At 65.1% G+C, this 114,205-nt stretch carries 102 protein-coding genes and 1 tRNA gene (2 of these 103 cut by a window edge); 58 read left to right on the top strand and 45 right to left on the bottom strand.

Annotated elements, in window-relative coordinates; genetic code table 11:
* Window positions 1-899, top strand: the final stretch of a protein-coding gene (locus ESB00_RS09280; protein WP_129047419.1) for an ATP-binding protein. 1,786 nt of this gene lie to the left of the window's left edge; only the last 899 of its 2,685 coding nucleotides appear in the window; the start codon falls outside the window, past its left edge; it ends in the stop codon at window positions 897-899.
* 95 nt (window positions 900-994) lie between these two features.
* Window positions 995-1,375 (top strand): hypothetical protein, encoded by a 381-nt coding sequence (locus tag ESB00_RS09275; RefSeq protein ID WP_129047418.1) that lies wholly within the window; start codon window positions 995-997, stop codon window positions 1,373-1,375.
* A 27-nt stretch (window positions 1,376-1,402) separates the two neighbouring features.
* Here the strand turns inward: ESB00_RS09275 and ESB00_RS09270 are convergent, their stop codons facing one another.
* Window positions 1,403-3,349 carry a cyclic nucleotide-binding domain-containing protein gene (locus ESB00_RS09270; protein ID WP_129047417.1) on the bottom strand — a complete coding sequence of 649 codons (1,947 nt, stop codon included), beginning with the start codon at window positions 3,347-3,349 and terminating at the stop codon, window positions 1,403-1,405.
* A gap of 129 nt (window positions 3,350-3,478) precedes the next feature.
* Between ESB00_RS09270 and ESB00_RS09265 the strand changes: the two genes are divergently transcribed.
* Both ESB00_RS09265 and ESB00_RS09260 read left to right on the top strand, forming a co-directional pair.
* Window positions 3,479-5,248 (top strand): SulP family inorganic anion transporter, encoded by a 1,770-nt coding sequence (locus ESB00_RS09265; protein WP_129047416.1) that lies wholly within the window; start codon window positions 3,479-3,481, stop codon window positions 5,246-5,248.
* Window positions 5,245-5,940, top strand: a complete 696-nt coding sequence (locus ESB00_RS09260; protein WP_129047415.1) for a YoaK family protein — start codon at window positions 5,245-5,247, stop codon at window positions 5,938-5,940. Before ESB00_RS09265 ends, ESB00_RS09260 begins: the two co-directional genes overlap by 4 nt.
* On the opposite strand, the gene ESB00_RS09255 is transcribed toward ESB00_RS09260, so the two are convergent.
* From ESB00_RS09255 to tig, 6 genes are all read right to left on the bottom strand, one after another.
* Window positions 5,941-6,519, bottom strand: coding sequence for a crossover junction endodeoxyribonuclease RuvC (locus ESB00_RS09255; RefSeq protein WP_129047414.1), 579 nt, complete (start codon window positions 6,517-6,519; stop codon window positions 5,941-5,943).
* 136 nt (window positions 6,520-6,655) lie between these two features.
* Window positions 6,656-7,396, bottom strand: a complete 741-nt coding sequence (locus ESB00_RS09250; RefSeq protein ID WP_129047413.1) for a sulfite exporter TauE/SafE family protein — start codon at window positions 7,394-7,396, stop codon at window positions 6,656-6,658.
* A gap of 148 nt (window positions 7,397-7,544) precedes the next feature.
* Window positions 7,545-8,621 (bottom strand): DNA replication/repair protein RecF, encoded by a 1,077-nt coding sequence (gene recF / locus ESB00_RS09245; RefSeq protein WP_129047412.1) that lies wholly within the window; start codon window positions 8,619-8,621, stop codon window positions 7,545-7,547.
* Between the two features lie 106 nt (window positions 8,622-8,727).
* Complete coding sequence (clpX, locus tag ESB00_RS09240) at window positions 8,728-10,032, bottom strand: ATP-dependent Clp protease ATP-binding subunit ClpX (protein WP_129047411.1); 1,305 nt, start codon at window positions 10,030-10,032, stop codon at window positions 8,728-8,730.
* A 75-nt stretch (window positions 10,033-10,107) separates the two neighbouring features.
* Window positions 10,108-10,725: an ATP-dependent Clp protease proteolytic subunit gene (locus ESB00_RS09235; protein WP_129047410.1), complete on the bottom strand. Its 618-nt coding sequence runs from the start codon at window positions 10,723-10,725 to the stop codon at window positions 10,108-10,110.
* Window positions 10,722-12,044: a trigger factor gene (tig, locus tag ESB00_RS09230; protein ID WP_129047409.1), complete on the bottom strand. Its 1,323-nt coding sequence runs from the start codon at window positions 12,042-12,044 to the stop codon at window positions 10,722-10,724. Before tig ends, ESB00_RS09235 begins: the two co-directional genes overlap by 4 nt.
* A gap of 179 nt (window positions 12,045-12,223) precedes the next feature.
* Between tig and ESB00_RS09225 the strand changes: the two genes are divergently transcribed.
* On the top strand, window positions 12,224-12,907 hold the full coding sequence (locus ESB00_RS09225) for a peptidase M22 (protein ID WP_129047408.1): 684 nt from the start codon (window positions 12,224-12,226) through the stop codon (window positions 12,905-12,907).
* Window positions 12,904-14,046, top strand: coding sequence for an alanine racemase (gene alr, locus ESB00_RS09220; RefSeq protein ID WP_129047407.1), 1,143 nt, complete (start codon window positions 12,904-12,906; stop codon window positions 14,044-14,046). Before ESB00_RS09225 ends, alr begins: the two co-directional genes overlap by 4 nt.
* A 98-nt stretch (window positions 14,047-14,144) precedes the next feature.
* Here the strand turns inward: alr and ESB00_RS09215 are convergent, their stop codons facing one another.
* The 6 genes from ESB00_RS09215 to ESB00_RS09190 all read right to left on the bottom strand — a co-directional run bounded on the left by ESB00_RS09215 (window position 14,145) and on the right by ESB00_RS09190 (window position 21,987).
* Complete coding sequence (locus ESB00_RS09215) at window positions 14,145-15,512, bottom strand: UDP-glucose 6-dehydrogenase (protein ID WP_129047406.1); 1,368 nt, start codon at window positions 15,510-15,512, stop codon at window positions 14,145-14,147.
* Window positions 15,513-15,570: 58 nt separating this feature from the next.
* Entirely contained in the window at window positions 15,571-17,586 is a 2,016-nt protein-coding gene (gene ftsH, locus ESB00_RS09210) for an ATP-dependent zinc metalloprotease FtsH (protein ID WP_129047405.1), read from the bottom strand.
* Between the two features lie 91 nt (window positions 17,587-17,677).
* A complete protein-coding gene (tilS, locus tag ESB00_RS09205; protein ID WP_129047404.1) occupies window positions 17,678-18,673 on the bottom strand; it encodes a tRNA lysidine(34) synthetase TilS in 996 nt (331 codons plus the stop codon).
* Window positions 18,674-18,791: 118 nt separating this feature from the next.
* Window positions 18,792-20,060 (bottom strand): serine--tRNA ligase, encoded by a 1,269-nt coding sequence (gene serS / locus ESB00_RS09200; RefSeq protein ID WP_129048320.1) that lies wholly within the window; start codon window positions 20,058-20,060, stop codon window positions 18,792-18,794.
* 69 nt (window positions 20,061-20,129) lie between these two features.
* On the bottom strand, window positions 20,130-21,119 hold the full coding sequence (locus tag ESB00_RS09195; protein WP_129047403.1) for a glycosyltransferase family 9 protein: 990 nt from the start codon (window positions 21,117-21,119) through the stop codon (window positions 20,130-20,132).
* Window positions 21,120-21,273: 154 nt separating this feature from the next.
* On the bottom strand, window positions 21,274-21,987 hold the full coding sequence (locus ESB00_RS09190) for a glycosyltransferase (protein ID WP_129047402.1): 714 nt from the start codon (window positions 21,985-21,987) through the stop codon (window positions 21,274-21,276).
* A 100-nt stretch (window positions 21,988-22,087) separates the two neighbouring features.
* Here ESB00_RS09190 and ESB00_RS09185 point away from each other — a divergent pair, with 100 nt between their 5' ends.
* The 20 genes from ESB00_RS09185 to ESB00_RS09090 all read left to right on the top strand — a co-directional run bounded on the left by ESB00_RS09185 (window position 22,088) and on the right by ESB00_RS09090 (window position 48,991).
* The gene (locus ESB00_RS09185; RefSeq protein WP_129047401.1) at window positions 22,088-22,675 is read left to right on the top strand and encodes a DUF4254 domain-containing protein; all 588 of its coding nucleotides are present in this window, start codon (window positions 22,088-22,090) and stop codon (window positions 22,673-22,675) included.
* A complete protein-coding gene (locus ESB00_RS09180) occupies window positions 22,672-23,583 on the top strand; it encodes an LpxL/LpxP family acyltransferase (RefSeq protein ID WP_129047400.1) in 912 nt (303 codons plus the stop codon). Before ESB00_RS09185 ends, ESB00_RS09180 begins: the two co-directional genes overlap by 4 nt.
* 2 nt (window positions 23,584-23,585) lie before the next feature.
* Window positions 23,586-24,602, top strand: coding sequence for a glycosyltransferase family 9 protein (locus ESB00_RS09175; protein ID WP_129047399.1), 1,017 nt, complete (start codon window positions 23,586-23,588; stop codon window positions 24,600-24,602).
* A complete protein-coding gene (locus ESB00_RS09170; RefSeq protein ID WP_129047398.1) occupies window positions 24,599-25,711 on the top strand; it encodes a glycosyltransferase in 1,113 nt (370 codons plus the stop codon). The genes ESB00_RS09175 and ESB00_RS09170 overlap by 4 nt, the downstream gene beginning before the upstream one ends.
* A 5-nt stretch (window positions 25,712-25,716) precedes the next feature.
* Entirely contained in the window at window positions 25,717-27,441 is a 1,725-nt protein-coding gene (locus tag ESB00_RS19980) for an ABC transporter ATP-binding protein (RefSeq protein ID WP_129047397.1), read from the top strand.
* A gap of 117 nt (window positions 27,442-27,558) precedes the next feature.
* Entirely contained in the window at window positions 27,559-27,999 is a 441-nt protein-coding gene (locus ESB00_RS09160; protein ID WP_129047396.1) for a hypothetical protein, read from the top strand.
* 99 nt (window positions 28,000-28,098) lie between these two features.
* Window positions 28,099-28,578 (top strand): anti-sigma factor, encoded by a 480-nt coding sequence (locus ESB00_RS09155; protein WP_129047395.1) that lies wholly within the window; start codon window positions 28,099-28,101, stop codon window positions 28,576-28,578.
* Between the two features lie 290 nt (window positions 28,579-28,868).
* A complete protein-coding gene (locus tag ESB00_RS09150) occupies window positions 28,869-29,123 on the top strand; it encodes a hypothetical protein (RefSeq protein ID WP_129047394.1) in 255 nt (84 codons plus the stop codon).
* On the top strand, window positions 29,113-31,629 hold the full coding sequence (locus ESB00_RS09145; protein WP_129047393.1) for an ABC transporter permease: 2,517 nt from the start codon (window positions 29,113-29,115) through the stop codon (window positions 31,627-31,629). Before ESB00_RS09150 ends, ESB00_RS09145 begins: the two co-directional genes overlap by 11 nt.
* A 106-nt stretch (window positions 31,630-31,735) precedes the next feature.
* Window positions 31,736-34,141 carry an ABC transporter permease gene (locus ESB00_RS09140; RefSeq protein WP_246026442.1) on the top strand — a complete coding sequence of 802 codons (2,406 nt, stop codon included), beginning with the start codon at window positions 31,736-31,738 and terminating at the stop codon, window positions 34,139-34,141.
* 75 nt (window positions 34,142-34,216) lie between these two features.
* Window positions 34,217-36,643, top strand: coding sequence for an ABC transporter permease (locus ESB00_RS09135; protein WP_129047392.1), 2,427 nt, complete (start codon window positions 34,217-34,219; stop codon window positions 36,641-36,643).
* Window positions 36,644-36,732: 89 nt separating this feature from the next.
* Window positions 36,733-39,183, top strand: coding sequence for an ABC transporter permease (locus ESB00_RS09130; protein ID WP_129047391.1), 2,451 nt, complete (start codon window positions 36,733-36,735; stop codon window positions 39,181-39,183).
* A gap of 319 nt (window positions 39,184-39,502) precedes the next feature.
* Entirely contained in the window at window positions 39,503-40,828 is a 1,326-nt protein-coding gene (locus ESB00_RS09125; RefSeq protein ID WP_129047390.1) for a Gfo/Idh/MocA family protein, read from the top strand.
* A 31-nt stretch (window positions 40,829-40,859) separates the two neighbouring features.
* On the top strand, window positions 40,860-41,318 hold the full coding sequence (locus ESB00_RS09120; RefSeq protein ID WP_129047389.1) for a DoxX family membrane protein: 459 nt from the start codon (window positions 40,860-40,862) through the stop codon (window positions 41,316-41,318).
* Between the two features lie 10 nt (window positions 41,319-41,328).
* A complete protein-coding gene (locus tag ESB00_RS09115; protein ID WP_129047388.1) occupies window positions 41,329-42,717 on the top strand; it encodes a Gfo/Idh/MocA family protein in 1,389 nt (462 codons plus the stop codon).
* Between the two features lie 148 nt (window positions 42,718-42,865).
* Window positions 42,866-43,528: a discoidin domain-containing protein gene (locus ESB00_RS09110; RefSeq protein ID WP_129047387.1), complete on the top strand. Its 663-nt coding sequence runs from the start codon at window positions 42,866-42,868 to the stop codon at window positions 43,526-43,528.
* A gap of 99 nt (window positions 43,529-43,627) precedes the next feature.
* Window positions 43,628-45,061 (top strand): flippase activity-associated protein Agl23, encoded by a 1,434-nt coding sequence (locus ESB00_RS09105; protein WP_129047386.1) that lies wholly within the window; start codon window positions 43,628-43,630, stop codon window positions 45,059-45,061.
* Entirely contained in the window at window positions 45,058-45,756 is a 699-nt protein-coding gene (locus ESB00_RS09100) for a glycosyltransferase family 2 protein (RefSeq protein ID WP_129047385.1), read from the top strand. The genes ESB00_RS09105 and ESB00_RS09100 overlap by 4 nt, the downstream gene beginning before the upstream one ends.
* Entirely contained in the window at window positions 45,753-46,589 is an 837-nt protein-coding gene (locus tag ESB00_RS09095) for an FAD:protein FMN transferase (RefSeq protein ID WP_129047384.1), read from the top strand. The genes ESB00_RS09100 and ESB00_RS09095 overlap by 4 nt, the downstream gene beginning before the upstream one ends.
* Window positions 46,586-48,991, top strand: coding sequence for an ADOP family duplicated permease (locus ESB00_RS09090; protein WP_129047383.1), 2,406 nt, complete (start codon window positions 46,586-46,588; stop codon window positions 48,989-48,991). The genes ESB00_RS09095 and ESB00_RS09090 overlap by 4 nt, the downstream gene beginning before the upstream one ends.
* 78 nt (window positions 48,992-49,069) lie before the next feature.
* Here the strand turns inward: ESB00_RS09090 and ESB00_RS09085 are convergent, their stop codons facing one another.
* Complete coding sequence (locus ESB00_RS09085; protein WP_129047382.1) at window positions 49,070-49,687, bottom strand: redoxin domain-containing protein; 618 nt, start codon at window positions 49,685-49,687, stop codon at window positions 49,070-49,072.
* A gap of 102 nt (window positions 49,688-49,789) precedes the next feature.
* Between ESB00_RS09085 and ESB00_RS09080 the strand changes: the two genes are divergently transcribed.
* From ESB00_RS09080 to ESB00_RS09050, 7 genes are all read left to right on the top strand, one after another.
* Entirely contained in the window at window positions 49,790-51,277 is a 1,488-nt protein-coding gene (locus tag ESB00_RS09080; RefSeq protein ID WP_129047381.1) for a tetratricopeptide repeat protein, read from the top strand.
* Window positions 51,274-52,887, top strand: a complete 1,614-nt coding sequence (locus tag ESB00_RS09075; RefSeq protein ID WP_129047380.1) for an exosortase/archaeosortase family protein — start codon at window positions 51,274-51,276, stop codon at window positions 52,885-52,887. The genes ESB00_RS09080 and ESB00_RS09075 overlap by 4 nt, the downstream gene beginning before the upstream one ends.
* Before the next feature lie 249 nt (window positions 52,888-53,136).
* A complete protein-coding gene (locus ESB00_RS09070; protein ID WP_164976118.1) occupies window positions 53,137-53,730 on the top strand; it encodes a sigma-70 family RNA polymerase sigma factor in 594 nt (197 codons plus the stop codon).
* Window positions 53,727-54,569 carry an anti-sigma factor gene (locus ESB00_RS09065; protein ID WP_129047378.1) on the top strand — a complete coding sequence of 281 codons (843 nt, stop codon included), beginning with the start codon at window positions 53,727-53,729 and terminating at the stop codon, window positions 54,567-54,569. Before ESB00_RS09070 ends, ESB00_RS09065 begins: the two co-directional genes overlap by 4 nt.
* A 95-nt stretch (window positions 54,570-54,664) precedes the next feature.
* A complete protein-coding gene (fabV, locus tag ESB00_RS09060) occupies window positions 54,665-55,852 on the top strand; it encodes an enoyl-ACP reductase FabV (protein WP_129047377.1) in 1,188 nt (395 codons plus the stop codon).
* 102 nt (window positions 55,853-55,954) lie between these two features.
* The gene (dtd, locus tag ESB00_RS09055) at window positions 55,955-56,407 is read left to right on the top strand and encodes a D-aminoacyl-tRNA deacylase (protein ID WP_129047376.1); all 453 of its coding nucleotides are present in this window, start codon (window positions 55,955-55,957) and stop codon (window positions 56,405-56,407) included.
* Between the two features lie 62 nt (window positions 56,408-56,469).
* Entirely contained in the window at window positions 56,470-56,976 is a 507-nt protein-coding gene (locus tag ESB00_RS09050) for a DUF3016 domain-containing protein (protein WP_164976117.1), read from the top strand.
* Between the two features lie 55 nt (window positions 56,977-57,031).
* On the opposite strand, the gene ESB00_RS09045 is transcribed toward ESB00_RS09050, so the two are convergent.
* Genes ESB00_RS09045 through ESB00_RS09020 form a run of 6 tightly spaced genes read right to left on the bottom strand, consistent with a single transcriptional unit; the run spans window position 57,032 to window position 62,938 of the window.
* The gene (locus ESB00_RS09045; RefSeq protein WP_129047374.1) at window positions 57,032-57,721 is read right to left on the bottom strand and encodes an SDR family oxidoreductase; all 690 of its coding nucleotides are present in this window, start codon (window positions 57,719-57,721) and stop codon (window positions 57,032-57,034) included.
* A 55-nt stretch (window positions 57,722-57,776) separates the two neighbouring features.
* On the bottom strand, window positions 57,777-58,175 hold the full coding sequence (locus tag ESB00_RS09040; RefSeq protein ID WP_129047373.1) for an ExbD/TolR family protein: 399 nt from the start codon (window positions 58,173-58,175) through the stop codon (window positions 57,777-57,779).
* The gene (locus ESB00_RS09035; protein WP_129047372.1) at window positions 58,172-58,735 is read right to left on the bottom strand and encodes a MotA/TolQ/ExbB proton channel family protein; all 564 of its coding nucleotides are present in this window, start codon (window positions 58,733-58,735) and stop codon (window positions 58,172-58,174) included. The genes ESB00_RS09040 and ESB00_RS09035 overlap by 4 nt, the downstream gene beginning before the upstream one ends.
* Window positions 58,736-58,795: 60 nt before the next feature.
* Window positions 58,796-60,610: a transglutaminase-like domain-containing protein gene (locus ESB00_RS09030; protein ID WP_129047371.1), complete on the bottom strand. Its 1,815-nt coding sequence runs from the start codon at window positions 60,608-60,610 to the stop codon at window positions 58,796-58,798.
* Window positions 60,611-60,653: 43 nt separating this feature from the next.
* Entirely contained in the window at window positions 60,654-61,694 is a 1,041-nt protein-coding gene (gene tsaD, locus ESB00_RS09025; protein ID WP_129047370.1) for a tRNA (adenosine(37)-N6)-threonylcarbamoyltransferase complex transferase subunit TsaD, read from the bottom strand.
* Window positions 61,691-62,938 (bottom strand): S41 family peptidase, encoded by a 1,248-nt coding sequence (locus tag ESB00_RS09020; protein WP_129047369.1) that lies wholly within the window; start codon window positions 62,936-62,938, stop codon window positions 61,691-61,693. Before ESB00_RS09020 ends, tsaD begins: the two co-directional genes overlap by 4 nt.
* Before the next feature lie 35 nt (window positions 62,939-62,973).
* Here ESB00_RS09020 and ESB00_RS09015 point away from each other — a divergent pair, with 35 nt between their 5' ends.
* From ESB00_RS09015 to ESB00_RS09005, 3 genes are all read left to right on the top strand, one after another.
* On the top strand, window positions 62,974-63,960 hold the full coding sequence (locus tag ESB00_RS09015; RefSeq protein WP_129047368.1) for an SAM-dependent methyltransferase: 987 nt from the start codon (window positions 62,974-62,976) through the stop codon (window positions 63,958-63,960).
* Between the two features lie 85 nt (window positions 63,961-64,045).
* Window positions 64,046-64,276, top strand: a complete 231-nt coding sequence (rpmB, locus tag ESB00_RS09010) for a 50S ribosomal protein L28 (RefSeq protein ID WP_129047367.1) — start codon at window positions 64,046-64,048, stop codon at window positions 64,274-64,276.
* A gap of 219 nt (window positions 64,277-64,495) precedes the next feature.
* Window positions 64,496-65,224, top strand: coding sequence for a cytidylate kinase-like family protein (locus ESB00_RS09005; RefSeq protein ID WP_164976115.1), 729 nt, complete (start codon window positions 64,496-64,498; stop codon window positions 65,222-65,224).
* Window positions 65,225-65,229: 5 nt separating this feature from the next.
* On the opposite strand, the gene ESB00_RS09000 is transcribed toward ESB00_RS09005, so the two are convergent.
* From ESB00_RS09000 to ESB00_RS08985, 4 genes are all read right to left on the bottom strand, one after another.
* The gene (locus ESB00_RS09000; RefSeq protein ID WP_129047365.1) at window positions 65,230-65,511 is read right to left on the bottom strand and encodes a GNAT family N-acetyltransferase; all 282 of its coding nucleotides are present in this window, start codon (window positions 65,509-65,511) and stop codon (window positions 65,230-65,232) included.
* Window positions 65,508-67,091, bottom strand: a complete 1,584-nt coding sequence (murJ, locus tag ESB00_RS08995; RefSeq protein WP_129047364.1) for a murein biosynthesis integral membrane protein MurJ — start codon at window positions 67,089-67,091, stop codon at window positions 65,508-65,510. Before murJ ends, ESB00_RS09000 begins: the two co-directional genes overlap by 4 nt.
* Window positions 67,092-67,169: 78 nt before the next feature.
* Window positions 67,170-67,865 (bottom strand): hypothetical protein, encoded by a 696-nt coding sequence (locus ESB00_RS08990; RefSeq protein ID WP_129047363.1) that lies wholly within the window; start codon window positions 67,863-67,865, stop codon window positions 67,170-67,172.
* Between the two features lie 13 nt (window positions 67,866-67,878).
* Window positions 67,879-68,151: an FmdB family zinc ribbon protein gene (locus ESB00_RS08985; protein ID WP_129047362.1), complete on the bottom strand. Its 273-nt coding sequence runs from the start codon at window positions 68,149-68,151 to the stop codon at window positions 67,879-67,881.
* 118 nt (window positions 68,152-68,269) lie between these two features.
* On the opposite strand from ESB00_RS08985, the gene ESB00_RS08980 reads away from it, so the two are divergent.
* Both ESB00_RS08980 and ESB00_RS08975 read left to right on the top strand, forming a co-directional pair.
* Window positions 68,270-69,151 (top strand): polyprenyl synthetase family protein, encoded by an 882-nt coding sequence (locus ESB00_RS08980; RefSeq protein WP_129047361.1) that lies wholly within the window; start codon window positions 68,270-68,272, stop codon window positions 69,149-69,151.
* Window position 69,152: 1 nt separating this feature from the next.
* A complete protein-coding gene (locus ESB00_RS08975) occupies window positions 69,153-69,626 on the top strand; it encodes a hypothetical protein (protein ID WP_129047360.1) in 474 nt (157 codons plus the stop codon).
* A 72-nt stretch (window positions 69,627-69,698) separates the two neighbouring features.
* On the opposite strand, the gene tpiA is transcribed toward ESB00_RS08975, so the two are convergent.
* The 4 genes from tpiA to ESB00_RS08955 form a co-directional block, all read right to left on the bottom strand.
* A complete protein-coding gene (gene tpiA, locus ESB00_RS08970; RefSeq protein ID WP_129047359.1) occupies window positions 69,699-70,466 on the bottom strand; it encodes a triose-phosphate isomerase in 768 nt (255 codons plus the stop codon).
* 111 nt (window positions 70,467-70,577) lie between these two features.
* Window positions 70,578-71,858 carry a phosphoglycerate kinase gene (pgk, locus tag ESB00_RS08965; protein ID WP_129047358.1) on the bottom strand — a complete coding sequence of 427 codons (1,281 nt, stop codon included), beginning with the start codon at window positions 71,856-71,858 and terminating at the stop codon, window positions 70,578-70,580.
* Window positions 71,859-71,965: 107 nt separating this feature from the next.
* Complete coding sequence (gene gap / locus ESB00_RS08960; RefSeq protein ID WP_129047357.1) at window positions 71,966-73,012, bottom strand: type I glyceraldehyde-3-phosphate dehydrogenase; 1,047 nt, start codon at window positions 73,010-73,012, stop codon at window positions 71,966-71,968.
* A 234-nt stretch (window positions 73,013-73,246) separates the two neighbouring features.
* Window positions 73,247-75,781: an alpha-amylase family glycosyl hydrolase gene (locus ESB00_RS08955; RefSeq protein WP_129047356.1), complete on the bottom strand. Its 2,535-nt coding sequence runs from the start codon at window positions 75,779-75,781 to the stop codon at window positions 73,247-73,249.
* 102 nt (window positions 75,782-75,883) lie between these two features.
* On the opposite strand from ESB00_RS08955, the gene mnmA reads away from it, so the two are divergent.
* Window positions 75,884-77,017 (top strand): tRNA 2-thiouridine(34) synthase MnmA, encoded by a 1,134-nt coding sequence (gene mnmA, locus ESB00_RS08950; RefSeq protein WP_129047355.1) that lies wholly within the window; start codon window positions 75,884-75,886, stop codon window positions 77,015-77,017.
* An 87-nt stretch (window positions 77,018-77,104) separates the two neighbouring features.
* On the opposite strand, the gene ESB00_RS08945 is transcribed toward mnmA, so the two are convergent.
* Both ESB00_RS08945 and ESB00_RS08940 read right to left on the bottom strand, forming a co-directional pair.
* Entirely contained in the window at window positions 77,105-78,325 is a 1,221-nt protein-coding gene (locus ESB00_RS08945) for a 3-deoxy-D-manno-octulosonic acid transferase (protein WP_246026440.1), read from the bottom strand.
* Window positions 78,326-78,473: 148 nt separating this feature from the next.
* On the bottom strand, window positions 78,474-79,523 hold the full coding sequence (locus ESB00_RS08940; protein WP_129047353.1) for a deoxyhypusine synthase family protein: 1,050 nt from the start codon (window positions 79,521-79,523) through the stop codon (window positions 78,474-78,476).
* Window positions 79,524-79,648: 125 nt separating this feature from the next.
* Here ESB00_RS08940 and ESB00_RS08935 point away from each other — a divergent pair, with 125 nt between their 5' ends.
* From ESB00_RS08935 to ESB00_RS08895, 10 genes are all read left to right on the top strand, one after another.
* Window positions 79,649-82,489, top strand: coding sequence for a M16 family metallopeptidase (locus ESB00_RS08935; protein ID WP_129047352.1), 2,841 nt, complete (start codon window positions 79,649-79,651; stop codon window positions 82,487-82,489).
* 16 nt (window positions 82,490-82,505) lie between these two features.
* Window positions 82,506-82,748 carry a hypothetical protein gene (locus tag ESB00_RS08930; protein ID WP_129047351.1) on the top strand — a complete coding sequence of 81 codons (243 nt, stop codon included), beginning with the start codon at window positions 82,506-82,508 and terminating at the stop codon, window positions 82,746-82,748.
* A gap of 235 nt (window positions 82,749-82,983) precedes the next feature.
* Complete coding sequence (locus ESB00_RS08925) at window positions 82,984-83,187, top strand: addiction module antitoxin RelB (protein WP_129047350.1); 204 nt, start codon at window positions 82,984-82,986, stop codon at window positions 83,185-83,187.
* Window positions 83,184-83,513, top strand: a complete 330-nt coding sequence (locus ESB00_RS08920) for a hypothetical protein (RefSeq protein WP_129047349.1) — start codon at window positions 83,184-83,186, stop codon at window positions 83,511-83,513. Before ESB00_RS08925 ends, ESB00_RS08920 begins: the two co-directional genes overlap by 4 nt.
* Window positions 83,514-83,596: 83 nt before the next feature.
* Window positions 83,597-84,094: a hypothetical protein gene (locus tag ESB00_RS08915; RefSeq protein ID WP_129047348.1), complete on the top strand. Its 498-nt coding sequence runs from the start codon at window positions 83,597-83,599 to the stop codon at window positions 84,092-84,094.
* 49 nt (window positions 84,095-84,143) lie between these two features.
* Window positions 84,144-84,503, top strand: a complete 360-nt coding sequence (locus tag ESB00_RS08910; RefSeq protein WP_129047347.1) for a hypothetical protein — start codon at window positions 84,144-84,146, stop codon at window positions 84,501-84,503.
* Window positions 84,504-84,716: 213 nt separating this feature from the next.
* Entirely contained in the window at window positions 84,717-86,306 is a 1,590-nt protein-coding gene (locus ESB00_RS08905; protein ID WP_129047346.1) for a glucose-6-phosphate isomerase, read from the top strand.
* 170 nt (window positions 86,307-86,476) lie between these two features.
* Window positions 86,477-86,629 carry a hypothetical protein gene (locus ESB00_RS19645; protein ID WP_164976114.1) on the top strand — a complete coding sequence of 51 codons (153 nt, stop codon included), beginning with the start codon at window positions 86,477-86,479 and terminating at the stop codon, window positions 86,627-86,629.
* 33 nt (window positions 86,630-86,662) lie between these two features.
* Complete coding sequence (gene rsmI / locus ESB00_RS08900) at window positions 86,663-87,385, top strand: 16S rRNA (cytidine(1402)-2'-O)-methyltransferase (protein ID WP_129047345.1); 723 nt, start codon at window positions 86,663-86,665, stop codon at window positions 87,383-87,385.
* An 83-nt stretch (window positions 87,386-87,468) separates the two neighbouring features.
* The gene (locus tag ESB00_RS08895) at window positions 87,469-88,422 is read left to right on the top strand and encodes a Ppx/GppA phosphatase family protein (RefSeq protein ID WP_129047344.1); all 954 of its coding nucleotides are present in this window, start codon (window positions 87,469-87,471) and stop codon (window positions 88,420-88,422) included.
* 141 nt (window positions 88,423-88,563) lie between these two features.
* Here ESB00_RS08895 and ESB00_RS08890 read toward each other — a convergent pair whose 3' ends face one another.
* The 5 genes from ESB00_RS08890 to lpxK all read right to left on the bottom strand — a co-directional run bounded on the left by ESB00_RS08890 (window position 88,564) and on the right by lpxK (window position 95,103).
* Window positions 88,564-89,484: an RluA family pseudouridine synthase gene (locus ESB00_RS08890; RefSeq protein ID WP_246026439.1), complete on the bottom strand. Its 921-nt coding sequence runs from the start codon at window positions 89,482-89,484 to the stop codon at window positions 88,564-88,566.
* 138 nt (window positions 89,485-89,622) lie between these two features.
* Entirely contained in the window at window positions 89,623-91,281 is a 1,659-nt protein-coding gene (locus ESB00_RS08885; protein ID WP_129047342.1) for an SPFH domain-containing protein, read from the bottom strand.
* 136 nt (window positions 91,282-91,417) lie between these two features.
* Window positions 91,418-92,410, bottom strand: a complete 993-nt coding sequence (locus ESB00_RS08880; RefSeq protein WP_129047341.1) for an adenosine deaminase family protein — start codon at window positions 92,408-92,410, stop codon at window positions 91,418-91,420.
* A gap of 142 nt (window positions 92,411-92,552) precedes the next feature.
* Window positions 92,553-93,671, bottom strand: a complete 1,119-nt coding sequence (locus ESB00_RS08875; RefSeq protein WP_129047340.1) for an aminopeptidase — start codon at window positions 93,669-93,671, stop codon at window positions 92,553-92,555.
* 223 nt (window positions 93,672-93,894) lie between these two features.
* Entirely contained in the window at window positions 93,895-95,103 is a 1,209-nt protein-coding gene (gene lpxK, locus ESB00_RS08870; RefSeq protein WP_129047339.1) for a tetraacyldisaccharide 4'-kinase, read from the bottom strand.
* Window positions 95,104-95,197: 94 nt separating this feature from the next.
* Between lpxK and ESB00_RS08865 the strand changes: the two genes are divergently transcribed.
* On the top strand, window positions 95,198-96,280 hold the full coding sequence (locus ESB00_RS08865) for a pyridoxal-phosphate-dependent aminotransferase family protein (protein WP_129047338.1): 1,083 nt from the start codon (window positions 95,198-95,200) through the stop codon (window positions 96,278-96,280).
* A gap of 142 nt (window positions 96,281-96,422) precedes the next feature.
* Here ESB00_RS08865 and ESB00_RS19870 read toward each other — a convergent pair whose 3' ends face one another.
* Window positions 96,423-96,578, bottom strand: coding sequence for a GIY-YIG nuclease family protein (locus ESB00_RS19870; protein WP_218938718.1), 156 nt, complete (start codon window positions 96,576-96,578; stop codon window positions 96,423-96,425).
* The gene (locus tag ESB00_RS20190; protein WP_218938717.1) at window positions 96,575-96,721 is read right to left on the bottom strand and encodes a GIY-YIG nuclease family protein; all 147 of its coding nucleotides are present in this window, start codon (window positions 96,719-96,721) and stop codon (window positions 96,575-96,577) included. Before ESB00_RS20190 ends, ESB00_RS19870 begins: the two co-directional genes overlap by 4 nt.
* 166 nt (window positions 96,722-96,887) lie before the next feature.
* Here ESB00_RS20190 and ESB00_RS08855 point away from each other — a divergent pair, with 166 nt between their 5' ends.
* A complete protein-coding gene (locus ESB00_RS08855; protein ID WP_129047337.1) occupies window positions 96,888-99,695 on the top strand; it encodes a DNA topoisomerase III in 2,808 nt (935 codons plus the stop codon).
* Window positions 99,696-99,835: 140 nt separating this feature from the next.
* Complete coding sequence (locus ESB00_RS08850; protein ID WP_129047336.1) at window positions 99,836-100,786, top strand: hypothetical protein; 951 nt, start codon at window positions 99,836-99,838, stop codon at window positions 100,784-100,786.
* A 111-nt stretch (window positions 100,787-100,897) separates the two neighbouring features.
* On the opposite strand, the gene ESB00_RS08845 is transcribed toward ESB00_RS08850, so the two are convergent.
* The 4 genes from ESB00_RS08845 to ESB00_RS08830 all read right to left on the bottom strand — a co-directional run bounded on the left by ESB00_RS08845 (window position 100,898) and on the right by ESB00_RS08830 (window position 102,387).
* Window positions 100,898-101,164 (bottom strand): hypothetical protein, encoded by a 267-nt coding sequence (locus tag ESB00_RS08845; RefSeq protein ID WP_129047335.1) that lies wholly within the window; start codon window positions 101,162-101,164, stop codon window positions 100,898-100,900.
* A 69-nt stretch (window positions 101,165-101,233) separates the two neighbouring features.
* A tRNA-Gly gene (locus ESB00_RS08840) sits at window positions 101,234-101,308 on the bottom strand.
* An 87-nt stretch (window positions 101,309-101,395) separates the two neighbouring features.
* Window positions 101,396-101,986: a recombination mediator RecR gene (gene recR / locus ESB00_RS08835; RefSeq protein ID WP_129047334.1), complete on the bottom strand. Its 591-nt coding sequence runs from the start codon at window positions 101,984-101,986 to the stop codon at window positions 101,396-101,398.
* Between the two features lie 92 nt (window positions 101,987-102,078).
* Window positions 102,079-102,387: a YbaB/EbfC family nucleoid-associated protein gene (locus ESB00_RS08830; protein WP_129047333.1), complete on the bottom strand. Its 309-nt coding sequence runs from the start codon at window positions 102,385-102,387 to the stop codon at window positions 102,079-102,081.
* A gap of 154 nt (window positions 102,388-102,541) precedes the next feature.
* On the opposite strand from ESB00_RS08830, the gene ESB00_RS08825 reads away from it, so the two are divergent.
* Complete coding sequence (locus ESB00_RS08825) at window positions 102,542-103,291, top strand: DUF3108 domain-containing protein (RefSeq protein WP_218938716.1); 750 nt, start codon at window positions 102,542-102,544, stop codon at window positions 103,289-103,291.
* Between the two features lie 52 nt (window positions 103,292-103,343).
* Here the strand turns inward: ESB00_RS08825 and ESB00_RS08820 are convergent, their stop codons facing one another.
* Window positions 103,344-103,880 carry a DNA-3-methyladenine glycosylase gene (locus ESB00_RS08820; RefSeq protein ID WP_246026438.1) on the bottom strand — a complete coding sequence of 179 codons (537 nt, stop codon included), beginning with the start codon at window positions 103,878-103,880 and terminating at the stop codon, window positions 103,344-103,346.
* A 132-nt stretch (window positions 103,881-104,012) separates the two neighbouring features.
* Here ESB00_RS08820 and rplU point away from each other — a divergent pair, with 132 nt between their 5' ends.
* The 3 genes from rplU to ESB00_RS08805 all read left to right on the top strand — a co-directional run bounded on the left by rplU (window position 104,013) and on the right by ESB00_RS08805 (window position 105,054).
* A complete protein-coding gene (gene rplU / locus ESB00_RS08815) occupies window positions 104,013-104,327 on the top strand; it encodes a 50S ribosomal protein L21 (RefSeq protein ID WP_129047331.1) in 315 nt (104 codons plus the stop codon).
* A gap of 12 nt (window positions 104,328-104,339) precedes the next feature.
* A complete protein-coding gene (gene rpmA, locus ESB00_RS08810) occupies window positions 104,340-104,579 on the top strand; it encodes a 50S ribosomal protein L27 (RefSeq protein WP_129047330.1) in 240 nt (79 codons plus the stop codon).
* Window positions 104,580-104,724: 145 nt separating this feature from the next.
* Window positions 104,725-105,054, top strand: coding sequence for a hypothetical protein (locus tag ESB00_RS08805; protein WP_129047329.1), 330 nt, complete (start codon window positions 104,725-104,727; stop codon window positions 105,052-105,054).
* Between the two features lie 40 nt (window positions 105,055-105,094).
* Here the strand turns inward: ESB00_RS08805 and scpB are convergent, their stop codons facing one another.
* From scpB to ESB00_RS08790, 3 genes are all read right to left on the bottom strand, one after another.
* Complete coding sequence (gene scpB / locus ESB00_RS08800) at window positions 105,095-105,961, bottom strand: SMC-Scp complex subunit ScpB (RefSeq protein WP_129047328.1); 867 nt, start codon at window positions 105,959-105,961, stop codon at window positions 105,095-105,097.
* Between the two features lie 145 nt (window positions 105,962-106,106).
* Window positions 106,107-107,501 (bottom strand): dihydrolipoyl dehydrogenase, encoded by a 1,395-nt coding sequence (gene lpdA / locus ESB00_RS08795; protein WP_129047327.1) that lies wholly within the window; start codon window positions 107,499-107,501, stop codon window positions 106,107-106,109.
* A 199-nt stretch (window positions 107,502-107,700) separates the two neighbouring features.
* Window positions 107,701-108,114, bottom strand: coding sequence for a phage holin family protein (locus ESB00_RS08790; RefSeq protein WP_129047326.1), 414 nt, complete (start codon window positions 108,112-108,114; stop codon window positions 107,701-107,703).
* A gap of 40 nt (window positions 108,115-108,154) precedes the next feature.
* Between ESB00_RS08790 and ESB00_RS08785 the strand changes: the two genes are divergently transcribed.
* Window positions 108,155-109,240: a glycosyltransferase gene (locus ESB00_RS08785; protein WP_129047325.1), complete on the top strand. Its 1,086-nt coding sequence runs from the start codon at window positions 108,155-108,157 to the stop codon at window positions 109,238-109,240.
* Between the two features lie 136 nt (window positions 109,241-109,376).
* Window positions 109,377-114,205, top strand: the 5' portion of a protein-coding gene (gene uvrA, locus ESB00_RS08780) for an excinuclease ABC subunit UvrA (protein WP_129047324.1). The gene runs 1,144 nt beyond the window's last position; only the first 4,829 of its 5,973 coding nucleotides appear in the window; it begins with the start codon at window positions 109,377-109,379; the stop codon falls past the right edge of the window.

Raw genomic sequence — 114,205 nt, 5'->3', positions numbered from 1 at the left:
AGGTGGTGCGCCCGGCCGACATCCTGGCCGACACCGTGCGCCTCGCCGCCGCCGGCTCGACCGTGAAGGTCGAGGTCGAGGTCGCGCCCGACACCGGCACCATTTGCGTGGACCGCGCCCAGATGCTCCAGGTTTTCCAGAACCTCGTCATCAACGCCATCCAGGCCATGCCCACCGGTCAGGGCCGGATTTGGATCAAGGCCGCCAATGTCACGCTCGCGCCCGCTGAAGTCTCGGGCCTGGTCGGTGGGACCTACGTCACCGTCGAGGTGCGGGACAACGGCAGCGGCATCAAGCCCGAGCACCTGGAGAAGATTTTCGCGCCGTTCTTCACCACCAAGAAAAACGGCACCGGCCTGGGCCTCGCCACCGTGCTCTCCATCGTCAAACGCCACGGCGGCCAGATGGGCGTCGAATCCGAGCTGGGCGTCGGCTCGGCGTTCACCGTTTTCCTGCCCGTGGCCGAGCAGCCCGCCGAGGTCGAGGCGCGCCGGGCGCCGACGTTCAACGTCGCCACCAAAACCGGCCGCGTGCTCTTCATGGACGACGACCCGCAGATCTGCGCCCTCACCGGCGGCATGCTCGAGGGTCTCGGCTACAAGTTCGACATCGCCAAGACCGGCGAGGAAGCCGTGCAGTTCTACAAGCGCTACCTCAACATCGGCCGCCCTTACGACGTCGTCATCATGGACCTCACCATCATCGGCGGCATGGGCGGCGAGCAGACCTTCCGCATGTTGCGCGACCTGCACCCCGAGGTCCGCGCCATCATCGCCAGCGGCTACGACAACGACGACATGGCCCGCCAGTTCCTCGACATGGGTTTCCTCGGCTACCTGACGAAGCCCTACCGCGTGGGCGATCTGGGACGGGTGCTGAAGAAAGTGCTGGGGAGCTGAGCGGCTTCAGGATTTCCGGCCTTGATCCCAAGCAGCGTATTTTGTGAGTTAATGTGTATTCATTAGCCTGTCGTTGTCTGAATCTCCCCTCACAGATGGATACAATGACCAAGTCTATATTGTGGATTGCGGGCATCATCGCTATCGTGGGCACGATATTTGTTTTCCGAGAAAAAGTCGTAGATTATCGGGAAAATCGCCGTGGTTGGCGCCTTTGGGTAGTTCATCCTTTCTTCAGATACTTAGAAAGAGATGAAAGGGGACTGTGGTCTCCGATTGATTTCGAAACCACATGGGAGCCGCTGGGACATGGCTATGTATTAAAGAGCATCCTCATTCCCTCCGCTGCAAATTGGTTTACTTCTCCTAGTTGGGCGCTCTCTCGTCGAAATGAGATCATCGCCAATCTAAAGGAAGCATATCCTGAAAATGTAGTCTTCGTGGAGACAGAGTTTAACTTGGAGCAACAGGGATAAGGAAAACTCGACCGCTCTGAGCCGCGTTCACCGCTCCTTCCGATCCTTGCGGGTGCCCTCCCAGCCGAGGCCAACGATGAAGTCTTGAGAAACGAATTCGAGGAAATCCCGGGCAGGGATAACGAGCACGCTGGCGAGCTTGCTGGCCACGGTGACCGTGGCCGTGGCGTAGCCGTTGCCGAGCAGGCTGAGTTCGCCGAAGCTGTCGCCGGGCTTGAGCGTCCGCAGCTCCTTCCCTTTCACACTCACGGTGAGTTCGCCGCGGTGGACGAGGAAGAACCAGTGGTTGGCCGCGCCCTCGGCGAGGACCACTGAACCCTGCTCCGCCTCGCGCAGCATGGCGCGACGAGCGAAGGCGGCGCGCGTGGCGTGGCTCCAGTTGCGCGTGAGCTCGGTGTGCTGGAGGAAGCCCACCTTCTGCACGGCGTCGGCCACGGCCTGTCGCGACAGCTTGGTGAGCACCAGCCGCTCGAACTCGGCCTTGTCCAGCGCCAGCAGCACGCTGCGGCCAAGGCTGCGGATCGAGCGCGTGCGCGGACCGCCGTGCAGGAGCGCGATTTCGCCGAACACATCGCCCTCGCCCATCTCAGCCACAGGCTCCGACCGGCCGGGCGCGTAGTCGCGGCGCACTTCCAGCCGGCCCGACAGCACGATGTAGAGTTTTTCGCCCGGCTCGCCCTCGCGCACCACAAAACTCCCGCGCCTGTGCTCCTCGGACTTCACCGTCGCCGCCACGGCGGCCAGCTCCTCGGCCGGCAGGTCGCGGAACATCACTGTCCTTCCGAGCCATTCGGCTATGGTCTGCGGCGACACGAGCACCGCCTGCGGACGCAGCCGCCGCTCCGCCCGCTCGCGCCACCAGCTGACAATAGCCCAGCCCAGCCACACCACGGCACCAAGCACCGCCAGCGCCGCCATCACGCCCAACGCCAAGCCGAGCACCATTCCCGCCTGCTGCGCACTCGCCAGGGTCTCGGACCAGCCGAACCGCGCCCGCACCTCCGCTGGCAAAAACCGGACGACCAGCGCCACCCCCAGTCCAATCCACGCCAGCCCGACCGTGAGACAGGCGAGGTAGTAACCACGGTTGTGCAGCTCAAGGCGGACACGCCGCACCCACGCCGCCCAACGACCGCTACCCAGCGCCGATGATTCCTCGGTGGAAAGGCGATAATCCCGATAAAGCGCGCCGAGCAACTCCCGTACTGGCGAGGGCCACAGCGGTGACAGCACGATCAGCGTTCCGGCGAGCACCGGCAGTTGCAGACCCGGCCAGCGCCACGCGGCAAGACAGAGAAATAGAAAATGCGGCGCAAGCTGCGCCAGCGCGACATTTACGCCGAGGCCCCTGCCGCCAAGAAGTGTGTCGCCCAGATCGGCGCGCAGGCCCGGCAAGAAAGTTTTCCAACCGAAATGCAACCGGTAAACATCTCCGTCGGCCGCCCGCAGCACCGAAGCCGCCAGAATCGCTCCAAAACTCGCCGCTACACACGCCGCCAGCCAGCCCAGGCCCAACCATTGCGCAGATTCCGGCATCGTGACCGGCCGCAGAAACAGACAGCCCGTCGCGCCCAAGGCAGCCGCGACCGTCATCCAGCGCACCGCCGTGCCGTTGAGCCGCACCGGCCAGCTCGCGGGCTTTTGCTCGGACGGCAGCGGGTGTTCCGATGTCTGCAGCACGCCCGCGCGCACGGCCTTGATCACGAGCTCATACAGTTCGCGCAGCGAGGGGTTGCGCTGGGCGGCGATGAGATTGCAAAGCACGCTCGTGACGGTCTTGCCGTCCTTGAACGCCTGCAGCGTCTCCCACTGCCGGGGCGTCACCACCAGATAGCCGCGGCCCGGCCGGTATTTCAGCGCCACCCGCTCCTTGGTGAGCGTGGCCGCCTTCACGTCGGGGCTGAGGTGCAACGTCGCCCGGTTCAGCAGCGCACCGAGGTCGGCGGAAACAGGATCGGACGGTGAAGCGTTCATTAGGGCGGATTCTCAACCCGATAAACGCCGCTTTCGGTCGGAGGTTCAAGCGCGCTTCGCTGGAAACGGATCAGGGATTGCAGGCCCGGTGGCGCTGGCGCAGACTCCGTGCGCCCGCCCACCCTCGTCATGAACCCTCCTGCGTCCAACAGCATCTGGCCCCGGCCGTCGCTGAAGTTCCGGCCAAGGCTGTTCGCCTTGCTGCGGCAAGGCTACACCCGCAAGGACGCGGTGTCCGACGTGCTGGCGGGCCTCACGGTGGGATTGATCGCCCTGCCCCTGGCGCTGGCGCTGGGCGTGGCGAGTGTCCCGCCGGAAATCGCGACACCCTTCCCGGCGCCGGCCATCGGCATCTTCACCGCAATCATTGGTGGCTTCATCGTTTCGTTTCTCGGTGGCAGCCGCGTGCAGATTTCCGGTCCCACGGCGGCCTTCGTCACCGTCATCCTGCTTGTGGTCGAGAAACACGGCTACGACGGACTGCTGCTGGCGACCGTCATGGCCGGCATCATCCTCGTGCTGATGGGTGCCAGCGGGCTCGGCAGCCTGATCAAGTTCATCCCCTACCCGGTCACCAGCGGCTTCACGACCGGCATCGCCGTCGCGATCATCGCGGGCCAGGCGGCGGAGTTTCTCGGTGTCAGCGGCACTCCGCCCCGGGAGTTCGTGGAGAAGGTGCCCTGGCTGTTCACGCACCTGCCCGGACTCAACCTGCATACGCTGGTCATCGCCGCCGGGTCGGCGCTGTTTATTCATCTCTGGCCCCGGTTTCGCGAGCGGTTGCATGCCGGACGCGTGCCGGGCGCGATCATCGCCATGATCGTTACGGCGGTGCTGGTCGCCTGGTTCGGTTGGGAAAAAGCGGCCGGAGTCGCGACCATCGGCTCGCGCTTTGGTCCCGAGGCCATCCCGCACGGGCTGCCCCCGCTGGTCTGGCCGGAAATCAGCCTCGAACGCATTCGCGACCTGCTGGGCCCGGCCACCACCATTGCCCTGCTCGGGGCCATCGAGTCGCTGCTCTCGGCGGTGGTCGCGGACGGCCTGATCAACGACCGGCACGATTCCAACACTGAGCTCATCGCCCAGGGCGTGGCCAACATCTGCTGCCCGTTCCTCTGTGGCATGCCGGTCACCGGCGCCATCGCGCGCACCTCCGCCAACGTGAAGGCCGGCGGCCGCACCCCGCTCGCGGGCATCGTCCATGCGGTGACGCTCCTGCTCATCGTGCTGTTCTTCTCCTCCTACGCGCAGTTCGTGCCGATGGGCGCCATCGCCGCGGTGCTCGTCGTGGTGGCCTTCCGCATGGGCGAATGGCATGAGCTGGCCCGCCTCCGGCGGATGCCGCGCAGCGATGCGCTCGTGCTGCTCACGACCTTCGGCCTGACGGTGGTCTTCGACCTCGTGATTGCGGTCGAGGTCGGCATGGTTCTTGCGGCCATCCTCTTCATCAAACGCATGGCCGAAACCACCGAGATCGCGCAGGTGACAACGCGGGACGAACTCGAAACCCCCGAGCAAGTCGCCCACGGCAAGGTCATCCCCGAAGGAGTGGTGGTCTTTCGCATTTTCGGGCCGTTCTTCTTCGGCGCCGCCGAAAAGATGGAGGACGCCCTGCAGCGCGTCGGCACGCTTCCGAAAGTGCTTATCCTCCGCATGCAGCTCGTGCCAGCCATGGACGCGACCGCCCTGAACGCGCTCGAAAGCATCGTCGAACGCATGCAGGCCTCCGGTGGAACGGTGGTGCTGAGCGGCCCGCACCGGCAGCCGCTGGAGATGATGATGAAGGCCGGGTTCATTGAGCAGCTCGGGCGAAAGAACATCCGCGCCCATTTCGACGACGCACTCGCCCGCGCACGGGAGATTCTCAACCAGCCGTCACCTCCTCTTCCTGACCGATGATCAAGCACCATCCCACCCCCAGTTGGATTTATTTGGGCGGCCTCACGCTCGCAACCATCGCCGGCGTGATCAACGCCGTCGGCTTTCTCGGCCAGCACCACCAGGCGCTCAGCCACATGACCGGCACGGTGACGGTGCTCGGCTACGAACTGGCGCGCGCCGGCTACGGGGTGGCCCTCCACGCCCTGGCGATTCTGACCGCCTTCTTTCTGGGCTGTCTTCTGAGCGGCATGATCATCCGGCAAAGTTCGCTCCGCCTCGGCCGGCGCTACGGGGTCGCCCTTTCCCTGGAATCGGCGCTGCTGGTGGCGGCGCTGTTTTTCCTGCGGCGCGGCGCGAACGTCGGCGACTACCTCGCGGCCATGGCCTGCGGTCTGCAAAACGCGATGGTCTCCACCTACAGCGGCTCGACCATGCGCACGACCCACATCACCGGCATGGTCACCGATCTGGGCATTGCGTGCGGCCATTTCTTCCGCGGCGTGGAGGTGGACTGGTTCAAGTTCCGCATCTACGGCGTCCTGATCCTCGGCTATTTCGCCGGAGCCGTGCTCGGCGGCCTTGGCTACGGCAACTGGGGCTACGACACCCTGCTCTTCCCGGCCGCTCTGAGCGGCATCGCCGGCGTGGGTTACACCGTGATCAAGCATTACGAACGCAGCCACCGCCCGCACACCAAAGCGCCGTTCTGATCACCCGCGCCAGGTCATGGCGTGGCACAGGGCGACGCCCGCGGCATCTGCTTCGTCGAAGGCCAGGGTGCGGCCGTGTCCGAGCATGGACATGACCGTGCGGGCCATCTGCTCCTTGCTCGCCCGCCCCGCACCCACGACGGCCTGCTTCACCCGCAACGGGGCATATTCGAAAATTTCCGACTGCTGCAAAGCCGCCGCCGCAATGGCCGCTCCGCGCGCCGCGCCGAGAATCTGCGCTGTTTGGAAATTCTGCACGTAGATCGTCTGCTCCAGCGCCACGTGCCGCGGCTCGAAATCCGCCATGAACGCCGCCACCGCCCGGTGAATCTCCGCCAGACAATGCGGCATGGGATGCTTCGCCGCGACTTTCACGGTCAGGCAGCGCAGCAGCACCGGCTGACGGCCCGGCGCGAACTCAATCAAGGCCAGACCGGTCCCGCGCAAGCTGGGGTCTACGCCGAGCACGCGGCCGGCAAATGCCGGGCGTTGCAGCGTCGGGGCTTCCGGCCAGCTGGGGGACGCGAGCTTGCCCTCGATCTTAGCCTTCCAAAGTTGCCTGACGGAGGTGCGTGCCATGCGGGTGTCATCACGAAACACACGAAATGCACGAAAGAGAAGTCGGGATTGGCTATCGGTTGTAAGGCGCAGTTTCCGGCGAATGAGGTCGTCCCAAGGGACGCCCCTGCAGGAATACAACAGCCCATTCGCTCGCTCAGAAAAACACCAGCTTCAGCGCGGCCAGGGCGGCGAAACCGAGAGCGAGATTCTCAAACCAGCGCTGGTTGACGCGCTCGACGACCGGGCGGCCCAACAGCGCACCGAGCGCCACGGCCGGCAAGAGCCAGAGGTTGAGCGACAGGCTGGAGGCATTGATGATGCCCAGCTGCACGGCGAAGGGCACCTTGATCCAGTTGATCACGAGGAAAAAGGCCGCACCCGTGCCCAGGAAGCCGAGCTTATCAAGGCGCATGGCGAGCAGGTAGAGCGTCATCACTGGACCGGCGGCATTGGCGATCATCGTCGTGAAACCAGCAAACAACCCCATGACCGGCCCGAACCACGCCGGTGCGTGCGCCGCGGCCTCGTCGGGGTTCCGCCAGCGGCGCCAAAGTTGCAGCCCCAGCATCAGGACAAGGATGCCGCCCACCAGCCGGGCCGTCTGCCGGTCATCGATTCGCCCGAGAGCCAGCCAGCCCAGCACCACGCCGCCCACCGCACACGGCAACAGCCGGCCTACGCGACCCCAGTCGAGATTCTTGCGATAGACGAAGAAGGCAAAGACATCGGCGAAGATCAGCATCGGCAGCACCACGCCGGTCGCCTGCTTGGCCGGGATCAGGTTTGCAAGAATCCCGACCGACAGAATTGAGATTCCCGGAATACCGGTCTTGGAAAACCCGAAGAACACCGCCGCCACGGCCAGCAGCGTCCATTGCCAAGGATCAAAGTGCATGGATTGCATTCCCGTTTCGTGTCATTCTGAGCGCCGCGAAGAATCCAGTCATTGCGTGCATCATGTTCGAATTCCTCTGGATCCTTCGCTGCGCTCAGGATGACACGCTGGAGTGGATGACTGTGGTTTGGACGTCCTCATTCCTATTTCATACCTCTGCCATCACCGCTCCTCCTTCAACCCTCAACACCTGCCAGCCCGCCGCATCCGCCGGCAGACTCGTGCCCGTTGCCACGACCTGCGGGTCGTGCTCCAGCGAGGCCCAGAAGCGTTCGCGACGCATGGGGTCCAGTTCGCCGAGCACGTCGTCGCAGAGCAGCACCGGCGTGACGCCGCCCTTGGCCTTGAAGTAGGCCGCCTGCGCCAGGCGCAGCGCGATCACGAGGCAACGCTGCTGGCCTTCGGAAGCGAATTGGCGGGCAGGACGACCGTTGAGCAAAAGTTCGATGTCGTCACGGTGGGGGCCGTGTTCGGTGGATTTCAGCAGCGTGTCGCGCGGGCGATTCTTCGCCAGCAAGGCGGCGAATGCCTCGCGCGTGGCGGCGGCGCTGTCGGGGGCGTAAATCAAGCCGGCGGTTTCCGAATCCGGCACCAGCCGAGCATGGGCCGCGCGAAACGCCTCGCCCAGTTCCGCGATCCCCGCGGCGCGTTTGGCCACGAGCGTCACGGCGTGAGCGGCGAGTTCGTGCTCGAAAGCCTCGATCGCGCCGGTGTCGCGTCCGCCTTGCTTGAGGAGGAGGTTGCGCTCAGCCAGCGCGCGTGTGCAGCTCTGCAGCGCGATCAGGTAGGCCGGATCCATGGCGGCCAGAGTAAGGTCGAGCCAGCGTCGCCGCAGGGCCGGCGCGCCGCGCAGAAACTGGTTGTCCTGCGAGGAGAACACCACGGTCGGAAACCGGCCCAGAAAATCACCGAGGCGGGTCACCTTCCCTTGCTCCCACATGACCTCGCGACCGTCGGGCCGGAGGGTGATGGTCACGCGGCTGGCGCCGAAAGTCTCGTGCTCGATCCCGAAAGCCATGCCGGCCTGCGGACGCCCCACTCCGATCAACGCCCGGGTCTCCGCCGCGCGAAACGAGCGCAGCGCGGTCACGTAGCCCATCGCCTCAAGAAAGTTGGTCTTACCCTGCGCATTGCTGCCGAGCAGGAAGGTCCGCCGGCCGACCAGAGCGACCTCGGCGAGCGGCAGGTTGCGAAAGTCCTGCAGGGTGACGGCGGCAAAACGCATGTGCCGGCGCACGCTTGTCCGTGCAGACGCCGCTGGCAAGCCGGGCGTGCAAAAGCAAAAGGCCCGCCGCAGCGGACCTTGCAATCTCTGCCCACAATAGCCGGCCTCAGGCGGCGTTCTTGTCGGATTTCGCCGCGCCGGGCTTCTTGAGCTGGGGCTTCTTGCGGCCCTCGACCACGGCCTGGTCGATGATGACCTCGGAGATGTCATCACGCGCCGGCAGGTCATACATGACCTCGAGCATGATTTTCTCGAGAATGGCGCGCAGCGCGCGGGCGCCGGTCTTGAGCTCGATGGCCTTCTTGGCGATGGCCACGATGGCGTCGCGGGTGAACTTGAGCTGCACGCCGTCCATCGCAAAGAGCTTGGAATACTGCTTCACCATGGCGTTCTTGGTGCGGAGCAGAACCTTCTCGAGGTCGGCCACCTTGAGCTCGTCGAGCACCGAGACGACCGGCAGGCGCCCGATGAACTCCGGGATCATGCCAAAGCGGATGAGGTCCTCCGGCGCGACGCCGCGCATCATCTCGTCGGGCGTGAGGTCGTGATCCTTGGCGTTGATGTGGAATCCCAGTGACCGCTGGCCCATGCGCTTCTTGATGACCTCGTTGAGGCCCACGAAGGCGCCGCCGCAGATGAAGAGAATGTTCGAGGTGTTGACCTGGATGTATTCCTGGTTCGGGTGCTTGCGGCCGCCCTGCGGGGGAACGTTGCAAGTGGTGCCCTCGAGAATCTTGAGCAGCGCCTGCTGCACGCCCTCGCCGGAGACATCGCGGGTGATCGAGACGTTCTCGGTGGTGCGACGAATCTTGTCGATCTCGTCGATGTAGATGATGCCGCACTCGGCCTTCTTCACGTCATAGTTGGCGGACTGCAGCAGGCGGAGCACGACGTTCTCGACGTCCTCACCGACATAACCGGCCTCGGTCAGCGTGGTGGCGTCGGAAATCGCGAACGGCACGTCGAGGATGCGCGCGAGGCTGCGCGCGAGGAGCGTCTTGCCGGAGCCGGTCGGGCCAACCAGCAGGATGTTGCTCTTCTCGACCTCGACGTCGCTGAACTCCGCTGGCAGCGAGGCAGCGTCGGCCGCGTTGCCGTGGGTGGAGTCGAAATTCAGCCGCTTGTAGTGGTTATAAACGGCGACCGAGAGAACCTTCTTGGCGTGGTCCTGACCAATGACGTGCTCGTCGAGGACTTTCTTGATCTCGGACGGCTTGACCAGGCGGAAAGCGGGCTTGGCGGCGGTGCCCTCGGGCGCGGCGGGCGTCTTCACCTCGCGGTCGATGATCGTCTTACAAACGTTCACGCACGAGTCGCAGATGTAAACCCCCGGCCCCGCAATGATTTTGCGGACTTCGGCCTGCGATTTACCGCAGAACGAACAGAGGGTCATGCGAGAAGATTTAGCCATTGCGGGTTATAATCGGCCCAAGTCGGCGTTAGTCGAGGGATTTTCCGTCGGACGCTCCGGCGGGGCAAAGCGCACTCAGGCTGCGCTTTGGGAGATTTGCTGCGCGTCGCGCGTGGAGGTGACGACGTGGTCCACAATGCCGTAGGCCTTGGCCTCCTCGGCGCTCATGTAGTAGTCGCGGTCCGAATCCTTCTCCACCTGCTCCGGGGTCTTGCCGGTGTGCTTGGCGATGACGTTGTTGAGGGTCTGGCGCCAGCGGATGATTTCCCGGGCCTGGATGGCAATGTCGGCCGCTTGGCCGCCCGCGCCGCCCGAGGGCTGGTGGATCATCACGCGGCTGTTCGGGAGCGCGAAGCGCTTGCCCTTGGTGCCGGCGGCGAGGAGCACGGTGCTCATGCTGGCAGCCATGCCCACGCAGTAGGTGACAATGTCGCACTGGAGGAAATTCATCGTGTCGTAGATGGCCATGCCACCGGTCACGACGCCGCCGGGCGAGTTGATGTAAACGTGGATGTCCTTCTTCGGGTCCTCCATCTGGAGGAACAGCATCTGCGCGATCACCACGTTGGCCACGCCGTCGTCAATGGGCGTGCCGATGAAGATGATGCGGTCCTTGAGGAGGCGGCTGTAAATGTCCATCGACCGCTCGCCGCGGCCGGTATTCTCAAGGACGATGGGTACGTAGTAGCTCATGCTTTGTTGGTGACCGTCTTGACGTTAGCCTTGGAGACGAGGAAATCAAGGGCCTTGTCGAACGTGAGCTGCTGCTGCACGGCGCGAACCTGGTCGCGATCCTTGCCGAGGTCCTTCACGAGCTTGTCGGGACGCTGGCCGCTGCGCATGGCCTCGCGCATGATCCAGTTGTTGAAGTCCTTTTCGTCCACCTGGATCTTCTCGGCCTCGGCGATCTTCGCGAGGATGAGCTGGATCTTCACGCGGGTGGAGGCGGCCTTGGAGGCGTTCTCGAAGAGTTCCTTCTTGTTCTCCTCGATCTTCTCCTGCGGGATGCCGTTGCGGAGGTTCTCCTCGATGAACTGGCGGAGCAGCGCGTCGCGCTCGGAGGCCACGAGGCTGTCCGGCACGGGGAAGTTCGCCTTGGCGGCGAGCGCCTCGGTGATCTGGCGGCGCTGGGCGCCGCGGTTGGCGTAGTCCTTGCGCGCAGTCAGGTTGCCGCGTACCTGGGCCTTGAGACCGTCGAGGTTCTCAACCTGGTGGGACTTGAAGAATGCCTCGTCGAGCGGAGCGAGCACGCGCTCGCGGATTTCCTGCACCTCGATCGCGTAGGCGACGGTCTTGCCGGCCAGCGCGGGCACGGCGGAGAACTCGGCCGGGAAGGCCACGTCGATGCTCTTCTTGTCGCCGGCCTTGAGGCCCGAGATCTGCTTGGCGACACCGGGCAACAGCCCCTCGTTGGCGCCCTCGACCTCTTCCCAAGTCTGGGGAGCGGCGGCGTAGATTTTCTTATCGCCGACGACCTCATCGAGCGGCTTGCCGTCGAGCGTGCCGGTGTAACCGAAGCGGACGTAGTCGCCCTTGGCGGCAGGACGCTCGGCAACCTTGAAGTCGGCGCGTTCGCCGCGGAGTCCCTCGATCACGGCGTCGACCTCGGCGTCGGTGGGCTCGGTGGATTCGATCTGCGTCTCGATGCCGGTGTATTCGGGCAGCTGGAATTCCGGGCGGATGTCCACGGTCAGCTTGATGGCGGCGGAAAGCTCGGGCTCGATCTGGCCCTCCTCGACATCGACCAGCGAAAGCACCTCGAGTTTCGACTGCTCCAAGCCCTCGCGGTAGGCTTTGCCGATGACCTTGTTCTTGAACTCGTCCTTCAACTCCTTGCCGAAGCGCTTGGCAACCATGGCGGCCGGGGCCTTGCCGGGGCGGAAGCCGGGCAGGCTGACTTGGCGGGTATATTCGCCGAGCAGGCTGGTGTATTCGCCTTGCACCTCACCCTTGTCGAGGGTGACGGTCAGCGTTTTGCGGGTCTCGTTGATGTCGGTGATTTGAACGTTCACGGTGTAAAATTCAGGGAGGTTTCTTCAGCGAAAAGAGGCCGAAGTAACTAGCCCCGCCTGACCCGGTCAAGGCCTCTTTCGACACGGTGGCGTCCTAATTTGAGGGCTTTTTGCCGTCTGGCTCGCATCAGGCGCAATCCGCCTTTGATTTTCGTCCGCCCCCCACCCAAGCTGCCCCCATGTCCTGCCTCGCCCAACTCCTTGCCGCCCACGGGAGTATCCTCGTGTTCGACGCGGCGTCGCAGCGGGTGCAGATCGGGCTGCTGCGGACCGGGCAATCCCCGCTCTGGGAGCACACCGCCGACGAGGCCGGACGCGGGCTGTTCCGCGGCACAGAAACAGTCCTGGCAAGGGCCGGCGCCAGTCTCGGCGATATCGCAGCCTTTGCCTATTGCGAAGGCCCGGGCTCGATGCTCGGCACCCGCACCATCGCCATGGCCCTGCGCACCTGGCTGGTGCTCAAGCCGCGCCCGGTGTTCGCCTATCAGAGCCTGGCGCTCGCCGGCTGCGCCGAGTGGCGCCGCGCCCCCCGCCGCCTCGCGGTCATCGCCGACGCCCGGCGCGAAAGCTGGCATGTGCAGCCCGTGGCGGCCGATGGCCGGCTGGGAACCGCAGCACGCCTCCCCACCCATGAACTCCCGGCCGGCGAACTCCTGATGCCGGCCGGTTTCCGCGTGTGGTCCAAGCCACCCGCCCAGCTCGGTTCGTGCGATTACGATCTCGCGGCACTGACGACGGCCTCAGGCGACGCCGATCTGTTTCGTCCCATCGAAACACCCGACGCCCTGCAACACGAGGCGCCCGACTACAAGAAGTGGACCGCGCAACCGCACAGCGCCGCCACCCTCGCCGCCCGCACATGAGCATTTCCGCCCAACTGCCGCGCCGTTGCTGGGTCGAGATCGACCTCGCCGCGCTGGAGCGCAACCTGAAGCTCATCCGCGCCACGCTGCCACCGCGCATCAAATTTGTGGCCGTGGTGAAGGCCGACGCCTACGGTCACGGCCTGCCGCAGGTGGCCGCGCGCCTGATGCACGCGGGGGCTGATCTTTTCGCCGTGGCCAACATCGCCGAGGCCATGACCATCCGCGAACTCAGCACCGACTGGCCCGTGCTGCTGCTCAGTCCGGTTCTGCCCGACGAAGATCGCTACCTCGCCGACTATGATCTCGCCGCCACCGTTTCCTCGGCTGAAGAGATCCGGCGTTTTGACGCCGTGGGCCGCGCCGCCGGCCAGCCCATCACCGTGCACCTGAAAATCGATACCGGCATGGGGCGGCTGGGCGTTTGGCACACGGGGGCCCGGGCGCTTTACGACGCGATCCGCGCCGCGCCGGGTTTGCGACTGGCGGGTGTGTTCACGCATTTCTCCAGCGCTGACGAGGACCCGGCGTTCACCGCGGAGCAGCGGCAAATTTTCCTGCGGGCGTTGGAAGGCATGGACCCGACCGGCCTGCTGATCCACGCCGACAACAGCGCCGGCCTTGAAACCACGCCCGGAGATGGCGTCTTCAACGCCGTGCGGGTCGGTCTCCTCCAGTTCGGCATCCTGCCCCACCCGCACTCGATGCTGGCGCGAGTTCATGCTGAGCCGGTGTTCAGTTTCCATACTCGGGTCGGCCTGGTGAAAGAACTTCCCGCCGGCACGAGTGTGAGCTACGGCCGCACCTCACAACTTAAGCGCGACTCCCGCGTCGCCGTGCTGACGGCCGGCTACGGCGACGGCATTGCCCGTTCCAGCAGCGGTCGCGCCCAGGTGCTCATCAACGGCCGGCGCTGCCCCGCCCTCGGACGCGTGACGATGGACCAGACGATCGTGGATATCACCGACGTGCCTGGCGAAGTGCGCTGCGGCGACTCGGTCGTATTGGTGGGCCGTCAGGGCGGCGTCGAAATCTCCATTCAGGAGTTCAGCAACTGGGCCGACACGATCGCATGGGAAACGCTGTGCTCGGTCACCAAGCGCGTGCCGCGGCATTACCGCAACGCGAGCGGAGTGTGAGGGATGATTGTAGCCGCACTAGAGCTCTGGGCGAATGCGTGGCCGCAAACTGACCACGCTGTCCCCCGCAGACGCGGGATCCGACGCGGCTACGTCACTCAAACCGCCGGCTTGCCGATGCCGGAGGCGGTGAAGCCGATCTGGCGAAGGGCCGCAAGATTCACGATGTTGCGACCGTCGAAGAGGAAGGCCGGCTTGGGCATCCCGGCGTAGATCTTCGCGTAGTCGAGGGTCTTGAACTCGTCCCACTCGGTCACGATCGCGATGGCGTGCGCACCGGCGCAGGCCTCGTAGGCGTCCTTGGCGATGGAGAGGCGCGCGTTCTCCACCCCCTTGCCCAGCACATCCACCTTGATCTCGTCGGCCGGGACCTTGGGGTCATAGACGCACACTTTCGCGTGCTCGGAAAGCAGGTCGCGGCAGACGTTGATCGCGGCGGATTCGCGCGTGTCGTTGGTGTCCTTCTTGAAGGCAAAGCCCAGCACGGCGATTTTTTTGTCAGCGACGGTGTTGAAGAGCGCCTTGACGATGCGGGCGGCAAAGCGGCTCTTCTGCCAGTCGTTGAGGCCGACGACGCTGTTCCAGTAAGCGGCGACCTCGGGCAGGCCGAAACTCTCGCAGAGATAGGTCAGGTTGAGAATGTCCTTCTGAAAACAAGAACCGCCGAAGCCGACGGACGCCTTGAGGAATTTCGGGCCGATGCGGCTGTCCTTGCCGATGGCGTTGGCCACTTCGTCCACGTCGGCACCGGTCGCATCGCAAAGGGCGGAGATCGAGTTGATCGAGGAGATGCGCTGCGCGAGAAAGGCGTTGGCCACGAGCTTGGAGAGCTCGGACGACCACAGGTTGGTCGTGATGATGCGATCGCGCGGAACCCAGCGGGCATAGACACTGGCGAGGGCCTCGATGGCCTTCTCCCCGCCGGGAGTGCGTTCACCGCCGATGAGCACGCGGTCGGGCGCCGTGAGATCCTGGATCGCAGTGCCCTCGGCGAGGAACTCAGGGTTGGAAAGCACCTCGAACTTATGGCCCTTCGAATTGGAGGCGACGATCGCCTTGATCGCATCGGCGGTCTTCACCGGTATGGTGGACTTCTCGACGATGATCTTCCCGCTTTCGGCGTGCTCGGCGATGGTGCGGGCGACCGACTCGATGTAACGCAGATCAGCGGCCCGGCCGGCACCGACACCGTAGGTCTTGGTGGGTGTGTTTACGGCCACGAAGATGATGTCTGATTTCTTGATCTGACCGGCCACGTCGGTGGAGAAGAACAGGTTGCGGCCGCGAGCCTGTTTCACGACGTCATCCAGCCCCGGCTCGAAGATCGGCAGCTTGTCGCTGTTCCAGGCCGCGATGCGGCCGGCGTTCATGTCCACCACCGTCACGGTGATATCGGGACACTTGAGGGCGATCATGGCCATGGTGGGGCCACCTACATAACCGGCGCCGATGCAGCAGATGTTCATAAATAAAAAGAAGCCGGCATGGTGCCGGCCTCTCGGGAAAAACCAAGGAGATTTAAAGTTAGGCCGGGCTGGGAGCCGGCGCGCCGGCCGGACCATCGGAGGCCTCCGACGTGGACTTGCCGGCCGGTTTGGCCGAATCGGCGGGCGGCAACTTGGGTGGCTTCACGGCAACGACGGGCGACTTGATTTCACCATGCTTGATGATCTCGGTTACATGAACGCCTTCGATGGTTTCGTGCTCGAGCAGCGCCGCGGCAACCTTGTCGAGCGCCGCGCGGTGGCCGGTCAGGATCTCAGAGGCCCGTTTGTATTGTCCCGTGATGATTTCGGTGACCGCCGCATCGACGCGACGCGCGGTTTCCTCGCTGATATGCTGGGAGCGGGTGATGTCGCGGCCGAGAAACACCGTGTCCTGGTTGTCGCCCATCGAGATCGGACCCAACTCGCTCATGCCCAGGTCGCACACCATCATGCGGGCGATCTTCGTCGCCTGCTTGATGTCGCCCGACGCGCCGTCACTGATGTCGCCGGTGACAAACTCTTCCGCGATGCGGCCGGCCATGGCCGTGCAGATGCGATCCAGATACTGTTTCTTGGTTCGACCCAAAATATCCTTGGTCGGAATGTAGGTGGTGCTGCCGAGGCTCTGGCCACGGGGAATGATCGTGACCTTGTGGACGGGTACCGTGCCGTCGTCGAGAACCGCGCCCACGATGGCATGGCCGGCCTCGTGCCAGGCCAGCGCCTGCTTCTCCTTGTCATCCATGACGCGACGGCGCTCGCGGCCCCAGAGAATCTTGTCCCGCGCCTCGTCGATGTCGGACATGTCCACCTTCTTCTTGTTACGGCGGGCCGCCAGCAGCGCGGCTTCATTGAGCAGGTTGGCGAGTTCGGCACCGGACAGGCCGGGCGTGCCGCGCGCGATCACCGCGAGTTCAACATTGTCGGACAGGGCAATCTTGCGCGCATGGACCCGGAGAATCTGTTCCCGCCCCACAATGTCGGGCAGGTCGATGGTGACCTGGCGGTCAAACCGGCCCGGACGCAGCAATGCGCTGTCGAGCACGTCGGGACGGTTGGTGGCGGCGATGATGATGACGCCCTCCTGGGTGTCGAAACCGTCCATCTCAACGAGGAGCGAATTGAGCGTCTGCTCGCGTTCGTCGTTGCCACCGCCGAGACCAGCGCCGCGCTGCCGGCCGACGGCATCGATTTCATCGATGAAGATCAGGCAGGGCGCGTTCTTGCGCCCCTGCTCGAACATGTCGCGGACGCGGCTCGCTCCGACGCCGACAAACATCTCGACGAAGTCGGAACCGCTGATCGAGAAGAACGGCACGTCGGCCTCGCCGGCGATGGCCTTGGCGAGGAGCGTCTTGCCGGTGCCCGGGGGACCGACCATGAGGATGCCCTTCGGAATGCGGCCGCCGATCTTCTGAAATTTCTTCGGATCCTTGAGGAACTCGACGACCTCGCCGACCTCTTCCTTGGCCTCGTCGCAACCGGCGACATCGGCGAAGGTGATGCGGTCCTTGTCCCGGGTGAGCATCTTGGCGCGGCTCTTGCCAAAGCTGAGCGCACCCTTGCCGGCGCTCTTGAGCTGCCGGACGAAGAGGAAATAAAGCAGACCGATGACCAGGATGAAGGGCAGGATGTTGTAGAGCAGCTGGGTCATGGCGGTGGTGGCGGGCTTGGCCACGATCACCTTGGTCTTCTGGAGCTTTTCGTAGCTGCTGTCGGTCACACGGTCCGACATCGTGAAGGCCTTGGTCTCCAAACCCGCGGCGTTGCGGAGGATGGGCTCGGTGGTTTCACCGGACATCACATGCCAGTCTTTGCCCCCCGTCGAGTCGCTGCGGATGTTGCCCTTGGCGATCTTGCCCTGCTCGGCCAGTTCCAGGACTTCCTGCACATTCAGCACGGCCGGTTGCGGAGACTTCGCGGGGTTCAGCAGGAAAAGGGCGACAATCGCACCGATGATCAGCACCCAGATCAGGCCGGTCTTGAGGGGGAAGCCGTCCGGCGGGATGCTTTTGAGGGGGCGGCGCTTCTTGTTGTTTTCGTTATCGGACATGAGAGGTTAGAGTATCGGGCAACGTGGAGGTTCCTGTAGGATAAGTCAACCGACGCGGCACTCGAAACTTTTATCGAAATCGGAACGGAACCTATCCCCTTTTCAACGCCAGTCGCCCCTGCCTGATGACGGCGAAATCCGTGCGCCCCAGACTGAAACGCGTGGGCGCGCCCTTCTCGACCGCCGCCAGCAGCATTTCGAAACCCTGACGGGAAAGATCGGTCGCAGGCCGCACCGCCAGCAGCCACCGGTGCAACGCACGGCGCACCACGGCACGGGGCAGCCCGCGCAACGCCGTCACATCCAGCACGCCTCGGCGCAGGCAGGCGATTTGATCGACCCAGGCCTCAAGCGCGGTCTCATCTTCCTCCAGCAGCTCGCGCGAACGGGCAGCCCCCGCGACCGCATCTCGTCCGGCGGCCTTCAGCCAGGCCGGCAGCACGGAGCGCCGCACCCGGTTGCGGAAATGATCGTCACGCTGGTTCGATGCGTCCTCGCGCCACACCGCACCGGCTTTGCGCAACGCCTTTTCAATTTCGGATTTCTTCAGGGTGAGCATCGGGCGCAGGTGGATGCGTCCGTCCGACATTTCCTGCACCGGTCGCGGTGCCGCCAGCCCCCCCGCCCCGCTGCCACGGGCCAGACGCATGAGCATGGTTTCGGCGATGTCGTCCTGCTGGTGCGCCAGCCACAGCAGGCGCAGATTCCGGCGTTTCATTTCCCGGGCAAAAAAGGCCTGCCGCGCGGCTCGCGCCTCGGCCTCGCTGGCGCCCTTGCGGGCACCACTCCAGCGCCCCACGACGCAAGCCACGCCGAGCGCGCGGCAGACCTGCCGGCAAAAACGCGCGTCCGCCGTGGAGGCGGCACCGCGCAACCGGTGGTCAAAGTGCAACACCACAAAGTCCCGGCCCCAACGGCCCCGTCCCTCCGCCCAGAAAATCAGCAACAGCGCGAGCGAGTCCGCTCCGCCCGAGAAAGCCAGCGCCCAGCGCGATGGTTTCCCGCCCCGCCGCGACTCCTTTTGATGCTCGGCCAGAGACCGAAGCATCGGCACCGGGTGCAGGTCGCCGTGGTCGATCTCCTGCACGAACGCCGCAGCGACTGCAGGCCAGCTGGTGCGGAGGTGTCGCTTGGTGCTCACGGTGGCCCTTGGTGGAGGGCCCGTCTCCTGACGGGCCGCGGCCCAGCGGGAGCGGGGCCCTCCATTACTTGAAGCTGAGATATTCCTTACCGAAATAAGGCACAAGCGCGGCGGGCAGCTTCACCCGGCCGTCGGCCTGCAGGTTGTTTTCGAGCAAGGCGGCCAGCACGCGGGGCACGGCGAGGCCGGAGCCGTTGAGCGTGTGCACGAGTTCGGGCTTGCCGGTTTCCTTGTTGCGGAAACGGATCTGTGCGCGCCGCGCCTGGAAGGACTCGAAGTTCGAGCAGCTCGATACCTCCAGCCAGCGCTTCTGTCCCGCGGCCCACACCTCGAGGTCGTATTTCTTCGACTGGGAAAAGCCGAGGTCGCCGCCGCACATCAGCAGCACGCGGTAAGGCAGCTCCAGCTTCTGCAGCAGGCGCTCGGCATCGGCGCGGAGCGCTTCGAGCTCGTCGTAGCTCGACGACGGATGAACCCATTTGAGCAGCTCGACCTTGTCGAACTGGTGCAGACGGTTCAACCCGCGCACATCCTTGCCGTAGCTGCCGGCCTCGCGGCGGAAGCAGGGCGTGTAGGCGCAGCGCTTGATCGGCAGCGCGTCCTGCTCGACGATCTCGTCGCGGAAGAAATTGGTGAGCGGCACCTCGGCGGTCGGCACCGCGTAGAGCTTGTCCGCCGTCTCATACATCTGCCCCTCCTTGTCGGGGAGCTGGCCGGTGGCCGTGGCACTGGCGGCGTTGACGAAGATCGGCGGCGCCACCTCGGTGTAGCCGGCCTTCACATCCTCATCGAGGAAGAACTGGAGCAGCGCGCGCACGATCCTCGCGCCGTCGCCGACGTAGAACGGAAAGCCCGCGCCGGTCACCTTTGCGCCGCGGCCGAAGTCGATGAGACTGTTGAAGCCCGCAATCTCCCAATGAGGCATCGCCTGGCTGGAAACGGCCTCGACCGAGCCGTGAGTGGCGTGGACGACATTCTGCTCGGGCGTCTTGCCGTCCGGCACACTCGCGTGCGGGATGTTCGGCAGCGAGAGCATGGCGGCGTGCAGCCTCTCATCGAGCGGCTTCATCGCCTCCTCGGCCGCCTTCACCTGGGCGGACACACCCTTCATCTCGGTCACCTTGGCGATGAACTCCGGCGATCCTTTCTTGAGCGCGGCCATCTCGTTGTTCGCGGCCTTCTGCTTGCCCCGCAGCGCCTCGACCTCGGCCAGCTGCCGGCGCCACTCATTGTCCAGCGCCAGGACGGCGTCGAGATCGACGTCGAGGTGCTTGCGGGCGATGGCGGCGCGGACGGTGGCGGGAGAATCGCGAAGGAGCTTGGGATCGAGCATGGGAGGAGGCATTCAACGCGGAACGTCCCGGTTGAACAGGCTAAATTTCTCCGACCGGGCCACCCGGCGTCAGCTGACGTGCGCCATCGCCGCCTTGGCCTGGCTGCGCTGCAGCGAGGCCTCGATGCGGTTGAAGAGGTAATATACTTCCTTCGCCGAGAGATTCGCCAGATCGCCCACCGGCGCCTGGATGGCGTAGTTGGTCGGACTCTTGACCGGGTAAGGTCCGAAGCGGCGCGGATCGGTCGGCCCGAACAAGCCGATGGTCTTCAGCCCCATCGCGGCGGAAAGATGCATCGGGCCGCTGTCGTTGGAGATCACCCAGTCAGCTTTCGCGAGCAATGCCGGCAGCGAGGTCAGGCTGGTGTTGCCGGTGAGGTTGACAAAGGCGCCCTCGGGAAACGACTCCTTGCACGGCAGATAATGGCTGCCCGCCCAGACGACCTTGCGGCCGCCCTCGCGAATCAGCATCGCGGTGAGCTGGCTGAAGCCATTCCACTTCTTGCTGTGCTGGCCGCTGTCGGGGAAGATCAGGATCGGGCGCTGCCCTTTCCGCGGATCCATGAAGCTCAGGTTGAGCCGCTCAAGGTCGCGGAAATGTAACGGGCCGGTCAACCGGGGCTCGGCGCCGGCCACGGTGCAAAACTGGAGCATGATATCCAACAGGTGCGCCTGCCGGCCTTCGGCGGGCAGCGGCGAACGTTGCTGGTAGAAAAAGCCCGAGCCTTCGCGCGAGTCCGTGCGCCCGACCTTGCGGAGGCCGCGCGCCCATTTGGTCATGAGGCCGGTGCGCAGCAGGCCTTGGAAGTCACACACGAGGTCGAACTCGTGCTTTCGCACCTCGCGCATCATCCGGAGGAAACCGCGGGCGCCCTCGTAGCGCTGGAAAACAAATACCCGGTCCACGGCCGACGACGAGCGCACCAGGGGGGCGAAGATATCGCGCACGATCCAGGAAATGCGCCATTCCGGCTTCTGCGCCTTGATCGATGCCGCCACCTGCAACCCGTGCGCGATGTCGCGCAGCGGCGAGGTCATGATGATGAGCATTTCCGGCATGGTGTCTCGGTTGACCGCGTGGTCCGCGCGGCGTTCCTAAGAAGAAAGAGTAACTCTTCGCGCCAGAAGGCAAACGCGAAGACGCTGGAAACGGCACAGTTACACGTTTTTTGCGCCGGACCGACTGCGTATTTCTACGCAGATGCTCCCTGCCTTAGCGCCAGTGCTCGGCGACCCAGGGCGTGGGGCGCACATGACGGTAGAGGTTCTTGCTCTTGCCGACGACGGCCTCCGGCGGGTTTGGATTGCCGTGGAAGACCACGATCTTGGCGCCCTCGGGCAGGCGGGGCGTCAGGAAAAGGTTGAGCGGAAACGTGGCCAGACAGCTGTGTTTGAAGCTTACGCACCACTCCTCCGGCCAGTAAGTCACGAGTCCCTTCCGGTTCATTTGCCGGGTGAGGTATTCCTGCTCGTTACGCACCTCGGCTTTCACCTGGTCGATGTGCTTCAGGAAGAATTCCAGGATGTCCGGATGGGCCCCGGCCGTGAAACGGTAAACCGAGGAGTTGCCCGTCTTGTCGGGTTTGGCCCAGTCGCGGATAATGCAAAACTCACCCGGATGATCAAAGAAGCAGTCGATGCTGCCCGTGATCGCGATGTCGAGGTCCAGAAACAGCGTTGGTCCGGTCAGGTCGGAGAACGGGTTCTGAAACGTGGAAAGCTTGCGCCAGCCGCGCTCCTTGTCGGGCGGCAGGTCCATCGTCGGCAGCGGCTTGATCTCGACGCCCGGGACGATGCCCGTGCCGTCGTCGGTGAAGCAGATGAAGCGATGCGGCCGCTTCAGGTGGCGGTTGAGCATCGAACGCAGCGTGTTCACGTATTCAGGGCCGTATTTCGTGCCCCACTTCATGCAGATCACATTGACCATGGCGGCTGTGCCTAGCCGCTCGCCCGCCGGATTGACAGCGAGAAATCCTGCCGGCCATCCGCGGCTTGCCAAGCCCGGCGGGCTCCGCACACGCTGCGGCATGGTCTCCGCCTCCGAGATTGCCGCCCACCAGGCCGCGCTGACCGCGCGCTGGCACCAAACCGCCCCCGCCGCCACCGGCGAGGGCTTTGCGCGTCTGATCGAGGAAAATCACCTCCGCAACTTCTCCCTCTGGCACGAGGAGGACATCGCCCGCCGGGACGATCTCGGCTCCGAGCCGATCTACCGCGCCAAGCGCAACATCGACCGCTTCAACCAGGAGCGAAACAACTTTGCCGAGGAGATGGACAAGGCCCTTGTCGCCACACTCAAGCCCCGCGAGTCGGGCTGCCCGCGCAACTCCGAGACGCCCGGCATGATCATCGACCGCCTTTCCATCCTCGCGCTCAAGGAATACCACATGCACGAGGAAACCGTCCGACCCGAAGCCTCGGCCGAGCACCGCGCCAAGTGTGCCGAGAAGCTCGCCCGTATCCGCCGCCAGCGCGACGACCTCACCGCCTGCCTGGGCGAACTGCTCGCCGACGTGGCTGCCGGTCGCCGCACCTTCTCGGTCTATTTCCAGTTCAAGATGTATAACGACCCGGCGCTGAACCCCCAGCTCTACCGTCAGCCCGCCAAGGCATGAGTCGCGCCAGCGAGCAATCCCGCCTCTGGGCTCCCCAGCACTGGCCGATGTGGAGCGGCCTCGGCCTCTTCTGGCTCTGCGCGCGTTTCCTCACCTGGTCGGAGCGCCGCCGCCTAGCGCGGGGAATCGCTTGGATCATCTTCCATGTCGTCCGGCTGCGCCGCCGGGTCGTGCTGGTGAACCTCCGGCTGTGTTTTCCCGAAAAATCCGAGGAGCAAATCCGGGCACTGGCGTTCGCGCATTACGAGGCGCTGGCCTACGGACTCTTTGAAACCACCGCCGGCTGGTGGGAGCCGGTCGATCAGCTCCCCGCCCATCGCGTGGTCGGCGTCGAGCACCTGCAACGCGCCCTCGCCGCGGGCAAGGGCGTGGTCCTGCTGACCGCCCATTTCACCACACTCGAAATCTGCGGCGTGTACCTGACCGCCCGCATCCCCGTCGGCTGCCTTTACCGCGAGCCCAACAACCCGATCGTGGCCGTGCCCATGCGGCGGCACCGGGAGCGCGTCGCCTCCATCGCCGTCCACTTCGACGACCTCAAGGGCCTGATCCGCGCGCTCCGCTCCGGTCACGCGATCTGGTATGCGCCCGACCAGGGCAAGCGCACGCCCGGCTCGGAAATTCTCCATTTCTTCGGCGTGCCCGCCATCACCAACACCGCCACGGCCAAGATCGCCAAGATGACCGGCGCGGCCGTGGTCCCCTACTTCGCCCGCCGCGAGCCCGACGGTTCCTACACGCTCGTCATCCACCCGGCCCTGGAAAATTTCCCCACCGACGACCTGTCCGCCGACGCGGTGCGCATCAACCGGCTCATCGAGGACAACATCCGCCTCGCCCCCGAACAGTATTTCTGGGTCCACAAGCGCTTCAAGGCCCGCGGCGAGGGTTACCCCGAGGTTTACTGAGCATGCCCTGGCCCGATCTGCGTCCGCTGCGCATTTTGGTGATCCGCTACCGGTTCATCGGTGACACCGTCCTTGCCATCCCTACCCTGCGCAACCTGCGCGAGGCATTTCCAAACGCGATCATCGACGTCCTCAGCGAGCCCATCTCCGGCGACACGCTCGCTCACTGTCCCTACAAGAACGACCTGCTCTACTACGGACCGCGGCTGAAAGGTGAGCGCAAGCGCCAGGCCAAGTTCCCGACCGGCGCGCTTGGTGCCGCCCGCTTCCTCCGCGCCCGCGGCTACGACCGCTGCTACATCCTGCGCCGCTCCTTCTCCAGCGCCATCCTGCCGCTGCTGGCCGGCATTCCGCACCGCGTGGGCTTCGCGACCGACGGCCGCGGCTGGCTCCTCAACCGCAGTGCGCCCTACCCCGACAAGCACGAGGTCGAGTGCTTCCTCGACGTGCTGCGCGCCGACGGCATCCCGATCACGAGCACGCGCAACGAAAACTGGACCGATCCCGCCACCGACGCCCGCGTGGATGCACGCCTCGCCGACAACGGACGCTTCCGCGTCTTCGTCTGCGCCAAATCCGTGTTCGACTTGAAGGACTGGGCCCCGGAACGCTTCGCCGAGGTTCTCATGTGGCTGCTGCGTGAACAGAACTGCGAGGTGCACTTCTGCGACTCGCCCGGCAACGCCGGTTACTACGCGCAGATCCTCGCCGGCGTGCCCGCGGAGCTGCAGGCACACTGCCATGACTGGAGCCGCGATCTTTCCATCCGCGAAGCCGGTTCGCTCATGCGGCGCATGCAGCTGTGCCTTGGCATCGACACGGGCTTCATCCACATCGCCGCGTCGTTCCACGTTCCCGTGGTCGGCCTCTACGGACCGCTCGAGCCGTGGCGCTGGCATCCGTGGGACACCAAGCACACCATCGTGCGCCCGGCTGATGTCTCCGGCCCGCGGCCGCTCCTGCGCGTGACGGTGGCCGAGGTCCAAGCCGCGTTGGAGCCCTACCTGCCCAAATCATGAGCCCGAAGCCCCGCGTCATCCATTTCGTCACCGGTGGCGGCTCCGGCGCCACCAAGGTCGCGCTCGATGTTGCCTCTGGCCATCTTCGCTCCGGAAACTTTGAACCGCTCCTCGTCATGCGGCGGAAGAAAGTCCCGCTGCCCACCCCGATGCAGAAACAGATTGAGGCGACCGGTCTGCGCACGTCCTGGGTGGACGACTGGCCCAAGTGGACGACCCGCCGCCAGCTCGCCGCGCTCATCGCCGAGTTCAAACCGCAGGTCTTCGCCGCGCACGGCTTCAGCGAACACATCTGGGGCCGACAGGCGGCCTTCGCCGCCCAGGTGCCGGTGGTCGTGCACATCGAGCAGAACTGCGAACGCTACGCCTTCTGGCGCCTGTGGGCGGCGCGACCGCTGACCGCCCGCACCAGCGCCACCGTCTGTGTTTCCCAAGGCGTGGCCGACCACCTGCGCCCGCGCGGCCTGATCGGCCCGCGGCTCGAGATCATCCACAACGGCAGCGACCCGTCGCGCTACGCGGTGGGCGCCCCGCCGTTCGCAACGCGCAGCCAGGACATCATCATGGTGGCACGGTTCGCCCGGCAGAAAGACCAGCCCACGCTTATCCGGGCCGCCAAACGCCTCGCCGACACCGGCTGGACCGGCCGCTTGATATTGGGGGGCGACGGCAAGCCCTCGCACCGCCGCGCCTGCGAGAAGCTGGCCCAATCCCTGGGCATTGCCGGCCGCGTTGATTTTCTCGGACGCGTCTCCGACGCCGCTCCGCTTTACCACCGCTGCCGCGCCGCCGTGCTCTCCACGCACTACGAGGGCCTGCCGCTGGTGTTGATTGATTACATGACCGCCGGCTGCGCCGCCATCGGCAGCAACGCCCCGGGCGTGCCCGACATTATCCAGCACGGTCAAACCGGCTGGCTCTTCCCCACCGGCGACGATGCCGCGCTCGCCGAAACCCTGCGCCGGGTGCTCGCCGGCGGCCCGGAGATCGAGGCCGTCGCCGCGCGCGGCCAGGCAGAGGTTCCGGCACGTTTCTCCACCGGACTGATGATCGGTCGTTACGAAAATCTCTTCTCGGAGTTGCTGAAATCGTCCGGATCACCTTACTGACGCCCGTGCCGCTTCTCGACGTCCGCAATCTCCGCGTCAGCTTCCACACCCGCTCCGGCGTTTATCGCGCGGTCAACGATGTGAGCTTCAGCGTCGAGCGCGGCGAGATCCTCGGCATCGTCGGCGAGTCCGGCTCCGGCAAATCCGTCACCTGCTCCACCCTGCTCGGCCTGATCCCTCAGCCCCCCGGGCGGATCGAGGGCGGCACGGCCCACTTCGACGGCGTTGACCTGCTTCGTTGCCCGCCGGCCCAGTTGCGCGACATCCGTGGCAAACGGATCTCGATGATCTTCCAGGACCCGATGACCTCGCTGAATCCCTACCTGCGGATTTCCGAGCAGCTCATCGAACCGCTGCTGATCCATGGCACGGTGTCCAAGACGGAAGCCCTCGCCCGCGCCCGGGCCATGCTGGAGTCCGTCGGCATCCCCGACGCCGGCAAGCGCCTGCATTCCTACCCGCACGAATTCTCCGGCGGCATGCGCCAGCGCGTGATGATCGCCATGGCACTCATCACCAAGCCCGACCTGCTGATCGCCGACGAGCCCACCACCGCCCTCGATGTGACGGTGCAGGCGCAGATCCTCGAGCTGCTGAAAAAGCTCCAGGCCGAAACCGGCATGGCCGTGATTTTCATCACGCACGACCTCGCCGTCGTATCCGGACTCTGCCACCGCGTGCAGGTGATGTATGCCGGACGCATCGTCGAGACGGCGGACACGCGTTCCATCTTCGGCAACCCGCAGCATCCCTACACCAAGGCGCTCCAGCGTTGCATCCCCGCGCTCCAACCCAAGGGCCGCGCGCTCTATGCGATCCCGGGCATGCCGCCCGATCTGTCGAAACCGGTGGACGAGGCCGAGCTGTTGAAACGCTTCGAGCTGCCGCCCGAGGAACCGGTGCCTGCACCCAACGCCATCAAGCCTGCCGATGATGCGGAACCGATGATCCGGGTGGAGGCCATCAAGACCCATTTCCCGCTCACCTCCGGCTTCCTCATCAAAAAGCAGACCGGCCTCGTGAAGGCGGTGGACGAAGTCAGCTTCGCGGTGCGCCAGGGCGAGGTGCTTGGCCTGGTCGGCGAGTCCGGCAGCGGCAAGTCCACCATCGCCCGCACCATCATGCAGCTGATCCCGCCCACGGCCGGCACCGTGGTGCTCGGGGGCAAAAACCTCACCGCCGGCACGACCACCGAAGTCAAGGAAGCGCGCCGCCACCTCCAGATGGTTTTCCAGGATCCCTTCGCTTCGCTCAACCCGCGCCTCACCGTCTTTGCCACGCTGGCCGAACCGCTCAAGGTGCATGGCGTGGTGCCCGAGTCCGAGATTCCCGCCCGGGTCACGCGGCTCATGGAACAGGTAGGCCTCGCGCCGCGCTATTCGGGCAAATACCCGCATGAGTTCTCCGGCGGACAACGCCAGCGCATCGCCATCGCGCGCGCCCTCGCCCTTGAGCCGCAGGTCATCATCGCCGACGAACCCGTCTCAGCGCTCGATGTTTCGATTCAGGCACAGATTCTCAATCTGCTGGCCCGCCTCGTCCGCGAGATGAACCTCACGATGATTTTCATCGCTCACGATCTCTCCGTCGTGAAGCACATCTCCGACCGCATCGCCGTCATGTATCGCGGCAAGATCGTCGAAATTGGTTCCGCCACCGACGTGATGGAGCGCCCGCAGCATCCCTACACGAAGACGCTGATCAGCGCGATTCCGCGGATAGAGAATTGAGGTCTTAGTGCCTGAATTCCAGGCACCTGCCGGGATTGGACGGCAATTTTGAATAAAGCCGGGGCCGGGTGCGTCCCAAGGACAGAAGCTCAACTTCAACCCTTGGAGACCACTACCATGAACCTCAAAGCCACTGTCCTGACCCTCGCCGCCACCGCCTTTGCCTTCACGCCGAAGCCCGCTGTTGCGGGTGACAAGGAAGCCGCCCTCGTGGGCGGGCTGATTGGCGGCATCATCCTTGGCGCCGTTCTCGCCGACGCCGACGACCACGACACCCGCGTGGTCGTGGCCAGCCACAATCACCGTTATTACGACCACAACCGCCACGACGACGGTTACTGGAAGCGCGTCGAGGTGCGCACCTGGGTGCCCGGCTACTGGGTGAGCGAACGCCGCCACGGCCGCACCCACCGCTACTACGTGGAAGGTCACTACGAGGTCCGGACCGACCGCGTGTGGGTTTCCTACGACCGCCACAACCGTTACGACCGGAATGACCGCCACGACGACCGGCGCAACGGCTACGACAACCGGCGCGACCGCGATTATCGCCGCTAAGCCGACCCTGGTTGAACCACTAATCCACACTAAGAATTCACTAATACGGAATTTCCATGAGTGCCCAATTAGTGTCCATTAGTGGTTAAGAAAAAATCCATGAACTGCCGCGACAGCGAATCCCTGATTCTGGCCGAACGGGACGGCGCGCTGACCAAACCTCAGCTCACCGCCCTCTCGAACCATGTCGCGGCCTGCCCGAGTTGTCTGCGTCTCCGGACCTCGGTCAACACAGCAACCGACACCTATCAGGCTGGTCTCTCCGCTGTGCGTGTGCCCGACGCCGACCAAGCGTGGCGCGAACTCCAGAGCCGCATGTCGTCGCCGGCGTGGCGCGAAAAGAAACGTCCGCTCGCCCCGGTCATTTGGTTCGGCCTGCCGGTCGCAGCCGCAGCAGCGCTCGCCTTTGTCCTGCTGCCGCACTCGCCGGAGACCACGTCGCCCAATGTCGTGACCGAGGCCCGGGCCGAATTCGTCGAAGCGGGTGACGCCACGGCTTCGACCTTGGTTTACGTGGACAAGGAAAGCGGCTGGCTCGTCGTCTGGGCCGCCGAAGCGCCCGCTCAAACCAGCGGTTGAGCGACCCCCTCCGCATCCCACAATCGGGACGGCGCGATTTCACTTTCAGGGCAAAACGTCCCTGACAGAAATCCCGTGCCGTGCACTAATCGCTGACCTTCAGTGCTTAGCAATCCGCCCGAGTCCTTGGCACGGACGATGCAATGTTGGTGGCATGCTGCTGGCCTCGCACACCCTGCATTTCCGCGTTCACACGACCGTTTGCCTCACCCTGGCCATCGCTTTGGCGACCGTTGCCAGCTACTTCGCCTCGCTCGTCCTGCTGGTGACCTGAATCCACGATGGGCCTCGTGAGCATATTTTCCGTCCGACCCGACCGGCTGCTTCGTGTGGCCCTGCTCGCGGCCCTGCTTATGATCGTAGGAGCAGGGGGACTGCATTTCAGCAGCCTCACCTGCGTCTCCTCCACCGCGCCCATCCTCGTGGCCGCCACGGAGTCTTCGGTTTCTCCCGCACCGGCCGACCAGCGGAAGTCCGCCTGGCCGCGCGCCGCTCTGCGCCTCTGGCTGCTCGTCCCCCAGATCCTTCCCACGCATGATCGCTGAAACCTTCCTGCAGGACCTGCGCATCGGGTTCCGCGTCCTCCTCAAGGAAAAATCCTTCTGCCTGCTCGCGGTTTTCGTGCTCACCCTGGGCATTTGCGCCGTCACCACGCAGTTCACCGTCGTCAATGCCACGGTGCTCCGTGGCTTCTCGTTTCCCGACAGCCACCAGCTGATGGACGTGCAGCTCGTGGACCCGACCAACCCGAACGCCAATAACTTCAACGGTCGCGTGACCGCCCTCGATTACGAGGACATGAAGGCCGTGCAGACGTCGTTCTCGGCCATGGCCGGCTACATGAACGGCTCGACCGTCAACGTGACCTACCGCGGCACCCCGCAGCGCTACACCGGCGCCTATGTGACCGAGCAGTTTTTCCCCATCCTCGGGATCGCGCCCATCCTCGGCCGCAACTTCACCGCCGAGGACAACCGCCCGGGCGCCGAGCGCGTCGCCCTCATCAGCCACAGTCTCTGGGAGCGCGATTACGGCCGCAATCCCGACATCGTCGGCGAGGCCGTGCGCATCAACGGCCGCAGCGCGACCATCATCGGCGTGATGCCGCCACGGTTCAATTTCCCGGTCAACGAGCAGATCTGGATTCCCCTCTACAGCGAGTTCCCCGTCCGCCCGCGCACCGACCAGGCGGCCAACAACATCGCCATTGTCGGCCGTCTCAAACCCGGCGTGTCTGCCGAGCAGGCCGGCGCCGAGTTCACCGGCATCGCGGCCAATCTCGCCCTGGCCAATCCCGAGACGAACAAGGACGTGCCCGCCGCGCGCGTGCAGGCGCTCATCAACAATTTCACCGGCCCGCAGCTCCGCGGCCTGATGTTCGTGATGCTCGCCTTCTGCCTCGGCGTGCTGCTCATCGCCTGCGTCAACGTGATGAACATGCAGTTCGCCCGCGCCACCCTGCGCGCCAAGGAGCTGGCCATCCGCTCCTCCCTCGGCGCCACGCGCGTGCGTCTCATCCGGCAGATGCTCACCGAGAGCCTGCTGCTCGCCCTGATCGGCGCCATCCTCGGCGTGGCCGGTTCCTACTGGGCCGTGGACCTGCTCTCCGAGGCCGTGAAGGCCCTGCCCTTCCCGCTGCCCTACTGGATCGTGTTCACCATCGACGGCCGCGTGCTGGCCGCGACCGTCGGCACCACGATGCTCGCCGCCATCGGCTCCGGCCTCATTCCGGCCTGGCTCGCCTCGCGGACGAACGCCTCCGACGTGCTCAAGGAATCCGGCCGCGGCAACACGGGCCGGATGACCAACCTCATCACCCGCGGCCTCGTCGTTCTCCAGATCCTCGTCACCAGCATCCTGCTCGTCGGTTCGCTGCTGCAGTTGCAGTCCATCCTCCGCCAGCAGTCCATCAACTACGGCTACGACACCGGCTCGGTTTATTCCGCGCGCCTCGGGCTGTTCGAGGCCGACTACCCGACCCCGCAGGCGAAGCGCCAGTTCTACGACCGCGTTCTGCGCCAGCTTCGTGCCAACCCCGAGGTCGAGAGCGCGGCCTTCAGCTCGCGCTTCCGCCTGACGTTCTCCGGCAACGGCAACATCGAGATCGAGGGCCGCACCTACGCCAAGGAGACCGACCGGCCGCTGGCCAATTTCGAGAACGTCTCCGATGGATTCTTCACCACGCTCGGCCACCGTCTCGTCGAGGGCCGTGATTTCAACGCCGAGGACGACGACCTCAAGCAGCCCGTCGCCATCGTGAACACCGCCTTCGCGCGGAAGTTCTTCAACGGGGAGAGCCCGCTCGGGCGCCGTTTCCGCACTGTCGGCCCGAACAATTTCTTCGGCCCGTGGCGCACCATCGTCGGCGTGGCGCCCGAGCTCCGGATGCGCGCGCCGTTCAACGGCAACAACGGCCCCGCCGGCGAGGAGGGTTTCTACGTGCCGCTTTACGCCAACATCTTCGGCCCCGTGCCCGCGGCGCTGCCCGCGCCGCAGTTCTCCACCATCGTCGTGCGGCCGCGCGGCGGCCAACCGGGCGAAAACGCCGCGGCTCTCACCCGCCGCGAGATGCAGGCCATCGACCAGAACCTGCCGCTCTATTTCGCCGGCACGCCGCAGCGCCTCTTGAACGAGACGCTCGGGCAAAACCGCATCATCGCCACGATGTTTACCATCTTCGGCGTGGTGGCGCTCATCCTTGCGGCGGTTGGCCTCTACGGCGTCACGTCGTTCTCCGTCAACCAGCGCACGCAGGAGTTCGGTATCCGCATGGCGCTGGGCGCCGACAACGGCAGCATCCTCGCGATGGTGCTGCGCCAGGGCCTGATCCAGCTGGGCATCGGCCTGACGCTCGGCCTCGGCGCCGCCCTCACCGCCGCGTTGCTGGCCGCCGCCGGCATCCAGAACTTCCTGTTCGAGGTGAAGCCCCACGACCCGCTCACCTACGCCACGGTCTTCGCGCTCCTGAGCACTGTCTCGCTCCTCGCCACCTTCATCCCCGCCCGCCGCGCCACCCGCGTGGACCCGATGGTGGCGCTGCGCACGGAATAGCGCGCAAATGCAACAAGTCCCAAGTGACAGGTTTCAAGCAACAAGAACTCCCGACCCTCTTCATCCGGATACTTGATACCAGTCACTTGATACATCTTCCCTCCTTATGAACGATCTGCGTTTCGCTTTCCGCCAGCTCTTCAAGTCCCCCGGCTACACGCTCATCGCCGTGATCACGCTGGCCCTGGGCATCGGCCTGAACACCTCGATGTTCAGCCTGATGAACCTGCTCATCCTGCGTCCGCTGCCCTACCCGGAGAAGGACCAGCTGGTTCGTGTGTTCCGCACCACGCCGCAGAATCCGCGCAACGATCACAGTGCGCCCTCCTTCATCGACCTCCGGCGCGAATCGGCCGATTTCGTGCGTCTCGCGGCTTACCGCCAGTGGGGATATACGCTCACCCAGCCCGGCCGCACCCCGGTCAATCTCAGTTCGCTCCGCGTCTCCGCCGACTTCTTTGACGTGCTCGGGGTCCAGCCCGCCTACGGGCGCACCTTCACCCCGGAGGAAGATCAGCCGGGCAACCAGGTCATTATCCTCAGCCACGCTGCGTGGATGGCGCATTTCGGCGGCGATCCCGGTGTGGTCGGCCGGACTTTCACCATCGACGGCCTCTCTACCACGCTGATCGGCGTGCTGCCTGAGAACTTTTCCAACCTCATGCTCTGGGGCCCGGGTGATGCCTTCCGGCCCTTTGGCCTCAGCGAACAGGAGAAGGCCAACCGCGATGATGTCGGTGTCCAGATCATCGGTCGCCGCAATCCCGACGTTACGCCGGAGCAGCTCAACGCCCGCCTCGCCACGATCTACACCAACCTCGCCGACACCCGCCCGCGCGACCAGAGCGAGGACGGCATCAACGCCATCTCCCTGCAGGGATCCACCATCCCGCCGGGCACCGGCATTTCGACGATCATGCTGCTCTGCCTCGCCGGCTTCGTCCTCCTGATCGTCTGCGGCAACCTCGCCAACCTCCAGCTGGCGCGCGCCGTTTCCCGCGGCCGGGAGTTCGCCGTGCGCGCCGCGCTCGGCGCCTCGCGTGCGCATCTGCTGAAACCGTTGCTGACCGAGAGCGTTCTGCTCGCCCTGACCGGCGGCGTGCTCGGCATCCTTGTCACCGTTTGGGGCAACGAGTGGATCTCCAAGCGCCTGAGCGAAAACCTGCCCGTCAACTTCGACCTTTCCATCGACTGGCGGGTGCTCGCCTTTGCCGTGGGTCTATCCCTGCTCACCGGCCTCGTTTTCGGCCTTGCCCCGGCCCTGCTCTCGTCGCGCGTCAACGTCGGCGAGGCCCTGAAGTCCGGTGGCCGTTCCGCCACCGGCGACCGCTCGCAGCACTTCATGCGCAATGCGCTCATCGTGCTCCAGTTCGCCGCCGCTCTCATCCTGCTCAGCTCGGCCGGCTTCTTCCTGCGGGGCATGAAACTGTTGCTTACCCGTGACCCGGGCTGGACGCCTGCGGGCGTCACCCATGGCATCATCAGCCCGCCCGCCGCGCGTTACACCACGCCCGCACAGACCCTCGGCCTCTACTCAAGCCTGGAAGAACGTCTGCGGGCCCTGCCCGGGGTTGAGAACGTCGCCATCGGCTGGATGGCTCCGATCTATCTCTTCCCCACTACCCGCACCTTTGTCGTCGAAGGCCGGGAACCGCCGCCGCCCGGGAAGGAGCCGGTCGCTCTCGTCAACGCCATCAGCCCGTCCTACCTCGACACGCTGCGCATCCCGCAGCTCGCCGGCCGCCCGTTTTCGAACTCCGACCACCACGAGGCGTCCCGCGTCGTGATGATCAACGAATCGATGGCCAAGGCGCTTTTCCCCGGAGAAAACGCCGTCGGTCGCCGCCTCTCCTCCGGCGAGGGCGCCACTCGCGTCACCGCCGAGATTGTCGGCGTGTTCCGCGACGTCGGCATGGCCGGCAACCCTTCGCCCACGGCCACGCCCTACCAGGTCTTCCTGCCCCTCGCACAGGAGCCGTGGAACTACGTGGCGGTGATGATCCGTTCGTCGCAGCCGATGACCGAGCCCCTGCGTCAGGCGGTGCAGGCGCTCGACCCCAACATCCCCGTGCAGATGCTCAATACGGCCGACGAACTCGCCAAGACCGGCATCCGGGGCATGGAGCTCATCACGAAGATTTTCTTCGCCTTCAGCCTGCTCGGACTCTTCCTCGCCGCGCTCGGGCTCTACGGCGTGATCATGCGCCTCGTCATGCAGCGCACCGCCGAGATCGGTGTGCGCATGGCCCTGGGCGCGCAATGGCGCGACATTCTCACCCTCATCATGGGCATGGGCTTCAAGCTGGCGCTCATCGGCGCCGGGCTCGGCTTTCTGGGCTCGGCCCTGATGAGCTTCGGCTTGAGCGCCCTGTTCAGCGGCGAAGCCGGCATCGACCTCGTCGTCCTGCCCCTGACCACGCTCCTGCTGATCATCGTCGCTCTCGTCGCGTGCTACCTGCCCGCCCGCCGCGCCACCAAAATCGACCCGATCACGGCCCTGCGGGCGGAATGAATTCCACCCGCAACAAGGCCGCCCCCTCCGCAGCTACTGATACTTGATCCCTGATTCTTGGCGCTTCCTCCACCGATGTCCTCCCTCCGCTTCGCCCTCCGTCAGCTCGTGAAGTCACCCGGCTTCACGATCACGGCAGTCGCGTCGTTCGCCCTCGGTATCGGGCTGGTGGCGACGCAGTTCAGCCTGATTGACGCGGTGCTCCTGCGCAACATGCCGCTGCCGGACGTGGGCAAACTCTACCACATCGGGTGGCAGCTCCCAAAGACCAGCGAACCTGAGCGCTGGGACGTGCTGCCCCACCGCGATTACCTGCTGCTGCGCGAGCGCCAGACCCATTTCGAGTCTCTGGCGGCCACCCAGTGGCTCGGGCTGAACCTGAGCGGCACCGGCCGCGTGCCCTCGCGCCACACCGGTTCCCTGACGACTGCCAACCTCCTTGAGACCGTGCGGATGCAGCCGATGCTGGGCCGCTGGTTCACGGCGGAGGAGGACCGCCCCGGACAACCGCTGTTCATCATTCTCTCCCACACCCTGTGGCAGGAAGCATTCGGCGGCTTACCGGCAGTGCTCGGCAGCCAGGTCAACATCAACGGCGAACCCGGCACCATCATCGGCATCATGCCGCCCAAGTTCGCCTTCCCGGGCTCGGCCGAGCTATGGATTAACCTGCGGGCCATCCCGGCCGACCCGCGCGAGCGTCTCGTCGATCGCGTCGAGGTCTTCGGCCGCCTCAAGCCGGAGGCCACGCCAGAGCTGGCCAAGGTCGAACTCGACGGCCTGGCCGCAAGCTTCGCGAAGCTCTGGCCCGAGACCAATGCCGGTTACGACCGGGCGAATCTCCAGACGGTGGTTCAAGCCTACTCCGGTGGCGGCGCCCGCCCCATGCTGTTCCTGATGCTGGCCATGACGCTCTTCATCCTCGCGCTGGCCTGTGTGAACGTTGCGACGATGCTGCTCGGCCGCGCGACCCTGCGCACCCGCGAGCTGGCCGTGCGTGCCGCGGTCGGCGCAACGCGCGGGCATCTGATTTTTCAGTTGCTGCTGGAATCGCTGCTGCTCGCCATCCTGGGATGCCTCGGCGGCCTCCTCGTCGCCCAGACCGGGGTGGATTTCCTGCAGGGCTACCTCGTGACGCAGCGCACCGTGCCCGAGTGGATGGAATTCCGCCTCGACGAGCGCGTGCTGGCTGTCGCCGTCATTTCAACGCTGCTGGCGGGGATTCTCGCCGGAATTGTCCCGGCCTGGCAGTGCTCCCACGTTGACGTCAACACGGCGCTCAAGGACGTGGGCCGCGGTTCCTCCGGTGCAGGCGCCGGGCGGCTGACCCGCTGGCTGGTTTCGGCCCAGATCGCATTTGCCACGATGCTGCTCGTGGCCGCGGGCGTGATGAGTCTCACGGTTTACGAGGCTCGCCTGGTCAATCTCCGCTACAATCCCGACAAGCTGCTCACCGGCCGCATCGAACTGCAGGAAGGCACCCAGCCCACGCCGGAGGCCCGGGCCCGTTTCTATCGCCGTCTGCTGGAGCGACTGCAGGCCGAGCCCGGTGTGGAGGCCGTCGCCGTCAGCAGCCGCAATTTCATCGGCCCCGGCGTCCCCACCCAGATTGAAACGGAAGGCAGCACCTTCGCCAATGTCAACGAACGGCCGGTCGCCTGGCTCGAGGTCGTCTCAAGCGATTTCTTCCGCCTGATATCGGTCAAACCTGTTTCCGGCCGTCTCTTCGACAATCGCGAGCAAACGATCACCGAGGAGCGATCCGTGATCATCAACGATTCCTTCGCCCGCCGCTTCTTCCCCCGCCAGGATCCGCTAGGCCGGCGCTTCCGCACCAACCAGACCCAGGAAAAATGGGTCACCGTCATCGGCGTCGTGCCCGACCTGCAGATGCAGGGCACCTTCGACGAACCGGGCCGCAACGAGGCGGGTTTCTATCTGGCCCAGGATCAGATGGGCTGGGGTTGGCTGGATCTGTTCATCCGCACCAAGGCCGACGCGCTCCAGTTGGTGGACCCCATGCGCCGGGCGATCGCCGAGATCGACCCGAATCAGCCGATCCACTCCGTTGGCACCCTCGCCAGCCAGACGGCCCAGGCTTTGCGGGGTTTCACCATCCTCGGCATTCTCGCGGCCGTTTTCGCCCTCATCTCTCTTTTCCTTGGCGCCATTGGTGTTTACGGCGTGACCACCCAGGCCGTGAACCGGCGCACCCGCGAATTCGGCGTGCGCATGGCGCTCGGCTCCACCGTAGGCCAGCTCCTTCGCCTCGTTCTGCGGCAGGGCGGTCAGCAAATCGCACTGGGTCTGGCCATCGGCCTCGTTGGCGGATTCCTGCTCACGCGTCCATTGGAGCAGGTCTTCGGCAGCTCGATGACCAACAACCCGCTCATCTACGTCGGCGTCGCGGTCACCATCAGCGCGATCGGTCTTCTCGCCCTCTGGCTCCCGGCCCGGCGCGCGGCCAAAGTGGACCCGAATACCGCGCTTCGGGCGGAATAGCGCGGAGCGCAGTGGATGCCCCAAGTTGAAGCCTAACCCCGGCCCGTTTTCCGCACTTAAATTTAAGCTTCTCCCTCAAACTTCACGCCATGCGTCTCGCCTTTCGTCAGCTCGGCAAGAATCCCAGTTTTACCCTCACTGTGACACTGGTGCTCGCGCTCGGCATCGGCGCGACGACGGCGATCTTCAGCGTCATCCACGCGGTTCTCATCAACCCCTTCCCCTATCACGAGGGCAACAAGCTCCTCTTCGTCGGCTCCAACCGTACCGACCAGCCGGGCAGCCAGATGCCGGTCACCTACCCGGACTACCTCGACTGGCGCGCCTCCGCCAAGACGGTCGAGCATCTTGCATTCGCTGCCGGGAACTCGGCGACGCTTACCGGCATTGCCGAGCCCGTTTCACTCCGCAACGCCGCCATCTCCGCCAACACCTGGCCCCTGCTCGGCATCGCGCCGGAACTCGGCCGCGTGTTCACCGAGGCCGAGGACCACGTGGGCGCCGAGGCGGTGGTCGTGCTCAGCCACGCGACCTGGCAAACCCATTTCAACGGCGATCCCGCCATCCTCAACCGCCCGATCACCCTCGACGGACGTCTCTACACTGTCGTTGGCGTCATGCCGCCGCGGTTCAAGTTCTGGGCGGGTGATTGCTGGACGCCGGTGGACCTGCAGGCCGACACCGACCAGATGCGCAGCCGCATCATGCGCATGGACTCTTGGGTCGTCACCCGCGCCAAACCCGGGCTCACACCCGAGGAGGTCCGCACCGAACTCAACCACCTCGCCGCCCAGATCGCCCTCGCCCATCCTGACACCAACAAGGGCGTCGGCGTTGAGGTTCGCCACCTCAGCGCGTCCGTCTCCGGCCCGCTGCGCGGACCGCTGATGCTCCTGCTCTCCGCCGTCGCGATGGTCCTCCTCATCGCCTGCGCCAATGTCGCCAACCTTTTCCTCGCGCGCACCAGCGCCCGGCAACGCGAGTTCGCCGTGCGCGCCGCGCTGGGCGCCAGCCGCGGCCAGCTCATCCGCCAGACCCTCGTCGAAAGCCTGCCGCTCGCCCTGCTCGGCGGCGCCGCCGGTCTCGGCCTCGCCGCCTTTGGCCTCGATGCGCTGCTCGCGCTGCTGCCGCGCGACGCCGTGCCCGCCGAATCCGTGATCCGCATCAACGGCCCGGTCCTCCTCTTTTCGCTCGTGGTCACCCTTGGCACGCTCCTGCTCTTCACGCTCTTTCCGGCGTTGGAAGGCTCGCGTGCGGCCCTGAGCCACAGCTTGCAGGAAGGCGCGCGCGGCACCGCCGGCGTCCGCACCGGCCGCGTGCGCGCCGGCCTCATCATCGCCGAGGTCTGTCTCTCCCTCATGCTCCTCGCCACCGCCGGCCTGCTTCTGCGCAGTTTTGCCCGCATTCATGCCGTGGATCTCGGTTTCAACCGCGAGAACCTGCTGTTGATCCCCGTGCAGCTCTCGGAGTCCCGCTACGGCGGCAGCGAACAGGCCACCACCTTCTTCGAGAATGCGGTCGAGCGCATCGGCACCCTGCCCGGCGTGACCGCGGTCGCCGCCAGCACCGGCGCGCCCTTCGCCAACGTCAACGGCATGCCGCTCGTCGTCGAGGGCCGCACCTACACCGACGTCAACCAGCTCGACGGCGTCATCTTTTCGCTCGTGACGCGCGACTATTTCCGCGCCCAGGGCCTGACGCTGCGGCGCGGCCGCATCTTCGACGACAACGACCGCGCCGGCACTCAGCCCGTCATCGTGCTCAACGAGGCCGCCGTGAAAAAATTCCTCTCCGAGGGCGACCCGCTCGGCCAACGCGTGATGCTCGGCGCGCCCGACCACCTCATCACGCCCGGCATGTTGCCGCCGGGCATGGACAAATTCCAGTGGGCCACCGTCGTCGGCGTCGTGCAGGACGTGCGCTATTTCGGCCAGCAAAACGACGCGCCGCCCGCGGCCTACCTGCCGGTGCGCCAGGGCTTCGACTACGCGCAACTGCGGCGCTTCATGCTCCTGGTCGTGCGCACGTCGGACCGGCCGACCGACGTGATCCCTGCGCTGCGCAGCGTGGTCAAGTCGCTCGACTCCGACCTGCCGCTCGGTCGCATCGCCACCGCCGACTTGCTGGCGGGCGAACTGCTGCAGGGCACGCGCTTCAACACGATCCTGCTCGGACTCTTTGCGGGCGTCGCGCTGGTGCTTGCCGCGGTCGGCATCTATGGCGTCGTCTCGTGGAACGTCACGCAACGCACCAAGGAGATCGGCATCCGCCAGGCGCTCGGGGCCGACCGGGCCGGCGTGCTGCGCCTCGTGATCGGCCAGTCCATGCGCATCGTCGGCGCCGGCATCCTCCTCGGCCTCGTCGGCTCGTTCGCACTTGCCCACTTCCTGCGCAGCCAGCTCTTCCAGATCCAGGCCTTCGACCCCGTCACTTTCCTCGGCGTAGTTGGTCTCCTCTCCGCCGCCGCCCTGCTCGCCTGCTGGTTGCCCGCGCGCCGGGCCGCGAAGGTGGACCCGGTGGTCGCGCTGCGCAGCGAGTGAGCTGCCGTGCATTCCGGACAAGTATAAAGGCAAGCACTGGCGCGCAAAAGCCGCGCGCATCACCGCTCATGCTCCCTGCGAGGGCAGGACGACAACCGCCGTCGTACCCCTCCCCCCCCGGTAAACGCCCCGGAAGCGGGCCGCAGGGCGTGATTCTCGTGGTCCCGGGAGTGATCCCCGCCTTGCGCGAGGACAAATTTGTATAAGTATTCAGCAACAGATCGTCGTTTTTCCCGCTTGGCGCACGGCTTCCGGGCTAACTACGCTGCGCCTTCCCCGCGGGACATCCCCGTCACTCACCTCAGTCCGCCGTCACCCCATGAATACCCCCTCGTTCTCCCGTCGCGACTTCATCAAGACGTCCTCCCTCGCCTCTGCGGCCCTGGCCTTCCCCGCCATCCTTCGCAGCCAGTCGCCCAACAACAAGCTGAACATCGCCTGCGTGGGCGTCGGCGGCCGCGGCTGGGACGCGGTGCAGGGCCTGAAAGGCGAGAACTTCGTGGCCTTTTGCGACGTGGACGACGCCCGCGCCGCCCGCACCTACGAGGAGTTTCCGAACGTGCCCCATTTCCGTGACTACCGGAAGATGCTTGAGAAGATGGGCAACCAGATCGACGCGGTTACGGTTTCCACCCCGGACCACATGCATTTTCCCATCGCGATGGCCGCCCTGTCGCTCGGCAAACATGTCTTCGTGGAAAAGCCGCTCACCCACACCGTCGCCGAGGCCCGCCAGCTCGACAAGCTCGCCCGCGAAAAGAAGGTCGCCACCCAGATGGGCAACCAGGGACACGCCAACGAGGGCATGCGCCTCATCAAGGAATGGCACCAGGCCGGCGTGCTTGGCGAAGTCCGCGAGCTCCACAGCTGGACCGACCGGCCGATCTGGCCGCAGGGCGTCGGCGCTCCCGACCACAGCAAGATGATGCCGGTGGTGCCCTCCACGCTCGACTGGGATCTCTGGCTCGGTGTGGCCGCGATGCGCGAATATGACCCGGCTTACGTGCCTTTCGCCTGGCGCGGCTACTGGGATTTCGGCACCGGCGCGCTCGGCGACATGGGCTGCCATATCATGGACGGCTCCTACTGGGCGCTCGAACTCACGCAACCCACCCGCGTCGAGGCCATCAGCGCCCGCCAGACCGATCTCAGCCCGCCAACCGCCTCGGTTGTCACCTACCACTTCCCGGCCCGCGGCCAATATCCGGCCCTCAAATGGACCTGGTATGACGGCGGCCTCATGCCGCTTCTGCCCGACGACCTGGAAGCCACGCGCAAACTCGAGCCCAACGGCACGCTGATCGTTGGCAGCAAGGCCACGGTCTTTGCCGACACCTATTATGCCAGCGCCCGCATCATCCCCGAGGTGAAGCGCCGCGAACTCGCGCCGACGCTCCCGGCCAAGACCCTGCCCCGCGTGCAGGGCGGCCACTTCGCCGAATGGGTCCGCGCCTGCAAGGGCGGCACGCCTGCGGGGGCCAATTTCGAATACGCCGCGCAGCTGACCGAGACCGTGTTGCTCAGCAACATCGCCGTGCGTGCGCGCCGTCCGATCGAGTGGGACTCCGCCGCCATGAAGATCACCAACCTTCCCGAGGCCAACCAATACGTCACCAAGTCCTATCGCCCCGGCCACGGCGTTTGAAATTCCGCCCCAGTCACATCCTTTCATCACCATGAGCGACAACACCGCCCCCACCGCCAAATCCTGCTGTTCCGAATACACCGCTGCCTTCCTGCTGCTCCGGCTCTTTTTGGGCCTGCGCACCCTGCTGGCCGGCATCGAGAAGTTCGAGTCCGGCGGCAAATACTCCTTCGAGAACTACTACGCGAACATGGCCCGCATGGCCTCGGGCATCACCGGGGCGTCGTTCATGCCGCTGTGGATGACCAAGAGCTTCGCGATGGCGCTGGGCTACCTGCTCATCCTTTTCGGCGCCATGCTGCTGCTGGGCCTGCGTACCCGCTGCTCGCTCATCCTCACCGGCCTCCTCTACGTCGGGCTCTCCTTCGGCCTCATGGCTGTGCAGGAGGCCGAAGGCGTCGCCTGGCTGGCCATCCATGTCGGCCTCATCGCCGGCGCCCTCGTGCTCGTGAAGCACAACCGTTTCGCCCTCTGGGCGGACAAGAACTGATCCCCGCGCCATGCCCGCGACTCCTCCTTCCTCCTTCCCGTCCTTCTCCCGGCGCGACTTCCTCGCCACCGGCGCAAAGCTCGGGGCCGTGCTCGTCGCCGCGCCCAGCGTGATCCGCGCGGCGTCCGGCAGCCAGACCCTCAACATCGGCCTCATCGGCTGCGGCGAACAGGGCCGCGTGCTCCTCAACGCCGCGCTCAAGATCCCGGATATCCGCTTCAAGGCCGTCTGCGACATCTGGCCCTACAACCGCACCTACGCCGAGCGCCTGCTGGGCAAGTTCGGCCACGAGGCCAAGCCCTTCGAGAACTACCGCGAGATGCTGTCGGCGGTGCCCGATCTGGACGCCGTCATCGTCGCCACGCCGGACTTCGTCCACGCCGAGCACACCAACGCCGCCCTCAAGGCCGGCAAACACGTGTATTGCGAGAAGCTCATGGCCCACACCGTGGATGCCGCCCGCTCGATGGTCGTCACCGCCCGCGAGTCCGGCAAGCTGCTGCAGGTCGGCCACCAGCGCCGCAGCAACCCGCGCTACCAGCACGCCCGCGACAAGATCGTCCGCGACGCGAAGATGCTCGGCCGCATCACCAACGCCTCCGGCCAGTGGAACCGCGCGGTGACCGAGGATCTCGGTTACCCGGCCCGCTACGCGTTGCCCGAGGCCAAGCTCGCCGAATACGGCTACGCCAACATGCACGAGTTCCGGAACTGGCGCTGGTTCAAACGTTACGCCGGCGGCCCGATCTCCGACCTTGGCGCGCACCAGATCGACATCTTCAATTGGCTGCTCGGCGCCAACCCCACCTCGGTCATGGCCGGCGGTGGCGTGGACTACTACAAGAACCACGAGTGGTATGACAACGCCTTCGCCATCTATGAATACGCGACACCCGCCGGCCCGGTTCGCGCCACCTACCAGGTGCTCACCACGACGAGCGCGGGCGGCGGCTACCACGAATACTTCATGGGCGACGAGGGCGCCTTGAAGATCTCCGAGAATCCCAAGTACACCAAACTCTACCGCGAGGCCCGTGCGCCCGAGTGGGACCAGTGGGTGGACAAGGGCCTCATCCTCCGCCCGGGTTCCGGCGAAGGCGCCCCCGCTCCGGTCAAGCCTTGGGAAAAGCCGAAGCCCAAGCTCGGCGGCCCCTCCAAGGCAGCCACGGTGGACGTCCGCGAGACGGCCGAGCTCTCGGCCTGGGACATCCCCGTCACCCTCGACAAGGCCATCCACCAGCCGCACCTCGAGAACTTCTTCGACGCGATCCGCCAGGGCACGCCGCTGAACTGCCCCGGTGAATCCGCCTTCGCCAGCGCCGTCACCGTGCTCAAGGTCAACGAGGCCATCGCCGCCCGCCAGATGCTCACCTTCAAGCCGGAGGACTTTGTCATTTAACTGGCACTCCCGAAGCCTGTCATTCTGAGCTACGCGAAGAATCCAGAGGCACAACCGTCGTCCTGTCCTGTCTCGCTTTACCTCTGGATCTTTCGCTGGGCTCAGGATGACACACCGGTTCAAGAATCCACCACCGCTCCCCCTTCCCATGAAACTCCGCTCCCTCCTCACCTTCACGCTCACCCTCACCCTGGGTCTCTGTGCGGTCTCCGCGCAGGAACAGGTCGCGCTCCAGCTCGACCTGCCCAAGCCGCTCTTCGTCGGCACGCCGCGCCCCATCAAGATGGCCAACCTCGAGGTCTTCTCGCACAAGCGCCCCGACTTCATGGTGCCCGCCGGCACCGTGCTCCTCTCCGCCGGCAAGGAAGTCACCAGCAGCGACGAGTTCCCCGTCATCGGCGAACTGGGCTTTGTCACCGACGGTGACAAGACCGGCATGGACGGATCGTTCCTGGAAATCGGACCCGGCACGCAATGGGTGCAGATCGACCTCGGCGCCTCCTCGCCGCTCGCCGCCATCGTGGTCTGGCACTTCCACTCGCAGGCCCGCGTCTATCACGACTTCATCGTGCAGGTCTCCGACGACAAGACCTTCAAGACCGGTGTCACCACCCTCTACAACACCGACGACGACAACTCGTCCGCCCTCGGCGCCGGCAAGGATGTGAACTACATCGAAAGCAACATGGGGCGTATCGTGGACGCCAAGGGCACCAAGGCCCGCTACGTCCGCCTGTACTCCAACGGCAACACTTCCAACGAGCTCAACCACTACTGCGAAGTCGAGGTCTTCGGCACCCCGGCCAAGTAAGCGAAAGGCATCCTTCTCTCCAGGGGCGCGTCTCAGGCGCGCCCTTTTTGCTGCCCGGGATTGCCACCGTGCGGCAAGCGCATTGACTTGGGTCGCCCCATGTCACCCGTCTGGCAACGCTGGCTCCCCCTCGCGCTGATCGCTTGCTTCGCGCTTGGGCTGCGCGTCTGGGATCTCGACCGGCGGCCGATGCACGCCGACGAAGCCAACCAGGCGGTGAAGGCCGGCCAGCTGCTCGCAGGCCAAGGCTACACCTTCGACCCCGCCGACCACCACGGCCCCACGCTTTACTATGCCGTTCTGCCCGTCGCCTGGCTCCGTGGCGAACACACCCTCGCGCAGCTGAGCGAGACCACGGTGCGCCTCGTCCCCGCGATAGCCGGCACCGTTGCCGTGCTGCTGCTCTACTTCCTCGCCTTACCTCTCGGCCACAGGCCTGCCCTGCTCGCCGCCGCCTTTTTCACGCTCTCGCCGCCGGCGGTTTACTACAGCCGCTATTTCATCCAGGAATCCCTGCTGCTGGCCTTCGCGCTTGGGGCATTGTTTTCCGGCATGCAATGGTGGCGCAGCGGCCGGTTGGGCTGGGCCCTCGCCGCCGGTGTCTGCGCCGGCCTCATGCAGGCGACCAAGGCGAGCGCGCCGCTTTTCGTCCTCGCTGCGCTGGCCGGCCTCGCTGTCGCGCGCCCGCTGCCACCCGCGCCTGCTCAAATCAGACGCCATCTCATTTTCTCTCTGCTCATGGCCGTGTTCGTCGCCGGTCTGTTCTATTCTTCCTTCGGCACCCACTTCGCCGGACTGGGCGCAGCGTGGGATACCTACACGACTTTCGGTACGCGCTTGGCCGCGGGCCTCACCGGCCACGAGAAGCCGTGGTGGTATTACTTCTCCCTCTTCGGCTGGCGTCAGGAGGGAGGCGTGATCACCCATCAGCTGGGCATTTCCCTGCTCGCGTTAAGCGGCCTGGTCGTCGCTCTGTTTTCCACCAAGCGAACGCTTCTGCGCGGTGCCGCGGGGTTCACCGTCGTGCTGGTTCTAATCCTGTCCTTTGCCTCCTACAAAACGCCCTGGCATGTTATTCATCTGGGGCCCGGTCTGGCGATTCTTGCCGCCGGAGCGCTCGGTGCCGTGCCGGAACGCTGGACCCAGGCCGGCAACCTCATGGCTTTCGTCGTCCTCTTCACGCTGAGTTCACAGGTCAAGCTTACCTCCTTCCAGCGGCCGGCCGACGAGCGCAATCCCTACGCCTACGTTCACACCTCGCCCGACATCCTGAAAATTCGCCCGCTGGCCGACGCCTCCGACGGTCCGGTGCGCGTCATCAGCGAAGAGGTCTGGCCGCTGCCCTGGTATTGGCGCGGACTGAACAACGTCGGCTACTGGAACACCGTGCCCGACGATTGCGACGGAACGCTGGTGATCGCTTCCGCCGGACTCGCCGGGCAGGTTGAGGCCAAACTCAAGGGCCGCTACACGTCCAGCTTCGTCGGCCTGCGGCCCGGGTTCACGCTGGTGGTCTTCAAGCGCCAGCCATGACACCGCACCTCTCGCTCGTCATCCCGCTCTACAACGAGGCCGGCAACATCCTGCCGCTTGTCGAGGTCTGCGTGGACGTGCTCAAGTCCCGCGAGGGTGACTTCGAGATCATCCTCGCCAATGACGGCAGTACCGACGCCACCGCCGAGGAGATTGCCGCCGCCTGCTCCCGCTGGCCGCAATGCCGCGACCTGCCCCTGCCCCACGGCGGCCAGGCCGCCGCCCTGCTGGCCGGTCTCCACGCCGCGCGGGGCGAACTATTGCTGACCCTGGACGGTGACGGCCAGAACGACCCGCGCGACTTTCCCGAACTGCTCGACCTCGTTGAGCGCGGCGATCTCGATGTCGCCTGCGGTTGGCGCGCCGACCGGCACGATTCCCTCCTGCGCCAGGCGATGTCGCGTTTGGGCAACGCTGTCCGTCGCCGCTTCCTCGCCGACGGCGTGCAAGACGCCGGCTGTCAGCTCCGCGTGATGCGCCGCGAGGTCCGCACAGCCCTCTTCCCCATCGAGCTGATGCAATCCTTCCTCCCCGCCATCGCGGTGGCCGCCGGCTTTCGCGTCGGCGAGCGCCAGGTGCGCCACCATCCGCGCCGGCATGGCGACTCGAAATACGGCTTCCTCCGCCTCTGGCTCAAGCCCGCCCTCGCCATGCTCCGCCTGCGCGGCGAACTCCGCCGGAGGTTTCCGCGATGACTCCCGCCCGCTTCGAACACGAGGCCATGGCCACGACCTTCGGCCTCTTTATCGCCGGGCAGGACACCGCCTACGCGCGTCAAGCGGCGACCGCCGCGTTTCGCGAACTCGACCGGCTGGAGTCGGAGCTGAGCCGCTACGTCGAATCCAGCGACATTGCGCGCGCCAACCGGCTAGACTGCGGTGAAAGCATCGTGCTCGGCGAAGACGCGCTGCACTGCCTGCTTGTCGCCGCCGAGGTCTCCGCAGCGACCCGCCGCACCTTCGACCCGGCCTACGCTTCCGTGGCGGCCGAGGGCGCCGCACCTGACGCCCCCCTTTACTCGCTCGACCCGGGGCAGCATACGCTGACCTCCCACGCCGCGCGCCTGCATCTGGATCTGGGCGCCGTCGGCAAAGGCTACGCACTCGACCGCCTGGCTGCCACGCTGCGCGAGTGGGACATCACCGCCGCCCTGCTCCAGAGCGGCGGCAGCACAGCCCTCGCGCTCGACGCCCCCGCCGGCGAACCCGGCTGGCATCTCGGGCTCGGCGAAGGCGACACCTACCGCACGGTCCCCCTGATCCATGCCGCGCTCAGTGGCTCGGGTATCGCAGTGAAGGGCTCGCATCTGGTCGATCCCCGCAGCGGCCGGCCGGCGGAGCGCACCCGGCGCACCTGGGCGCTCGCGCCCAACGCCGCGGTTTCCGACGCACTCTCGACGGCCTTCTTCATCATGGCGCCGGACGCGATTCGGGAATTTTGTGCAGCGCATCCCGAAATCGGGGCGGCTTATGTGCACGACGACGGCTCCCTGCTCGCATTTGGCACCCTGCAAATCCCTCCTGCATGATCCACGCGATCCGCTCCCTCCTCCGCAGTCCGGCCCATACGATCGTCGCGCTCGTCACCTTGGCGCTCGGCATCGGAATCAACACCTCGATGGTCAGCGGCGTGCAGGCCCTTTTGTTCCACTCGGCGCCGTTTCCCGGGGAGGATAAAATCGCCCGCATCATCGGGGTGACGCCGCAGGGCCGCATGGATCTTTTTTCTTATGCGGAACTCAACGAAATCCGGGCCAGCGCCCAGGATTTCGAAATCCTGGCCACACTCGGCTGGGATTACACCACCTATGCCGAGCCCGGGCAGGCCACCACCCGTTTGCGCGGCGTGCTGGGCGGGGTTGAGCTGTTTGCGCTTTTTGGAGCCCGGCCGCTGATCGGGCGCGCTTTCACGGCCGAGGAAACCCAGCCCGGCCGCAGCACGGTGATCATCATCAGCCACACCCTCTGGCAGCAGCGCTACGGCGGAAGCCTGGACGTGCTCGGCCGGATCGTCCGCCTTGACGGCCAGCCGGTGGAGATTGTCGGCGTGATGCCACCCATCTTCGAATACCGGCCGCTGTGGGAAGGAGCGAGCTACTGGCGGCCGCTCAACTTCACCCGCGAACAACAGGAATGGCGCGACTACCGGGTGTTCACGCTGTTTGGCCGTCTCCGGCCCGGGGCGACGCTGGCCGCCGCCGCGACCACTTTGGCCCCGCTCGCGACCACACAGGCGCGCGACCATCCGTCCATCTACAACGGTCTGCGCTACCGCGTGCTCTCGCTCCAGGATGCCGTGACCGACGGCCTCATGCGGAACATGACCTGGATGCTCCTGGCCCTCTCGGTCTTTGTGCTGCTCATCGCCTGCGCGAATCTCGCCAACCTCCAGCTCGCGCGGACCACCGCGCGGGCCCGGGAACTCGCGATCCGGGCCGCCTTGGGCGCCACGCGCGGCAGCCTGATCGGCCACCAGTTGCGCGAGTGCCTCGTGCTCGCCCTGGCCGGCGGCGCGCTCGGCCTGCTTGTCGCCACCGCCCTCAACCGGCTCATCGAACGCCATCTGCTGACGGGAGGAGCCGCCGGCGCGACGCTTTCCCTCGATCTGGTCACGCTCGCCCTCACTTTCGGCGTATCGCTCGTCACGGGCGTGCTGTTCGGAATTTTCCCCGCGTGGCTGGCCGCGCGCACCGACGTGAACGCCGTGCTGAAGCAGCAGTCCCGCGGCTCGAGCGCCGGTCGCGGCCTTGGCCGGGCCCGCAATCTCCTCATCGTGGCCGAGGTTGCCCTGGCGTTGGTCCTGCTCGGCGGCGCCGGCGTCATGCAACGCGGCCTCGAGCGCATGCTGGAACGGGAGCCGGGCTGGGACTCCGACCGCGTGCTCACCGCCACCCTGCCCGTGCCCGCCACCCGCATCAACAACGACCCGCAGCGCATCGTGTATTTTCAGGAGCTGGAGCGGCGCCTCTCCGCCCTTCCCGGAGTCGAGCGCGCGGCCCTCGCGACCTCCCTGCCGGTCAACGGCTACAATGCCGACCGCCAGGTGCTGACCGAGGGTCAGGCGCCGGGCTCAAGCGCCCAATTCCCCACCGCCAGTCACACGATGGTGACCCCGGGATATTTCTCCACCGTCGGCATTCCGCTGCTGGAGGGACGGCTCTTCAATGCGGACATCCAAGCCAGGGGACCGCGGGTGGTCGTCATCAACGCCAGCCTGGCCAAGGCCCTCTGGCCCGACCGCAGCGCCGTCGGTCAAAGGTTGTGCAGCATGGACAGCGGTCAGCCCTACTGGGCGGAGGTCATCGGGGTCGTGCGCGACGTAGAAAGCGTCGCAAGTCTGCAGCCGCCCTCCACGCCTTTCGTGGTTTACAAGCCGCTGGTCCATGAGCCCTGGGGCTGGATTTATCTCGTGGTCCGCAGCGACCGGCCCGAGACGCTCGTCGAACCGATGCGTCGGGCCGTCGAAGCCCTCGATCCCGACATGCCTGCTTTTGGCATCCAGACGGTGCCCCAAGCAGTCCGTGGCGCGCAGCATAATCTCCGCCTCTCGGCGCAGCTGCTCGGAGCCTTTGCCCTGCTCGGACTCGGCCTCGCCGCCGTTGGCGTTTACGGCGTGACGGTCAACCTCGTGACGCAGCGCACCGGCGAATTTGGCATCCGCCTCGCGCTCGGGGCGAGTCCCTCCAATTTGCTGCAGCTGGTGATGCGCCATGGTCTTGGCCTGGCCGCCGCCGGGCTGGCGCTTGGACTAGGCGGCGCGATCGGGCTGAGTCGCTTTCTGGGCTCAATCATGCCGCGCGCCGCCGGCCTGGACCTGCCCGCCCTCGCGGCGGTGTCCGGACTGTTGCTGGTTGTGACCCTGTTTGCCTGCTATATCCCCGCGCGCCGCGCGACGAAGGTCGATCCCTTGGAGGCCCTGCGCACCGAGTGAAGATCCGTGCGGAAGCCCGCTGAAAAAGAAAGGCCGGGGTGAATCACCCCGGCCTGAAGGCTTGAAGTCTGTGGCGGCTCAGTTGGCGTATTTCACGTTACAGCCGTAGGCCTTGGTCACGGACTTGCCGACCGGGCGGCCGGCCTTGATGTCCTCGAAAGCGGCCTTCACGTAGTTCGTCGCGCGTGAAATGTCGGCGGCGTTGCCCGAGCTGATGCTGTCGATGCCGCCGGCATAGACGAGCTTCCCCTCGGCATCGACGATGAAGAGCGTCGGCGTGTGGCGGGCGTCGTAGAGTTTGCCCACCTTGCCATCCTGATCGCGGAGATAGGCACTGAAGGCCGCGCCGTTCTTCTGGCTCCAGGTGCCGACCTTGGTGGCGTCGTAGTCCCCTTGGGCGCCCGGGTGGCCGGAGTTGATGGACAACCACACGGCCCCCTCGGCCTGCGCGGCCTTTTGGGTCGCGGGCATGTTGCCGCTCTTTTCGTAATGTTTCATCACGATGGGACACTCGGGATTCACCCACTCGAGCACGACAACCTTGCCCTTGTAGGCAGACAGGCTGTGCGTCTTGCCGTGGATGTCCGTGAGGGAGAAGTCCGGCGCGGGTTGGCCGACTGCGGGCGCCGCCTGGGCAGCGAGGGCCAGAACCGTCAGCGCGGCTCCGGCCAGGAGGGTGTGGGTGAACGATTTCATGGCGTGGAATGGAGCCGGAATCCTAGCCAGAAATCCCTTTCCGTCAAAGTCCGCCCCTCAATTGCGCGTTGCGGCGACCACCCGCAACCCTACGGTACCGCCGTGGCTGGCTGGCTGACAGATTTTTTCCTGTTCTGGTGGGCGCTCCTTTACTGGAACGTCCGAAAAACGTGGTTCCGTCTGCGCGGAGCGCATCGCGACTCGTGCCCCTGCCAGCACTACAGCGACTCCGGCCACGCCCTCGACTCCCGTTGCAGCGCGATCACGCACTGGCGCCGACCGGAACGGTTTCGGCGGGCATGTCCGCTGCTGACCCAGACCAAGGACGGCTGGCGTTGCGGCGTGGATGCCGAGCGCGTGCGCCCCTTCTGGGGGCGGGCCGCCCTTTACGGTGCGGCGGCCGGAGCCGTCCTCTATGCGGCGGGCACGGTGGTCGTGTTCGCCTTCCTGCGGAGCGCCAGTTACGAAGTCAGTTACGTGAGTGTTGCCTGGCCGCCGGCCTGGCCGGAGTTGCGCGCCTCCCAGGAGAAGCTCTACGCGACGCAGGCGCAGCAGGCCATCGCCGCGGGTCGCTACCCCGAGGCGCTGCTCGCCTTGCAGCGCGTCTGTGAATTGAACCCGCGCAATTACGCCGCCGGCCTGACCCTGGCCGGTCTTTCGCAAATGGCCGGCCAGCCCTACGTGGCCGAACACATCTACGAGCGCCTGATGCGCGACGTGCCCGAGCAACGCCCGGCCACCGCGCAGATCTGGGTGCGCACCCTGCTCGCCCGCGGCCAATACGCCCAGATCAAGCCGCTGGCCGCCGCCATGCTCACCGAGGACGCCGGCCGGCGGGAGGCCTGGCTCCACTGCCTGCTCTTTGCCGTGCGCCAAACCCAGGATGAAGCCGCACTCGCGAATCTCATCCAGGAACACACCAGCCTGCCCGACTGGTGCCTCGAGATCGTGCAGACCGAGATTCTTTTTTTGCAGGGCCGCGAAGACCAGGCGATCGCGCGGCTGACGCGGTTCAGCCGCCGCCCGGGCAGCCCGTATGTTCCGCTTTATCAGGTGGAACGCCTGCTGCAGCTCGAACGCCCCGAACAGGCGCTCGAGCTGATCAATGCCCAGGGCAACCTGCTGCCCGCCGACGAGGCTTCAATCCTGCGCCTGCAAATCCTCCACACCAAGCGCTGGACCTCCCTGATTGCGGCGGAATACGACACCCTTCTGAGCTACCCCATCACCCCGCGGCTGGTCGCGCAGCTCTCCGCCAGCTTCATCCGCCATCCCGAACCCGCGGGGCTCGCCCGTTTTGTTGACCGTTTTCTACGGGACGGACCGGCTCTGACCAACGAAAGTTTGCCGCTTTACCATGCGGTCTATCTGGCCGCCGTAGCCGGCCGCGATAGCAACCGGGCCGAGCGCCTGGCGGAGCAAGTCAGCCGGTTCACCGGATCCGACGCCAAAGCCCTGCGCGCCGTCGGCGGACTCCTGCACCAACCCAACAGCCTGCCGCAAGTGGGGCAGCTGCTGACCCTGGTCCCCGTGCCGTTGGAAATTCTCTACGTCATGCTCGAACGCGCCGACATGCCCGCCACGAAATGACCGACGCCGTTTCCAGTCCGGCGCCCACGGCCGTCCGCCCTTCGCCCCGCACGACCGGCGTGCTCGCGGTTCTGCTGCTGGGCACGATCCTCGTCTGCCTGTTCCTCTGGCCGGAATGGCGGCGGAATCCCGATCTCTCCCACGGGTTCTTCGCCCCGCTGATTTTCCTGCTGCTGATCCGGGAAAGCCGTCAGCAGGGTCCTTGGCGCTGGATGCCGGATCGCGCCTGGACCGCACCCTTGCTCGGCGCGCTGCTCGGCGCCGCGCTCCTGGGCTTCGCCCTGGCGGGACTCTTTGCCGCCACCCTGGCCTGGTCGCATGCCGTCGTGCTTTTCCTGCTTTCGGCCTCGCTGGTCTGCCTGCTGGGCGGAGGCCTGCTGGTGCTGGCCCACGAGAATCTCCGGCTGGTGCCCCTGAACTGGATCAGTGTGACCGCCGTGCTGCTATGGGTGCTGGTCGCGCCGATTCCCGACGGCACCTATGCCAGGCTCACCCTCGGTCTCCAAACCTGGGTGACGGACAATGTCATGAACGTGCTGCACCTTATCGGCGTGCCCGCGCGGCAGCACGGCAACGTGATCGAGCTGGCCCGCACCACGGTCGGCGTCGAGGAGGCGTGCAGCGGTGTGCGCAGCCTGATCTCGTGCGTGTATGCGGGATTCTTTTTTGCCGCCTGGCAGGTGCGTCGCCCGCTCCGCCGCCTGGTGCTGATCGCGGCGGCCCCGGTGCTGGCGCTCGGCATGAACCTCCTGCGTTCGCTCGCCTTGACCCTGCTGGCCAACGATGGCGTGGACATCGCCGGCACCTGGCACGACGCCACGGGTTTCGCCATTCTTGGGCTCACGGCCGCCGCGCTGGCCGGACTTGCCGTTTTGCTGGAATCCAAGGAGCGCGACCGGCCCGCATCTCCGGAAGTCATTTCCGGACTGATCCCGCGGCCGCTGTTGGCGATTTTCTGGACCGGAACGGCGCTGACCGCCGGCTTGGGATTGTTCTTCTTCGCGCATTCACGCGAACACTCCGTGACGGAAACCGATCCGCCCCGGCTGGGCGAGTTCCTGCCGGCGGCCGCGCCCGGATGGTTGGCGCGGGACTCCGACGATCTCTACCAGTTCACCGGCATTCTCGAGACCACCCACCTGATGGAGCGCACTTACCTGCACCCGTCGATCAGCGGGCACCCTGCGCAAGTCACCGTTTACATCGCCTACTGGCCGCCCGGCCAGACCTCCGTGAGCCGGGTGGCCTCGCACACGCCCGACGCCTGCTGGCCCGGTGCCGGTTGGACCAGCCAGACCAGCAACGAGGATCGTCGCCAGACCCTTTCCGCCGCAGGTGGCGCTCTCGCTCCGGCTGAGCACCGGGTCTTCCGCACTGACCGCGGGCTCGCCCAGCATGTGTGGTTCTGGCATGTGTTTGACGGGCGGGTGATCGACTACCGCGACCCCTACTCCATCCCCGCCCTGCTGCAAATCGCCTGGCGCTACGGCTTCCGCCGGCAGGGCAGCCAGTATTTCGTGCGGCTCTCCAGCAACCGCCCCTGGAACGAACTTGCCGCTGAACCTCTCATGCAGGATATCCTGCGCGGCCTGGCCAAAGCCGGCCTCTGACCATGCCCTTCTCCCTGACCAAGCAGGAAATTTTCACGCTCGCGGTTGTCGCGACGCTGGTGGTGCTGGGGTTGATCGGTCTGGCCGTGTTGTAAGTGGCATTGGGATTGCCATGCCGGAGGAATTCCCGACCGTTGCATCCGTGCCTGCCCATCACACGTATCCCATGCCATGCTCCTGGCCACAGTTTCCGCACACCCTGTCAGCGGTCTCCGTCCGTCCGGACGTGAATGGGGGCACGCCGGTCGCATGAGTCAGGGAGACCCCACTCCCCCCAACGGCGACGACCGCCAGCAGGAGCAGGCGCGACTGGTTGCGGCCATGGCCAAGGGCGACAAACAGGCCATGGCGGCGCTTTACGACCAGCTGAGCGGCCCGCTTTATTCCCTGGCGATCCGGATGCTGGGCGATGCGACCGAGGCGCAGGACCTCACGCAGGACATTTTCATCCAGCTCTGGCGCACGGCGGCCAGCTACGACGCGGGCCGGGGCAGTGTTTTCTCCTGGGCTGTCACCCTCACCCGCAACCGCGCGATTGACCGCATTCGCATGCGGCAACGCCGGTCCGAGATTCTTTCCACGGCCGCCCCGGACCTGCAGCCCGCCCCGGCCGGCGAGGCTGATTCCGCCGGATCGCTCTGGCTGCGCGAAAAAAGCGCCGCCGTGCGCGCCGCCCTCGCCGAGCTCGCTCCCGACCAGCAGGAAGCCATCGAACTGGCCTTCTTCGGGGGGCTCACCCAGCAGGAGATCGCCCAACGGCTGAAGGAGCCGCTCGGCACGATCAAGGCGCGCATCCGTCGCGGCCTGCTCAAGCTCAAGGACCGTCTTCCCGCCCGGTTATGATCACGGAACGCCACGAAGAATTGGCTGCCCTGCACGCCCTCGGTCTCCTCGACGGCAACGATCGGAGCGCGTTTGAGTCCGAGCTTTCCGGCAGTCAGGAGTTCCAAGGTCTGGTTGCTTCGCTCGCCGAACCGACCGCCGCGCTTGCGCTCGCCGCCCCGTCCATTCCGGTCCCGGCCGGACTCAAGGCCAGTGTTCTGGCCGCCTGCACCCCGAGTTCCGAAACAGACCGCCCCGCCCCCGCCGCAACCGTGGAGTTTCCCCTCTGGCGTTATGTTCCGTGGGCCGCGGCCGCGGCCTTTGCCCTGAGCACCACCTGGTTTGCCACCCAGGCATTCTCGTTCCGCTCGCAAAACGATTCACTCCGCGCCCAGCAGCGGCTTGACCAGATTGCCTACGAAAGCGCGCGCAACCAGCTGGCCGAGCGCTCACTGGTGGCAGAGCAGATGATCACCGAACTCGGCCAGCGCCTCCAACGCTCCGAGAATCTCGCGCGGCTCAAGGTTTCCGCGCTCGCCTCGCTCGCCGGCAACACCGCCGAGGCCCGTGCCATCGCCGTGTGGGACCCCGAGCAGCAGGCTGGTCTGCTCACCTTCGAAAAGCTGCCCGCCATCGCGGACGAACAGGATTACCAGATCTGGGTGATCGACCCGGCTTATCAGAATCCCGTCAACGGCGGCGTATTCCATGTCGCCCGTGACGGCAGCGTATCCCTGGCTTTCCGTCCGGACCAGCCCGTCACCCGGGCCACGGCCTTTGCCATCAGCCTGGAGAAGAAGGGCGGCGTGCCGAAAGCCGAAGGTCCTATCGTCCTGCTCGGCAAACTGCCCGAGATCTGAGCCGCGCGCCTCGCCGCCGGAGCGGCGCAAGCAAGATTTTGCGGTCTTAACTTGGCTCTTGTCAGCCCCGGGGGCCCCGCAAGAATTCGCCGGCAATGATCATCAAACCGAAGGTCCGCGGCTTCGTCTGCGTGACCGCCCACCCCACGGGTTGCTCCGCCCACATCCAGCAGCAGATTGATTACGTGAAGTCGAAGGGCCCGATCCAGTCCGGCCCCAAGAAGGTTCTCGTGATCGGTTCCTCCACGGGCTTCGGCCTCGGCTCGCGCATCACCGCCGCCTTCGGCTCCGGCGCCGCCACGCTCGGCATCTTCTTTGAGCGCCCGTCCGAGGAAGGTCGCCCCGCCACCCCCGGCTGGTATAACACCATCGCCTTCACCAAGGCCGCCCACGCCGCCGGCCTCTACGCCAAGAACATCAACGGCGACGCCTTCTCCGACGACATCAAGAAGCAGGCCCTCGAGAACATCACCAAGGACCTCGGGCAGGTTGACCTCGTCGTCTATTCCCTCGCCTCGCCCCGCCGCCAGCATCCCCGCACCGGTGCCGTGCACAAATCCACCCTCCAGCCCATAGGCGCGCCGTACACCAACAAGACGGTGGACACCGACAAGGGCATCGTGAGCGAGGTCACCATCCAGCCAGCCGACGAAGCCGGCATCGCCGACACCATCGCCGTCATGGGCGGCGAAGACTGGGAAATGTGGATGCAGGCCCTGGGCGACGCCAAGCTGCTCGCCCCCGGCGCCACCGCCGTCGCCTACTCCTACATCGGACCGGTGCACACCTGGCCGATCTACAAGGATGGCACCATCGGCCGCGCCAAGATCGATCTCGAACGCGCCGCCAAGGCCATCGACGCCAAGCTCAAGGCCACGGTCGGCGGTCGCGCCTTCATTTCGGTGAACAAGGCGCTCGTCACCCAGGCCAGCTCGGCCATCCCGGTCGTGCCGCTCTACATTTCCATCCTCTACAAGGTGATGAAGGCCAAAGGCATTCACGAGGCCACCATCGAGCAGATGCAGCGCCTCTTCGCCACGCAGCTCTACAACGGCAACCAGCCCAAGTTCGACAGCGAGGGCCGCGTGCGCGTGGACGACTGGGAAATGCGCGACGACGTGCAGGCCGAGGTCTCGAAGATCTGGCCGCAATGCACGACCGAGAACCTGGCCGCTCTCACCGATATCGCCGGCTACCGCACGGAGTTCCTGAAGATGTTCGGCTTCGGCCTGCCCGGCATCGACTACGACGCCGAGGTCGAGCCGCACCTGCCGATGCTCTGAGCCCCGGCAGGTGGGACATCACCAGTGCCAAGCATCAGGACGGCTCCCCGTCGGGTCTGCTTCTTGGCACCTGTTACCTGATACTTGTTACTTCGAACCGCCATGCGAGTTGTCCTCCAGCGCGTCTCCTCCGCCAGTGTCACGATCGATGGACGCGTGAGCGGACAGATTGGCCGTGGGTTGCTCATCCTCCAAGGGATTGAAGCAGCCGACACCGCCGCTGACGGAGAGTGGCTTGCGCAGAAGATCACCAAACTGCGCATCTTCCCCGACGACGCCGGCCAGATGAACAAATCCGTCGCCGACATCGGCGGCGATCTCCTGCTTGTCAGCCAGTTCACGCTCCACGCGAGCACGGCCAAGGGCACGCGACCGTCCTTCAACGCCGCCGCGCGCCCCGAAACCGCGCGTCCGCTCTACGAACAGTTCATCGTCCAGCTGGGCACGGCCCTCGGCCGTCCCGTGCAGACGGGCGAGTTTGGCGCAATGATGCAGGTGACGCTCACCAACGACGGTCCGGTAACCCTGATAATCGACTCCCATTCACGGGATTAGCCGGCGAAAAAATCCGCTCCCCCATGGCACAAAGCCCGGATCGGCCTGTCATTCTCATCACCATGAAAATCCACCTTACTCCCTCCCTGCTGATGGCCGCGGCTCTCGTCGCGTGCTCGGCTCTCATGGCCGAGGACGCCAAGAAGGAGAGCGTCAGCGTTGCCTTCCACGAATCCGACAAGTTCACGGACGCCCGCTCCAGCTTCGGCGGTGAAACTGACAAGCACTACCTGGACACTCTGGCCACGCACCTGAAAAAGTCGGCCGAAAGGCGCCTGGCGCCGGGTCAGAAACTGGAAGTGACGTTCACCGACATCGACCTGGCCGGTGATTTTGTTCCGACCAATGCCAATGCGCATGATGTCCGCGTGATCCGGGACATCTGGATTCCCCGGCAGAAGCTGACGTTCCGGCTGCTCGATGAACAGGGTCAGGTCATCAAGGAAGGCGAACGCCGCCTGACCGACCTCAACTTCATGAACAACCCGGGACTTATCGGCCGCAGCGAGCCGCTCTTCTACGACAAGGCTCTCCTCACCGACTGGATTGCCAAGGAATTGAAGTCCTGAGCACGACACGCCCTTGCGCCCCGCCTGCCCGGCCGACCAGCCGGGCATTTTTATTTCAATCCTCGAAGGCCTTCACGCTTACTGAATGTCCGTTGTCCTTCGCTCCGAGCGAGAGGATGAACGGCGCCGCCACCTGGGCCCAAGCCTCGGCCTTCGGATAGGACGACGCCCCCTCGCTCCAGCATTGCCGCAGCATGTCGGTGTCGATCACCCCCGGATTCAGCGGCACCGCCGCCATACCGGCGGGCAGTTCCTGCGCGAGGGCCTGGGTGAGTCCCTCGATCGCAAACTTCGATGCGCAATAAGGTGCCACCTCGGGCGAGGTGCTGCGGCCCCAGCCGGAACTGAAGTTCACGATCACGCCGGACTTCCGCTCCACCATCGCCGGCACGAAATGGCGGATGACATTCGCCACGCCCTTGATGTTCACGTCGATCAGCTTGTTCAACTGTGCGGCGGGCACTTTCCACAGTGGCGCCGGGTCGTTCATGAGCGCCGCATTGTTGATCAGCAGATCCGGGGCGCCATGGGCCGCGAGCGTCTTTTCCGCCCAAAGCGCGACCTTGTTGTCCTCCGCCACGTCCACCACGGAGAAATCATTGGGCGCCGGATAATCGAAACGCATGTCAAGAATCGCCGCCCCGCGCCCGCAGCCCGCCACGGTGTGACCGTTGGCGATGAACCAATCCGTCAGGGCCCGGCCCAGTCCGCGTGTGACACCGGTGATGACGATGAGCTTTTTCATGCAGGAATCGGTTTACCGGCGGCCAAGTTAATCGCTTGCAAGCAAGCTCCTGCACTCACCGCGACTGCAACCGGATCTTGTTCAGCCCCTGCTTGCGGCAGGTGTCCATCGCCTGCGTCACATAACGCAACGGCGTGTTCTCGTCGGAGCGGATGACGACGGTGACATCCTTGCTGACCCGGCCGATCTCCTGCACCAGCTGTTCCAGCAGCTGCATGCTGGCCGGGCGTCCGTTGACCTCGACCCCGCCGTCCTTGGTAATGCTGATTGTGAGCGAGTCCTTGATCTCGCTCTTGCCGGCGGTTTCCACCTTGGGGAGCGTCAGGTTCATCGTCGTCATCGAGCGGAACTGCATCGTGACAAAGGCAAAGAAGACGAGCATCACCAGCACGTCGATCAACGGGAGGAGATTGAGTTCCGGGCGGCGCCGGCGCTTGAGAAGCAGGCCGCTCATGACTTGGCGTGGGTCGCGAGGATGCGCTCGAGGAGCAGGTCGATCTTCGCCGCGTAGTTCTCGATCTTCCGCTGGAGGTAGCCGGCGGGCACGATGGAAACGAGCGCCACAATCAAACCGATCAGAGTCGCGGACAGGGCCAGCGACACACCCTTGGTGAAGGCCGCCGGATCAGGCAGACCGGTTTCGGGCGATATCTGCCCGAACACCCTCAGCAGGCCCATCACCGTGCCGGTCAGGCCGAGCATCGGCGCCGCGATGTAGATGACGTCGAGATACGGAATACCACGCTCCATGCGGTTGATTTCCAGCCGGGCAAAGGCCTTGACCGCCTCCGGGTCGCCCTTGTGGCGGCTGGCATAGTCCACGATGCGCGCCATCACGGAGTGACGGCCGCCCTCGGGAATTTTCCCCTCGATGATCTTGTCCACCAAATCGTCCGGCAGCACCGCCTCCTTGCGGAGCGCAAAGAGCCGTTCACAGATGATGTAAACGGCCACGACTGAACACAGCGAGAGCGGGTAAATGAGCAGGCCGGCGCCCTTGATGATTTCGAACATGATGAGTGACTGGCAGTGAAGCCGGCTGTATGACGCCTACAAGGCGGAAAAGGTTCATGCTCAATCCGCTTTTTTGGGAAAATCTGCCGATTTGAGCCGCGCGGCCAGGGTGGCGATTTCACCCTCCAGCTGTGAACCGGGCTCCACCCGCAGCGTCCGCTTCGCCCGCTCCACCGCCTGCAAGGCGGCCGGCATCTGGCCCTGGCTGGCGAGGTGGACCACGAACGGCACCACGAGATTGTCGTAAAAATCAATGCCCGCGCCCCGGCCACTCGTGTCCAGCGTGCGGTTGAAGACCTTGATCTGCGTGGCCAGATCGTCGGTCTTCATGCTCCGCTGCATGACCGCGGCCATCTGTCCCAGGCTGAGATCCTGCCGGCCGGCCTGATATTTTTTGGCCAACCGCTGCTCCTCGAAGGCCGCCAGGCTGGTCTCCCCGCGCTGGCGGAGGATTTCAATCAAGGCGCGCGAGAACCTGATCTCAAGGTCGGGATACTTCTGAAACGCCAGCACTGCTTCGCGCAGGATTGCCTCCTGCGCCCGCAGGTCAGCGGGCGCACCGGCCTTCTGCGCGGCCAGCAGGATTTCCCAGCCGTCGAGGTTGCGCCGGTCGCGGTTGACCGATTCGCGCGCCGCTTTCAGCGCCAGGTCCAGGCGCCCTTCGCGCAGGTAGTCGCCGGCAAACTCCGCATGAAGAACCGACAACTTGTAGGTCGGCAGCGCGCGGAAACGCTCCGTGATGAACAGCAGCTCGTGGTCATTGATGTTGCCCCAAGTCTGCGGATCGAACGCCAGGCCGGTGACAAACTTCTGCTCCTCGTAACGGCCGCAATCGAGCTGCCAGCGCTGGTTGGCGTCGAGGAAACCAAACCACGCATGCCGTCCGTCGAGGCCTGCGCCCCGGAACATGATCGTCGGGATGCCCTTGGCCTTGCCCGCCGTGCTCGCGAAATAGGCCTGGTCCACGCAGATGCCGCCCTGCTGAAAGATCACCGGCAAAGTGTAGGCGTTGCCCGGCCAGTTGTATTGGTTGGCGGCGACCCGGTCCTTCCGGTATTTGATCAGGTCGTAGGCCTTGCCCAGATCGGCGAGTCCCGGAGCCACGTTCTGGCGCGCCCAGTCCAGCTCGGCGAAGGGCGTCACGATATCCACGAGGAATTTCAGCTCGCTCGCCGGGAGCCGGACCAGTTTGTGGCCCGTGCCGTTGGCGCGGTCCTGCCGGGCCAGATGGCCGAACAGCAATTCCGGCGGCGGCGGCTTCCGGGGCAACAACGTCGCGCTCACCTGGCCGTGCGGCCATTGGGGTGAAGGGGGCACATCGTGGACCACCGCCACGGCCAGCGCCAAGGACGGATAGGCGGCAAACAGGGCCGGCTCCTTCTGCTGGATCTTCTGCAGGATCGCCAGCACCTCGGCCGGATTGTCGAGCGGGGACAGCAGTTGGAAAAATTCTTCCGACATCGTGGCGTTGCCGAGCAGCGCCAGCAGCAGCTCCCGGGAAAGTCCGGCCGCGAGCGAGCCGGGGCGGTATTCGTAACTCGCCGCCATGTTGGCGTGGGCGACCTGCGCCTTCTCGACGGACTTGATCCAGTCCTGGATCGCCTTCGCGTAAGGCGTGCCCAGCAGCCGGGCCCAACGGTAAAGGTAATACCACTGCGCCGAGTAGCCGCTGTTAGCCGCGTAGGCCGACTGCGCTCCCGACCGCAGCGCGGGCATCACGCTGCCCCACCCTTGCGCCGTGGCCCGATCCACGAGGGCGGAAATGCGCGCCGCGGTCGGAGCCCGGGCCAGTTCTTCGGCCGGAATGGCGAGGGTTTCCTGGGCCGCGATCGAACCGCAAAGCAGGAGTGCGAGGAGCAGGCAACGCGTCAACACCCCGTCAGCAAAGCAATCCGGCGGCGGACCAGCAAGCGGGACTTCAGGATGCGGTCAAAGGCAGACTCGGGGCAATTTCCAAGCCCAGCCCCGCCTGACTCACACCACCGGCTTCTCGCTCCACGCTGGCGGCAAACGCGATCATGCCGGCGTTGTCCCCGGTGTGCTTCGGCTGCGCCCGCCAGAATGGCAGATTTTGGCTCCGCGCGACGTTCTCGAGCAAAGCCTGGAGGATGCGGTTGTTGGCCACGCCGCCCGACAGGCCGAAGCTGCGGTAAGCCCCCCGCTCCAACGCCAGCCGGCTTTTGCGCACCAGCGCATCAAACACCGCCGCCTGGTAACTGGCGCAGAGGTCGGCCTTGCGCATCTCCACCCCGGCCGGCTGCATTTTTTCGAGTTGGTAACGCAGGCTGGTCTTGAGCCCGGAAAAACTGAACTCGAGCGTGGAGCGCTGCGCCACGGCCTTGGGAAAGGCGAACGCGGCGGAATCGCCCGCCGCCGCCAGCTTCTCCACCTGAGGGCCGCCGGGATAGCCGAGTCCGAGCAGTTTGGCCCCCTTGTCGAGCGCCTCGCCGGCCGCATCGTCCATCGTCGAGGCCAGGAGCGTGATGCGCCTCGCCTCATCGATGCTGAACAGGGCCGTGTTGCCGCCTGACACCAGCAGGCCGAGGTGCGGCAGGAGCCGGGCAAGTTCCGTGTCGAAGGCTGCCGGATTGGCCGCGTGCAGGGAGATGAACGGTGAAAAGGCGTGCGCGCGGAGGTGATTCACGCCCACCACCGGCACGCGCCAGACGAGCGCCAGCGACTTCGCTGCGGCCAGGCCCATCGCGAGGCAGGCCGCGAGCCCCGGCCCCCGGGTCACCGCAATTTGCGTGACCTGCTCCGGCCGGATCGTGGCCAGCGCACGTTGCAAAATCGGTCCGAAATGCGCGAGGTGCTCGCGGCTGGCCAGGTCCGGCACGACGCCACCGTAGGTCTCGTGCAACGCAATCTGGCTGTGCACCCATTCACCGGCAAAACCGGCGGCCGGATCGAAGGCCGCAACCGCCGTCTCATCGCAGGAGCTCTCCAGCGCGAGGATCATTTTCCGGAAGCCAGCACGCCCGCCAGGACTTCCTCGGCGGCGGCCAGCTGGATGTCCTCAATGGGCTTGAAATCATCCTCGGTGGAAACCGCCAGATCCGGCCGCGCCTGCTGCACGCGGATGCGCGCCTCATCCTCGGGACTGACCTCCACCTCGACATGCGGCAGGATGCCGCGCTCGTGGATGGTTATGCCGCTGGGCGTGTAGTAGCGTGCGGTCGTGAGCCGCAGGCCCTCGCCGTTGTCCAGCTCGATCACGCTCTGGACGGAGCCCTTGCCGAATGATTTTTCGCCGACAATCACCGCGCGTTTGCTGTCGCGCATCGCGCCGGCAACGATCTCCGCCGCGCTGGCACTGCCGCCGTTGACCAGGATCGCCACGGGATAGTCGCGTTTCCGGTGCCCGTTGGAGGAGTAATAACTCTCGCGGGTGTCCGGTGACCGGCCCTGCGTGAAGGCGATCAGTTCGTCCTTGTCGAAAAACTCGCTGCACACATCGATGGCCGCGTCGAGCAGACCGCCGGGATTGTTGCGCAGGTCGATGACGAGCGCGCGCAGGCCCTGCGCTTCGAGCTCGGCCAGCGCCTTGCCGAATTCCTCGCCGGTGCGTTCGCTGAACTGGGTGATTTGCAGGTAACCGACCCCGCCGGCGCGCATGCCGGTCAGGCGCACGCTCTCCAGCTTGATGCGCTCGCGCCGCACGGGGTAGTCGATGGAGCGGTTTTGCGCGGGCCGGAACACGGTCAGCGTGACGAGCGAACCCGGTTCGCCGCGCACGAGGCTGATGGTGCTGTCGAGGGTCGGGTTGACGAGGGCCTTGCCGTCAATCTTCACCAGCCGGTCGCCGCGCTGGAGACCGGCGCGGTCGGCCGGGGTGCCGGGAATCGGCGCAACGATCACGATGTGGCCGTCGCGTTGCTCGACCTGGATGCCGACCCCGGTGAAGGCATTGGCCAGCTCATCCTCGGTTTCACGAAAGGCATCGGCGGCGAGAAACTCGGAATGCGGATCAAGGCTCCCGACCATGCCGTCCAACGCCGCCCGGGTAAGCGAGGCGTAGTCCGCGGGTGCATCACCCACGTAGTTCTCCTTCACCAGCTGCAGGACCTCCTTGAAGTAGCGCACCTGGCGGTCACGGTCCCGGTCCGGCCACCAGCTGGGCGCGCCTTGCTGCCGCGCGGCATACTGCGCCAGCAGGAAGCCGGCGAGGACCGCGGTCGAAATCGCGAGGAAACGTTTGAACATCGGCCCGCAGTGTGGGCAAATGGCTCCCTTTGTAAATGGGTTCCTCCGCGCATTTCCGGGAAATCATGGCCGCCGAGCCGGGCGTGGAGCACGGCGTGCCCTTCGCGCGCTTCATGGAGCTGGCGATGTATCATCCGACCGCCGGCTACTACACGCGCGACTTCCGGCGCGTGGGCCGCGACCGCAAGGCGGATTTCTACACGGCGACCTCCTTCAATCCGGTCTTCGGCGAACTCGTGGTCGCCGCCGCCACCAAACTCCTCGCCCCCGGGCAGCCGGCGGATTTCCACTTCGTCGAGATTGGCGCCGAACCCGGCGGGGGCGTGCTGCGCGACATCCCCCATCCGTTTGCCTCCTACCGCACCATCCGCCTCGGTGAACCCCTGGCCGCCACCGGACCCGTCGTGCTTTTTTCCAACGAACTCTTCGATGCCCAGCCCTTTCACCGCGTGCTCTGGCGCGACGGTGCCTGGCGTGAGCTAGGGGTGGCGCTGCGTGACGGACAACTCGCCGAGGTGGAGTTGCCGAGGTTCTGCCCCGAGCTTGATGCTGAACGGACGCGCCTGCCCAAGACCTCGACCGAGGGCTATCACCTCGATCTGCCGCTGCGCACGATCCCCCTGCTGCACCGCATCGTGAGCCAGCCATGGACCGGCCTGTTTCTGGCCTTTGACTATGGCCGCACCTGGCGGGAACTCGCCGAGGAGATGCCGACGGGCACAGCCCGCACCTACTTCCGCCAAAAAATGGGCGACGACCTGCTGAACCGTCCCGGCGAGCAGGATTTAACCTGCCACATTTGCTGGGACTGGATTGAGGACGGGCTCGCGCAAAACAGCTTCAACGAACCCGTGGTTGAGTCCCAGGAGAGCTTTTTCGCCCGTCATGCCACGGCAGCACTCGCCGCCATGACCGCGGCCGAGGCCAAGGGCCTGAGCCCGCGCAAGCGCATGCTGATGCACCTCTTGCATCCGGCCCACATGGGGCAGAAGTTTCAGGCCATCCATGCTTTGCGTAAATGACGGCCCGTTTTTCAAGAAAACCAAATTTCCCTTGCTAAGCCAAACCCCCGTCCTTTACTCACGACCCTTTAACTCAAGAAACACCATGGCACGAATTTGCGCAATCACTGGCAAGCGCCCGACTCCGGGCAGCATCATCAACCGTAAGGGTCAGTCCAAGAAGAGCGGCGGCATCGGCACGCACGTCACGAGCAAGACCCCCCGCAAGTTCCGCCCGAACCTGCAGTGGATCAAGGTCAAGCTCCCCAACGGTGGCACCAAGCGCATGTGGGTCTCGGTCAAGGCCATCAAGGCCGGCCTCGTGCAGAAGGCCTGATTCCCTTCCATTCCTCCCGACCCGCAGCCCCAAGCTGCGGGTTTTTTCATGCCCGCACATCGGGATGCGTGCCAGAATCCGCACGGATTGACCCAAGGGATGCGCAGCATTTCCCATAGCGGGTCGGCTTCTCCAGGCGTATTCTATGCCAAGAGGGAACCCGGTTCCCCGGGATGTCTCTCCGGCCGCTTTCGGCCCCCGCCCCAACCCCGTCTCGCCATGACAACCCATCCCTACCTGCAACACGGATTGACCATCCTGCACGCGCGGCTGAAGACCCCGCATGCCCGCTTTGCCGCCCTCACGGGCACGGAACCCCGTCCATTTATCACGCTCTCCCGCGAAACCTGCGCCGGCGCCACCACCTTGGGGAAACACTTGATTCCCCTGCTCGACGCACACCTCGGGCAGGAAGGGCGCAGCTGGATGTTTCTCGACAAGGATCTGCTGCACCACGCCTTGAACCACCACAACTTGCCGGAACGGCTCGCCGACTACCTGCCCGAGGACCGGTTGCCGGAAATCAAGGGCCTGATCGGTGAAATTGTCGGCCTGCATCCGCCCCTGTGGGAACTCGAGCACCGGGTCGCGGAGGCCATCCACCGTTTTGCCGAACTCGGCCATGTGATCATCTCGGGCCGGGCCGCCCACCTGATCACCCGGGATCTGCCCGCCGGCCTGCATCTTCGCCTCGTTGCTCCCCGCGAGTCGCGCATCCGGCGCGCCCAGGAGATCCGTCAATCCGACCGCGCCGCGGCTGAGGCCTTCATCACCGAAAACGACCAGGCGCGCGAGCGCCATGTGCGCACGAACTTCGAGCAGGACATCAACGACCCGCATGCCTACGACCTGGTGATCAATACTGACCGGGTCCCGCCGGCCACGGCCGCACGCCTCGTGCTCGATGCCCTCCAGGAACGCGTGGCCGCCCTGACACCCGCAGTCTAGCTGGTTCACTCCACCAGAAGGTCCTGATACTCGCGATGGCGCGCGATGAAGTGCGCCACATAGCTGCACGCCGGCACCACCTTGCGGCCGGCCGCGCGCGCGTCGGCCAGCGCCCTTCGCACCAACTGCTCGGCGATCCCCCTCCCGCGGAGTTCCGGCGGCACCAACGTATGGGTGAAAATACGCCGGCCTTCCCCATCCTCGAATTCACACACGGACAAATGCCCGTCCACGACCGCCTCGTAGCGGCGGGCCGCTGAATTGAGCGTGATGCTGACTGGGCTCATGTCTTTCTATCGCGCACGCGCCGCAGGAGACCGGCCAGCTCTTCCCGGCCTTCAATCTTCAGCAACCAGAGCAAGCCGGCGTAAACGGCCACGGCCAACGGAATCAACGCGCTGACCACGAGCACGTCATGCAGGCGGGCAGGCAGCGTGACCCGTCCGAGCGCCCAAGCTCCGCCCCAGACCGCCACCCCCATGAGAAGGCTCGCCAGCAGAATTTTTCCCAGGCTCGGCAGCACCGGCGCAAAGCCCAGCGCTGGCAAGCGCTGCGCCAATTTCCTCTGGAGATACCATCCCTGGGCCAGCACCGCCAGGTTCCCGGCCAGCGCCAGACCCATGGTGGAAAACCATCGCATGAGCAGAATGCTCCCCACCACGTTGACCACAAAACTCAGCATCGCAGCCCGCACCGGCGTGACCGTGTCCTTCAGGGCGTAGAATCCGCGCAGGGCCACGGTCGTGAAGGAGAGAAACGGCAGCCCCAGCGCGCAGGCCGCCAGAATCGGCGTCATGATCCGGGTATCCCCGGCCGTAAAGGCGCCGCGCTCAAACAGCAGCCGGGTGACGGGCTCGCTGAGCAGGGCCAGTCCCACGCCCGCCGGCACGTTGATCACGAGCACGAGGCGCAGCCCCTTGTGGTAGTCCGCGCCCAGCTGCACCCAGTCAGACTTCGCCGCATGGCGCGCAATCAGCGGGAACACCACGGTCGCGATGGCCGCGGTAAAAATCCCGATCGGCAGTTCCATGACGCGGGTGGCGAGATTGAGCACCATCGCCGCGCTCTCGTTCAGAGACAGCCCGAGGAAGCGGGAGACCGCCATGTTGACCAGGTAAACCGCCGAGCCGATGACCGTGGGTCCCATCAGCCGCGCAATCTCGCGCACGCGATCGTCCGACCGCAGATCAAACGCCGGCCGCCAGCCCTCCTGCCACAGCACCCACGCCGGCACCGCCATTTGCAGAAATCCGCCAGTCAGCACGCCGGCGCACAGCAGATGCATCCGCTCGCGATCGCCCCAGGCCCACCAGCCGCCCAGGCCCAGCGAGGCCAGGATCGCCAGATTCAGCCACACCGGGGACCACGCCGGCTCGGTGAAACGCCCGAGCACCTGGCAGGCCGCGCTGAAGGCCGCGGCCAGGCATACGACGATCATGTAGGGGAACAAAATCACTGCGAGGTCCGCGCCCAGCACCCAGCGCTGCACGGTATCCGAGACAGACTGCACTCCGCCCGACGTCTGCAGCCCGGCACTGATGCCGAACAAAGAAAGCATCGCCAGCGCCACGACCCCGCAGGTGACCAGCAGCAGCCAGCTGATGACCTTGTTGACGAGGGCGAAGGCCGCAGGACGCTGCCGGTGTTCCAGTTCGTGCGCGAGCGTCGGCACGAAGGCCGCGGTCAGGGCCCCCTCGCCGAGGAGCCGGCGGAACAGATTGGGCAGCGTGAATGCCGAGGTGTAGGCCGAGGCCAGCGCCCCGGTGCCAAACACGGCGGTGATCGCGATCTCGCGGACCAAACCAAGAACTCGTGATACCACCGTCGCCCCGGCGACCGTGCTGATGTTCTTCAGGTTCTTCGACACCGGATAATCAGCCGCCCGCCGCTAATGCCGCCGGCCTGCCTCGGCCGGCCTGCCGTCCGCCGGCTGGGCGACGCAGGGTCACTGGAAACTCAGCTTGAGCGTGGTGCCCTCGATGACGACGTCGCCCAGCTTCACCCAAGCCGACTTGATGTCATCGGGAGTCTTCTTCTTGCCCACCAAGTGGTCGAAAAGCGGACCGGAGAGCGAGGGCAGCAGATGCAGGGGACAGGAGCCCAGGTGCAGGGTCTCGGCCTTGAACACGAAACGATCACCGGAACGCTCGAATACACCGGTCGAGATCACCATGACCTCCGTGGTGAGACCATACCAGTTCAGCACGCACTTGGTGCCGATCTGAAGCTTGCCGTTGACGAACTTGAAGTTGGGCGTGCCGGGCTGAAAAATCCCATTGTCGGTGGCCTTGGCCTCCTCCGCCTTCGCCCCGGCCGCCGCGGGCTTGGGGGCCGCGGTGAACGTGCCGGTGGCCCAGGCGTTGAGTTCCTCCTCGACGAGGGTGACCGAGGTGCCGGCGATGAACTGCTTCTGTTTGGCGGACCAGGTGCGGCCCTTGGCCGTGGAATCGCTGCCGGCGATGTAGTAGAGCATGCCGCGGATTGGCTCCTTGGGCATCTCCTTCACGGTCGATACCGGCTTGAGCACCAGATAAACACAGGCGGCAAATACGCCGACCAAGAGGCCGAGCAGCGCACCCAGCGCTACCTCGGTTGCACTGGGACCATAGAGGGCTTTCTCGATTTTCTTGTTCTCAGCCATGGCGGGGACGGGGTTATTTGGCAGCGGCGGTGGCCGCCGGTTTGCTGTCGGAAGTCTTGGAGGCGGCCGCTTTCTCAGCCGCAGCCTCGTTCTTGGCGCCGGGCTTCTTGTAGTCGGTGATGTAGAAACCCGTGCCCTTGAAAATGAGGCCGGCTCCGCCGCCGATCTTGCGCTTCAGGCTGGCCTTCTGGCAGGCCGGGCACTTCGCAAGCGGAGCGTCCTTCATGGACTGAAAGGCTTCCAGCTCATGGCCGCATTTGGTGCAGACGTATTCGTAGGTGGGCATCGCGAATACGGCTGATAGAAAGCCTGCCCGGCCGCAAGGCGAGTCTGTTCTGGCCGCAACTCGCGGTTAACAATCCGTTTGCCAAGGTCCCTTCCCGGGCGGAAATTGCCGTCCCGCTATGGATTTCGCCGCGCAATTCCAAGCCTACCGCGACCGGGCCGAGCAAGGCCTCGACCGCCTGCTGCCCCCGGGCACCACGCGGCCTGCCCGCCTGCATGAGGCCATGCGCTACGCCCTGCTGGGCGGCGGCAAGCGCCTGCGCCCGGTGCTGGTGCTCGCCGCCTCAGACCTCTTCGGCGCCCGGCACGATGCCTTGGCCGCGGCCGTCGCGATCGAATGCATCCACACCTACTCCCTGGTGCACGACGATCTGCCCTGCATGGACAATGATGACCTGCGCCGGGGACGTCCGACCACGCACAAGCAGTTTGACGAGGCCACGGCCCTGCTCGCCGGTGACTCATTGCTCACCTTCGCCTTTCAACTCATCGGCCGCCACTATGCCGGCCAGCCTGGGCTGGCGGCCGCCCTCACCCGGGAAATCGCCGAGGCCGCCGGCAGCGAGCGTCTCGTCGGCGGCCAGATGGAGGACCTGCTGGCGGAAAAGAAAACGAACGCCACCGCCGAGGAACTCGAGTTCATCCACCTCAACAAAACCGCGGCCATGATCGTGGTCTCGCTCGTGGCCGGCGGACTTTGCGGCGGGGCCACCGACGCGCAGCTCGACGGTCTCCGGACCACCGGCCGGCACCTTGGCCTCGCCTTCCAGATCGTGGACGACGTCCTCGACGCCACGGCCGACACCGCCACGCTCGGCAAGACCGCCGGCAAGGACGCCAAGGCCGGCAAGACAACCTATGTCAAACTGCACGGCCTCGACGCCTCGCGGAAATTCGCGCGCGAGCAAACCGATGCCGCCCTCGCCGCCCTGCGCTCCCTGCCCGGCGACCAGAAGTTCCTCGCCGCGCTGATCGAGTCGATGGCCAGCCGCCTCAACTAACATGGCCGGCATCCGGCAGGATTACATACTGCGGCAGCTCGACCTGTTGCGCCAGTTCATCGCCCGGCTCGCCAGCCGCCGCAACGAACGCGAACTCGAGGAGGCCCTGCTGCTGTCGTTTCACCTCCAGGAAAAACTCTTCCCCCTTCCCCCGACGGAATTTCTCCGTCTCGACCTGGCGGACCAGATTGCCGCCCTGAGTCGCAACGAAACGCCCGCAGTCGCGCGCGAGAAATGCCTGGCCTACGCATCCTTGCTCGCGGAAACCGCCACGCTTTACGACCACAAGGCCCGGGGCGACCTTGCCGACGGCGCCCGCCAGATGGCCCTTTATGCGGCGCTGCACGCGACGCTGGACACACGCGATGATTCCGCTGCCGTCGGGCTGATCGAACAGCTCACCGGTCAGCTTGATCCGGAAACCCTGCACGCCCCGGTCGCCGCGTTGCTGGCGGAATACCGGAACGGCGGCTGAACCAATTGGGGCAAAAAAATGCCGGGGCGCTCGCGCGTCCCGGCATGGGAAAGGATCTGGCTTGGACTCAACTTACTTGGCCGCGTCAGCCGCCTTGACCAGATCGATGAACGACCGGGCCTCGAGGGAGGCGCCGCCAATCAGACCGCCGTCGATGTCCTTCTCGGCAAGCAACTCGGGGGCGTTGGAGGGCTTCATCGAACCGCCGTAGAGGATGCGGATCTTCTGGGCCAGCGGGGCGCCGTAGAGCTTGGTGAGGAGGTCGCGGATGAACGCGTGAACTTCCTGCGCCTGCGCGGTCGTGGCGACTTTGCCGGTGCCGATGGCCCAGACGGGCTCATAGGCGATGACGACGTTGGTGATCTGCTCGGCGGTGACGCCGGCAAGACCGCCCTCAGTCTGCTTCTGCACGACGGCCAGCGTCTGGCCCGCCTCGCGCTCGGCGAGGGTCTCGCCGACGCAGAGGATGGGCTTCAGCTGGTTGGCCAGCGAGGCCACGACCTTCTTGTTGATGAAGGCGTCGGTCTCGGCGAAGTAGGTGCGACGTTCGCTGTGACCGAGGATGACGTGCGACACGAACAGGCTGCGGAGCATTTCGGCGGAGACTTCGCCGGTGTAGGCGCCGCTCTTCTCGGGATGCATGTTCTGCGCGCCAAGCTTCACGCTCTGACCTTCGAGGGCCTTTGCGGCGCTTTCGAGCGCGGTGAACGGCGGGCAAACGACGATGTCCACCGAGCCGAGCCGGCCGATCTCGGCCGTGATGTCCTTGATGAGCGCGACGCCGTCGGCGGCGGTCTTGTTCATCTTCCAGTTACCAGCGATGAGTTTTCTGCGAATCATTTTATTAAGCTTTGTTTGTCATCCTGAGCGCAGCGAAGGATCCAAGGGGATGCGCGCTTGCGGACGTAATCTTGGATTCTTCGCTTCGCTCAGAATGACGGGTTGCGGGGATTAGGTTTCCAGGAACGCCACGCCGGGGAGCACCTTGCCTTCGAGGAGTTCGAGGCTGGCGCCGCCGCCGGTAGAGCAGTGGGTGACCTTGTCCACGATCTTGCACTTCTTGGCCGCGGTGGCGGTGTCGCCGCCGCCCACCACGGTGACCGCGCCGGCTTCGGTCGCCTTCGCGAACGCGGCCGCCATGGCCTTGGTGCCCTCGGCGAACTTCTCGACCTCGAACACGCCCGGAGGGCCGTTCCAGATGATCGTCTTCGCCCGGCCGATGACCTGCGCGAACAGCTCGCGCGACTTCGGACCGGCATCGAGGCCCATCCAGCCGGCCGGGATGCCCGACTTGTCGTCGGCCACGCCGGTCTGCACGGCGGCGATGTCAGCGGGCGAACCCGGGAAACGGTCGGCGGTGACGAAGTCCACGGGCAACGTGATCTTCACGCCCTTGGCCTTGGCCTTGTCGAAGAGTTCCTTGGCGATCTTGGCACCCTCAGGATCGAAGAGCGAGGTGCCGATCTCCATGTTCTCGAGAACTTTCTTGAACGTGAAAGACATGCCGCCGCCGATGATGATCTCGTCGGACTTCTCGAGCAGGTTGTTGATGAGCGGAATCTTGTCGGCGATTTTCGCACCGCCGAGGATGGCGAGCAGCGGGCGGGCGGGCGTCTCGATGACCTTGGCGAAGGCCTTCAGCTCGGCCTCCATCAGGAAACCGGCAGCCTTGTCCTTGAGCAGCACACCGACCATCGAGCTGTGCGCGCGGTGCGCGGTGCCGAAGGCGTCGTTCACGTAAACGTCGGCCAGCTTGGAGAGCGAGGCGCGGAAGGCCTCGACGTTCTTCGGATCGGCCTTGATGGACTTCTCGGAGCCGTCGGCCTGCTTCTCCTTCACCTTGCCCTCCTCCTCGATGTGGAAGCGCAGGTTCTCGAGGAGCACGACGTCGCCGGCCTTGAGCGCACCGGCGGCGCAGGCGGCTTCGACCGCGGGTCCGACGCAGTCATCGAGGAACTTCACCGGCTGGCCGAGCAGCTTGGCGAGTTCGTCGGCGACGGGCTTCAGGGAAAACTTGGCGATCTTCTTGCCATCGGGCCGGCCGAGGTGGCTGGCGAGGACGACGGCCGCACCCTGCTCGAGGGCGTATTTGATCGTCGGCAGCGCCGCGACGATGCGGGCGTTGTTGGTGATGGCGCCGGAGGCCTTGTCTTGCGGGACGTTGAAGTCCACGCGGATGAACACGCGTTTGCCGGCGAGCGAAAGGTCGCGGATGGATTTGAACTTAGCCATGGGAAGGAGGGAGGAAAAAAGAAGCCACGGATGACACGAATGGCACGGATGAAGATGAATCTTTATCCGTGGGCATCCGTGCTATCCGTGGCCGGATTATTAAATTATCAGAGCTTGGCGGCGATCTTCTGGGTCAGCTCGACGACGCGGTTGGAATAGCCCCACTCGTTGTCATACCAGCTGACGAGCTTGAAGAACTTGCTGTTGAGCTCGATGCCGGAGCCGGCATCGAAGATCGACGAGTGCTTGTCGTGGATGAAGTCGCTGGAGGCGACCTCGTCGGAGGTGTAGGCGAGGATGCCCTTCAGGTAGGTCTCGCTGGCCTTCTTCATGGCCTCGCAGATCTCCTTGTAGGAGGTCTCCTTGGTGGTGCGGACGGTGAGGTCCACGACCGAGACGGTCGGGGTCGGCACGCGGAAGGACATGCCGGTGAGCTTGCCCTTCACCTCGGGGCACACGAGCGCGGTGGCCTTGGCGGCGCCGGTCGTGGACGGGATGATGTTGATGGCGGCGGAACGGCCACCCTTCCAGTCCTTCTTGGACGGGCCGTCCACGGTCTTCTGCGTGGCGGTGTAGGAATGAATGGTCGTCATGAGGCCTTCCTCGATGCCGAAGCCCTCCTGGAGCAGCACTTTCACGACCGGCGCGAGGCAGTTCGTGGTGCAGGAGGCGTTGGAGATGATGGTGTGCTTGCTGAGGTCGAGCTTGTCGTCGTTCACGCCGAGCACGACGGTGATGTCCTCGCCCTTGGCCGGAGCGGAAATGATGACCTTCTTGGCGCCCGCGGTGATGTGGCCCTTGGCCTTCTCGGCCTCGGTGAACAGGCCGGTGGACTCGATCACGAGATCGACGCCCAGCTTGGCCCAGGGGAGTTCGGCGGGGGACTTGGCGCTCACGACGAGGATATCCTTGCCGTTGACCACCAGCACATCGTCCTCGGCCTTGTCGGCAGCGGACTTCTTGGACGACACGGTGCCTTGGAAGCGGCCCTGGGTGGAGTCGTATTTGAGGAGGTAAGCCAGGTTGTCGGCGGGGACGATATCGCCGACGGCGACGACATCGAGCTTGGTGCCGAGCAGACCCTGCTCGACCAGCGCGCGGAAAACGAGGCGGCCGATGCGGCCGAAACCATTGATTGCTACTTTGACAGCCATGTTGGGTGTGGGTTGGTGGACGTTAAGAAAGGCCAATGAAGGGAGCGCCGGGAGCTTTGGCAAGAGCGATGCTCAAAATGTGCCGGCCGGCGCACAGCAGTGGCCAATATTTGCGTAATAAACAGAGCTCCCCGGCCGTCGGCCGGGGAAGTAGCAGGTCTCAAACCCTCAAATAACAGGAAATGGCCGGAGCCTCTCCTGTTTGTTACTTGTTACCTGATACTTGTTACTTGGCTACCCGCGGATCCAGAGGCTGCAACCAAGCCCGGGGATGAATACGCCGTCGGCGCCGACCGTCAGCGGTCCCGGCGCGGTTTCGGGGTAAAAACACTCGTGGTCGGCCAGTTGCCGCCAGCCGGATTCGGCAAATTCCCCGATCGGGATCACGGTGTCGTCCGTGTGCGGATTGACGGCGAACATAAGCTGCGTGGCCCCCTGGCTGCCGTCGGCGTTGTAAACCGCCACCAAGGCCGGGTGCCCCGCCCCGCCAAAGCAGCGGAAGAAGCCCTCCGATGGTCGCGACCACTGCCGGAGCAACTGCCCGCGGGCGGAGCGGCGGAACGAAATCCAGTCGGCAAAGTATTTGTGCGTGGCCGGGTAGCGCGCCATCCGCCGGTAATCGAGTGCGTTCAGGTCTCCCCGCAGGTAGGTGTTGTTCACGCCATGCTTGCTCCGCAGGAAATCCTGACCCGCCGAGAGCAACGGGATGCCGACGGAGGCAAAGAGCACCGCCGCCATGAGGTGGGTGCGCTGGCGGTCGTTCTGCGTGGGATGATGGCCGTTGCGACCGGGATTCTCGGTGATGACGTCAATCCACGTACTGTCGTCGTGCGACTCCGTGTAGTTGACCGTCTGCGCCGGCCAGTAGGCGAAGTGCCACGGCGAACCCTTGAGAAAATACTCAAGTGAGTCGGCGCCACCGCGTCCGTGCACGTAGTCGCGCAGGAAGTTCCGGTAATTGTCGTTCCAAGAAGCGAAGCCCGTCGGCCGCAGGGCCGCCGCGATATGGCCGCGAAAACTCCACGGCTCGGCGATCAGGATGACATCGGGCTTTACCTTCTTCACGGCGGTCTCGACATCACGCAGCACGTCCACGCCGATCAATTCCGCCAGGTCGAAGCGGAAACCGTCCACGCCATAGACCTCGATGAGCTGCACGAGGCTGTCCACGATCAGCCGCGTGGCCATCGCGGAGCGCGCGCGCAGGTCGTTGCCGCAGCCGCTCCAGTTGGTGAGCGTGCCGTCGTCGCCGAGCTCGAAATAATACAGCTTATCCACGAACAGCAGGTGCGCCGGTTCGCCGACGTGGTTATAGACCACGTCGATCACCACGGCCATGCCCTGGCGGTGGAAGGCGGCGACGAGTTCCTGCAGCTCCTTCACCTGCGAGGCGCGTGGACCATCGAGCCCGTACGCAGCCGCCGGAGCGAAGTAGCTCACCGGCATGTAACCCCAGAAATACTCCTCCTTCGTGAGGTTGTCCGCGTGGTGGACCGGTTGGAGTTCCACGCAATTCACCCCGAGTTTCTTCAGGTAGAAATCCGGGCTCTCGACCCATTTGCGCAGGCCGGTGAAGCCCAGGCGCTCCTCCGCGCTGAGCGAAACGGGGGCATGGGCCACAAGGTCGCGCACGTGCGCCTCGACCATGACCAAATCCTGCCAGGCGGGCGTCGCAAAGGTGCGGTCCGCCTGCCCCAGCCAGGCCTGATCCAGCACGATGCCCGGTCCTTCGCGCCCCACTGCGGCCCGGGCATAGGGGTCGAGAATCCGTTGGTTCGGATGAAAGTGTCCGAAGACATCGTGCGGGCCGCTGATCGAATACCAATAATACCACCCGTGGAGATTCCGGTTGATCTGGGCTTCCCATACGCCGCGCCAGCCGTCCTCCTCCCTGCGCGGATCGAGCTCATAGCCGAAGGCCTTGCCCAGGTCCTCAAGTTTCTCGCAGAGGAAAAGCCGCACATGCTTCGCCCGCGGCGCAAAGATCCGGAACGTGGTGCCCCCGCGGGCGACGATCGCACCGAGGGGCAGGTCACTCTTCAGGGCATGGAAAAATCGCCCGAGGCGCAGCCGCACCTTGGGCGGCTCGCGGCCCTCGCGCACGAGGATCACCGAGTAGGTGCGGTTGAGCAGCAGCGGCTCGGTCGTGGTGAAGCGGAACTGGTTGCGCCCGGTGCGATGCCGCTTCAGCAGGCGGTTATAGCGGCCGTCGCCCACCGCCACGGCGTTCGTGGCGTCGCGGGGCAGATCCAGCCAGCGGTTGTCGCCGGTCACAAACTTGAACTGCTGCGGCGGCTCGGTCAGCAGGCCGGAGGCCGGCTTCTTCAACAGCAGCACCCGTCGGCGGTTCAACTCGCCCCAGACCATCAGCCATTCGGTCTTGCCGATGGCCGCCTGCCAGCCGTTGAAGTCGCCCGCCACGTAGATGGGCATCGTTTCAAAATCGACCCAGCTGTGTTCCGCCGGATCGAGCATGAACACCACCTGCCCCAGCTCGTCCACGTAATAGGCCGCCTCCTCCGCGTAGAGCGAGGGCTCGGCCGGGCTGAGGTCGGCAAACTCGAAGGCCTTGTCGCCCGGCGTGAGCAACGGCAGCGACTCGGCGGTCCAGTCCGCCCCCATCTCGATGATGCCGGTCGAGGTCGAGGTCAGCCACGCACGAAAAATGCGGTGAGCCAGGTCCGGGTTGAAGGGCGTGCGGGTGTTCAAAGGAGGAGAGCGACCGGCATCATCCAGCACACGCCGCGCCACCGCAAGCGTGCTTCGCACGGTTATTGGTTAATGGTCAGGGGTTATGGGTGAAACCCAAGACGGGTCCGGCGCCGATTGTTTTTCCGTGTATTCCGGGCATTCCGTGGTTTCCTGCCCCACATGTCCCGCATCCTGGTCGCCATGTCGGGCGGAGTGGACAGCTCCGTCGCCGCACTCCTGCTCAAGCAGCAGGGGCACGACGTCACGGGCGCCTACATGAAAAACTGGATCAACGAGGACAACGTCATCGGCCACTGCCCGTGGATGCAGGACATCGACGACGCCCGCGCCACCGCGGAGGCCATCGGCATCCCTTTCCGCGTCGTCAACCTCATGCAGGACTACCGCCGCCTCGTCGTGGACTACCTGCTGGACGGCTACCAGCGCGGCCTCACGCCCAACCCCGACGTGATGTGCAACCGCGAGATGAAGTTCGGCGTGTTTCTCAACTACGCGCGTGCGGAAGGATTCACCAGCGTCGCCACCGGGCACTATGCCCGGCGGGTGGAAGCTTCAACTGCAGGGTCGGTGCTGGCGCCGACCTGCGCGGCCGAGGTCGGCACCAGCACCGACCCGACAAAGAAATTCGCCCTCCTCGAAGGCGCCGACAAAAACAAGGACCAGTCCTACTTCCTCGCGCTCCTCTCGCAGGCCCAGCTGCGCGACGCCTTCTTCCCCATCGGCCATCTCGCCAAACCGCAGTTGCGCGAGCTCGCGGCCGATGCGCGCCTGCCCAACGCCCGCAAGAAGGACAGCCAGGGCATCTGCTTCATCGGCGAGGTGAAGATGGCCGACTTTCTCCGCGCCTACGTCCCCGAGCACCCCGGCCCGATCGTCCGCGCCACCGACGGCAAGATCCTCGGCGAGCACCGCGGGCTGCACTACTACACGATCGGTCAGCGCAAAGGCATCCGCATTCCGTCGAACACGGACAACCAAGCTTACGTCGTCGTCGGCAAGCGCGCCAGCGACCACGCGCTGCTCGTGGCCTTCGACAGCGCCGATGCACCCGGCCTGTGGGCAAACGAAGCCCAAGTGCACAGCCTGAGTTTCATCGGCGATCCGATCACCGCGCCCACCCGCCTCGAATGCCGCGTGCGCTACCGTGACCCGCGTGTCGCCATCCAGTTCACGCCCGGACCGGACGCCACCGCGCACATCCGCTTCGACCAAGCCCAGCGCGCCCTCGCCTCCGGCCAAATCATGGCACTCTACCACGGCGAACAGCTGCTCGGCGGCGCGGTGTTCGCGTGAGCGAGTTGTAGCCGCGCTTGCGTTCCGCGAACGCGGAACGAAAGCGTGGCCGAATACGGACCACGTTGTCGCAGTGCTCCAACGCGTCTAGGAAACCCGCTTCGCCAGCAACTCGCGCACCACCGCCAGCGTGCGTTCCGTCGCGCCGCGGTTGGCCTCGTGCCACGCATGCGCCGACGAACTCAGCTTCGCCCGCTTGGCCGGGAACCGCAGATACTCCACCGCCTCGCGCACCAGATCCTCGTGGGTCTCGACCTTGCGGACCGCGCCGGCGTCGGTGAGCCCACGGATGATGTCGCGGAAATTCGTCATGTGCGGCCCGTGCAGCAACGGCTTCTCCAGGATGGCCGCCTCCACGGGCGTCTGACCGCCGTCGTGCGGGGCGAGGCTCTTGCCCACGAACACGAGGTCCGCCAGCTGAGTAAGTTTGCGCAGTTCTCCCGTGGTGTCGCCAATGGCCACGTCCACCACGCGTGGGGCCACACCGGCCGAGCGAAAATGAAACGACAGCCCCGTTTCCGCCAGCAGTTCGCGCAGTTCCTCGCGCCGCTCCGCATGGCGCGGCACGATCAGCAGCGAGACGTCGAGTCCCTTGCCCCGCGCCTCCTGCAACGCCGCGATCAGCGCCTTCTCCTCACCGGGCCACGTGGATGACCCAAGCAACACGAGACCGTCGCCCAGCCCGACTTCCTTGCGCAATTTCGCCCGATCGGCCTCGCCGAGCAGCGGAATCTCCACGTCGAGTTTCAGGTTGCCGGTGGTTTGCAGGCGTTCGGCCGGGAAACCGATCGCCTTGAACCGCTGCTCATCACCTTTCGAGGCGCAGAGGAGGCGCGTAATGCCGCGCGACAGCGCCAGCACGAAGGGCGCAAACTGCATGGACCGCCGGTAGCTGCGGTCCGAGAGCCGCGCATTCACGCTGAGCACCGGCACACCGTGGCACTCCGCCTGCCGGACATGCTCCGGCCAGCGCTCGCCTTCCATCAGGATGCAAAGATCCGGCTGCACGCGCCACCAGGCGCGCTCGCTCGCCCACCAGAAATCCAGCGGAAAATACCCGATGCCCACGGTCAGCGCGGGATATTTCTCCTTCGCCAGCTGGTAGCCCGTGCTCGTGGTCGTCGTCAGAAAAACTTCCATGCCGCCCTCGCGCTTGATCGCCTCCAGCAGCGGCCCGATGGCCAGCATCTCGCCCACGCTCACCGCCTGCAGCCAGATGCGCCTCACGCCCGGTCGCTTCGGCGGCAGCGGCACCGTCCGCCCCAGCCGCTGCCAGAACGCCTCACCATAGCCCCCGCGTCGCCGCATGCGCCAGAGATAATACGGCGATGCCAGGAGCAACGCGGGAAGAAAGATGATTCGATAAACCCAGATCACAGGGGTGAACCACTCATGGTCACTGATAGGACCCTAGTTCAATTAGTGAGTCATGAGTGAAGGTTAGTGGTGCCGTCCCTCACTGGCCAAGGACCCACGCAAAGATCAACGGCGCCACGATCGTGGCATCGCTCTCGATGACGAACTTCGGGGTCTTCGCCCCGAGCTTGCCCCAGGTGATCTTCTCGTTCGGCACGGCGCCGGAGTAGCTGCCGTAGCTCGTGGTCGAATCGCTGATCTGGGAGAAATAGCCCCACAGCGGCACGTTGGTGCGACCAAGATCCTGGTGCAGCATCGGCACGACGCAGATCGGGAAGTCGCCCGCGATGCCGCCGCCGATCTGGAAGAACCCAATCGAACCCTCGCCTGACTTGAGCGTCTTCGCGGTCTGCGTATACCAGCCGGCAAACGTGGCCATGTATTCGATGCCGGTGCGGACGGTATGCACGTTCTTGATCTCGCCGGTGATGACGCGGCCGGCATACATGTTGCCGAGGGTGGCGTCTTCCCAGCCGGGCACGATGATCGGCAGGTTCTTTTCGCAGGCAGCCAGCATCCAGGAATTCTTCGGGTCGATCTGGTAGAACTTCTTCAGCTTACCCGACCGGAGAATTTTATACATGAACTCGTGCGGGAAAAACCGTTCGGCCGCGCGGTCGGCGGCCAGCCACTCCTCGGCGACGGCGGCCTCGATGCGGCGCATGGCCTCTCCCTCGGGTATGCAGGTGTCGGTTACGCGGTTCATGTGCCGGTCGAGCAAGGCCTGCTCGTCATCGGCCGTCAGCGAGCGGTAGTGCGGCACGCGCTCGTAGTAGTCATGGGCCACGAGGTTGAAGATGTCTTCCTCCAGGTTCGCGCCGGTGCACACGATGGCGTGGATCTTGTCGCGCCGGATCATCTCGGCCAACGAGATGCCCAGTTCGGCGGTGGACATGGCCCCGGCGAGTGTCAACAGCATCTTGCCCCCGGCCTGCAGGTGGGCCTCGTAGCCCTTGGCGGAATCCAGCAGGGCGGCGGCGTTGAAGTGACGGTAGTTATGCGCGATGAACTTGGAGATGGGCCCCTTCTTTCGGGCGAGCTTGGCGTTGACCAGTTCGGGTTTGGGCTGGGCTTTGGCTTTCGTCTTCATCCCTCCAAGCAAGGTCACCGCCCCGGCCTTTGGCCACTCCAAAGTCCGCGCCGTTCTTGCCGTCCTATTGCCGTTCGTCGCTGGATGCTTGCGCCGCAAAGGGCTTTGCGAAATATCCCTGCGCCATGAAGTTGCTTCCTTTCCCCGTCCGGACGCTGCGGTTGGCGTTCGTCCTCGTTCTCGCTCCGCTTGTCGCGCTTCGCGCCGCCGACTTCCCCCACCAGACCAGTGATCTCCCGGCCGACCCCGCGATCCACTGGGGCAAGCTCTACAACGGCCTCCGCTACGCCCTCCTGCGCAACGCGGAGCCCAAGGGCCGCATCAGCGCCCGCCTCGCCATCAAGGCCGGTTCCCTTCACGAAAACGAGGATCAGCGCGGCCTTGCCCACTTCCTCGAACACATGGCGTTCAATGGGAGCAAGCACTTCCCCGCCGCCAATGTCATCGAGTTCTTCCAGAAGCTGGGCATGGACTTCGGTGGCGACACCAACGCCTCCACCGGCTTCGACCGCACCATCTACCAGCTCGAACTGCCCGACGCCAAGCCCGAGACCCTGCGCGAATCGCTCACCTGGTTCGCCGACGTGGCCGGCGGCATTCTCTTCGAGCCGGCGGAAATCGAAAAGGAGCGTGGCATCATCCTCAGCGAAAAACGCGCCCGCGACTCCGTCGGCCTGCGCACTTTTCTCGCTGAGATGGATTTCCTCGTGCCCGACACGCGCCTGCCCCAACGCCTGCCGATCGGCACCGAGGAAGTGCTGAAAAACGCCCCGCGCGAGCGCTTCCTCGAATACTACGACACTTGGTATCGTCCCGAGCGCATGGTGCTCGTGCTGGTCGGCGATCTCGAGCCCGCCGCCGTCGAGCCGCTCGTCCGCGAAATTTTCGGTCCGCTCAAGGCCCGCGCCCCCGCCCTGCCGGAGCCGCGCCTCGGCGTTGTCACGCCCACCGCCACGGTCGAGGCCCGTCTGCACACCGAGATGGAGGCCGGCGCCGCCAACGTCTCGATCCAGACTGTCGTGCCCTACGCGTTCGAGCCCGATACCGCCGCCGGCCGCTTGAAATATCTCCCGCGCACCCTCGCCCTGCGCATGCTCAATCGCCGTCTTTCCATCCTCGCAAAACAAGAGGGCGCGCCCTTCCTCGGCGGTATCGTCGGCGTGACCGAGCAGTTCGACCTCTTCCGCAACGCCTCCATCGAACTCAACTGCCGTCCCGACCAGTGGCAGGCCGCCCTGACCGTCGCCGAGCAGGAACTCCGCCGCGCGCTCGAACACGGCTTTCAGCCTGCGGAACTCGCCGAGGCGGTCGCCGAGATGACCAACAACCTCGATCAGGCCGTGAAGACCGCACCCACACGCCGCTCGGGCGGCCTCGCGCAGGATCTCGTCGGCGACCTCATTGACGACGCAGTCTCCACCCACCCCAACGCCGAGCAGGCGCTCTACCAGCCCGCCCTCGCCCGGATCACCCCCGAGATCTGCACCGCCGCCCTCCGCGCCGCCTGGTCCGAGGCCGCCGGCCGCAAGCTCTTTGTCACGGGTAATGTCCAGCTGCCCGACGCCGCCGCGGCCATCGCTTCCACCTTTCAGGCCAGCGCCGAGGTCGCCGTCGCGCCGCCGGCGAAGATCGAGCAGGCCGCCTTCGCCTACACCGACTTCGGCCCCGCCGGCCAGGTCGCCAAGCGCACCGCTGTGGACGATCTCGGCGCGACGCTCATCGAGTTCGCCAATGGCGTCCGTCTCAACCTCAAGGCCACCGACTTCGAGGCCGGCCGCATCCGCGTGAACATCCGCCTCGGCGGCGGCACGCTCACGCTGCCCATGGAACAGCGCGGACTCGGCGTGCTGGCCAACGTCGCCTTCACCACCGGCGGTCTCGGCAAACACAGCGTGGACGACCTGCAGCGCCTCCTCGCCGGCAAGACCGTGGGGCTCGCCTTCGGCGCGCAGAGCGACGCCTTCACCTTTGGCGCCGCCACCAATCGCGCCGACCTGCTCCTCCAGCTCCAGCTCTTCTGCGCGTTCCTGACCGACCCCGGCTACCGCCCCGAGTCGATCCGCCAATTGCACAAGATGGCCGAGCAAGTCTATCAGCGCCTGCCCCACACGCCCGACGGACCTTTCCAGCTGGAGATCGCCAACCTCCTCGCGGGCGGCGACCCGCGCTTCGGCCTCCCGCCCAAGGACGTGCTGCTCTCCCGCAGCCTCGACGAACTGAAGGCTTGGCTTAGCTCCGAATTTGCCCGCGCCCCGATCGAGATTGCGGTCGTCGGCGACTTCGAGACCGACGCCGTCGTCGCCGCCGTCGCGCAGACCTTCGGCGCCCTCCCGAAGCGAGACGCCAAGCCCGCCTACGAAGCCACGCGCCGGGTGACCCGCCCCGCCGCGCCGCTGGCCAAGGAATACACCATCACGTCCGAGATCCCCAAGGCCCTCGTACGCCTCTACTGGCCCGCCACCGACGGCCGCGACGTGAAACTCACGCGCCGCCTGCGCATGCTCAACGATGTCTTCGCCGACCGCCTGCGCGTCGAGATCCGCGAGAAGCTCGCCGGGACCTACAGCCCCAACGCCGGCGCCGATCTCAGCGACACCTATCCCGGCTACGGCTGGCTCGTCGCCGAGGCCGTCGTCGCGCCGGCAGACACCCGCAAAATCGCCGACGCCATGAAGAAGGTCGCCGCCGACCTCCACGCCGGCGAGGTGACCGCCGAGGAACTTGAGCGCGCCCGCCAGCCCATCCTCACCGCCCTGCGCGATTCCGCGCGCACCAACCCCTACTGGCTCGGCACCGTCCTCGCCGCCGCGCAGGAATACCCCGACCGTCTCGACTGGAGCCGCAACCGCTACACCGACAACGAAAGCATCACCGCCGCCGAACTCACCGCCCTCGCCAAGCAATTCTACGACCCCGCCAAAGCCAGCGAATTCATCGTGCTGCCGGTGGCGAACAAGGCCCAGTAACACTAATCAGCATAGGATGAGCATTCCAATCGAAGTCGTCGGCAAGATACGCAATGGCGACCATTCCGAGATGTGTGTGCGTGTTGAAGACGACACGAAGAGCACCGGAGGTTATCTTGTGTATCAGTGGTGGAAGAACTCCAACGGCCCGAATACCGGCGGTGCCTTCGATGATTGGGTCGAGTCGAAGCAGCAGCTCGATGAATATTTTGCCGCGACCGGGTGGTCGATCGACTGGGAACAGGCCGACATCCGATGAAAGGAGATTAGACTCAGCATTGAAGAAGTTGAGACCTGCTGAGCGGCGAGCCTTAGGTTGCGCGCCCCCGTAAGTCTCCGTGCTCTCTGCGGCCACTGTGTTAAACGGCATTGGAGATTGATCACTCCCTCTCCCGGACTGACCGGCCCGTTATGCCGGATTTCGTCCCATTGCGCCACGAGCCATAGACCAACCCAATCTTGCATCTCCGCCCTTGGCGACTAGCTTTCCCTCCGTGACCTCCGCGCACCTCACCGAAGCCGTGCTTGCACTCCCGGAAACAGAGCGCCTCGCGCTCGCGCGGGAGATCATCGCCAGCCTTGCCATTGATGAATCGCAGAAGACCGCGATCAGTGAAGGCGTGGGACGCATGGAAGACATCATCAAGGGCCAAACCACGGGACTGACCGAAAGCCAGTTCCGCGCGGCCCTGCGATGACCGTTGTCTATCACCCCGATTTCGCGGCCGACGTCCGGCGGTTCGCCAGCCAATACGGCACGATCTCAGTCCGGTTGGACCACCGCTTCCGTCTCGAGGTGGATGAGGCCATCGCTGTCATCAAAGATAATCCCACTTCAGCCGGACACTTTCTGAACACGGGTTCACTCGTTCTTCGCGAAGTCCGGCGCCGCAATCTGTATATCTTCCCGTTCTTCGTTCTCTACGGCCTGACTGAAACCCACCTTGTGTTCGGTTCGTTGATCCCCAGTGCCTCCGATCCGCTCACGTGGCTCAACCGGTTCAGTGATGCCACGGGCTCCTGAGTCTGGCGGCAATCCGCGGTTGTAAGCCAGTCATCACCGGCCTTTCATTCTTAACTAAGCAGCCACCGACAACCGCATCACGTATGAGCCATACCCCGAAACTCGGCTTCGTCTGCCCCATGCCGTGGACGCAAATGTCCGGCGATGATCGCGGGCGATTCTGCTACGCATGCAGGATGCAAGTGCCTAACTTATCCCTGCTTTCATTCGAGGAACGCCAACGCATCCTTGAACGTGCGCAGACCGAGAAAGTCTGCGGCACTTTTCTGGTCAGGCTATCGGGCGAGATGGTTACACCGGAGAAACCCCTGACCCCGAAAGAGCGCCTTGGCATCAGGCAACTGGGCTTGGCCGCATTGTCAGCAGGGGCCTTGGCTGTCGCCACCGGTTGCGTGAGTCCTCAGCAGACCACTCTTGCGACGCCCACCACGGAGGCAGCCACCACACCGACAGCTCAGAATCCTGCATCCACCGTGGACAATCCCAAAACCGAGGAAGAAACCATCATCCTGATGATTGGCCTGATCATTTGCGAAAAGCCTGCCCCGGTCAGGCCCAAGCTCCCGAACGGAAAATGGTAGGCCCTATTCCCATGCCGGCAAGAGCTGCCCTATTGCTCCAACTGTTTCCATGCTGATCAAGCACGCGCTCATCACTGCGCTGGTTACTTGGCTGATCATCCTCGGTGCGGCGCTTGGCTTAGCTGTCCATCGCAACGATGTAAGTGTGAAGAGCATCATTGAATACGCTTGGGGCGTATCCTTCGCCGTATGCATCTTGGGGGTTTTGTTTAGTAGCGGCGCATCGACCGGCGACACAATCGAACGCACGGAGGGCGTCGAAAAATCATCCCTCAATCGCGAAGGTTATCGGCAGGCCGACAGCCAGGATGCAGTTGTCGGCATCGCGTTTGGCACGATCGTTATGATCTCGGCACTGCTGATCTTCGGTGGCTCGTTGGCCACACTCTACCTCTTCTTCAATCAGTGAAACGGTAGCAGAGGTCGGCGCATAGCCACGCCCCGGTTAAACTCTGCCGCGAAAATTGCGCTACGACGCCTTACCCTCCTTCTCCGTGCTCTCCGCGACCCCTGTGTTAAACGGCATTTGGAGATCGATCCCTCCCTCTTCCGGACTGACCGCCCCGTTATGCCGGATTTCGTGCTGGTTCCGGGTTTCCGGCCGGGGTATTTCTGCCCGCCTATGAACTGGGAACGTTTCAAGTCGCTCTACTACACCAACCCAAAGCTCGGCCTGTCGCTCGACATCAGCCGCATGCCCTTCCCCGACGATTTCCTGACGACCATGCAGCCCAAGCTGCAGCAGGCCTTCGCCGACATGGCCGCGCTTGAGGGCGGCGCCATCGCCAATCCCGATGAGAACCGCATGGTCGGCCACTACTGGCTCCGCAACGCGGACCTCGCGCCCACGCCCGAGTTGAAACAGGCCATCACCTCGACCCTCGACGCCATCAAGGACTTCACGGCCAAGGTCCACAAGGGCGAGCTCACCGCGCCCGGCGGCGTGAAGTTCAAGGAAGTCCTCGTCATCGGCATCGGCGGCTCCGCCCTCGGGCCGCAGCTCGTCAACCACGCCCTCGGCCGCCTCAAGGGCGGGCGCGACAAACTGCGCGTCTCGTTCTTCGACAACACCGACCCCGACGGCATGGACTACGTGCTCAAGGAACTCGGCAGCCGCCTCAAGCAGACCCTCGTCATCGTCATCTCCAAGTCCGGCGGCACCGTCGAGACGCGCAACGGCATGCTCGAAGCCGCCGCCGCCTTCAAGGCCGCCGGCCTCGACTACCCGAAACACTTCGTCGCCGTCACCGGCGCGGGCTCGAAACTGGAACAGGTCGCCATCTCGGAAGGCTGGCTCGCCCGCTTCCCCATGTGGGACTGGGTCGGCGGCCGCACCTCCGAGCTTTGCGCCGTGGGCCTCCTGCCCGCCGCCCTGCAGGGCATCAAGATCGACCAGATGCTCGCCGGCGCCGCCGCCATGGACGAGGTCACGCGCAAGAAATCCCTCCGCGACAACCCCGCCGCCCTCCTCGCGCTCATGTGGTATTGGGCCACCGACGGCAAGGGCACCAAGGACATGGTCGTGCTCCCCTACAAGGACCGCCTGCTCCTTTTCTCGCGTTACCTCCAGCAGCTCGTCATGGAGTCGCTCGGCAAGGAGCTCGACCTCCAGGGCAACGTCGTGAACCAGGGCATCGCCGTCTATGGCAACAAGGGCTCGACCGACCAGCATGCCTACGTCCAGCAGCTCCGCGAGGGCGTGAATAATTTCTTCGTCACCTTCATCGAGGTCCTCAAGGACCGCAACGACGCCTCCCTCGAAGTCGAGCCCGGCATCACCACCGGCGATTACCTGCAGGGCTTCTTCCTCGGCACCCGCGACGCCCTCAGCGAGAAGAACCGCCACTCGATCACCATCACGGTCAACGAGGTCTCGCCGCGCTCGCTCGGCCAGCTCATCGGCCTCTACGAGCGCGCGGTCGGTCTCTACGCCTCGCTCGTCGGCATCAACGCCTATCACCAGCCCGGCGTCGAGGCGGGCAAGAAAGCCGCCACTGGCGTCATCGCCCTGCGCCTCAAGATCGCCGACGCCCTGAAGGCCGCCGGCGGCCGCGAGTTCACCGCCGAGACCCTTGCCGCCCTGCTCAACCAGCCCGAGAAGACCGAGCTGGTCTTCAAGCTCTTGGAACACCTCGCCGCCAACCCGGCCGGCCACGTCAAAAAGACCGTCCAGAAACCCTGGCACGAGTCCACCTACGCCTGGCAGGAGTAATACCCAATCCGCTCACCACGAAACACACCAAACACACGAAAATCGCAGTCGTCCGGGGAAATCCGGGAACCGCCCCCGCATTTCGTGTCTTTTGTGTATTTCGTGGTGATCGCCTCTGCCTGAAACGACAGTTGCAGAGCGGCCCGACAATCCTAAGGTCTCCTCCAGACATGCCCTCCTCCCGCAAAACCCTCTTCGCGCTGCTGCTGCTCACTCTCTCGTTGCTCGGCTTCTCCGGTTGCGTCGATCCCAAGCAGGATTCCTCCATCCCGTGGAACCGTCCGGCCACTTGGGAAGGCCGCATCCCCGGCATGGGTCAGTAACCCGGTCCTGAACGCGGCCGACCCCGCGCCCGCATGACCGCCCCGGCCGCCAATGCGTCGCTGACGCCCCAGCCCGGCCACCTCTACGTGGTGGCCACGCCCATCGGCAACCTCGCCGATCTTACCGAGCGCGCCCGCGCCATTCTGGGCGCCGTGGACCTCGTCGCCTGCGAGGATACCCGCACGACCGGCTCCATGCTCACCCGCCTCGGCCTGCACCGCGAGCTCGTCGCCTACCATGACCACAACGAGACCGAGGCCGCCGACCGCCTGGCCGACGCCATCGCCGCCGGCAAATCCGTCGCCGTGGTCAGCGACGCCGGCACCCCCGGCCTGAGCGACCCCGGTTTCCGACTCGTCCGCGCCTGCCGCCGCCGCGGGTTGCCCGTCGTCCCCGTGCCCGGCGCCAGCGCCCTGGTCGCGGTGCTCTCCGCCGCCGGGCTGCCCACCAACGGTTTTCTGTTCGCCGGTTTCCTGCCGCCCAAGTCCGCCGCGCGCCTCGCCTTTCTCAACAAATACCGCGACTTCGACTACACGCTGGCGCTCTACGAGAGCTGCCACCGCATCGACAAGTTCGCCGCCGAGATCGTCGAAACCCTTGGCCCCGACCGCGTCGTCTGCATCGCCAAGGAAGTCACCAAGCTCCACGAGACCTTCCACCTCGGCCTCTCCGCCGACGTCCTGGCCAAACTCACCGCCGGCAGCCTCAAGGGCGAATTTGTCGTCCTCATCGCCCCGAAGGATTTCACACTTTAGGCCCACGGAACACACAGAATACACGGAAATAAAATTCTCTGTTCTTCCGTGTGTTCTGTGTATCCCGTGGGCACTCTTTCTCCGTGTCATCCGTAGTTAAAAAGCCCGCCCTCGTCGCCGTCATCGATATCGGCAGCAACTCCATCAAGAGCCTCGTCGCGGCCCGCGCGCCCGACGGCCAGCTCGTGGCGCTAAAGCAGCGCACCCTTGATGCCCGCATCAGCGCCGGCATCAGCAAGGACAAGCCCGTCCTCAGCGAGGAAGGGATGACCCGCGGCCTGGGCGCCATTCGCGAACTGATCGAGGAGGTCGGCCAGCGCCGACCGGCCAAGATCCAGCTCGTCGCCACCAGCGCCGTGCGCGACGCCAGCAACGGCGCCGCCTTCCGCGAGCGCGTGAAGAAGGCTACCAAACACGACATCCGCATCCTCTCCGGCGACGAAGAGGCCAACCTCGTCGGTCGCGGCCTCACCTGCGACCCCGCCCTCGCCGAACTGCAGAATTTCTACGTCTTCGACCTCGGCGGCGGCAGCCTCGAGTGCCTCGCCTTCCAGAACCGCAAGATCCAGCAGGCGGTCAGTCTCCAGCTGGGCTGCGTGCGCCTGACCGAGAAGTTCATCAAGGATCCGGCCGCGCCCGTCCCGATGGAAACACTCGCCGAGATCGCCGCCCACGTGACCGCGACGGTCAAGGAAGCCGGGATCAATTTCAACCTGCCCGAGTCGGTGGCCATCGGCACCGGCGGCACTGTGACCACGGTCCGCGCCATCCTCGGAGCCCGTGAACAGCTCCGCGCCGAGGAAACCTCGCCCGCCGTCGGCACCGACCAGCTGCGCGAGCTGCTGACGACCTTGAGCGCCCTCTCCCTCGACCAGCGCAAGCGCGTGCCCGGCATGCCTTCGGCCCGCGCCGATGTCTTCCCCGCCGCTCTCACGACGGTGGTCGCCCTCGCCGAGTTGGGCGGCTTCGCCGGCTTCATCCACTCCTTCTACAACCTCCGCTGGGGCCTCGCCTCGGAGATGCTGGACCAGATGTGATTCCATGATGGAACCGGGACGCCCACGTCCCGGTTGCCGCTCCCATGGAGGGCCGGTCTCCGCATCGGCCGTGTCTAGCTTAGTTCCGGCCGGTGCGGAGACCGGCCCTCCAGCAAACATATCGCATCCTACGACCCCGTCCTAAAGCTTCCGCAGCCCCGCCAGCATCAGCTTGAAGTCCTTCGGCAGCGGCGCGCGCAGATCGAGCACTTTGGCGCTGACGGGATGCGCGAACACCAGATGTTCCGCGTGCAGCATCACGCGCGGTGGCACGGGGAGCGCGGCATTCGGTTTCCAACCATAGGTCTCATCGCCGAGCACCGGGTGCCCGATGGACTTCAGGTGAACCCGGATCTGATGCGTGCGCCCGGTGTGGATGCGGCAGCGCAGGTAGGCCGCTTGTCCGGCGAAAGTCTCCACCACTTCCCAATCCGTCCGCGACGGACGCCCGCCCTCGCCCACGGTCATCCGATGCCGGTGCACCGGGTGGCGGCTGATGGCGCGGTTGATCGTGCCGCTGGGGTCCTTCGGCACACCCGAGACCAGCGTGACGTATTCCTTTTGCAGCGAACGTGACGCGAATTGGTCGGCCAGCGCGCGGTGCGCGGCGTCGTTTTTCGCCACGACCAGCAGGCCGGTCGTCTCCTTGTCGAGCCGGTGCACGATGCCTGGCCTCTCCACGCCACCGACGCCGCTCAACTCGCCTTCGCAGTGGGCCAGCAGCGCATGGACCATCGTATCCTCGCCCGTGCCCACGCCCGGATGCACGACCATGCCCGACGGCTTGTTGAGCACGATGAGATGCTTGTCCTCGAAAACCACCTCGAGCGGGATGTCCACGGCCTTGAGTTCTGCCGGCTTCACTTCCGGAAAAGAGAACTCGATCACCTGCCCCGCCCGCACGTCATCCGCCTGGGCGATGACCTTGCCGTCAGCCTTCACCAAACCCGCTTCCAACGCTCGCTGAAACGCCGCCCGGCTGTGCTCGGGAAAGGCCGCCGCCAGCACCTTGTCGGCGCGTTCGCGGCGGGAGCCTTCGGGAACGGTGTAGGAGGTGGTCACGCTCCTGCATGTCATTCTGAGCGCAGCGAAGAATCCAGAGTATTATGCGCCAGGTGTGGCTGGATTCTTCGCCCGGTTCAGGATGACACGCTGAGGGAGGGCCCGCGTTGCTGCGGACCGCTCCTCAGCTTGGAATCATCACTTCCCCGCCGGCTTGGCGGTCTCCGCCGTCTGCGCGCCGCGCAACAGGGTCGCCGCAAGCGCATCCGTGGCCGAGCCGTCGCCGCCAGATTGCACGAGCACTTCGGGGGTGATCTTGATCTTGCCCTCGCTCACGAGCTTGAGGCTCTCAAGCAGCGTTACTCCCTGGGAGCCGATGGCGGCGGCGAGGAGTTCATAGCTTTCCTTTTTCGCCTGCGAGGTGATGCGGATGGTCTCGGCCTCGCCCTTGGCGGACTCGACCTGGGCGCGGGCGCGCTCGGACGCGGTGCGCACGGCAAACTCGGCCTCGACCAGCTGTTTCTGCTGATCGGCTTCCTCACGGGCGCGGATGAACTGCTTGCGGGTCTGTTCAGTCTGCTCCTGCTGCTGGAAGGTCTGCTTCTGGTTGAGCGCGACCTCGCGGTCGGTCTGGGTCTGGAGCAGCTGCTTGCCGGCGTCGGTGGCATCGAGGCCGATGGCACCGATGAAGGCGCCCTCGAACTTCAGTTTGTGCTCTTTGAACTGCTCGTCGATCATCCGGGTCGTGGTCGTCTCCACGCGGCTGCGCGTGGCAACGAACTCCAGGGCACCGAGTGTTTCGGCGACGTTGCGGAGGGCCGCGCGGACGGTCGGCAGAATCAAACGGGCCTCGAGCACCTCGAGTTCCTCGCCCTCCTGCTCATCCTTCACGATGCGGTCGGGATCGCCGAGCAGGGCCACCATGTAGGCGGCGTTCTCGGCCGTGACAGAAAGCGACAGGCGAACCTCCACGGGGAAGGTGAAACCGTCCTTGGAGCGCACGCGCACCGAGTCATCCCAACCCGGCTCGTTCCGCGCCGGCTGGTTGCCGCGCGCCGCGGTAGAGGGGCCGCGCTCCACATGCTGGTAGGTGTAAACACGCTGCGTCGTGCGGACCTTGATGACCTGAAAAGCATCGGGGTGCAGGTTGTAGGCGCCGGGCAGAAGCGGTTTGTTCCAGATGCCGCGATGGCCCGGCGGGACGATGTCCACGCCGTTCACCGAGGTTTTGTCGGACCCGTCGTAGGTGGTGCCGGCGTTGGCCTTGACCACGCCGACCTCGCCCGCTGACACGAAGGTCACGGGCTTCATCTGCACGCTGAAGAGTGCCGGGTTGAAACGATAGCGGCCGGGCGTGAGGATCGTGAGCTGCGGGCCGCGGCGGCTGTCGGGGCTTTCGAGGAATTTCCGCGCGTTGAGCATGTCGTCGGCCGATTTCCAGGCGGGCGCATAAACATCGCCCGTGGAGAGTGTGCGGCCGTCCTGGGCGGTGACGATGCCGAGCTGCCCCTCGGGGACGAGCACGGTGTCCACCTTGCGGACCTCGTAGGACCACGGCCAGTAGCCGAAATGCCAGCCCGGCCCGAGCACGTCGGCCTGCGGACCCTTCTCGCCCTTGAGCGCGATGATCTGCCCGGCGGGCAGATCGGAGCCGAGGGTCTTGATGACGAGGCCGGTCTCATCCTCGGCGACGTTCACCGCCGAGGCGAAGATCAGCACGCCCACGCCGATCAGCACGAGCAGCACGGCGGCGCCGCCGACCGAGCCCTTGCCCGCGGGCGTTTGGGAAAAGCCGCGCAGCGCGAATGCCACGAGTCCGGCAAAAAGAAGCAGACCGCCGATTACGAGTGCTGACATGATGATTCCTTCGTTGGGGTGATTAAGTTGAGCCCAAGAGCTACCGGCCGGCGCAGCGAAGTCAATGGAACGGCCGTTACGAATGCCCGGAGATTTTCAACGGGGCCGCGGCTCAGCGGGAGCTGAGCCCTCCACTTCAGACCACCACCTGGTCCAGCTCCGCCAACCAGGCGCGCTTCTGCGCCTCGGGCAGCAGGGCGACGTCGAAGCCGTTGCGCGCGATCTGCACGAGCTCGCGGCGTTCGAAACCGCTGCGGTCGGCGAGCGCGACGTATTCGTCGTTGATGCGATTGCCGAAGGAAATCGGATCGTCGGTGCTGATCGTCACCTTGACCCCCGCGTCGAACAGCCGGCGGATCGGGTGGTTCGCGAGGCTGATGCCGGGCATGAGCTTGTGGTTGCTGATCGGACACATGTCCAAGGCGATGTCCCGCTGGATCAGTTCCCGCACGACGGCCGGATCCTCAACCGCGCGCACGCCGTGCTCGATGCGGTGGGGGTTCAACTCGTCGAGCACGCGCTTCACGAAGTCGGCGCCCATGAACTCGCCCGCGTGGGCCTTGGTGTATTTGCCCGCCCTTCGCGCCGCCGCCCAGTAGGGCGCGGTCCAAGGCTCGAGCGGGGCGTCCTCAAAACCGTGCAGGTCGATGCCGGCGAGGTCGCGCCAGCCAAGGGCGTCTTCCAGCACGGGCCTCATCTTCGGTCCTGCGCCGTTGTGGTGGATGCCGAGAAAGACGCGTACCTCCAGTTCGTCCGGCACCGCGGCGATGATGGCGGAGAGCACCTCCTTGCCGTCAAGACCGAGAAACTCAAGCGCACCCGACGCAAAGCTCGTTTCGAGATACTTCACATTCTGCGCGACCAGCCGCGCGAAGATGACCTTGGCCGCCTCATGATAGCGCGCCGGCGTGGTGTACCAAGAGAACGCCATGTCGAGCAGGTCCTTCTCGAAATGCGCGAAGTCGCGGAACTTGAAATTATGCGGCCACGAGACCGGCGGTTGGGCGAACTCCGGCCGCACGCGGCGCAACAGCTCCAGCGGCAGCGCGCCCTCCAGATGCAAATGCGTTTCCGTCTTCGGCAGGGATTGCGCGAAGGCGAAGTGCGGGGAGTCGGAGATGGCGGGCATGATTGAAAGGATTTACTCCCGGAGCGTCATCCTGAGCACAGCGAAGGATCCAGGCGACGGCGGTGCGATCATGACACTGGATTCTTCGCTCCGCTCAGAATGACAGATGTCGTGATTGGGTCAGTTCCGTCGGCGGCCGAAGTTATTTCACCTTCAGCAGCTGGTCGGGATTCAGCTTCTTCAGGGCGGGCGTGGTGAACAGGCCGTCCTTGCGGATGAGCTTCCCGTCGAACCAGATTTCGCCGCCGCCGTATTCGGGCCGCTGGATGCTGACCATGTCCCAGTGCACGGCCGACTCGTTGCCGTTGCCGGCGCGCTCATAGGCCTTGCCGGGCGTGAAGTGGAAGGAGCCGGCGATCTTCTCGTCGAAGAGGATGTCGCGCATCGGCTCCGTGATGTGCGGGTTGAACCCGATGGCGAACTCGCCGATGTAGCGGGCACCGGCGTCGGTATCGAGAATCTCATTCAGGCGCTTCGTGTTGTTCGCGGTGGCCTCGACGATCTTGCCCTTCTTGAAGACGAGCCGGATGTTGTCAAAGGCGGTGCCGAGATAGACGGTGGGCGCGTTGTATTGGATGACGCCCTCGACGCTGTCCTTGACCGGGCAGGAGAACACCTCGCCGTCGGGAATGTTGCGCAGGCCGCCGCAGGCCTCGGCGCCGATGCCCTTGATCGAGAAGGTCAGGTCGGTGCCCGGGCCCTTGAGGTGGACGCGGTCGGTCTTGTTCATCAGGTCCTCCAGCGCGGCCATGCCGGGGCCGTAGCGGCGGTAGTCGAAGGTGCAGACCTTGAAATAGAAATCCTCGAACGCCTCCGTGCTCATGCCCGCCTGCTGGGCCATGGCGCTGGAGGGCCAGCGGATGACGACCCACTTGGTCTTGTTCACACGGTAATCGAGCACGGGCTTCATGGCCTTGGCCACGAGCTGCACCCGCTCCGACGGCACATCGGAGGTCTCGAAGATGTTCTCCGAGCCGCGCGCCGCGATGTAGGCCTGCATTTTCTGCATGCGGGCCAGTTCGATGCCGGAGGTGAGCTCGTATTGCTCCTTGCTCGCTCCCTTCAGCAGCTCGCGCGTGATGCGGGCCTTCTGGATGTTCACGTAGGGCAGCGCGCCGCGGTAGCGGGCCGCACGGACCAACGCGATGACAAACAGGTCGGGCACATCGAAGGCGTCGATCAGGACTCGCTCGCCTTTTTTCAGGTCGCAGGAAAAGCCGGTCAGAACCTCGGCCAGCCGGGCATAACGGGGATCACTCATGGGCGTTACTAACGCGGCAGACCGGGAGGCATTCAATCCCAAACATGCCTCACGTTTCTGTCATCCTGAGCGCAGCGAAGAATCCAGCGATCACGGCACCGGGAGGGCCACCGAGTCTTGTGGGCGGCCAGCTTGCTGGCGCCACAGTAAACACGAAATTTTCGTGGCGTGAGCAAGCTCACCGCCCACCCAGCGGGGTTCGGAGACCCCTCCTACAAAAACCTCACAGCGGCGGATTCGACGCCAGCACCGGCTCGCCCCGCGGGAAGCAGATCTTGCCGACCGCCTCGTCGAAGTCCGACGCGCCGCGCAGAATGTCGATTTCCAGACGAAGATAATAGCACGGCAGGGGGATCCTGCGCGTCGTGTCGATGCGCACCGCGTCCTTCTCCGTCGTGATGACCATGTCCACACGCGCTTCCAGCGCCTCGTGAAAGACCGCCTGCAGCTCGTCGGTCGTGAACCGGTGGTGATCGAGGAAGCGTTTGGTGTAGTCCAGCCGCGCGCCGGTCTCGCGCAGGAAGCCCTCGAAGCTCTCCGGTGCGGCGATGCCGCTGAAGGCGCCGATGCGCTTGCCGGCGATCGCGGAGAGCGGCAGCCGCTCCCCGCCGTCGATGCGCTGGAGATACTGCGGCTTGTGTGCGCACTCGATGATTTCGGCGTCGGGGTTGAAGCGGCGGATCATCGCCTCGAGCTCGTCGTCGCGCACGCCCTTGGACTTGGTGAGGAAAACGTAGGACGCGCGCTTCAGGTGCTTGATGGGCTCGCGCAGGATGCCGCGCGGCAGGAGGAAGCCGTTGCCGAAGGGGTTGGTCTTGTCCACCAGCAGCAGGTTGAGGCGGCCCTTGAGCGGCAGGTATTGGAAGCCGTCGTCGAGCACCAGCGTGTCGCAGCCGAACCGCTTGATCGCGTAGGCCCCGGCCTTCACGCGGTCCTTGTCCACGAGCACGACCACGCCGGGCAGGTTGCGCGCGAGCATGAACGGCTCGTCGCCGGCCACCTCGGAGTCGAGCAGCACGGTCTTGCCGTCGCTCACGATGCGCGGCGGGGCGTCCTCGGTGTGGTTGAGCCAGAACCACCATTTTTTCCAGAACGGCGGAGCCTTGCTCTTGTAGCCGCGACTGAGGATGGCGACCTTCCGGCCGCGGTCACGGAGCGCGCGGGCGAACTTCTCCACCACGGGGGTCTTGCCCGTGCCGCCGACGGTGAGGTTGCCCACCACCACCACGAGGCAGCCGAGCGGCTGGTCGCGCAGGATGCGCTTGCGGTAGAGCCACCAGCGCAGCTGCACAATGCCGCTGAAAAGATACGAGCACGCCTGCAAAAAGGCCCCGAACACAACGGCCGGCATGTCCTCGCGCCGGCCCATGATCACGTCGATGGCGAATTGCTCGAATTGGTCGGCCTTATGACGGAACCAGCGGTTGGGCATGCACAAAATAGGCTTTGACGCTTGAAAGGGGTGGTTAGTCAGTGTGTGTTAGCCGCTGGTGTCCGCACATGCAACACCGGCCTCACTTTTCACCATGAGCTACAAACTCTTCATTCCCGGACCGATCGCGGTCTCCGAGAAAACCCTGCGCGCGATGGCCCAGCCGATGATCGGCCACCGCAGCAACGACTTCGTCGCGCTCTACCAGTCCATCCAGCCGGACCTGCAGGCCCTCTTTTTCACGCAGGATCCGGTCTATATCAGCACCAGCAGCGCCTGGGGCGTGATGGAAGGCGCCATCCGCAACCTCACCCAGAAGAAGGTGCTGTGCTGCATGAACGGCGCGTTTTCCGACAAGTGGCTTGATGTCGCCCAGCGCAGCGGCCTCGCCGCCGCCGGCCTGAAGTCCGAATGGGGCCAGCCCGTGGACCCCGAGGCCCTCCGCAAGGAACTCGCCACCGGCCAATACGACACCGTCACCCTCATCCACAACGAGACCTCCTGCGGCTGCATGAGCGACCTGCCGGCCATCGCCGCCGTGCTGAAACAGTTCCCTGACGTCATCAGCATCGTGGACACGGTCAGCTCGTTCAGCGCGATGCCGATCAAGAAGGACGAACTGGGCATCGATGTCATCATCACCGGCTCGCAGAAGGCCCTCGCCCTGCCCCCCGGCCTCTCGCTGCTCACGCCCTCGAAGCGCGCCCTCGCCCGCGCCGCCCTCTGCAAGACCCGCGGCTATTACTTCGACCTGCTCGAGTTCCAGAAGAACCACGAGGCCGGCATGACCCCGAGCACGCCGGTCATCCCGCTCATCTACGCCCTCAAGTCCAAGCTCGAGGACATCAAGGCCGAGGGCGCCGAGGCCCGCTACGCCCGCCACGCGCGCCTGAACAAGACGGTGCGCGACCATGTGCTCGCGAAAGGCTTCAAGCTCTTCCCCAAGGAGGGCCACGGCTCCGTCTCGCTTAACTGCTTCGCCAACACGCTCAACGTGGACCTCGCCGCGCTGAACAAGATTCTCAAGTCGAAGCACAAGCTCGTGATCGACGGCGGCTACGGCAAGCTCAAGGGCCTGACCTTCCGCATCTCGAACATGGGCGACGAAACCGACGAGACCATCGCCGCGATGCTGAAGTCGCTCGACGCCGCGCTTGCCGAGCTGGGCGCGAAGTAAGGCGACCACAATCCCACGCGACAAACTTCCAAGGCGCGCCACCCGGCGCGCCTTTTTTGTTATACTTGAGAGCGGCCAAAGCGACCGAACATAATACCAATTCCCACCCCCGTCATCCTGAGCCCCGCGAAGGATCCAAGCCTCACCCGAACCAGTTCGCAGCCAAGTCATCCCAATCGGCATTCGCCGTCTCAATCAGCTCGATCTTCCTCTTTCGCGTCCAGCCTTTGATTTCCTTCTCCCGCGCAATGGCGTCGCGCACATCATGAAACTCCTCGAAACAGACCAGCGTAATCACGCGATACTGCTTGGTGACCCCTCGACGGCCCCGGTTCGGTGCTGCCAGACTCGCGTGCGCAGGTCCGTTGTCACACCAACATAGAGTGTGCCATTTTTCCGACTCGCGAGCAGGTAAGTCCAGGCGCGGCGTTGTACAGGCATGACGTGGGTTCTCCCCTTGGATCCTTCGCGCGGCTCAGGATGACGCAAGCGGTCATTCCCCGTTCATCCGCAACCGTTTTCCCTCGCACACACGCGCCCGCGCGCGGCTCGCGTAAAAAGTATTGCTTGTCATTCCGCGTGGCGCCGCCTAACGGCTCGCCCCCACATGAAGACACTGGTCATCGCCGAGAAGCCTTCCGTCGCCGCCGATCTGGCGCGCGCGCTCGGCAAAGTTCCGAAGAAAGGCGACCATTACGAGAACGACGAATATGTGATTTCGTCGGCGGTCGGCCATCTGGTGGGACTTCAGATGCCCGAGGACATCGACAAGAAGAAATACGGCTTCTGGCGGCTCGAGACTCTCCCGATCATTCCCGACGAATTCGAGCTGATGCCCCTGCCCGAGGGCAAGGATCGCTTCGCCCAGCTGAAAAAACTCCTCGCCCGCAAGGATGTCACCGCCGTCATCAACGCCTGCGACGCCGGCCGCGAGGGCGAGCTGATCTTCACCTATATCTACCAGCTCACGAAGTGTAAGAAGCCGTTCTCGCGGCTGTGGATGTCGTCCATGACCAACGAGGGCATCCAGGCGGCGTTCAAGAGCCTGCGCACCGCCGAGCAGATGCAGGGCCTGGCCGACGCCGCCCGCTGCCGCAGCGAGGCCGACTGGCTCATCGGCATCAACGGCACCCGCGCCATCACCAAGCGCATGTTCGGCTCCCGCGCCGGCAACGTCGCCTCGGTCGGCCGCGTGCAGACCCCCACCCTCGCCATCGTCTTCAACCGCGAGCTGGAGATCCGTAATTTCAAGCCCCGCGGCTACTGGCGCATCACCGCCAAGTTCGGCGTGGCGAAGGGCGAATACGAGGGCGTTTACCAGCGCCCTGACTTCAAGAAGTCCGACGACGAGCACGACCGCGTGGACCGCGTGTGGGACGAGGCCATGGCCAAGGCCGTCCACGCCGCCTGCGCGGGCCAGCCCGTCGCGAGCGTCACCGAGGAAAAGAAGCCTGCCACGCAGATCGCGCCGCGCCTCTACGACCTCACCACGCTCCAGCGCGAAGCCAACAGCCGGTTCGGTTTTCCCGCCAAGCGAACGCTCCAGATCGCCCAGGCCCTCTACGAGCGCCACAAGATGATCACCTATCCCCGCACCGACTCGCGCGCGCTGCCGGAGGATTACATCCCGCTCGTCCGCCAGACCCTCGCCAACCTGCACGGCGACCTCAAGGTCCACGCCGAGCGCGTGCTCGACAAGGGCTGGGTCCAGCCGAACAAGCGCATCTTCAACAACGCGCAGGTCTCCGACCACTTCGCCATCATCCCGACCCAGCACGAGGCCAAGCACCTCGACGAGGCTGAGGCCAAGCTGTTCGACATGATCGCCCGGCGCTTCGTGGCGACGTTCCACCCGGTCGCGGAGTTCGACGTCACCACGCGCATCAGCACGGTCGCGACACACAATTTCAAGACCGAGGGCAAGGTTCTCACCTCGCCGGGCTGGCTCGCGGTCTATGGCAAGACGACCGTGGACGAGGATTCCGCCGACTCCAAGGCCCTGCCCGCCCTCTCGCCCGAGGACAAGGCCAAGGCGAAAACCCTTTCCGCCGAGCTGCACGCCGAGTCCACCAAGCCGCCGCCGCGCTACTCCGAGGCCACGCTGCTCTCCGCCATGGAAGGCGCCGGCAAGCTCATCGACGACGAGGAATTTGCCGAGGCCATGAAGGAGCGCGGTCTGGGCACACCCGCCACGCGCGCCGACACCATCGAGGGTCTCGTCAACCAGAAGTATCTCGACCGCAACCAGCGCGAGCTCGTCCCCACGGCCAAGGCCGAGCAGCTCCTCCAGTTCCTCGGCGCCGTGAAGGCCGAGAACATCACCAGCCCCGCCATGACCGGCGAATGGGAGTGGCACCTCCGCGAGATGGAGCACGGCAAGTTCGCCCGCGAGAAGTTCATGGCCGAGATCGTCAAGGAGACGAAGGGCATCGTCGAGCGCGTGAAGGGCTTCGAGGAGGACGACTCCGTCGCCCGCACCACAGACATCATCTCCCCCACCGACGGCAAGCCGCTGAAGGAAACGCTCCGCGGCTACAAGTCGCAGGACGGCGAGCTGATGGTCTACAAGATCGTCGGCGGGCGCCGCATGGAGGAACCGGAGGTCAAGCAACTCGTCGAAAACCGGCAGGTCGGCCCGCTCGACGGCTTCATCTCCAACAAGACCCGCAACCGTTTCTCCGCCGTGCTCAAGCTCGCCCTCGTCGAGGAGGAGAAGAAGGGCGAGGTCGTGAAGAAGTGGAAGACCGAGTTCGACTTCGGCGACAAGGTGGACATCGGCACGCTCACCCCGATCTGGTCGGATCCGAAGACCGGCGCCGACCTCTGCGAGAGCGGCAGCAGCTTCATCGTCCGCGAGAGGAAGTCCGACGGCACCTGGGAGCAGACTTTTCGCATCGGCCGCATCATGTGCCAGAAGCCCATCCCCGCCGAGCAGGTCATCAAGCTCGTCGGCGAGGGGAAGACCGACCTCATCGAAAATTTCATTTCCAAGAAGGGCCGCCCCTTCAGCGCGTTCCTCAAGAAGGAAGGCGGCAAGTTCGCCTGGGAGTTCCCGCCGCGCGCCCCGAAGCTCGACAAGGACGGCAAGCCCATCGAGCGCAAGGCCCGCGCCAAGGCCGACCTCTCCAAGGCCACGGTCCTCGGCGAAAGCAAGACGCACCCCGGCGGCCAGCTCGTCGAACTCGGCGACGCCTACTACGTGCGCAAGCCCGACCAGGACAACCGCCAGGTCTTCAAGCTCTCGAAGAAACTCTGCGAGGTGAACCTTCCCGTCGAGCAGGTGCAGAAGCTCCTCTCCGACGGCCGCAGCGACCTGATCGAGGGCTTCGTCTCCAAGCGTGGCAACAAGTTCAGCGCCTACCTCGTCCTCGCCCAGAAGCAGGACAAGGCCGACTTCGAGTTTCCTCCTCGTTAAGGAGAGTGGTGGAACTCGCGCTCCGCGCGGGTTTTCGCAGACACGCCGGGCCCAGTCCGCGACGGGGCGGGGGCTCCACCTTCGCCCCACCCGCTTGCACTCCCCTGAAACCTGCGGACATTGACCGCGTCTTACCCACCGTGACCACCCCGCAACGTCTGGCTGTCTCCACCCTGGCCATGCTGACCCTTGGTCTCGGCGCCTTCGGCTACAGCGAATACACCGCCCGCCGCGCCGCCGAAGAACGTTTGAGTCAGCTGCAGCAGGAACTCGCCCGCCGCCAAGCCGCCAGTCCCGAGAAAGCCCCGGCCGTAACGGCCGTGACCGAGTCCGTGCCTGCACCGGTCGAAGCCCCACCCGAGCCTTCGCTGCCCGCCACAGCCGAAGTTGCCTCAACCGCCCCCTTGCCCCGGGGTGGCCCCGGCAGCGACTGGCAGGCGATCATGGATTCACCCGAGGTCCAGCAGCTCATGAGCCTGCGCGCCCGCGGCCAGTTGGATGGCCGTTACTCCGCGCTCTTCGCCAGGCTCCGGCTTTCGCCCGCCCAGCTTGAGCGCCTCCAGCAGCTGCTGGTGGACAAGCAAAACACCTCGCGCGATGTCGCCGCCGCCATGCGCAGCCAAGGCCTCTCCACCCGGCGTGAAAACGCCGACCAGATGCGCTCGCTGGTGCAGACCGCCAACGCAGAGATCGACAACCAGATCCGCAGCGAGCTGGGCGAAGCCGTTTTTTCCCAATATCAGGAATACGAACGCACCCAGCCGCAGCGTAACTTCGTGGACCGAGTCCAGCAGCGCCTCAGCTACACCAGCGAGTCGCTCAATGAGCAGCAGGCCAGCAGCCTGGTGGCGATCCTCGCCCAAACCTCCAGCTCGCAGACCAATCCGGGCCGGGGCGCCTTCGGCGGACGCGGTGGCGGCAACGTCACTCTGACCGACGAAACCATTGCCCAGGCAGGCTCCTTCCTCTCAAGCAGTCAGGTAAAGGCCCTGCAGGAACTGCAACGCGAACAGCAAGCCCAGGCCGAACTCGCCCGCCGCGCCCGCGAAAATTTCAACGCGCGCCGCTCATCCGGCACCGGCACGCCCTGAGTCGCGGGCCATTGTGACCTGCAACAGCAGACGCAAAAAAGCCGCGTCCGATCAGGAACGCGGCTTGCTTCTGCGGGGCGGCCAACGACGGCGGCCCAGTGCGCAGCAGGCTCAGCTTTGGGTCTTCTTGGCGGCCGCGTCCTTGTCCTGCTTCTTCTCTTTTTTGCCGGCGCCCTTGCACTTTTCACAGTTGTTGTCGGCCTTGGCGGCCTCAACACAGCATCCGTGGGTGCATTGGTCGCCCTTGGATTCGGCTTTGGCGCAGCAGCCGGCGGCCTTGGCGGGCATTTCCTTGTCTTTCTTTTCGCCCTCTGCCTGCAGGGCCATGGCCGTGAAGCCGAGAACGAAGGACGCGACGATTATACGGAGGGATTTCATGGTTGTGGGGGTTAAGATTGGCCGCGGGATCCCGTGGCCGGGTAAATGAGTTCTTCCGGGGCTTTAAAGTGGTGCGCCATGAGGGAATCGAACCCTCCTCTCATGCTTGGGAAGCACGCATAATAGCCGATATACTAATGGCGCGTCTGGAACGACGCGCACTAAAGCCCGGCGCTACCCTCTCCGCAAGTCCGCAATGTCCAGCGCCGTAAGCCGGCGCCCCCGCATCCCTCAGTAATTCCGCCGGCCTTCCAGAGCGCTCTTCAGTGTGACGGCATCGGCGTAAAGCACCCCGCCCCCGCTGGGCAGACCAAATCCGATGCGCGTGATTTTCAGGCCGGCTTTGGGCAATCGGTCCGTGAGGTAATGACAAGTGGCCTCGCCTTCCACGTCGTTGGACAGGGCGAGGATGAGCTCGGTCAACTCGCCCGACTCCACGCGTGCGATCAGCGTCGCCAGGTTCAGGTCCTCGGGCGCTACGCCGCGGATGGGGGACAATTTGCCATGCAGCACATGATAACGCCCCCGGTAGGCGCCGGAGCGCTCTAGCGCGGCGAGATCCTGTACGTTTTCCACGACGCAGACCTGGCCGATGCGCCGTTTCTCGTCGGCACAGATCGCGCAATGTTCCTCCTCGGCCAGATTCCCGCACACTGTGCAGCGCCGCACACTCCGTGCGGCCGCCTCCAGGGCCGTGACCAGCTGCGGCAGCCGTTCCGGCTTTTCAACGAGCAGATGCAGTGCAATCCGCTCGGCCGACCGGTAACCGACACCCGGTAACTGTTTGAGGGCCTTTTGCAGCTGTTCGAGCGCGGGAGTCATGGGATTTCAGAATGACGACTTACGAATTGCGATTGGGTTAAGACCCTCACACCCGGGGCTTCATTCATTCGCAATTCGTCCCTCATAATGCCTCAGAACATTCCCGGCATCTGGAACCCGGCGGAGATGCGCTGCATCTCGGAGTCGCTGAGCGCCTTCGCCTTTACGGCCGCCTCCTGCACGGCATTCAGCAGGGTCTCCTCGACCAGCCTCGGGTCCTCCTTGAGAAACTCGGGGTCGAGCTTCAGGGCGATAAACTTGCCTGCGCCATTGATCTTAACCTGCACGGCGCCACCGCCGCTGGAAACCTCCAGTTCGCGAGTCTCGAGGGATTTTTGCATCTCCTCGATCTTCGTCTGCATCTTTTTCGCCTGTTTGAGTAATGTGCCTACGCCGGCCATGGGAATGAAGGGAAGGGTTGGTGATTCGATCCATCAATGGACAGGAACGGGCCGGAATCACGAGATTTTTCCGGCTGCTCTCGCCGCCCGAACCGGTTCGCAGCAAATTCTCGACGCGCGAGCACCTTTCGCCCTGGCTCGTGTCTTCATGGCCGTGAAAATATCGCTGCTCTCCTTCCTCCTGCCCGGTTTTGCGCTGGCCGCCCCCTTTGTCGCCATCCGCGACGGCGAGAGCTTCACCTACAAGGTCGGCTTCTCGGTCTTCAGCCACGCGGGCGACATCGAGATTTCCGGCGCCAACCCCAAGGACACCGCTGACCGCATCGCCATCACCGTGGACACGCGCTCGCGCGGCTTCGTGCGTGGGCTATACGAATTCGACAACAAGGCGGTGGCCGACGTGGAGCTTTCCAGCGGACGTCTGTTGCGTGTGACCGAGAACGGTTCCGATCCCAAGCGTCCCATCGACACCAAGTTTGTCATCGATTACACGGCCCGCACCGCCACCTTCACCGACCGCGTTCGCACCGGACGCAGCAACCGGCTGACGTTGCCGGAGGGCGGCGATCCGATCGACCTGATCAGCGCGCTCGTGCAAACCCGCGACTGGAACCTGAAACCCGGCGAGAAACGCGAGGTCGTCGTGCAATTCGGCCGCGATTTCTACCCGATCACGATCCTGGCCGAGGGTTACGAGGAGGTGCGCACCCCGCTCGGCAGGTATCGCACGCTGGTCCTCGTGCCGCGGATGGAAAAGGAACCCAAGGGCCTCTTCAAACGCGGAGGCGAGGTGAAGGTTTGGATCGCCCAGGATGGTTCCCGCCTGCCCGTGAAGATGCAGCTCAAGCTCAACTTCGGCGCCGCCACCCTGCTGCTCAGCAAGTATCAGCCGCCCAAGGGGTGAGGGCAGCCCTAGCGGCGCCCTAAGCGCGCCGGACGGCGGTCACAGGCCGCCGCTACAACTTCACCCAAAACCGCCAGGGCTTGGCCGACCAGACCGGCCCGGCGTAGTCCACCCCGATCCTTGGTCCACGACTCAATTGCGTGCGAGTGAGCTTTATTCCGTGATCCTCCAGGTGCAGACCGCTCGCGGGCACGGCCGATGCCCCGTTCAGCCGGCGATCGATGCCAAGTCGTTTCGTGAGCCGGCCGGGACCGTTGACCTGTGCCAAACCGCGGATCAGCACCGCCGCCGGATGCCCGGCGGGTCCGGTCACGAGGTTTAGCATCTCGTGCAGGCCATAACACAGGTAAACATACCAACACCCTCCCGCCTGATACATGACTTCGGTGCGGGCCGTGCGTCCCTTGCTCGCGTGACACGCGAGGTCGGCTTCACCGTGATAGGCCTCCACCTCCGTGATCAGGTGCAGTTCCCGCTCCCCCGCATTGGTCCGAACTAACATCTTGCCCAACAGCCACCTCGCCAAGACCACGGTATTCCGACCCTGAAACTCGGCGGGCATGATGACGCGTGGCATGGAATCGGACATAGCGCTCAATATGCGGCTCGCAAGCGGGTGATCAGCACGCAGGATTTGCGCTTCGAGGGCGATTTCGTGCGCAACGTAAATAAAGCCTTGATTACCCCATCCCGACTCCCCTTATTTCGCCCCTTTGAACTTATGAAAGCCACTATCAAAACACAGGGGAAGCAGTTCTCGGTCAGCGAGGGCGATATCCTCATTGTGAACCGCTATCCCAAGACCGAAGCGGGTTCCACGGTCGAAATCAACGAGGTCCTCGCCGCTGGCGAGGGCGAGAATTTCAAGGTCGGCACCCCCTTCCTTTCCGGCGCTTCCGTCAAGGCCAAGGTCCTTGAGAACAAGCGCGGCAAGAAGGTCATCGTCTTCAAGAAGAAGAAGCGCAAGGGCTACGAGAAGAAGCGTGGCCACCGCCAGGAACTTTCCGTCATCAAGATCGAATCCATCAAAGCCTAAGGAACCACTGCCATGGCACACAAGAAAGGTCAGGGAACATCCAGCAACGGTCGCGACAGCGCCTCGCAGCGCCTCGGCGTGAAGGTTTTCGGCGGCCAGAAGATTCTCGCCGGCGGCATCATCGTCCGCCAGCGCGGCTCCAAGCACCATGCCGGCAAGGGCGTGGGCATCGGCCGCGATTGGACGCTGTTCGCGCTTCGCGACGGCACCGTCCAGTTCGACAAGGCCCACCGCAAGGTGAACGTCGTCTGAGCCATCCGCTCGTCGCTTTCATATCCAGGCGCACCCGCAAGGTGCGCCTTGTTTTTTGCCCGGGCTAGCATGTCGGCAGACAGATAGAATGGCCGCCCTCTGGCGGATGCTTGCAGCCTGTCGTCGATTTCCCTTCTCTCCCTCCATGTCCGAACGGCTTAAGGAACTTCAGCGCCTGCGTGCCGCCGCGCAGGAACAAGTCGCTTGGCTCGACCGGGAGATCGCCAGGGAGCAAAGCCTCCCCCGTCCGGCGCGTCCGGTCGAAAACCCCAGGATTCCGGCTGCAGGAGGCGCGAGGCCTCCCTCCGGCGAAAGCACGTCCCCGCTCGACGCCGACAAGCTAATCGAGCGCTACCAAACCAGCGGTGGAACCATCAAGGACGAGGTCAAGCGAGGCTGTTTCATCTACTTCTTCGGCGCCATGGGCCTGCTGATTGCCGGCGTGGTTATCTTCTACCTGCTCCGGCGAGAATGACCTCCATTCAGGACCGGTTCCCCCACTGCCCGCGACCAGCTTAGCTGCCTTCCGGTTTCTCGGCCGGAGCGGCTTCGACCGGAGCCGCTTCGCCCTGGGGAAGACTCATCTGGTCTTCCTCGGTCTCATCCAGCCCCATGTCGGCATCACCGGCCGGGCGCGGATTGGCTGAAGTCTGCAGCCACGCATCAATCTGGCGCGGCGAAAGCACGTCAGAAGCGGGCAGCTCATCGAGGGACTTGATTCCGACAAATTCAAGGAAGGCCTCCGTCGTCCCGTATTGGATGGGACGACCCGGGAGATCAGCCCGGCCAACGATGTAGATCAGGTCTCGCTCCAGAAGTTTCGTGATGCCGGCCTCGGCCGACACCCCGCGGATCTGCTCAATCTCGGCGCGGGTCACGGGCTGACGATAGGCCACCACGGCCAGCGTCTCCAGAGATGAGGGACTCAGCCGCACCGGGGGCGGTTCGTTGCGCAGCAGGCGCACCCAGCGGGCAAAGCGCGGATGACTGGCCAGTCGCCAGCCCATGGAGCCCTCGACCAACACCGTCTCGCTGCCGGTCGCCTGCATCTCCAGCGAGATCGCCTCCATCGCCTCGCGGATCTCCGCCGCGGTGACCAGGGTCGGCACATCGCGATAAAATTCATCGTCCTCCACCGGCACCGCGACCAGCGCATCGGTCGACTCAACGGGAGCCTCCCCCGCCACGGCCGGCACCGGTGCCGCCTCCGTGGTTTCGGCCGCACCTGCTCCGGGCGCATCCCCTGCGGGCGCATCCTCCAGCGGCAGCGAGGTGGCCTGCTCGTGGAAACGGCTCACGGCCGTCTGGATGTCCTTGACCGAAAGGGGGCCGTTCGAGGCGAACAGCATCACTTTCAAAACGCGCTTGAGATCGAATGCCATGCGGGAAGCCCTCACAAAAAGCCCCGCCCTCCCACCCTAGCAACCCATAAAATGCACCGATCCCCGATGGCCACCGTCCAGCAAAAAGGCCGCCCTCTCGGCGGCCTTGGCTTGCAGGTGATCGTCCCCGCCCAAACCCGGTAACTCAGATGTGGATCGCCTTGCCATGCGTGGCCAGCGCCGCCTCACCCAGCGCCTCGGACAGCGTCGGATGCGCGTGGATGGTGTCATGGATCTCGTCCACCGTGGCTTCGAGGTTCATCGCGAGGCCATATTCGGCAATCAGCTCGGTGGCCTCGGCACCGATGATGTGCACGCCGAGAATTTCGCCGGTCTTGGCGTCCGAGATAACCTTCACAAAACCCTCGGTGTCGCCGGACGCGACAGCCTTGCCGACCGCCGTGAAGGGGAATTTGCCGACCTTGTAGTCGACTTTCTTCTCCTTGGCCTGCTTCTCGGTAAGACCCGTGCTGGCCACCTGCGGCTGGCAGTAGGTGCAGCCGGGGAAGAGACCGACCTGCTTCGGCTTGGCGTGGCCAAACATGCCGTCCACCGCCTGGATGGCACGGAACGACGCGACGTGCGCGAGCCACGGCGGCCCCTGGATGTCGCCGGCGGCGTAGATGCCGGGAGTGCTCGTCTGGTAATTGGCGTCCACCTTCACGAAGCCGCGATCGAGTTCCAGCTTCACCTTGGGTGAGACCAGTCCGTCGAGATTGGCGGTGATGCCGACGGCCACGAGCACGCTCTCCACCTCGAGTTCGGTCTTGGCGCCGTCCTTCACGAGGTCGAGCTTCACGCTCTTGTCGCCCACGCGGATGTTGTCGCTCTTGGTGCCGGTATGGATGGCGATGCCCTGCTTGGTGAAATTGCGCTCCAGCACCTTGGCGACCTCCTCATCCTCGACGGGCAGAACCTGCGGCAGCATCTCGATGAGGGTCACCTTCGAGCCGAAGGCGTTGAAGAAATACGCGAACTCCACGCCGATGGCGCCGGCGCCGATGATGGCGATGGACTTCGGCGGAGCCTTGGCCGCGAGCGCTTCGCGCGAGGTCAGCACCCGCGCCCCGTCCACGGGCAGGCCGGGGAGGGTTTTCGGACGCTGGCCGGTGCAGAGCAGGATGTTTTTTGTCTTGAGGAACGAGCCCTTTTTGTCGCCGGCGGTGATTTCCACCATGCCGGGCATCACGACGGAGCCCTTGCCGACGATGTAGTCCACCTTGTTCTTCTTGAAGAGGAACTCGACGCCCTTGGCCATCTGAGCCGCGACGCCGCGCGAGCGCTCCACGACCTTGGCAAAGTCGAACGACGCGCCGGTCACGCTGAGGCCGTAAGCCTCGGCCTTCTGGATCTTGAGGTAGAGCTCGGCGCTCTTGAGCAACGCCTTGGTCGGGATGCAGCCCCAGTTGAGGCAGGTGCCGCCCGCGCGCTCCATCTCGATGACCGCGACCTTCTTGCCGAGCTGTCCGGCACGGATCGCCGCCACGTAGCCGGCGGGACCGCCGCCGATGATGACCAAGTCGTAGATTGCGTCTGACATAGTGGGAAGTTGTGAACGGGGAAAGTCGCCCCCCTCCCGCCCTCCGTCAAACGGAAACTCCGACCCAACCGGACCGGAAAAACGCCCACCGCCAACCGCAGGCCTTTCTCCGCCCAGCTAGTTGTTCCCTGCTCCTGGTTCCTTGGCCCTGTTTTGGCCGATGGGCCCTTGGTGTCCGAGATGTCGCCGGCGCCGCGTTTCAGACATCAATCACGTCGTCCCGCTTGCCCGGGCCCGGGGGGCGGGTCGGCGGCTTGGTCGGCGAGGCGAGCAGGCGGTTGATGATCATGTTCGTCACGCTCACAATCAGCGCGCCCACCAAGGCCGATCCGAATCCGGCCACATGAAAACCGTCCACCAGCTTGCCCACCCCATAGAGGAGCACGGCGTTGATGAGCCAGATGCCGAGGCCCATCGTGAGGATGATGAACGGCAGGGTGAAAAGCAGCAGCAACGGCTTGAGCACCACGTTGAAGAGACTCAGCAGCAGCACCACGACCACGAGGGTGAGACCGCTGTCGCAGCTGATGCCTGGCAGCAGCTTTTCGGCGAGCAACACGCCGAGCGCGAGGATCAGCCAGCGCAGCAGCAGGTTGACGAACGCATTGTTCATTGATTGATGGCTGACTCTCACCGCGACCCTTCGCGGCGCAATGAAAATTCTTATTGTCCAGGACTACCTTCGCAGCGGCGGCACCGAACGCCATTCCGTGTTCATGGCCGGGGCCTTCGCCAAGGCCGGCCACGAGGTCACGCTCCTCACCTTCCGCCCGCGCGGGGTGCTTGACCTCGACGGCGAGCAGCAGCCCTTTGCCTTCCGCTCGCTGCAAGGATTCGACACCGGGCTGGACTGGTTCGCCCCGGGCCTGCTCCGCACCGCCGCCGAGGCGGCGCCCGACCTCGTGCTCTGTATGGGCCGCATGGCCAACTGTTACGCCGGCTTCATCCAGTCGCGCCTGCCCCGGGCCGCTGTCGTATGCACCATGCGCACGGGCAAGGCCCTGCCGATGCTCTTTGTGCGCTCTTTGCGCAAGTGCCGCCACATCGTGGCCAACAGCCATGTCGCGAAGCAGGTGTTGACGGACAACCACGACATCCATCCTTCGAAGATCACCGTGATCCACAATCCGGTGCTGCGCTTCACCGACGAATCCGCCGCACGCAACCTGGCGCTGCGCCGCTACCACGGCGCCAATCCGAGCACGGTGGTGATGATCAATGTCGCGATGTTCCGGCCGGAGAAAAACCAGCGCGAACTCATCGAGCTCTGCTCCCGCCTCCCCAACTACCTCGACTGGCAGCTCTGGCTCGCCGGCGAGGGCCCCACCCGCAAAAAGTGCGAGCGGCTCTCCCATGATCTCGGCCTCGGCGGACGCGTGAAGTTCCTCGGCTACCACGCTGAACCCGCGCCGCTCTATCTCGGCGCCGACCTCGCCGTGCTGGCCTCCCAGAGCGAATCCCTGTCAAATTTCCTCATCGAGGCCCAGTTGCACGGCCTGCCCGCCGTGGCCTACGACATCGTCGGCGTGGGCGAATGCTTTGCCCCCGACAAGTCCGGCATCCTGCTCAAGAACCAGGATCAGGCCGGCTTTGTCACCGCGCTCGACAAGCTCATCCGCGAACCCGCTCTTCGCCGCCGCTTTTCCGAGCATTCGCGCCGCCACGCCCAGGCGCACTTCGTCCCCGAGCGTCAGGTCCAAGCCCACCTCAATCTCTTCCGCGAGCTGACGAAGGGGTAGGCCCGGACACCTTCGTTGCGCGCCCGGGCGCGGCGGGGCCCGGGCAAAACCGGCTCCTGACACCCCTATGTCAGCAGACCCGCCGAACGGCGCACACGGATTTGCCTTCGGCTGATTACCGCTCTTTCTCGCTGTCGTGGTCACTCCGTCGCCCCTCTCCGCCCCCGAATTCATCCGCCTGCGCGGCGTCCGCCAGAACAACCTGAAGGGCTTCGACCTCGACCTGCCGCTGGGCAAATATGTGGTTGTCACCGGCCTGAGTGGCGCCGGCAAGTCCTCGCTGGTGTTCGACACGCTGCACGCCGAGGGCCAGCGGCGCTACGTCGAGACCTTCAGCGCCTACACCCGCCAGTTCCTCGACCTGCTCGACAAACCCAAGGTTGATTCCGTCGAGAACATCCGCCCGTCCATCGCCATCGAGCAGACCAACACGGTCAAGACCTCGCGCTCCACGGTCGGCACGATGACCGAGCTCACCGACTTCGCGAAGGTCTGGTTCAGCCACGTCGCCGAGTGCTTTGACCCCGAGACCGGCGAGAAGGTTGAGGACGACACCCCCGCCACCATCTGGGCCAAGACTTTGGCTGCGCATCCGGCGGCGACGCTGCTCCTCTGCTTCCGCATTACGAAGCCCGACAACCTGGCGTGGCCCGAAATCCTCACGAGCATCAAGGGCCAGGGCTACACCCGCGTGCTTCTCGCCCGTGAAAAATCCAAAGCCCAAACCCCAGACGCCAGGGAAAACCTCGAACTGCACAAACTCGACGACCTGCTGGAAGCCAAACCATCGGCCCTCGGCGCCCAGCTCTCCGCGTCCTGGCTATTCGTGATCCAGGACCGCCTCCGCATCGCCACCGAAAACAAATCCCGCTTTCTCGAGGCCTGCGAAACCGCGCTGCACTTCGGCAAGGGCGAGGTGCAGATGTTTTCCGCCGAATCGCTGGGCGTAGCCGGACACTTCTCCCGCGGCCTGCATTCGCCCAAAACCGACCGCACGTTTCGCCCCGCCACGCCGGGCCTGTTCTCCTTCAACTCCCCGCTCGGCGCCTGCCCGAAATGCCGCGGCTTCGGCCGCGTCATCGACATCGACTACCGCCTCGCCATTCCCGACCACTCGCTGTCCATTGCGGACGGCGCGATCAAGCCCTGGGAAGGCGAGATCTACGGTGAATCGAAAAAGGACCTGCTCCTCTTCACCAAAAAACTCGGCATCCCGACGAACGTGCCCTTCGCCCGCCTCACCGCCGAGCAGAAGGCTTTTGTGATCGACGGCTCGCCCGGCTACGACAGCGACAACCCCGCCAAGTGCTGGCCCAAGCTCTGGTATGGGCTCAAGGGCTTCTTCCGCTACCTCGAGAAGACGACCTACAAGATGCATGTGCGCGTTTTCCTCTCGCGCTTCCGGGCCTACAACCAGTGCCCCGAGTGCCACGGTGCGCGCCTGCAGCCCGAAGCCCTCTGCTGGAAATGGCAGGGCCGGACTCTCCCCGAACTCTACCAGCTGCCTGTTTCAGTCCTGCTGGAGCTGGTCCAGAAATCCAAAATCGAGAATCCAAAATCTGCGCCGCCGAATCGCGACGCATCGCTCGCGAGTTCTGCGGACGCATCCCGGGCGGCGAGCACGCCGCAACGGGAAAAAATCGGCGAGGCGCACAGCGCCTCGATCGCCTACGACTCCATCATCACGCGCCTCCGCTACCTCGAACAGGTTGGCCTCGGCTACCTGACGCTCGACCGCAGCTCGCGCACGCTCTCCGGCGGCGAGGTCGAGCGCGTCAACCTCACTTCCTGCCTCGGCACTTCGCTGGTGGACACGCTCTTCGTGCTCGACGAGCCTTCCGTCGGCCTGCACCCGCGCGACATCGACCGCCTCATCGGCATCATCCGCACGCTCACCGACGCCGGCAACACGGTGGTCGTCGTCGAGCACGACGAGGCGATGATCCGGGCCGCCGACCACGTCATCGAGATCGGCCCCGAGCCCGGCGCCCGGGGCGGCGAAGTGGTTTTCCAGGGCAACATCGCCGCGATGCTCCGCTCCGACTGCAGCATCACCGGCCGCTATCTCTCCGGCCGCGAACACATCGAAGTTCCCGCACAACGTCGCCCCGTGGAGGGCCCGGCTCCGGCTGGGCCGCGCGGCCGCTCAGGAAATCGCCCATCCCACTGGCTGCACTTCACCAACGCCTCCAAGCACAACATCAGGACTCTGAGTTTCTCGCTGCCCTTGCAGCGCCTCGTCTGCCTCTCCGGCGTCTCCGGCTCGGGCAAGTCCACCCTGCTCGACAACGTCATCCACCAGGGCCTGCTCGCACAGCGCAACCAGATGACCGAGGACCCGGCCGAGATCGAGCGCATCAAGTCCGACCTCGATTTCGCCGAGATCGTGCTCGTGGACCAGTCGCCACTGAGCCGGACGCCACGCTCCAACCCCGCGCTCTACTGCGAGGCGTGGGACCTCATTCGCGAACTCTACGCGCAGACCCCCGCCGCGCAGGAAGCCGGCTTCAACGCGTCCGGCTTCTCCTTCAACAGTGGCGACGGCCGCTGCGACCACTGCCAGGGCCTCGGCAGCGAGCGGGTCGAGATGCAGTTCCTCTCCGACGTCTTCGTCCCTTGCCCCATTTGCGAGGGCCGTCGCTTCAAGCCCGAGGTTCTCGCCATCCAATGGAACGGTAAATCCGTGGACGACCTGCTCCACACCACCATCACCGACGCCATCGCGTTTTTTGCGCCGCAACCGAATTCCGCAAATGAAGGCGGGGTGCCTGCACCCCGCGGGGATGCAGCCGCCCTCGCGAACATCCGCACCCGCTTCTCCTCCCTCGACGCCGTCGGCCTCGGCTACCTGCCCCTCGGCCAACCGCTCAACACCCTCTCCGGCGGCGAATCCCAGCGCCTGAAGCTTGTCCGCTACCTCTCCGACTACGCCGCTTCGGGCTCTCCGGTTTCAGGTCCTAGCCCCCAGGTCTCCTCCGCCGGCGCGCTCCTCCTGCTCGATGAACCGACCACCGGCCTCCACCGCCACGACGTGAAGCGCCTGCTCGGCGTGCTCCAGCGCATCGTGGACGCCGGCCACAGTGTCATCGTCATCGAGCACAACCTCGACGTCCTGAAGTCCGCCGACTGGATTCTCGAAGTCGGCCCCGATGCCGGGGCCAACGGCGGTCGCATCGTCGCCGAAGGTCCGCCGGAGAGCATCTCCGCCGCTGACACGGCCACCTCCCCTTTTCTGCGCGAAGCGCTCGGCGGGCCGAACTCCCGCGAGGCCGAACTCGCCGCCGCCGAGGACGCCGCGCCCTACCTCACACCTCAGACCTCACACCTCGCGCCTTCCAGCACCTTGCAGGTGCTGGGCGCCCGCGAGAACAACCTGAAAAACATTTCCGTCTCCATTCCGCACCGCCAGCTCTCCGTTGTCACGGGCGTCTCCGGCTCGGGCAAGTCCACCCTCGCCTTCGACATCATCTTCGCCGAGGGCCAGCGGCGGTTCATGGAATCCATGTCCCCCTACGCGCGCCAGTTCGTCGAGCAGCTGCCGCGCCCCGACATCGACCGCCTCACGGGCATCCCCCCGACCGTGGCCATCGAGCAGCGCGTCACCCGTGGCTCACGCAAGTCCACCGTCGCCACCATCACCGAGGTCGCCCAATACCTTCGCCTCCTCTACGCCCGCGCCGGCATCCAGCACCATCCCGAGTCCGGCCGCCCCGTGACGCCGCTCTCGCCCAGCCAGCTCCGGCAGTTGCTCGATAAAACCCTCGCCACGCCCAAGGCGAAAAAGGCGAAGCACCTCTACCTCTGCGCCCCGCTCATCCGCGGCCGCAAGGGGCACCACGAACCCATCGCCAACTGGATCCGCAAGCAGGGCTACGAACTCATGCGCGCCGACGGACGCCTCCTGCGCGTGGACACTTTCACGAAATTGGATCGCTACAAGGAGCACGACATCGAGGTCGTCGTGGCCGACCTGAAGCATCGGGCCGGACAAAAATCGGAAAGCCAAAATCAAAAATTGATTCACGACCGACTCACCACCGCCCTTCGCCTCGGCAAAGGCTCGTGCTTCATCGTGCTGCCCAGCAGCGAGGTGCTCGGCTGGTTTTCCACCACGCGCACCGACATCGCCAGCGGCGAATCCTTCCCGGAGCTCGACCCGAAGCAGTTCTCTTTCAACTCGCCCCGCGGCTGGTGCCCGACCTGCCGCGGCCACGGCCGCATCTACGACTGGATGCTCAAGCCTGACGAGGACGAAGAGATGTCCGACGAAGTAGCCGACGCCCTCCGTGCCTTCGACCCCGACGATCCGGCGAATGACGGCAAAGCCTGCCCCACCTGCCACGGCGAGCGGCTGAACCGCATCGCCCGCGCCGTCCGCCTGCCCGTCCGGTCGGCCAAGATTTCAGGTCTCAGGTCTCAGGCCTCAGGTTTCACTTTGCCGGAACTGCTTCGCTTGGTTCCGGAAGAACTCATTGCCACCCTGCGCAACCTCCAGCTGGACACCCGCACGAAGCTCATCACGCAGGACATCGTGCCCCAGATCGAGGAGCGCCTCAAGTTCCTTGCTCACGTCGGCCTCGACTATCTCTCGCTCGACCGTCCCACCGAGACCCTCTCCGGCGGCGAAGCCCAGCGCATCCGCCTCGCCGCGCAACTCGGCTCCAACCTCTCCGGCGTGCTCTACGTGCTCGACGAGCCGTCCATCGGCCTGCACGCGCGCGACAACGACCGGCTCATCGACACGCTCCAGTCGCTCCGCGCAAAGGGCAACACGCTGCTCGTCGTCGAGCACGACGACGTGCTCATGGAGCGCGCCGACCGCATCATCGACCTCGGCCCCGGCGCCGGCCGGCACGGCGGCGAGGTCCTCGCCAACGGCACGCCCGCCGAGATCAAGGCCAACGACGCCTCGCTGACCGGCCTGTTCCTCGCGAAGGGCATCAAGCACCCGATACGCGGCGCGTA

Source organism: Oleiharenicola lentus, from assembly GCF_004118375.1.
Taxonomy (GTDB): domain Bacteria; phylum Verrucomicrobiota; class Verrucomicrobiia; order Opitutales; family Opitutaceae; genus Lacunisphaera; species Lacunisphaera lenta.
This window is presented reverse-complemented; position numbering and strand designations above follow the sequence as displayed.

What these genes read in the sequence shown, in the direction of transcription:
- fabV (WP_129047377.1), top strand. Translation starts at nt 54,665, where the DNA reads ATGATCATCAAACCGAAGGTCCGCGGCTTCGTCTGCGTGACCGCCCAC.
- ESB00_RS09255 (WP_129047414.1), bottom strand. Translation starts at nt 6,519, where the DNA reads ATGGCACGCACCTCCGTCAGGCAACTTTGGAAGGCTAAGATCGAGGGC.
- ESB00_RS09115 (WP_129047388.1), top strand. Translation starts at nt 41,329, where the DNA reads ATGCCCGCGACTCCTCCTTCCTCCTTCCCGTCCTTCTCCCGGCGCGAC.
- scpB (WP_129047328.1), bottom strand. Translation starts at nt 105,961, where the DNA reads ATGGCATTCGATCTCAAGCGCGTTTTGAAAGTGATGCTGTTCGCCTCG.
- rpmB (WP_129047367.1), top strand. Translation starts at nt 64,046, where the DNA reads ATGGCACGAATTTGCGCAATCACTGGCAAGCGCCCGACTCCGGGCAGC.
- ESB00_RS09050 (WP_164976117.1), top strand. Translation starts at nt 56,470, where the DNA reads ATGAAAATCCACCTTACTCCCTCCCTGCTGATGGCCGCGGCTCTCGTC.
- ESB00_RS09225 (WP_129047408.1), top strand. Translation starts at nt 12,224, where the DNA reads ATGTCCTGCCTCGCCCAACTCCTTGCCGCCCACGGGAGTATCCTCGTG.
- ESB00_RS08975 (WP_129047360.1), top strand. Translation starts at nt 69,153, where the DNA reads ATGGCCGGCATCCGGCAGGATTACATACTGCGGCAGCTCGACCTGTTG.
- ESB00_RS09190 (WP_129047402.1), bottom strand. Translation starts at nt 21,987, where the DNA reads ATGGTCAATGTGATCTGCATGAAGTGGGGCACGAAATACGGCCCTGAA.
- ESB00_RS09090 (WP_129047383.1), top strand. Translation starts at nt 46,586, where the DNA reads ATGATCCACGCGATCCGCTCCCTCCTCCGCAGTCCGGCCCATACGATC.
- ESB00_RS08915 (WP_129047348.1), top strand. Translation starts at nt 83,597, where the DNA reads ATGAGCCATACCCCGAAACTCGGCTTCGTCTGCCCCATGCCGTGGACG.
- ESB00_RS09075 (WP_129047380.1), top strand. Translation starts at nt 51,274, where the DNA reads ATGACCGACGCCGTTTCCAGTCCGGCGCCCACGGCCGTCCGCCCTTCG.
- ESB00_RS09155 (WP_129047395.1), top strand. Translation starts at nt 28,099, where the DNA reads ATGAACTGCCGCGACAGCGAATCCCTGATTCTGGCCGAACGGGACGGC.
- ESB00_RS08820 (WP_246026438.1), bottom strand. Translation starts at nt 103,880, where the DNA reads ATGTCCGATTCCATGCCACGCGTCATCATGCCCGCCGAGTTTCAGGGT.
- ESB00_RS08940 (WP_129047353.1), bottom strand. Translation starts at nt 79,523, where the DNA reads ATGAAGACGAAAGCCAAAGCCCAGCCCAAACCCGAACTGGTCAACGCC.
- dtd (WP_129047376.1), top strand. Translation starts at nt 55,955, where the DNA reads ATGCGAGTTGTCCTCCAGCGCGTCTCCTCCGCCAGTGTCACGATCGAT.
- tpiA (WP_129047359.1), bottom strand. Translation starts at nt 70,466, where the DNA reads ATGATTCGCAGAAAACTCATCGCTGGTAACTGGAAGATGAACAAGACC.
- ESB00_RS09045 (WP_129047374.1), bottom strand. Translation starts at nt 57,721, where the DNA reads ATGAAAAAGCTCATCGTCATCACCGGTGTCACACGCGGACTGGGCCGG.
- recF (WP_129047412.1), bottom strand. Translation starts at nt 8,621, where the DNA reads ATGCGTTTTGCCGCCGTCACCCTGCAGGACTTTCGCAACCTGCCGCTC.
- ESB00_RS08790 (WP_129047326.1), bottom strand. Translation starts at nt 108,114, where the DNA reads ATGAACAATGCGTTCGTCAACCTGCTGCTGCGCTGGCTGATCCTCGCG.
- ESB00_RS09270 (WP_129047417.1), bottom strand. Translation starts at nt 3,349, where the DNA reads ATGAACGCTTCACCGTCCGATCCTGTTTCCGCCGACCTCGGTGCGCTG.
- ESB00_RS09170 (WP_129047398.1), top strand. Translation starts at nt 24,599, where the DNA reads ATGAGCCCGAAGCCCCGCGTCATCCATTTCGTCACCGGTGGCGGCTCC.
- serS (WP_129048320.1), bottom strand. Translation starts at nt 20,060, where the DNA reads ATGCTCGATCCCAAGCTCCTTCGCGATTCTCCCGCCACCGTCCGCGCC.
- ESB00_RS09135 (WP_129047392.1), top strand. Translation starts at nt 34,217, where the DNA reads ATGTCCTCCCTCCGCTTCGCCCTCCGTCAGCTCGTGAAGTCACCCGGC.
- pgk (WP_129047358.1), bottom strand. Translation starts at nt 71,858, where the DNA reads ATGGCTAAGTTCAAATCCATCCGCGACCTTTCGCTCGCCGGCAAACGC.
- lpxK (WP_129047339.1), bottom strand. Translation starts at nt 95,103, where the DNA reads ATGCCCAACCGCTGGTTCCGTCATAAGGCCGACCAATTCGAGCAATTC.
- ESB00_RS08945 (WP_246026440.1), bottom strand. Translation starts at nt 78,325, where the DNA reads ATGCGGCGACGCGGGGGCTATGGTGAGGCGTTCTGGCAGCGGCTGGGG.
- ESB00_RS09145 (WP_129047393.1), top strand. Translation starts at nt 29,113, where the DNA reads ATGATCGCTGAAACCTTCCTGCAGGACCTGCGCATCGGGTTCCGCGTC.
- ESB00_RS09105 (WP_129047386.1), top strand. Translation starts at nt 43,628, where the DNA reads ATGTCACCCGTCTGGCAACGCTGGCTCCCCCTCGCGCTGATCGCTTGC.
- ESB00_RS09275 (WP_129047418.1), top strand. Translation starts at nt 995, where the DNA reads ATGGATACAATGACCAAGTCTATATTGTGGATTGCGGGCATCATCGCT.
- ESB00_RS09125 (WP_129047390.1), top strand. Translation starts at nt 39,503, where the DNA reads ATGAATACCCCCTCGTTCTCCCGTCGCGACTTCATCAAGACGTCCTCC.
- ESB00_RS08920 (WP_129047349.1), top strand. Translation starts at nt 83,184, where the DNA reads ATGACCGTTGTCTATCACCCCGATTTCGCGGCCGACGTCCGGCGGTTC.
- ESB00_RS08910 (WP_129047347.1), top strand. Translation starts at nt 84,144, where the DNA reads ATGCTGATCAAGCACGCGCTCATCACTGCGCTGGTTACTTGGCTGATC.
- ESB00_RS09195 (WP_129047403.1), bottom strand. Translation starts at nt 21,119, where the DNA reads ATGCCGGAAATGCTCATCATCATGACCTCGCCGCTGCGCGACATCGCG.
- ESB00_RS09110 (WP_129047387.1), top strand. Translation starts at nt 42,866, where the DNA reads ATGAAACTCCGCTCCCTCCTCACCTTCACGCTCACCCTCACCCTGGGT.
- ESB00_RS08885 (WP_129047342.1), bottom strand. Translation starts at nt 91,281, where the DNA reads ATGTCAGCACTCGTAATCGGCGGTCTGCTTCTTTTTGCCGGACTCGTG.
- mnmA (WP_129047355.1), top strand. Translation starts at nt 75,884, where the DNA reads ATGTCCCGCATCCTGGTCGCCATGTCGGGCGGAGTGGACAGCTCCGTC.
- ESB00_RS08930 (WP_129047351.1), top strand. Translation starts at nt 82,506, where the DNA reads ATGAGCATTCCAATCGAAGTCGTCGGCAAGATACGCAATGGCGACCAT.
- ESB00_RS19645 (WP_164976114.1), top strand. Translation starts at nt 86,477, where the DNA reads ATGCCCTCCTCCCGCAAAACCCTCTTCGCGCTGCTGCTGCTCACTCTC.
- ESB00_RS09160 (WP_129047396.1), top strand. Translation starts at nt 27,559, where the DNA reads ATGAACCTCAAAGCCACTGTCCTGACCCTCGCCGCCACCGCCTTTGCC.
- ESB00_RS08830 (WP_129047333.1), bottom strand. Translation starts at nt 102,387, where the DNA reads ATGGCCGGCGTAGGCACATTACTCAAACAGGCGAAAAAGATGCAGACG.
- ESB00_RS08990 (WP_129047363.1), bottom strand. Translation starts at nt 67,865, where the DNA reads ATGGCTGAGAACAAGAAAATCGAGAAAGCCCTCTATGGTCCCAGTGCA.
- rpmA (WP_129047330.1), top strand. Translation starts at nt 104,340, where the DNA reads ATGGCACACAAGAAAGGTCAGGGAACATCCAGCAACGGTCGCGACAGC.
- recR (WP_129047334.1), bottom strand. Translation starts at nt 101,986, where the DNA reads ATGACTCCCGCGCTCGAACAGCTGCAAAAGGCCCTCAAACAGTTACCG.
- ESB00_RS09185 (WP_129047401.1), top strand. Translation starts at nt 22,088, where the DNA reads ATGGTCTCCGCCTCCGAGATTGCCGCCCACCAGGCCGCGCTGACCGCG.
- ESB00_RS09000 (WP_129047365.1), bottom strand. Translation starts at nt 65,511, where the DNA reads ATGAGCCCAGTCAGCATCACGCTCAATTCAGCGGCCCGCCGCTACGAG.
- alr (WP_129047407.1), top strand. Translation starts at nt 12,904, where the DNA reads ATGAGCATTTCCGCCCAACTGCCGCGCCGTTGCTGGGTCGAGATCGAC.
- rsmI (WP_129047345.1), top strand. Translation starts at nt 86,663, where the DNA reads ATGACCGCCCCGGCCGCCAATGCGTCGCTGACGCCCCAGCCCGGCCAC.
- clpX (WP_129047411.1), bottom strand. Translation starts at nt 10,032, where the DNA reads ATGGCTAAATCTTCTCGCATGACCCTCTGTTCGTTCTGCGGTAAATCG.
- ESB00_RS09100 (WP_129047385.1), top strand. Translation starts at nt 45,058, where the DNA reads ATGACACCGCACCTCTCGCTCGTCATCCCGCTCTACAACGAGGCCGGC.
- ESB00_RS20190 (WP_218938717.1), bottom strand. Translation starts at nt 96,721, where the DNA reads ATGCCTGTACAACGCCGCGCCTGGACTTACCTGCTCGCGAGTCGGAAA.
- ESB00_RS08880 (WP_129047341.1), bottom strand. Translation starts at nt 92,410, where the DNA reads ATGCCCGCCATCTCCGACTCCCCGCACTTCGCCTTCGCGCAATCCCTG.
- ESB00_RS09265 (WP_129047416.1), top strand. Translation starts at nt 3,479, where the DNA reads ATGAACCCTCCTGCGTCCAACAGCATCTGGCCCCGGCCGTCGCTGAAG.
- ESB00_RS09095 (WP_129047384.1), top strand. Translation starts at nt 45,753, where the DNA reads ATGACTCCCGCCCGCTTCGAACACGAGGCCATGGCCACGACCTTCGGC.
- ESB00_RS09040 (WP_129047373.1), bottom strand. Translation starts at nt 58,175, where the DNA reads ATGAGCGGCCTGCTTCTCAAGCGCCGGCGCCGCCCGGAACTCAATCTC.
- ESB00_RS08845 (WP_129047335.1), bottom strand. Translation starts at nt 101,164, where the DNA reads ATGAAATCCCTCCGTATAATCGTCGCGTCCTTCGTTCTCGGCTTCACG.
- ESB00_RS09175 (WP_129047399.1), top strand. Translation starts at nt 23,586, where the DNA reads ATGCCCTGGCCCGATCTGCGTCCGCTGCGCATTTTGGTGATCCGCTAC.
- ESB00_RS09180 (WP_129047400.1), top strand. Translation starts at nt 22,672, where the DNA reads ATGAGTCGCGCCAGCGAGCAATCCCGCCTCTGGGCTCCCCAGCACTGG.
- ESB00_RS09065 (WP_129047378.1), top strand. Translation starts at nt 53,727, where the DNA reads ATGATCACGGAACGCCACGAAGAATTGGCTGCCCTGCACGCCCTCGGT.
- tsaD (WP_129047370.1), bottom strand. Translation starts at nt 61,694, where the DNA reads ATGATCCTCGCGCTGGAGAGCTCCTGCGATGAGACGGCGGTTGCGGCC.
- ESB00_RS08865 (WP_129047338.1), top strand. Translation starts at nt 95,198, where the DNA reads ATGAGCTACAAACTCTTCATTCCCGGACCGATCGCGGTCTCCGAGAAA.
- ESB00_RS09070 (WP_164976118.1), top strand. Translation starts at nt 53,137, where the DNA reads ATGAGTCAGGGAGACCCCACTCCCCCCAACGGCGACGACCGCCAGCAG.
- ESB00_RS09120 (WP_129047389.1), top strand. Translation starts at nt 40,860, where the DNA reads ATGAGCGACAACACCGCCCCCACCGCCAAATCCTGCTGTTCCGAATAC.
- ESB00_RS09035 (WP_129047372.1), bottom strand. Translation starts at nt 58,735, where the DNA reads ATGTTCGAAATCATCAAGGGCGCCGGCCTGCTCATTTACCCGCTCTCG.
- ESB00_RS09235 (WP_129047410.1), bottom strand. Translation starts at nt 10,725, where the DNA reads ATGAGCTACTACGTACCCATCGTCCTTGAGAATACCGGCCGCGGCGAG.
- ESB00_RS09140 (WP_246026442.1), top strand. Translation starts at nt 31,736, where the DNA reads ATGAACGATCTGCGTTTCGCTTTCCGCCAGCTCTTCAAGTCCCCCGGC.
- ESB00_RS08985 (WP_129047362.1), bottom strand. Translation starts at nt 68,151, where the DNA reads ATGCCCACCTACGAATACGTCTGCACCAAATGCGGCCATGAGCTGGAA.
- ESB00_RS08980 (WP_129047361.1), top strand. Translation starts at nt 68,270, where the DNA reads ATGGATTTCGCCGCGCAATTCCAAGCCTACCGCGACCGGGCCGAGCAA.
- ESB00_RS09005 (WP_164976115.1), top strand. Translation starts at nt 64,496, where the DNA reads ATGACAACCCATCCCTACCTGCAACACGGATTGACCATCCTGCACGCG.
- ESB00_RS09020 (WP_129047369.1), bottom strand. Translation starts at nt 62,938, where the DNA reads ATGTTCAAACGTTTCCTCGCGATTTCGACCGCGGTCCTCGCCGGCTTC.
- ESB00_RS09215 (WP_129047406.1), bottom strand. Translation starts at nt 15,512, where the DNA reads ATGAACATCTGCTGCATCGGCGCCGGTTATGTAGGTGGCCCCACCATG.
- ESB00_RS08805 (WP_129047329.1), top strand. Translation starts at nt 104,725, where the DNA reads ATGTCCGAACGGCTTAAGGAACTTCAGCGCCTGCGTGCCGCCGCGCAG.
- ESB00_RS09015 (WP_129047368.1), top strand. Translation starts at nt 62,974, where the DNA reads ATGGGTTCCTCCGCGCATTTCCGGGAAATCATGGCCGCCGAGCCGGGC.
- ESB00_RS09260 (WP_129047415.1), top strand. Translation starts at nt 5,245, where the DNA reads ATGATCAAGCACCATCCCACCCCCAGTTGGATTTATTTGGGCGGCCTC.
- ESB00_RS08935 (WP_129047352.1), top strand. Translation starts at nt 79,649, where the DNA reads ATGAAGTTGCTTCCTTTCCCCGTCCGGACGCTGCGGTTGGCGTTCGTC.
- ESB00_RS09130 (WP_129047391.1), top strand. Translation starts at nt 36,733, where the DNA reads ATGCGTCTCGCCTTTCGTCAGCTCGGCAAGAATCCCAGTTTTACCCTC.
- ESB00_RS09250 (WP_129047413.1), bottom strand. Translation starts at nt 7,396, where the DNA reads ATGCACTTTGATCCTTGGCAATGGACGCTGCTGGCCGTGGCGGCGGTG.
- ESB00_RS08855 (WP_129047337.1), top strand. Translation starts at nt 96,888, where the DNA reads ATGAAGACACTGGTCATCGCCGAGAAGCCTTCCGTCGCCGCCGATCTG.
- gap (WP_129047357.1), bottom strand. Translation starts at nt 73,012, where the DNA reads ATGGCTGTCAAAGTAGCAATCAATGGTTTCGGCCGCATCGGCCGCCTC.
- ftsH (WP_129047405.1), bottom strand. Translation starts at nt 17,586, where the DNA reads ATGTCCGATAACGAAAACAACAAGAAGCGCCGCCCCCTCAAAAGCATC.
- ESB00_RS08875 (WP_129047340.1), bottom strand. Translation starts at nt 93,671, where the DNA reads ATGAGTGATCCCCGTTATGCCCGGCTGGCCGAGGTTCTGACCGGCTTT.
- rplU (WP_129047331.1), top strand. Translation starts at nt 104,013, where the DNA reads ATGAAAGCCACTATCAAAACACAGGGGAAGCAGTTCTCGGTCAGCGAG.
- lpdA (WP_129047327.1), bottom strand. Translation starts at nt 107,501, where the DNA reads ATGTCAGACGCAATCTACGACTTGGTCATCATCGGCGGCGGTCCCGCC.
- ESB00_RS08905 (WP_129047346.1), top strand. Translation starts at nt 84,717, where the DNA reads ATGAACTGGGAACGTTTCAAGTCGCTCTACTACACCAACCCAAAGCTC.
- ESB00_RS09085 (WP_129047382.1), bottom strand. Translation starts at nt 49,687, where the DNA reads ATGAAATCGTTCACCCACACCCTCCTGGCCGGAGCCGCGCTGACGGTT.
- ESB00_RS08785 (WP_129047325.1), top strand. Translation starts at nt 108,155, where the DNA reads ATGAAAATTCTTATTGTCCAGGACTACCTTCGCAGCGGCGGCACCGAA.